The 115343-nt window shown below is 64.8% G+C and carries 101 protein-coding genes, 1 tRNA gene and 1 pseudogene (2 of these 103 cut by a window edge); 64 read left to right on the top strand and 39 right to left on the bottom strand.

Annotation, left to right across the window (positions count from 1 at the left end; translation table 11 throughout):
* On the top strand, window positions 1–668 hold the 3' portion of the coding sequence (locus tag SALB1_RS04160; protein ID WP_109992708.1) for an ABC transporter permease. Its footprint begins 58 nt before the window's first position; the window shows 668 of its 726 coding nt (coding positions 59–726); its start codon lies off the left edge, out of view; it ends in the stop codon at window positions 666–668.
* Between the two features lie 356 nt (window positions 669–1024).
* Entirely contained in the window at window positions 1025–1822 is a 798-nt protein-coding gene (locus tag SALB1_RS04155; protein ID WP_109992707.1) for a transporter substrate-binding domain-containing protein, read from the top strand.
* Between the two features lie 267 nt (window positions 1823–2089).
* Here the strand turns inward: SALB1_RS04155 and SALB1_RS04150 are convergent, their stop codons facing one another.
* Both SALB1_RS04150 and SALB1_RS19820 read right to left on the bottom strand, forming a co-directional pair.
* Window positions 2090–3484, bottom strand: coding sequence for a VOC family protein (locus SALB1_RS04150; protein ID WP_109995263.1), 1395 nt, complete (start codon window positions 3482–3484; stop codon window positions 2090–2092).
* Window positions 3485–3554: 70 nt separating this feature from the next.
* Window positions 3555–3860, bottom strand: a pseudogene (locus tag SALB1_RS19820) (hypothetical protein); the annotation flags it as partial.
* 186 nt (window positions 3861–4046) lie between these two features.
* On the opposite strand from SALB1_RS19820, the gene SALB1_RS04140 reads away from it, so the two are divergent.
* From SALB1_RS04140 to SALB1_RS04115, 6 genes are read left to right on the top strand one after another with little or no spacing between them, the layout of a single operon-like run.
* Window positions 4047–4892, top strand: coding sequence for a bifunctional allantoicase/(S)-ureidoglycine aminohydrolase (locus SALB1_RS04140; RefSeq protein ID WP_109992705.1), 846 nt, complete (start codon window positions 4047–4049; stop codon window positions 4890–4892).
* A complete protein-coding gene (locus SALB1_RS04135; protein ID WP_145961229.1) occupies window positions 4889–5626 on the top strand; it encodes a GntR family transcriptional regulator in 738 nt (245 codons plus the stop codon). Before SALB1_RS04140 ends, SALB1_RS04135 begins: the two co-directional genes overlap by 4 nt.
* A gap of 36 nt (window positions 5627–5662) precedes the next feature.
* Window positions 5663–6592 carry an allantoinase PuuE gene (gene puuE, locus SALB1_RS04130; RefSeq protein ID WP_109992703.1) on the top strand — a complete coding sequence of 310 codons (930 nt, stop codon included), beginning with the start codon at window positions 5663–5665 and terminating at the stop codon, window positions 6590–6592.
* Window positions 6593–6637: 45 nt separating this feature from the next.
* Window positions 6638–7183: an ureidoglycolate lyase gene (locus tag SALB1_RS04125; protein ID WP_109992702.1), complete on the top strand. Its 546-nt coding sequence runs from the start codon at window positions 6638–6640 to the stop codon at window positions 7181–7183.
* Window positions 7180–8679 carry an NCS1 family nucleobase:cation symporter-1 gene (locus tag SALB1_RS04120; RefSeq protein WP_109992701.1) on the top strand — a complete coding sequence of 500 codons (1500 nt, stop codon included), beginning with the start codon at window positions 7180–7182 and terminating at the stop codon, window positions 8677–8679. The genes SALB1_RS04125 and SALB1_RS04120 overlap by 4 nt, the downstream gene beginning before the upstream one ends.
* A gap of 25 nt (window positions 8680–8704) precedes the next feature.
* The gene (locus SALB1_RS04115; protein WP_109992700.1) at window positions 8705–9430 is read left to right on the top strand and encodes an aspartate/glutamate racemase family protein; all 726 of its coding nucleotides are present in this window, start codon (window positions 8705–8707) and stop codon (window positions 9428–9430) included.
* A gap of 273 nt (window positions 9431–9703) precedes the next feature.
* On the opposite strand, the gene SALB1_RS04110 is transcribed toward SALB1_RS04115, so the two are convergent.
* The 8 genes from SALB1_RS04110 to SALB1_RS04075 form a co-directional block, all read right to left on the bottom strand.
* Window positions 9704–10054 (bottom strand): hypothetical protein, encoded by a 351-nt coding sequence (locus tag SALB1_RS04110; protein WP_109992699.1) that lies wholly within the window; start codon window positions 10052–10054, stop codon window positions 9704–9706.
* 42 nt (window positions 10055–10096) lie between these two features.
* Entirely contained in the window at window positions 10097–11317 is a 1221-nt protein-coding gene (locus SALB1_RS04105) for an AGE family epimerase/isomerase (protein WP_109992698.1), read from the bottom strand.
* A 295-nt stretch (window positions 11318–11612) separates the two neighbouring features.
* Window positions 11613–13280, bottom strand: coding sequence for an ABC transporter ATP-binding protein (locus SALB1_RS04100; RefSeq protein ID WP_109992697.1), 1668 nt, complete (start codon window positions 13278–13280; stop codon window positions 11613–11615).
* Window positions 13273–14130: an ABC transporter permease gene (locus SALB1_RS04095; RefSeq protein WP_109992696.1), complete on the bottom strand. Its 858-nt coding sequence runs from the start codon at window positions 14128–14130 to the stop codon at window positions 13273–13275. The genes SALB1_RS04100 and SALB1_RS04095 overlap by 8 nt, the downstream gene beginning before the upstream one ends.
* Window positions 14127–15083 (bottom strand): ABC transporter permease, encoded by a 957-nt coding sequence (locus SALB1_RS04090; protein WP_109992695.1) that lies wholly within the window; start codon window positions 15081–15083, stop codon window positions 14127–14129. The genes SALB1_RS04095 and SALB1_RS04090 overlap by 4 nt, the downstream gene beginning before the upstream one ends.
* 36 nt (window positions 15084–15119) lie before the next feature.
* Window positions 15120–16733, bottom strand: coding sequence for an ABC transporter substrate-binding protein (locus tag SALB1_RS04085; RefSeq protein ID WP_109992694.1), 1614 nt, complete (start codon window positions 16731–16733; stop codon window positions 15120–15122).
* A 52-nt stretch (window positions 16734–16785) separates the two neighbouring features.
* Window positions 16786–18060 (bottom strand): FAD-binding oxidoreductase, encoded by a 1275-nt coding sequence (locus SALB1_RS04080; protein ID WP_109992693.1) that lies wholly within the window; start codon window positions 18058–18060, stop codon window positions 16786–16788.
* A 6-nt stretch (window positions 18061–18066) separates the two neighbouring features.
* Window positions 18067–18741 (bottom strand): haloacid dehalogenase type II, encoded by a 675-nt coding sequence (locus SALB1_RS04075; protein ID WP_109992692.1) that lies wholly within the window; start codon window positions 18739–18741, stop codon window positions 18067–18069.
* Window positions 18742–19012: 271 nt separating this feature from the next.
* Between SALB1_RS04075 and SALB1_RS04070 the strand changes: the two genes are divergently transcribed.
* Window positions 19013–19894, top strand: a complete 882-nt coding sequence (locus SALB1_RS04070) for a GNAT family N-acetyltransferase (protein ID WP_158590616.1) — start codon at window positions 19013–19015, stop codon at window positions 19892–19894.
* Between the two features lie 2 nt (window positions 19895–19896).
* Window positions 19897–21198 (top strand): amidohydrolase, encoded by a 1302-nt coding sequence (locus SALB1_RS04065; RefSeq protein WP_109992690.1) that lies wholly within the window; start codon window positions 19897–19899, stop codon window positions 21196–21198.
* 23 nt (window positions 21199–21221) lie between these two features.
* On the opposite strand, the gene SALB1_RS04060 is transcribed toward SALB1_RS04065, so the two are convergent.
* Window positions 21222–21713 carry an Lrp/AsnC family transcriptional regulator gene (locus SALB1_RS04060; protein ID WP_109992689.1) on the bottom strand — a complete coding sequence of 164 codons (492 nt, stop codon included), beginning with the start codon at window positions 21711–21713 and terminating at the stop codon, window positions 21222–21224.
* A gap of 310 nt (window positions 21714–22023) precedes the next feature.
* Here SALB1_RS04060 and SALB1_RS04055 point away from each other — a divergent pair, with 310 nt between their 5' ends.
* From SALB1_RS04055 to SALB1_RS04045, 3 genes are read left to right on the top strand one after another with little or no spacing between them, the layout of a single operon-like run.
* The gene (locus tag SALB1_RS04055; protein WP_109992688.1) at window positions 22024–23511 is read left to right on the top strand and encodes an aldehyde dehydrogenase; all 1488 of its coding nucleotides are present in this window, start codon (window positions 22024–22026) and stop codon (window positions 23509–23511) included.
* A gap of 44 nt (window positions 23512–23555) precedes the next feature.
* Window positions 23556–24176 carry a cupin domain-containing protein gene (locus tag SALB1_RS04050; protein WP_109995262.1) on the top strand — a complete coding sequence of 207 codons (621 nt, stop codon included), beginning with the start codon at window positions 23556–23558 and terminating at the stop codon, window positions 24174–24176.
* Between the two features lie 29 nt (window positions 24177–24205).
* Window positions 24206–25537, top strand: a complete 1332-nt coding sequence (locus tag SALB1_RS04045; RefSeq protein WP_109992687.1) for an FAD-binding oxidoreductase — start codon at window positions 24206–24208, stop codon at window positions 25535–25537.
* Window positions 25538–25553: 16 nt separating this feature from the next.
* Here SALB1_RS04045 and astB read toward each other — a convergent pair whose 3' ends face one another.
* The 6 genes from astB to SALB1_RS04015 all read right to left on the bottom strand — a co-directional run bounded on the left by astB (window position 25554) and on the right by SALB1_RS04015 (window position 33551).
* Window positions 25554–26930 carry an N-succinylarginine dihydrolase gene (astB, locus tag SALB1_RS04040; RefSeq protein WP_109992686.1) on the bottom strand — a complete coding sequence of 459 codons (1377 nt, stop codon included), beginning with the start codon at window positions 26928–26930 and terminating at the stop codon, window positions 25554–25556.
* A 13-nt stretch (window positions 26931–26943) separates the two neighbouring features.
* A complete protein-coding gene (locus SALB1_RS04035; RefSeq protein WP_109992685.1) occupies window positions 26944–27837 on the bottom strand; it encodes a dihydrodipicolinate synthase family protein in 894 nt (297 codons plus the stop codon).
* Between the two features lie 124 nt (window positions 27838–27961).
* Entirely contained in the window at window positions 27962–29461 is a 1500-nt protein-coding gene (gene astD, locus SALB1_RS04030; RefSeq protein ID WP_109992684.1) for a succinylglutamate-semialdehyde dehydrogenase, read from the bottom strand.
* 761 nt (window positions 29462–30222) lie between these two features.
* On the bottom strand, window positions 30223–31278 hold the full coding sequence (locus SALB1_RS04025) for an arginine N-succinyltransferase (RefSeq protein ID WP_109992683.1): 1056 nt from the start codon (window positions 31276–31278) through the stop codon (window positions 30223–30225).
* Window positions 31272–32330: an arginine N-succinyltransferase gene (locus SALB1_RS04020; RefSeq protein ID WP_109992682.1), complete on the bottom strand. Its 1059-nt coding sequence runs from the start codon at window positions 32328–32330 to the stop codon at window positions 31272–31274. The genes SALB1_RS04025 and SALB1_RS04020 overlap by 7 nt, the downstream gene beginning before the upstream one ends.
* 6 nt (window positions 32331–32336) lie before the next feature.
* Window positions 32337–33551, bottom strand: coding sequence for an aspartate aminotransferase family protein (locus SALB1_RS04015; RefSeq protein ID WP_109992681.1), 1215 nt, complete (start codon window positions 33549–33551; stop codon window positions 32337–32339).
* 213 nt (window positions 33552–33764) lie between these two features.
* Here SALB1_RS04015 and SALB1_RS04010 point away from each other — a divergent pair, with 213 nt between their 5' ends.
* The 9 genes from SALB1_RS04010 to SALB1_RS03970 all read left to right on the top strand — a co-directional run bounded on the left by SALB1_RS04010 (window position 33765) and on the right by SALB1_RS03970 (window position 43882).
* Window positions 33765–34514: a GntR family transcriptional regulator gene (locus SALB1_RS04010; protein WP_109992680.1), complete on the top strand. Its 750-nt coding sequence runs from the start codon at window positions 33765–33767 to the stop codon at window positions 34512–34514.
* A gap of 30 nt (window positions 34515–34544) precedes the next feature.
* The gene (locus SALB1_RS04005) at window positions 34545–36032 is read left to right on the top strand and encodes a sugar porter family MFS transporter (protein WP_370453243.1); all 1488 of its coding nucleotides are present in this window, start codon (window positions 34545–34547) and stop codon (window positions 36030–36032) included.
* Complete coding sequence (locus SALB1_RS04000) at window positions 36025–36918, top strand: BadF/BadG/BcrA/BcrD ATPase family protein (RefSeq protein WP_158590615.1); 894 nt, start codon at window positions 36025–36027, stop codon at window positions 36916–36918. The genes SALB1_RS04005 and SALB1_RS04000 overlap by 8 nt, the downstream gene beginning before the upstream one ends.
* Complete coding sequence (locus tag SALB1_RS03995) at window positions 36915–37964, top strand: SIS domain-containing protein (protein ID WP_109992677.1); 1050 nt, start codon at window positions 36915–36917, stop codon at window positions 37962–37964. The genes SALB1_RS04000 and SALB1_RS03995 overlap by 4 nt, the downstream gene beginning before the upstream one ends.
* Window positions 37964–39142 (top strand): N-acetylglucosamine-6-phosphate deacetylase, encoded by a 1179-nt coding sequence (gene nagA / locus SALB1_RS03990; protein ID WP_109992676.1) that lies wholly within the window; start codon window positions 37964–37966, stop codon window positions 39140–39142. Before SALB1_RS03995 ends, nagA begins: the two co-directional genes overlap by 1 nt.
* A 130-nt stretch (window positions 39143–39272) precedes the next feature.
* A complete protein-coding gene (locus tag SALB1_RS03985; protein ID WP_109992675.1) occupies window positions 39273–40667 on the top strand; it encodes a DUF945 family protein in 1395 nt (464 codons plus the stop codon).
* Window positions 40668–40754: 87 nt separating this feature from the next.
* Window positions 40755–41702 carry an IS481 family transposase gene (locus SALB1_RS03980; RefSeq protein WP_109992674.1) on the top strand — a complete coding sequence of 316 codons (948 nt, stop codon included), beginning with the start codon at window positions 40755–40757 and terminating at the stop codon, window positions 41700–41702.
* A 419-nt stretch (window positions 41703–42121) separates the two neighbouring features.
* Window positions 42122–43186 (top strand): aldo/keto reductase, encoded by a 1065-nt coding sequence (locus tag SALB1_RS03975; protein WP_109992673.1) that lies wholly within the window; start codon window positions 42122–42124, stop codon window positions 43184–43186.
* Window positions 43187–43264: 78 nt separating this feature from the next.
* Complete coding sequence (locus SALB1_RS03970; RefSeq protein ID WP_109992672.1) at window positions 43265–43882, top strand: LysE family translocator; 618 nt, start codon at window positions 43265–43267, stop codon at window positions 43880–43882.
* Between the two features lie 367 nt (window positions 43883–44249).
* On the opposite strand, the gene SALB1_RS03965 is transcribed toward SALB1_RS03970, so the two are convergent.
* Entirely contained in the window at window positions 44250–45488 is a 1239-nt protein-coding gene (locus SALB1_RS03965) for a CaiB/BaiF CoA-transferase family protein (protein ID WP_109992671.1), read from the bottom strand.
* Window positions 45489–45593: 105 nt separating this feature from the next.
* Here SALB1_RS03965 and SALB1_RS18670 point away from each other — a divergent pair, with 105 nt between their 5' ends.
* The 3 genes from SALB1_RS18670 to SALB1_RS03950 all read left to right on the top strand — a co-directional run bounded on the left by SALB1_RS18670 (window position 45594) and on the right by SALB1_RS03950 (window position 48814).
* Complete coding sequence (locus tag SALB1_RS18670) at window positions 45594–45950, top strand: hypothetical protein (RefSeq protein ID WP_145961228.1); 357 nt, start codon at window positions 45594–45596, stop codon at window positions 45948–45950.
* 386 nt (window positions 45951–46336) lie between these two features.
* A complete protein-coding gene (locus SALB1_RS03955; protein WP_109992669.1) occupies window positions 46337–48232 on the top strand; it encodes a methyl-accepting chemotaxis protein in 1896 nt (631 codons plus the stop codon).
* Between the two features lie 180 nt (window positions 48233–48412).
* On the top strand, window positions 48413–48814 hold the full coding sequence (locus SALB1_RS03950) for a cupin domain-containing protein (RefSeq protein WP_109992668.1): 402 nt from the start codon (window positions 48413–48415) through the stop codon (window positions 48812–48814).
* Window positions 48815–48916: 102 nt separating this feature from the next.
* Here SALB1_RS03950 and SALB1_RS03945 read toward each other — a convergent pair whose 3' ends face one another.
* On the bottom strand, window positions 48917–49294 hold the full coding sequence (locus SALB1_RS03945; RefSeq protein ID WP_179950703.1) for a DUF423 domain-containing protein: 378 nt from the start codon (window positions 49292–49294) through the stop codon (window positions 48917–48919).
* Window positions 49291–50127 (bottom strand): PhzF family phenazine biosynthesis protein, encoded by an 837-nt coding sequence (locus SALB1_RS03940; protein ID WP_109992667.1) that lies wholly within the window; start codon window positions 50125–50127, stop codon window positions 49291–49293. Before SALB1_RS03940 ends, SALB1_RS03945 begins: the two co-directional genes overlap by 4 nt.
* Window positions 50128–50212: 85 nt before the next feature.
* Between SALB1_RS03940 and ppk1 the strand changes: the two genes are divergently transcribed.
* The 4 genes from ppk1 to SALB1_RS03920 all read left to right on the top strand — a co-directional run bounded on the left by ppk1 (window position 50213) and on the right by SALB1_RS03920 (window position 55318).
* Window positions 50213–52312, top strand: coding sequence for a polyphosphate kinase 1 (ppk1, locus tag SALB1_RS03935; protein WP_109992666.1), 2100 nt, complete (start codon window positions 50213–50215; stop codon window positions 52310–52312).
* A 134-nt stretch (window positions 52313–52446) separates the two neighbouring features.
* A complete protein-coding gene (locus tag SALB1_RS03930) occupies window positions 52447–53475 on the top strand; it encodes a lipid-binding SYLF domain-containing protein (RefSeq protein WP_158590614.1) in 1029 nt (342 codons plus the stop codon).
* Complete coding sequence (mtgA, locus tag SALB1_RS03925) at window positions 53472–54182, top strand: monofunctional biosynthetic peptidoglycan transglycosylase (protein WP_109992664.1); 711 nt, start codon at window positions 53472–53474, stop codon at window positions 54180–54182. Before SALB1_RS03930 ends, mtgA begins: the two co-directional genes overlap by 4 nt.
* A 119-nt stretch (window positions 54183–54301) precedes the next feature.
* Window positions 54302–55318 carry a hydrolase gene (locus SALB1_RS03920; RefSeq protein WP_109992663.1) on the top strand — a complete coding sequence of 339 codons (1017 nt, stop codon included), beginning with the start codon at window positions 54302–54304 and terminating at the stop codon, window positions 55316–55318.
* 156 nt (window positions 55319–55474) lie between these two features.
* Here SALB1_RS03920 and SALB1_RS03915 read toward each other — a convergent pair whose 3' ends face one another.
* The 4 genes from SALB1_RS03915 to glnK all read right to left on the bottom strand — a co-directional run bounded on the left by SALB1_RS03915 (window position 55475) and on the right by glnK (window position 59367).
* Window positions 55475–55813 carry a P-II family nitrogen regulator gene (locus tag SALB1_RS03915; protein ID WP_109992662.1) on the bottom strand — a complete coding sequence of 113 codons (339 nt, stop codon included), beginning with the start codon at window positions 55811–55813 and terminating at the stop codon, window positions 55475–55477.
* 32 nt (window positions 55814–55845) lie between these two features.
* Complete coding sequence (locus tag SALB1_RS03910) at window positions 55846–57171, bottom strand: ammonium transporter (RefSeq protein WP_370453242.1); 1326 nt, start codon at window positions 57169–57171, stop codon at window positions 55846–55848.
* A 127-nt stretch (window positions 57172–57298) separates the two neighbouring features.
* The gene (locus SALB1_RS03905) at window positions 57299–58606 is read right to left on the bottom strand and encodes an ammonium transporter (protein WP_109992660.1); all 1308 of its coding nucleotides are present in this window, start codon (window positions 58604–58606) and stop codon (window positions 57299–57301) included.
* Between the two features lie 422 nt (window positions 58607–59028).
* The gene (gene glnK, locus SALB1_RS03895) at window positions 59029–59367 is read right to left on the bottom strand and encodes a P-II family nitrogen regulator (RefSeq protein WP_109992658.1); all 339 of its coding nucleotides are present in this window, start codon (window positions 59365–59367) and stop codon (window positions 59029–59031) included.
* A 230-nt stretch (window positions 59368–59597) separates the two neighbouring features.
* On the opposite strand from glnK, the gene SALB1_RS03890 reads away from it, so the two are divergent.
* The 6 genes from SALB1_RS03890 (at window position 59598) to SALB1_RS03860 (ending at window position 66029) form a co-directional block, all read left to right on the top strand.
* Entirely contained in the window at window positions 59598–59840 is a 243-nt protein-coding gene (locus SALB1_RS03890) for an accessory factor UbiK family protein (RefSeq protein WP_109995260.1), read from the top strand.
* 49 nt (window positions 59841–59889) lie between these two features.
* Window positions 59890–61395 carry a YifB family Mg chelatase-like AAA ATPase gene (locus tag SALB1_RS03885; protein ID WP_109992657.1) on the top strand — a complete coding sequence of 502 codons (1506 nt, stop codon included), beginning with the start codon at window positions 59890–59892 and terminating at the stop codon, window positions 61393–61395.
* 85 nt (window positions 61396–61480) lie between these two features.
* Window positions 61481–63493 carry a UvrD-helicase domain-containing protein gene (locus SALB1_RS03880; protein ID WP_109992656.1) on the top strand — a complete coding sequence of 671 codons (2013 nt, stop codon included), beginning with the start codon at window positions 61481–61483 and terminating at the stop codon, window positions 63491–63493.
* A gap of 117 nt (window positions 63494–63610) precedes the next feature.
* Window positions 63611–63687, top strand: a tRNA-Arg gene (locus SALB1_RS03875).
* A gap of 640 nt (window positions 63688–64327) precedes the next feature.
* Window positions 64328–64924, top strand: a complete 597-nt coding sequence (locus SALB1_RS03865; protein WP_370453228.1) for a cupin domain-containing protein — start codon at window positions 64328–64330, stop codon at window positions 64922–64924.
* A 316-nt stretch (window positions 64925–65240) separates the two neighbouring features.
* The gene (locus SALB1_RS03860) at window positions 65241–66029 is read left to right on the top strand and encodes a carbon-nitrogen hydrolase family protein (RefSeq protein WP_158590613.1); all 789 of its coding nucleotides are present in this window, start codon (window positions 65241–65243) and stop codon (window positions 66027–66029) included.
* Window positions 66030–66219: 190 nt separating this feature from the next.
* On the opposite strand, the gene SALB1_RS03855 is transcribed toward SALB1_RS03860, so the two are convergent.
* The 3 genes from SALB1_RS03855 to SALB1_RS03845 all read right to left on the bottom strand — a co-directional run bounded on the left by SALB1_RS03855 (window position 66220) and on the right by SALB1_RS03845 (window position 69546).
* The gene (locus SALB1_RS03855) at window positions 66220–66612 is read right to left on the bottom strand and encodes a DUF4186 domain-containing protein (RefSeq protein ID WP_109992653.1); all 393 of its coding nucleotides are present in this window, start codon (window positions 66610–66612) and stop codon (window positions 66220–66222) included.
* A gap of 186 nt (window positions 66613–66798) precedes the next feature.
* Window positions 66799–67701 (bottom strand): ketopantoate reductase family protein, encoded by a 903-nt coding sequence (locus SALB1_RS03850; RefSeq protein WP_199678687.1) that lies wholly within the window; start codon window positions 67699–67701, stop codon window positions 66799–66801.
* A 312-nt stretch (window positions 67702–68013) separates the two neighbouring features.
* Window positions 68014–69546, bottom strand: coding sequence for a BCCT family transporter (locus tag SALB1_RS03845; RefSeq protein WP_109995257.1), 1533 nt, complete (start codon window positions 69544–69546; stop codon window positions 68014–68016).
* 129 nt (window positions 69547–69675) lie between these two features.
* On the opposite strand from SALB1_RS03845, the gene SALB1_RS03840 reads away from it, so the two are divergent.
* Together SALB1_RS03840 and SALB1_RS03835 are read left to right on the top strand one after the other, a co-directional pair.
* The gene (locus SALB1_RS03840; RefSeq protein ID WP_109992652.1) at window positions 69676–70128 is read left to right on the top strand and encodes a GAF domain-containing protein; all 453 of its coding nucleotides are present in this window, start codon (window positions 69676–69678) and stop codon (window positions 70126–70128) included.
* Window positions 70129–70265: 137 nt separating this feature from the next.
* Window positions 70266–70796, top strand: a complete 531-nt coding sequence (locus SALB1_RS03835; protein WP_109992651.1) for a DUF4142 domain-containing protein — start codon at window positions 70266–70268, stop codon at window positions 70794–70796.
* Window positions 70797–70979: 183 nt separating this feature from the next.
* On the opposite strand, the gene SALB1_RS03830 is transcribed toward SALB1_RS03835, so the two are convergent.
* The 4 genes from SALB1_RS03830 to SALB1_RS03815 form a co-directional block, all read right to left on the bottom strand.
* Window positions 70980–71765 (bottom strand): formate/nitrite transporter family protein, encoded by a 786-nt coding sequence (locus SALB1_RS03830; protein WP_109992650.1) that lies wholly within the window; start codon window positions 71763–71765, stop codon window positions 70980–70982.
* A gap of 465 nt (window positions 71766–72230) precedes the next feature.
* Window positions 72231–73274 carry an agmatine/peptidylarginine deiminase gene (locus SALB1_RS03825; RefSeq protein ID WP_199678686.1) on the bottom strand — a complete coding sequence of 348 codons (1044 nt, stop codon included), beginning with the start codon at window positions 73272–73274 and terminating at the stop codon, window positions 72231–72233.
* Window positions 73271–74251, bottom strand: coding sequence for a nitrilase-related carbon-nitrogen hydrolase (locus SALB1_RS03820; RefSeq protein WP_109992649.1), 981 nt, complete (start codon window positions 74249–74251; stop codon window positions 73271–73273). Before SALB1_RS03820 ends, SALB1_RS03825 begins: the two co-directional genes overlap by 4 nt.
* Complete coding sequence (locus SALB1_RS03815; protein WP_109992648.1) at window positions 74242–74850, bottom strand: TetR/AcrR family transcriptional regulator; 609 nt, start codon at window positions 74848–74850, stop codon at window positions 74242–74244. Before SALB1_RS03815 ends, SALB1_RS03820 begins: the two co-directional genes overlap by 10 nt.
* 182 nt (window positions 74851–75032) lie before the next feature.
* On the opposite strand from SALB1_RS03815, the gene poxB reads away from it, so the two are divergent.
* The 4 genes from poxB to SALB1_RS18660 all read left to right on the top strand — a co-directional run bounded on the left by poxB (window position 75033) and on the right by SALB1_RS18660 (window position 78715).
* Window positions 75033–76760: a ubiquinone-dependent pyruvate dehydrogenase gene (poxB, locus tag SALB1_RS03810; RefSeq protein ID WP_109995255.1), complete on the top strand. Its 1728-nt coding sequence runs from the start codon at window positions 75033–75035 to the stop codon at window positions 76758–76760.
* Between the two features lie 80 nt (window positions 76761–76840).
* Complete coding sequence (locus SALB1_RS03805) at window positions 76841–77341, top strand: hypothetical protein (protein WP_255414491.1); 501 nt, start codon at window positions 76841–76843, stop codon at window positions 77339–77341.
* 538 nt (window positions 77342–77879) lie between these two features.
* Window positions 77880–78284, top strand: coding sequence for a hypothetical protein (locus tag SALB1_RS18665; RefSeq protein WP_145961227.1), 405 nt, complete (start codon window positions 77880–77882; stop codon window positions 78282–78284).
* 80 nt (window positions 78285–78364) lie between these two features.
* Entirely contained in the window at window positions 78365–78715 is a 351-nt protein-coding gene (locus SALB1_RS18660) for a hypothetical protein (protein WP_145961226.1), read from the top strand.
* Window positions 78716–78904: 189 nt separating this feature from the next.
* On the opposite strand, the gene SALB1_RS03795 is transcribed toward SALB1_RS18660, so the two are convergent.
* Window positions 78905–80923, bottom strand: coding sequence for an oleate hydratase (locus tag SALB1_RS03795; RefSeq protein WP_109992646.1), 2019 nt, complete (start codon window positions 80921–80923; stop codon window positions 78905–78907).
* A gap of 309 nt (window positions 80924–81232) precedes the next feature.
* On the opposite strand from SALB1_RS03795, the gene SALB1_RS03790 reads away from it, so the two are divergent.
* On the top strand, window positions 81233–82225 hold the full coding sequence (locus SALB1_RS03790) for an IS30 family transposase (RefSeq protein ID WP_109992645.1): 993 nt from the start codon (window positions 81233–81235) through the stop codon (window positions 82223–82225).
* Between the two features lie 225 nt (window positions 82226–82450).
* Here the strand turns inward: SALB1_RS03790 and SALB1_RS03785 are convergent, their stop codons facing one another.
* Window positions 82451–82864 carry a hypothetical protein gene (locus SALB1_RS03785; RefSeq protein ID WP_109992644.1) on the bottom strand — a complete coding sequence of 138 codons (414 nt, stop codon included), beginning with the start codon at window positions 82862–82864 and terminating at the stop codon, window positions 82451–82453.
* 447 nt (window positions 82865–83311) lie between these two features.
* On the opposite strand from SALB1_RS03785, the gene SALB1_RS03780 reads away from it, so the two are divergent.
* The 3 genes from SALB1_RS03780 (at window position 83312) to SALB1_RS03770 (ending at window position 87013) form a co-directional block, all read left to right on the top strand.
* The gene (locus SALB1_RS03780; protein ID WP_199678685.1) at window positions 83312–84955 is read left to right on the top strand and encodes a phospholipase C; all 1644 of its coding nucleotides are present in this window, start codon (window positions 83312–83314) and stop codon (window positions 84953–84955) included.
* 301 nt (window positions 84956–85256) lie between these two features.
* Window positions 85257–85691 carry a phosphate-starvation-inducible PsiE family protein gene (locus tag SALB1_RS03775; protein WP_158590612.1) on the top strand — a complete coding sequence of 145 codons (435 nt, stop codon included), beginning with the start codon at window positions 85257–85259 and terminating at the stop codon, window positions 85689–85691.
* A 338-nt stretch (window positions 85692–86029) separates the two neighbouring features.
* Entirely contained in the window at window positions 86030–87013 is a 984-nt protein-coding gene (locus SALB1_RS03770) for a diguanylate cyclase (RefSeq protein ID WP_109992641.1), read from the top strand.
* Between the two features lie 110 nt (window positions 87014–87123).
* Here SALB1_RS03770 and SALB1_RS03765 read toward each other — a convergent pair whose 3' ends face one another.
* Complete coding sequence (locus tag SALB1_RS03765) at window positions 87124–88164, bottom strand: zinc-dependent alcohol dehydrogenase family protein (protein ID WP_109992640.1); 1041 nt, start codon at window positions 88162–88164, stop codon at window positions 87124–87126.
* Between the two features lie 149 nt (window positions 88165–88313).
* Between SALB1_RS03765 and SALB1_RS03760 the strand changes: the two genes are divergently transcribed.
* The 3 genes from SALB1_RS03760 (at window position 88314) to SALB1_RS03750 (ending at window position 90881) form a co-directional block, all read left to right on the top strand.
* Window positions 88314–88757, top strand: a complete 444-nt coding sequence (locus SALB1_RS03760) for a PepSY domain-containing protein (RefSeq protein ID WP_199678684.1) — start codon at window positions 88314–88316, stop codon at window positions 88755–88757.
* Window positions 88758–88834: 77 nt separating this feature from the next.
* Window positions 88835–89518: a response regulator transcription factor gene (locus SALB1_RS03755; protein WP_109992638.1), complete on the top strand. Its 684-nt coding sequence runs from the start codon at window positions 88835–88837 to the stop codon at window positions 89516–89518.
* On the top strand, window positions 89505–90881 hold the full coding sequence (locus tag SALB1_RS03750) for a HAMP domain-containing sensor histidine kinase (RefSeq protein ID WP_109992637.1): 1377 nt from the start codon (window positions 89505–89507) through the stop codon (window positions 90879–90881). The genes SALB1_RS03755 and SALB1_RS03750 overlap by 14 nt, the downstream gene beginning before the upstream one ends.
* Window positions 90882–91029: 148 nt before the next feature.
* Here the strand turns inward: SALB1_RS03750 and SALB1_RS03745 are convergent, their stop codons facing one another.
* Window positions 91030–92046 carry a zinc-binding alcohol dehydrogenase family protein gene (locus SALB1_RS03745; protein ID WP_109992636.1) on the bottom strand — a complete coding sequence of 339 codons (1017 nt, stop codon included), beginning with the start codon at window positions 92044–92046 and terminating at the stop codon, window positions 91030–91032.
* Window positions 92047–92312: 266 nt separating this feature from the next.
* Between SALB1_RS03745 and SALB1_RS03740 the strand changes: the two genes are divergently transcribed.
* From SALB1_RS03740 to SALB1_RS03725, 4 genes are all read left to right on the top strand, one after another.
* Window positions 92313–93305: a sulfotransferase family 2 domain-containing protein gene (locus SALB1_RS03740; protein WP_109992635.1), complete on the top strand. Its 993-nt coding sequence runs from the start codon at window positions 92313–92315 to the stop codon at window positions 93303–93305.
* Window positions 93306–93738: 433 nt separating this feature from the next.
* Window positions 93739–94776 carry a sugar ABC transporter substrate-binding protein gene (locus SALB1_RS03735; RefSeq protein WP_109992634.1) on the top strand — a complete coding sequence of 346 codons (1038 nt, stop codon included), beginning with the start codon at window positions 93739–93741 and terminating at the stop codon, window positions 94774–94776.
* 154 nt (window positions 94777–94930) lie between these two features.
* Window positions 94931–95962, top strand: coding sequence for an ABC transporter permease (locus SALB1_RS03730; RefSeq protein WP_109992633.1), 1032 nt, complete (start codon window positions 94931–94933; stop codon window positions 95960–95962).
* The gene (locus SALB1_RS03725; protein ID WP_109995253.1) at window positions 95959–96747 is read left to right on the top strand and encodes an ATP-binding cassette domain-containing protein; all 789 of its coding nucleotides are present in this window, start codon (window positions 95959–95961) and stop codon (window positions 96745–96747) included. Before SALB1_RS03730 ends, SALB1_RS03725 begins: the two co-directional genes overlap by 4 nt.
* Window positions 96748–96861: 114 nt before the next feature.
* Here the strand turns inward: SALB1_RS03725 and SALB1_RS03720 are convergent, their stop codons facing one another.
* The 3 genes from SALB1_RS03720 to cra all read right to left on the bottom strand — a co-directional run bounded on the left by SALB1_RS03720 (window position 96862) and on the right by cra (window position 100429).
* Window positions 96862–97680, bottom strand: a complete 819-nt coding sequence (locus tag SALB1_RS03720; RefSeq protein ID WP_109992632.1) for an alpha/beta hydrolase — start codon at window positions 97678–97680, stop codon at window positions 96862–96864.
* 169 nt (window positions 97681–97849) lie between these two features.
* Window positions 97850–99205, bottom strand: coding sequence for a sugar porter family MFS transporter (locus tag SALB1_RS03715; protein WP_109995252.1), 1356 nt, complete (start codon window positions 99203–99205; stop codon window positions 97850–97852).
* Between the two features lie 189 nt (window positions 99206–99394).
* A complete protein-coding gene (gene cra / locus SALB1_RS03710) occupies window positions 99395–100429 on the bottom strand; it encodes a catabolite repressor/activator (RefSeq protein WP_109992631.1) in 1035 nt (344 codons plus the stop codon).
* 190 nt (window positions 100430–100619) lie between these two features.
* Between cra and ptsP the strand changes: the two genes are divergently transcribed.
* The 12 genes from ptsP to SALB1_RS03650 all read left to right on the top strand — a co-directional run bounded on the left by ptsP (window position 100620) and on the right by SALB1_RS03650 (window position 114712).
* Window positions 100620–103493 (top strand): phosphoenolpyruvate--protein phosphotransferase, encoded by a 2874-nt coding sequence (ptsP, locus tag SALB1_RS03705; protein ID WP_109992630.1) that lies wholly within the window; start codon window positions 100620–100622, stop codon window positions 103491–103493.
* Window positions 103493–104449 carry a 1-phosphofructokinase family hexose kinase gene (locus tag SALB1_RS03700; RefSeq protein ID WP_109992629.1) on the top strand — a complete coding sequence of 319 codons (957 nt, stop codon included), beginning with the start codon at window positions 103493–103495 and terminating at the stop codon, window positions 104447–104449. The genes ptsP and SALB1_RS03700 overlap by 1 nt, the downstream gene beginning before the upstream one ends.
* 61 nt (window positions 104450–104510) lie before the next feature.
* Window positions 104511–106274, top strand: a complete 1764-nt coding sequence (locus SALB1_RS19690; RefSeq protein ID WP_109992628.1) for a fructose-specific PTS transporter subunit EIIC — start codon at window positions 104511–104513, stop codon at window positions 106272–106274.
* Window positions 106275–106644: 370 nt separating this feature from the next.
* Window positions 106645–107322, top strand: a complete 678-nt coding sequence (locus SALB1_RS03690; protein ID WP_109992627.1) for a response regulator — start codon at window positions 106645–106647, stop codon at window positions 107320–107322.
* On the top strand, window positions 107319–108752 hold the full coding sequence (locus tag SALB1_RS03685; RefSeq protein ID WP_109992626.1) for a sensor histidine kinase: 1434 nt from the start codon (window positions 107319–107321) through the stop codon (window positions 108750–108752). Before SALB1_RS03690 ends, SALB1_RS03685 begins: the two co-directional genes overlap by 4 nt.
* A 17-nt stretch (window positions 108753–108769) precedes the next feature.
* The gene (locus SALB1_RS03680) at window positions 108770–110164 is read left to right on the top strand and encodes an efflux transporter outer membrane subunit (protein ID WP_158590611.1); all 1395 of its coding nucleotides are present in this window, start codon (window positions 108770–108772) and stop codon (window positions 110162–110164) included.
* A gap of 3 nt (window positions 110165–110167) precedes the next feature.
* Window positions 110168–111301 carry an ABC transporter permease gene (locus tag SALB1_RS03675; protein ID WP_109992624.1) on the top strand — a complete coding sequence of 378 codons (1134 nt, stop codon included), beginning with the start codon at window positions 110168–110170 and terminating at the stop codon, window positions 111299–111301.
* A gap of 4 nt (window positions 111302–111305) precedes the next feature.
* The gene (locus tag SALB1_RS03670) at window positions 111306–112028 is read left to right on the top strand and encodes an ABC transporter ATP-binding protein (protein WP_109992623.1); all 723 of its coding nucleotides are present in this window, start codon (window positions 111306–111308) and stop codon (window positions 112026–112028) included.
* 22 nt (window positions 112029–112050) lie between these two features.
* Complete coding sequence (locus tag SALB1_RS03665; protein WP_158590610.1) at window positions 112051–113028, top strand: efflux RND transporter periplasmic adaptor subunit; 978 nt, start codon at window positions 112051–112053, stop codon at window positions 113026–113028.
* 70 nt (window positions 113029–113098) lie between these two features.
* On the top strand, window positions 113099–113935 hold the full coding sequence (locus tag SALB1_RS03660) for a carboxylesterase (protein WP_109992621.1): 837 nt from the start codon (window positions 113099–113101) through the stop codon (window positions 113933–113935).
* 40 nt (window positions 113936–113975) lie between these two features.
* On the top strand, window positions 113976–114335 hold the full coding sequence (locus SALB1_RS03655) for an EamA family transporter (protein WP_109992620.1): 360 nt from the start codon (window positions 113976–113978) through the stop codon (window positions 114333–114335).
* The gene (locus SALB1_RS03650; protein WP_109992619.1) at window positions 114332–114712 is read left to right on the top strand and encodes a multidrug efflux SMR transporter; all 381 of its coding nucleotides are present in this window, start codon (window positions 114332–114334) and stop codon (window positions 114710–114712) included. The genes SALB1_RS03655 and SALB1_RS03650 overlap by 4 nt, the downstream gene beginning before the upstream one ends.
* A gap of 51 nt (window positions 114713–114763) precedes the next feature.
* Here the strand turns inward: SALB1_RS03650 and SALB1_RS03645 are convergent, their stop codons facing one another.
* Window positions 114764–115343: the 3' portion of an arginase family protein gene (locus tag SALB1_RS03645; RefSeq protein ID WP_109992618.1), read on the bottom strand. It continues 302 nt past the right edge of the window; 580 of the gene's 882 nt are visible here — the last part of the coding sequence; its start codon lies beyond the right edge, outside the window — the gene reads right to left on this strand; it ends in the stop codon at window positions 114764–114766.

Here is a 115343-nt window from a genome sequence, read left to right as displayed (position 1 = left end):
CGGCGACGTTCGCACAGTATTGGCACGGGCTGGTCAGCACGGTGCAACTGGTCTTTATTTCGCTGCTGGTCGGTATCGTGCTGGCGGTACCGCTGTCGATCGGCCGGGCCTCGAACCGGATCTGGATCTCCGGGCCGATATGGGTCTACACCTATGTGTTTCGCGGCACGCCGCTGCTGATCCAGCTCTACATCGCGTATTACGGCTTTGCCTTCATACCCGGTGTGCAGCAGAGCTGGTTCGCGTTCTTCATCAATAATCCGTTGTACCCGGCGTTGTTATCGTTTGCGCTCAATACCGGCGCGTACACCACGGAAATCTTCTATGGCGCAATCCGGGCCACGCCGCGGGGCGAGATCGAAGCCGCCCGCGCTTACGGCATGTCGACGTTCACCTGTTATCGGCGAATCGTGCTGCCGTCGGCGTTCCGGCGCGCGCTACCGGCCTATGGCAACGAGGTGATCTTCATGCTGCACGCCAGCTCGATCGCCTCGGCCGTGACGATCACCGATCTGACCGGTGCGGCCTACTATGTCTATGCCCGTTTCTACTCGCCGTTCCCGGCCTTCATCTTCGTGGCCTGTGTCTACATGGTTTTGAGCTTCGCCATCCAGGGCGGGTTCCGGCTGGCGGAGAAGCGCCTGCTGCGGCATCTCAAACCGGCCTGAGGGGTAAAAATTCGGCTCGTTGCGCATTGGCAGGGTTTGGCATGGCCGTTCACGCCAAGCGATACGTCCGCAAATAAACGCGGATAAGCGCAAATGAATCCGGCCTCAGCACGCAAGCCCGAGCGATCCTTGCGTTGAAAGACGCCCCGCCTTAAGCGGGCCGGGGCTTGATTCGCGTCCTTCGCGTTCATTGGCGGACTGGTATGAATATCCCGCCAACCAGCGAAGAACCGGCAATCCACCATGTTGCACGTTTTGTGCATGTTCACGGCGCGACATCCGTGGTTCAATCCATGTGTCGTGTCGGCGGCGCTCGTCGCTTCCGGCCGCACCCATTCACGAGGACCGAATCGATCATGAAAAAACTGCTCACCGTATCCGTGCTGGCCGCAAGCGTGGCACTGGGCGCTGGCGTCGCCACGACCGCGAGTGCCGCGGGTGACAACGTTCGCATCGCCACCAACGTGCCCTACAAGCCGATGGAATACACCAAGCCGGACGGCACGCTCACCGGCTTCGATATCGACCTGGGCAATGCCCTGTGCAAGCAGGCCGGTCTGCACTGCAGCTGGGTGCAGCAGGACTGGAACGGCATCATCCCGGGCCTGATGGCGCGCAAGTACGACGCCATCATGTCGTCGATGACCATCAACGACGCGCGCAAGAAGCACGTGCTGTTCTCGACCCCGTACATCGTGGTGCCGTCCGCGTTCTTCGTGCCGACCGGTAGCTCACTGCACAAGATCGATGCCGCGACGCTCAAGGGCAAGAAGATCGGCGTGCAGCGCGGTACCGTCCAGGACAACTACGTCACCGACAAGTACGGCAATATCGCCATCATCAAGCGTTATCAGAACGCCGACGACGTCGCCGTCGACATGTCCGCCGGCCGCCTCGACGCCGCGTTCTTCGACCAGATCACCGGGCAGAGCACGCTGATCGACCCGCATCCGGATAAGTATCGCCAGGCCGGTCCCGATATCACCGGCCCGAAGAAATACTTCGGCGACGGTTTCGGTATCGCGTTCCGCAAGAACGAGCAGGGCCTGGCCAAGAAGTTCGACAAGGCGCTCAAGGCCGTCAGGGACAACGGCACCTACGCCAGGATCTACAAGAAGTACTTCCACAAGGCGCCGCCCGCGAAGGACAAATAACGCGAACGCGCAGTGGGCTCAGAAAGCGCGCCGGGATCACCAGCGCGCTTCTTTTGTTGTCGGATCGGGAAGCCGAGTCCGCAAATGAACGCAAAAAACGCAAATTAAATAAGATTGCGTAACGTCGGGCGTGCGATCTCTGCGTAGCCGGCCGGCGGTCGCAAAGAGCCGGAACCTGGCCACTCGTGACACGCCGCTTCATTTGCGTTCTTCGCGTTCATTTGCGGACTGTTTTTCTTCCAGTTCGCGACTGGCGGCGAAGCCCGCTTAGGCCAGCGTATTTTCCGGTGTACGGCCCATCAGCGTATCCAGTGCCGCGCGCTTGGATTCGGCTTCGATTTCGGCATACAGCGAGAACGGGTCGATGACCGCACGTCCCAGCGCGGCTTCCAGTTCGTGCTGGCTGGCGGCGGCCGTGCCTTCGCCGGCGTCGTCGTCGTCGCCGAGGTTGGACTGGAAGATGCCCGCCGCGCTCACCGGCAGGAAATCCTCGTAGACGATCGGGTGGGCCACGACATGCCCCGAGGCCACCAGGGCTTCGATGGCGCCGTGATCGTCGGTGAATGCTTCGACATCGAGCGTCGATTCGCCGACCGCTTCATAACGAAAATAAGCCAGCTCGCGCCGGCGCAGCGTATCGAGGTCGTCCGGAAACTCCTCGAATATGCCGTGCAGCGCGGCCTGATAGTCGGCGTTGGCGTCGCGCTTGTAGGTTTGGGCCGCGGCCAGCAGCCGATCGTACAGCGCACGCCCGTCGGGTGTGAGCGCCACGCCGCGTTGCTCGATTTCGCCGAAGCGCGCCGTATGTCGGCCTTCGGTGTCGCCAGCGAAGCGGATCGACTCCTCCAGCGCCTTGAAACTGGTCTGGCGCAGGAGGATGGGCACGTCGCGCCGGGGCGGGCCTTCGATGACGGCCTTCGGCGTGATGCCGTATTCCGGCATGGCCGCCTGTGCCGCGTCGATATCCAGTGTGCGCGGTGTCAGATGATTGATATGCGGGCCGCGGAAACAGACCACGTCGGCGATGAGCTTGTGTTCTGACGCCAGCGCCTCGTAAGTCGCGTAATCGACCGTGGCGTCTTCGTGCCAACGGAAGGTCTCGATCGCCTCGGCGACGAATGTGTCGGCTTCGGCCTCGGTGAGCCCGCCTTCGGCTTCGAAGGTCTCGATCAGTTCGCGCACACGCGGCGTGAAGATATCGCGCGCGGCGAGAATATCGGCGGCACGCTGACGCAGACCGTCATCCTCGATCAGATCGAGCCGCAGCAACGACGTGAACAGCCGGAACGGATTGATCGCCAGGGCTTCGGTCTCCACCGGCCGGAATGCTGTCGAATGCACCGGCACCCCGGCGGCCGCCAGATCGTAGTAGCCGACCGGCGCCATGCCCATCACGGCGAACAGCCGCGCCAGCATGCCGAGTTCAGCGGCCGTGCCGACACGGATTGCGCCGTGACGCTCCACCGACAGCCGATCCAGATCGTTGGCCGCGGTCATCTGCCGGGCCAGGGCTGGGTTATCGGCGAGCGTTTGCTCGTTGATATCGGCCACGAGCTCCAGCAGCGTGCCGTATTGCGGCACTTCCTGCCGATACATCTCAGACATGGCGGCGGCGAAGCGAGAACGTATGGTGTCGGGCGCGACGAAATGAGCCGAAGGCATCATTTACTCCGGAAGATGATGTGGCGAGTAGCAGTTTGGCATTGTCGTACCACGCATGCGGATGAAGTCATTAAAAAAATCGGAATACATGGCCTCGACGTTGCTCATGCTTTCCATCCGTTCGAAGCACAGCATCGTGTCGCTGACTGGACAGCATGAGCAACGTCGGGTGCCGACACGTGAGTTCCTGGGCTGACTCATCGGATAAAGGGCCAGAAACCAGGTCGTCAAGGCGGAGCTTGGTCGAAGCGGAGATCGTAACGAACGTCACCGTCGTCTGATATCGACACCGCTGGCATGGCCAGTGCGTGCGGCCGGCGCGCTCGAGCGTCGCACGCCGCCGGCAATGACACACCGGGCAAGCAAGGCCACTCGGCCAACGGACGGCGGCTCCGGCTGAGCCGGTATTCGGACTTCATGTGCCTTGCGCGACAGCTCGCACCGGGCGCTTGTTTGGCTAATCAAGCCAATCGATATTAATGGGTACCCAACTAAAGTCGGATCGTATCCAATTATGCGTTTATATAGCGTCCATTATTAAGGCATTTAATAACGATTCCTGATGACCGACCGTTTTTACGCCGCGCCAACCGCCGGGCTGCCACCGCAGACGGCCCGTACCGTGGATCGCGCCGTATTCGAGACAGCGTACGCTGTGATCCCGCGTGGCGTGATGCGCGACATCGTCACCAGTCGTCTGCCGCACTGGCGAGATACACGCGCCTGGATTCTCGCCCGCCCACTGTCCGGTTTCGCCGAAACGTTCGCCCAGTACGTCATGGAGGTCGGGCCGGGCGGCGGCAGCGACACACCGGAGCCTGACCCCGGCGCCGAAGCCGTGTTGTTTGTGCTCGACGGCCGACCGACCGTGACACTTGACAATACGGCCTACGAGTTGCGTCCCGGCAGCTATGTGTTCGTCGGGCCGGGCACCCGCTGGACCCTGCATAATCGAGATTACGTGCCCGCGCGTTTCCAGTGGATCCGCAAACGCTATATTCCCGTCGAGGGCATCGACGCCCCGGCCAGCTTTGTCACGCACGACGACGATGTCGTCCCCGAGCCCATGCCGGACTGCGACGGCGTCTGGGCGACCAGCCGGTTCGTCGATGCCGACGACATCGCGCATGATATGCACGTCACAATCGTGACCTTTCAGCCCGGCGGCGTGATTCCTTTCTCCGAAACGCATGTCATGGAACACGGTCTGTACGTGCTCGAAGGCAAGGCGGTCTATCAGCTCAACAAGGACTGGGTCGAGGTCGAGGCCGGCGACTTCATGTGGCTGCGCGCCTTCTGCCCGCAGGCGTGCTATGCCGCCGGCCCTGGCCCGTTCCGTTACCTGCTCTATAAGGATGTCAACCGGCATCCCTCGCTCGCGCTACATCAGTCCGGAGATATCCGGTGACGAGTGCTCACGCAACCGCCGGCATGGACGCAGCCATGGCAGCGCAAGGCGGCCCCGACACCGTCGACCAGAAAATCCGGCGCGATATTGCCAATGCAATCTTCGACCAGCGTATGCCGCCGGGCACCAAGTTGTCCGAGGCCCGCCTCGGGGAACTCTACGAAGTCAGCCGGACCGTGGTCCGTAAGGCGCTGTTTCGATTGGCTAGCGACAAACTGGTCGATATGCGGCCCAACCGCGGCGCCGTCGTCTCGCAGCCGACAGTCGGCGAAGCACGCGAAGTGTTCGAGGCACGCCGGCTCATCGAGTCCGCCATGCTGGAACAAAGCGTTGCTGCCATGACGTCGGCCAACCATCAGCGCCTGCGTGAACTCGTTGCTACCGATGTCGCTGCACACGATAGCCGTGATCGGCAGCGCATGATCCGCGCCTCCGGCGATTTCCACCGTGGATTGGCCGCGATGTCGGGCAACACGGTGCTATGCGGCTTTCTCGACCAGCTCATCGGCCGTACTTCGCTGATTATCGCCATGTATCAGAGGCATACGTCAGCCGCTTGCTCGCATCATGCGCATAGCGAACTGATCAAGGTGATCGAGCGCGGCGATATTTCGGGGGCCCAGCACACCATGCGGCGGCACCTGCACGACTGCGAAAACGAGCTCGATTTGGCCGAGTCGCCGGCCGAAAACGAGTTGGCCCAGATGCTCGGCGCGCGTGGCGCCCGCAACTGATCGTTATCCATCCGTATTCATCCTGGGGATCCCGATATGAGCCAGACCGAAGATTTTGTCGCCGGCTATCCTCGCGACATGATCGGCTACGGCGCCCATCCACCGCACGCCCAATGGCCCGGCGGCGCCCGGATCGCGGTGCAGTTCGTCATCAACTACGAAGAGGGCTCCGAAAACAACATCCTTCATGGCGATGCAGCGTCGGAAAGCTTTCTATCCGAGATGGTCGGCACGGATGCCCGGGTCGGCGTTCGCCACATGAGCATGGAGTGGCTGTACGAGTACGGCAGCCGCGCCGGTTTCTGGCGTTTACTGCGCTTGTTCACCGAGCGCGACATGACCGCCACTGTATTTGCCGTCGGCATGGCCATCGAGCGCAACCCCGAAGCCGCGGCCGCGATGGTCGAGGCTGGCTTCGAGATCGCATCGCACGGCTGGCGCTGGATCGACTATCAATATGTCGACGAGGATACCGAGCGCGATCATATCGTCCGCGCGGTCGAAGCCATCGAGCGCATGACCGGCCAGCGGCCGCGCGGTTGGTACACCGGGCGTTGTGGCCCAAACACGCGGCGGCTGGTCGCCGAGCACGGCGGTTTTCTGTACGACGCCGATTCCTACGCCGACGATCTGCCGTACTGGGAACTGGTCGACGGCGAGCCGCAGCTGATCGTGCCCTACACGCTGGATACCAATGACATGCGATTTGTCGCGCCGCAGGGATTCAATTCCGGCGATCAGTTTTTTGCTTATCTGCGAGACGCCTTCGACGTGCTGTATGCCGAAGGCGCCACCAAGCCGAAGATGCTATCCGTCGGCCTGCATTGTCGTGTGGCCGGCCGGCCCGGACGCGCCGCCGCGCTCGCGCGTTTTCTCGACTATGTGAACCAGCACGCCGATGTCTGGGTCTGCCGGCGCGAGGATATCGCCCGCCACTGGCGGGTCACCCACCCCTACAGCGCCTGAAAGCAAAAAAAGAACAATCAGGCATGTATTTCGGAGGAGAACAAAATGCCGGCTCAAAGTCTGGATGAAACGGCGCCCTTGAGGCTGACCGCCATGCCCTTGTCGCCCGAGGCTTTCGCCCCCTACGGCGATGTCATCGCATCGCATGGCCCGGCTACTCCGATCAACCAGGGCAAGGGATGGCGCTATCCGGATCTTGCACGAGTCGATATCACAGCCGATGGCGGCCGTCCGGCGATCAGCCGTGTGGCCTGCGTGCCGGAAGCAATCCCGGTACGGCTCCGGCTCATGGAGCGACACCCACTGGGCAGCCAGGCGTTCATACCGGTCGATGGACAACGTTATGTCGTTGTCGTCGCGCCCGGCGGTGAGCCACCCGGGCCGGAGGCGTTGCAGGCGTTCGTGGCGAATGGCGATCAAGGCATCAATTACCACCGCGGCGTGTGGCATCACCCCATGATCGCGCTGGACAACGCTTGCGAGTTTCTCGAGGTGCACCGGGCGGGCCCGGAGCGGAATTGTGACGAGGTTGAAATTGGCACGCGTGTTGCGGTCCACCTTCCTGAAAACGACCCGGCAGATCCGCTATGACCTTTAAAACCCTAGACGAAACGGTCGCGACACCAGACCAAGCCGCCCGGACGCCCTTCCCGCACCCCCGGCTGTACAACGACGATATCGCGCCGGTCCAACGGGAAGGTCGGCATTGGAACGCGTACCACGTGTTCACCATGTGGGCGAACGATGTACACAGTCTCGGCAACTACACCTTCGCGATCGGCTTGTTCGCACTGGGCCTGGGCGCCTGGCAGATTTTGCTGACCTTCGCCATCGGCGCCGGCATACTGTTCGCGCTGCTCACGTTGTCCGGTTTCCTGGGCGAGCAGACCGGTCTGCCGTTTCCCGTGGTCAGCCGCATCGCCTTCGGAATCCGTGGCGGACGTGTTTCAGCGATCTGCCGTGGTGGGATCGCCATTGTCTGGTTTGGGATCCAGACCTATCTGGCCGCCAACGTCCTCAACGCGCTGCTGACCAGTTTCATACCCTCGCTGGGCGGTCTCGAGCAGGTTTCGTTTCTCGGTCTGTCCGCACTCGGCTGGCTTTCATTCGTCGCCCTTTGGGCGATCCAGATTGTCATCGTAAGCTATGGCATGGTCATGGTCCGCCACTACATTGCCTTCGCCGGGCCGATCATTCTGTTCACCATGCTCGCCATGGCGCTCTGGGTCTTCGCACGCGCCGGTTTTACGATTTCCGGATCGATCAATCAGCCGCTCACGGGCATGGCCATGTGGGAGATGATCTTCGCCGGTGCCTGCCTCTGGGTGGTGATCTACGGCACCTTTGCACTCAACGTCTGCGATTTCACCCGCTGCGTCGGCTCCAAACGCGCCGTCGTGATCGGCAATTTCACCGGCATACTGGTGAATATGATGCTGTTCGCCGTGATTGTGGTGGTGCTGGCCGGGGCCCAATTCCAGATCAACGGCGATATCATCGAAAGCCCGGCCGATATCGTGCGCACGATCACAGACCCCGCCTGGCGAATTGCCGCGTCCGTCGCCCTGATCGTGCTGACCATCGCGGTCAATCTGGTTGCCAATTTCGTGGCGCCGAACTACATGCTGTGTGATCTGTTCCCGCGCTGGCTCACCTTCCGCCGCGCTGGCCTCGTGACCGCGATCATCGGCCTCATCATCCTGCCCTGGAATCTTTATAACAGCCCCTTGGTCATCAACTACTTCCTCAGCGGGCTCGGCGCCATCCTTGGTCCATTCTTCGGCCTGATTATGGTGGATTATTGGGTTATCCGGCGTCAGCGACTGAATATCCCCGATCTCTACAGCGAGGCGCCCGACGGGGCCTACTACTACAGCAACGGTTTCAACATCCGCGCTTTTTACGCGCTGCTGCCGGCCGCTCTGGCCTCCCTCGCGATTGCCTTGATTCCGTTATTCCACTCGGTATCCGATTTCTCCTGGATTATCGGCGCGGGTATCGCCGCATTACTGCATCTGGCGCTGGCTCCGAAGAATCAGGCGTATGAACACGTGGACGGCGAATCCATTGCCCGTCCGTCCCAATAAATCCGCCATTTGATGAGTCTTTAGCATGCGTATCCTCGTTGCCAACGTGAACACCACAACCTCGATGACCACCGCCATCGCGCGTCAGGCACGGAGCGTTGCCAATCCAGGCACGGAAATTGTACCCATCACACCGGCCTTCGGCGCCGAATCCATCGAAGGCAACTACGAAAGCTATGTCGCCGCGGTGTCTGTCATGGAGACGATCCGCGCCTTCGACGGCGAATTCGATGCCATCGTGCAAGCTGGCTACGGTGAACACGGCCGCGAGGGACTGCAGGAGCTTTTCGAAGTACCGGTCGTCGATATCACTGAAGCGGCAGCGGCCACCGCCCTGTTCGTGGGCCACAAGTATTCGATCGTGACGACTCTCGATCGCGCAGTTCCGATGATCGAGGACCGGCTGCGGCTGGCGGGGCTGTTTGAACGCTGCGCGTCCGTGCATGCAAGCGGCCTGGCGGTGCTCGAACTGGAACGCGACCCGGAGGCTGCCATCGAGGCGATCGTCAACAAGGCAATCCACGCAGTCGAAGTCGATCGCGCCGAAGCGATCTGCCTCGGTTGCGGCGGCATGGCCGGGCTCACCAGCCGGGTGGTCGAACGCACCGGTGTGCCGGTCATCGACGGGGTGTCGGCCGCCATAAAACTGGCCGAAGGGCTGGTCATGCAGGGATTGAAAACCTCGAAGGTACGTACCTATGCCCCGCCGCGCCCCAAGAGCTTCAAGAACTGGCCTCCGGCCTCGAACTAGGGCCGATTTTCGGCCAGGCCCCGATCCGGCATGAAAATACCTTCATCCCGGATTAACAGCACGAGTATGCGCCGGCATGCTCGCCGCGGCCGTCGGCCGCGAAGTCGTCAAAAATAGACAGACATGCGCCGCCCTTTGTTGTTGAAGGCATGGAAAAAAGTTCGGGATATAGATTCGATCATCGTGAATTAACTACGGCAGTCGGCTGAATGACCGAGCGGTCCGGTTTTAGCCACAACCTGAAGCCACCGGCTTGAGCCGATGGTGGTTCCATCAGTCTCGCTTGGAGTTGCCGAGGAAATCGGTCAGACAACGCCCGAGCGACGTCGTGGCGGCCAGCCGGGCGACATAGGCGCCGAGCGCGCCACGCGCGTCGGCCTGGGTGGCGGCGGCGCGCGTGACGGCCGCCAGCGTCGCGATCGAGGCGACGAGCAGCACGGCCACCTGAATCCAGATCGAATCGGTCGGCAGCGTCATCCACAGCGCAACGAGCGTGGCCAGCCAGCAGGTCAGAAACAGCGGCCGGGGGACGACATCGGCGGCAATGAGCAGATAGCCGGCCCAGCGCGGCAGTCGCTGGCTGCCGCGGGGGGTTCGGGGGTCGTTCGGATTGCGGTCGGACATAAGCCGGTTTCAGCGTTATAAGGGTGAGGTCGTGTGTCCGGTTCAGAGCGTATCGACCGCCGCGGCCAGGGTCGGCGCGAGCGGCAAACGCGGTAGTAGCGTGGCCTGATACGCATGATACAGATCAGACTTGAGATGACCATCGTCGCGATCGAGGCCGAGTTCGCCGTCCAGTTCCTGCAGCCAACTGCCGCGATCGTCGTCGATATACACATCGCGGATGAAATCCCAGAGCCGCCGGTACCAGATCTCGAAACGGGCCTCACCGGTGCGCGCGCCCAGCGCGGCGGCAGCAGCGGCGGCCTCGGCGTGGGTCCAGTGACGCCGCCGGGGCGAGCAGGCGGCCCCGTCCCAGTCGACGGTGTAGACCATGCCGGGATTGCCGTCGGCCTCCCAGCCCTCGGCCATGGCCTTGTCGAACAGTTGCGCGGCATCGTGGGCCAGCCACTCGGGCGCCTCGGTGCCGAGGCCGGCTTCCAGATGCAGCAACAGGCGCGCCCATTCACAGCCGTGGCCCGGGGTGGCGCCGAACGGCTTGAAATCATCGTCCGGCTTGTCGGCGTTGAAATCCGCCACGATGCGCCAGTTCGCATCGAAATGCTCGATCACACGCCAGCCGTTGTCGGCGGCCACGTTGTGAATCAGGCGTGTGACGATCGCCAGCGCGCGCTTGCGCCAGCTGTTGTCATCCAGCACGTCGGCCAGTTCCAGGCACATCTCGGTCGCGTGCATGTTGGCATTGGCGCCGCGATAGTCCGCAAGCCCGGTCCAGTCGCGTGCATATGCTTCCACATAGGCTTGTTCACCGGCCGACCAGAAGCGGGATTCCAGCACGGCGAGCACATCGTCGAGCAGGGCGCGGGCGCCCTCGATGCCCGCGCGCGTGGCGCTGGCCGCGCCGAGGGCCACGAAGACATGGATATAGCACTGCTTGGAATCGTCGAAGCCGGGCGTCGGTTCGGCGGCGAACCAGCCGCCGTGTGCGTCGTCGCGCAGCAGGTCGGCAAGGGCGACCACGCCGTGATGCGCGAGCGTGGACGCACCGGGCACCCCCTGGAGCGTGGCGAGCGCATAGCAGTGCGTCATGCGTGCCGTGATCAATGTATCCGCCGTATCGGAGGCCAGCTCGCGATTGAGGTCGAGCGGCCCGAAGCCGCCGCCGGCCCGGCAGGACGCGCGATAGAACTCGAGCAGGTCCAGGCCTTCGGCCGCCAGCCAGTGGCGGTGGGTGGCGCGCTGACTCCAGCGTGTGATCTCGGCCATGAGCGTACTCCTGCGTTGGTATCGTTTGCTGCGCAGTATGGCCGGCCGGTCCGCCGTTGACGACCATGCCGACGATTCGCAGGAATCGTCTGGCGGCTGATGAACGACGGATCCGGGCTCGCCAGAAACACGAACATCGGGCCGAGCCGGCCTGGCTGGGCCGCGCGACCTATCAGCTTGTACGGGCTCGAGCCTTCCAGCCACTCGGGCTCATGGGGGCCGTGGGGAGCAAACCCATCGCGCCATTGCTCAGCCGGTAGATCGTCTTCGATCTGATGGCATCGTCACCCGGGCGTCAGCAATGCTCGGCGAGCTTGCCATGGGTATCCAGCCAGTCGGTGCGAAGCTGGGGAATCGAATTGATCAGCACCCGGGTATAGGGCTGCCGGGGATCGTCGATGACTTGCTGGCAGGGCCCTTGTTCGACCGGATGACCTTGATGGAGCACGAGAATATCGTCACAGACCCGGCGTACCGTCGAGATGTCGTGGCTGATGAACAGGTACGACAGGCCGAGTTTGCGGCGCAGTTCGACCAGCAGATCGAGAATCGCTTCACCGACGACGGTGTCCAGCGCTGAAGTGACTTCGTCGCAGATCACCAGCGACGGTTCGGCGGCTAGCGCCCGCGCCAGATTCACACGCTGTTTCTGACCCCCGGAAAGGGCGCCGGGACGGCTGTCGAGCACGCGTGCCGGTAGTTTGACCAGGTCCAGCAATTCGCGCACGCGGGTCTCGCGTTGTGCCCGCGAGTAATGGAAGTGGCGCTTGAGTGGTCGGGTGAGGATGCGGCGCACGCTGTGCGCGGCATTGAGCGCGTTGTCCGCACTCTGGAAAACGATCTGTACGCCTTGAAATTGCGATTCGCTGCGCTCGGCGAGGTTCGACGGCAGCTCGCGCGTATTGAAGGTCACGCCGCCCTGATAGGCCGGCACCAGGCCGGCGATCGACTGTGCGAGGGTGGATTTTCCCGAGCCTGATTCGCCGATTACACCCAGCGCCTGCCCCTGGTCGATACGAAAATTGATATCCAGGAGCACGGGGTGCTTCGGAGTGCCGCTGGCATCCGCGTGGCCGTAGCCGACGTGCAGATGATCAACCCGCAGCAGTTCCTGCTGCGATGCGCGGTGCAATGGATTAGTGGCATCCGGTGGCTGCGCTGCGCTCAGCAGGTGTCGGGTGTAGTCGTCGGCTGGGTGTTCGAGAATGGAATGGATGTCGTTGAGTTCTCGCTGCCGCCCATCGTTGAGCACCAGAACATGGTCGGCCACTTGAGCCACCACCGCCAGATCGTGCGAGACATAGACCGCGGTCGCGCCGCGCTCGCGTACCACCCGCTTGAAGGTCTGCAGTACTTCGATCTGAGTGGTCACATCCAGCGCGGTCGTGGGCTCATCGAGAATGATCAGCGCCGGGTCGCTGATCAAAGCCATCGCGGCCATGACCCGTTGCAGCTGGCCGCCGGACACCTCGTGCGGATAGCGCTCGCCGATATGCTCGGGATCGGGCAGCGCCAATTCCTGGAACAGCGCGCGTGCCTTGACACGCGCCTTCCGGCGAGACATCAGTCCGTGAATGACCACGCCTTCGATGACCTGCGACATCAACGTCTTGGAAGGGTTGAATGATGCCGCGGCGCTCTGGGCGATATAGGCGATACGGTCGCCGCGCAGACGCCGCAGCGTGCGTGGCGACTGTTCCAGGATCGATACGCCGCCGAGTTCGATGCGGCCGGCGACGATCCGGCAGCCGCATCGGGCATGACCCATCAGCGCCAGGGCGATCGTGCTCTTGCCCGAGCCGGTTTCGCCAATCAGAGCGAGTACTTCGCCGGGCGCTAGCGCAAAACCGATATCATCCACGATCGTGATCTCGTCGGCGGCCGGCTCGGGCCGGGCGACCACGCGCAGGCCGGAAACGGTCAGCGGCTGGCCCAGGGCGGGCGTCTGTGCGGCATCATCCATTGCGGCGACTCGAAATGCTGTCGATGAGCAGGTTGGCGCCAACCGTGAGCATCCCGATCGCCACCGCAGGGGCGATCACCGCTAGCGCCCCCTGATTGAGGCCGCTGATGTTCTCGCGCACCATCGAACCGAGATCGGCCATCGGCGGTTGTACGCCGAGTCCGAGGAAGCTCATCGCACTGAGCAGCAAGACGATGAATACGAATCGCATGCCCATGTCGGTCAGCACGGGCCCGAAGATATTGGGTAACAGCTCGACTATGGCGATATAGGCGCGGCGTTCACCTCGACAACGGGCAACGGCCACGTATTCCATCTGCGCGTGATTCAGGGCCAGACTGCGAGCGATGCGATAAGCGCCCGGCGCGTAGCTGGCCACGGCCGCCACGATGAGCAGTGGGATCGATGAGCCGAAGACTGCGACGACCAGCAGCGCCATCATCTTGCTGGGAATCGAAATCAGCGCGTCCATCAACTGACTGACGCCCAGATCGACAAACCGCGGGGACAGGGCCACGATCATTCCGAAGGCGGCGCCGATCGCACTGGACAGCACGGCTGCGGCCAGCGCCATGCCGACGGTGTAGCGTGTCGCGATCAGAATGCGGCTCAATACGTCGCGCCCGAGATGATCCGTCCCCAGGGGAAACTGGCTGCTGGGCCCGGCGAACACTTGGCCGGAGACCATGTCGCCCATGCCGTGCGGGGCCAGCCAGGTGCCGAAGATCGCGATGAATATCCAGCTGCCGAATAGCACCAGGCCGATCCACAGCGTGGCCGGGGCCTGGGCCAGGCGTGCCCGGCGGCTGGGCGGAGCCGGCGCGCTCGGCTGGATTTCCGATGCGCTCATTTCGACCTCAACTTGGGGTTGGACAGGATCGCGGCCAACTCGGCCAGCAGGATCAGCAACAGGTAAAAGGCGCAGAACAGCATCGCGCAGGCCTGAACCAACGGCAGATCCTGGTTCGATACCGCATCGACCATCAGACTGGCCACGCCGGGATAGTTGAAGATCGTCTCCACGATCACGATGCCGCCAATCAGATACGACAGGCTGAGCGCGACCGCGTTGGCGATGGGCCCCACGGCATTGGGCAGGGCATGCACCAGCACACAACGTACCGGCCCAACGCCCTTGAGCCGCGCCATTTCCATGTACGGGCTGTCCAGTTCGTTGATCAGTGCGATGCGCGTCATGCGTGCCATTTGGGCGACCAGCACTGCACACAGTGTGGCCACCGGCATCGCATAGACTTCGAAGAAATCGGCCACGCTGTGAATGGTCGAGGTATACGACAACGCCGGAAGCCAGCCGAGTTCGACCGCGAACAACAGAATCAACAGGATCGCGACCAGAAAATCGGGCACCGCCACCATGGCCAGTGTCACCACATTGAGTGCGGTGTCGGCGAATCGGCCGCGATACATCGCCGACAGAATGCCGCTGGCTAGTGCGATCGGCACCGATACGGCCGTGGTGACCGCTGCTAACAGTAACGATGCCGGCAAGCGCTGGGCGATGAGTGTGGCCACCGGCATATCGTTGGCCGCCGACGTACCCAGATGGCCGGTCAGAAGCCCGCCCAGCCAGTGTAGATAGCGCAGCGGCGCCGGCTGATCGAGACCGAGCTTGGTGCGCAGAGCGGCGACCTGATCCGGGGTTGCGAACTGGCCGAGGATCAGCTTCGCCGTATCGCCGGGTAACAGCGACGTGATCGCGAAGATGATCAACGAGACCAGCAGCAGGGTCACCAGGGCCGAAACCAGCTGGCGAACGATCAGTCGCAATACCGGACTATGCATGGCATACCCGATGCCAGTGCTCGGGCGCGATCGATCTCATCCTTTCCACCAGACGTATTCGGCAAAGCGATGGCCCAGCATCGCGCCGAGGGGGATCTTGTGATCCATGCCGCCGAGTTGGCTGCTATAGCCGGTCAGGTCGGTGATGAACAGCGGAATGCCGATGCCGCTGGACTGGTGGATCATGCGCTGCATGTCGGCATACATCTGCTGGCGCTTGGTCTTGTCCGTCTCCTGGCGGGCCGCGGTCACGAGCTGATCGAACTTCGGATCGTGCCAGTGCGATTCATTCCACGGCGCGCTCGAGGTAAAGAATTGGCTGAACAGGATATTGGCCGTCGGACGCGGATTGATGTTGCCGAACGTAATCGGCTGCTTGGCCCAATAGTTCGACCAATAGCCTTCGGCGGGCGCGCGTTTGATCTGCATTTTGAGCCCGGCTCGGTCCGCCGCCTGTTGCAGAAATGTCGCCATCTCTACCGAGCCGTTGGCTGCCTGCGAAGCGACGACCTGCAACTTGGCGCCCGTCACACCGGCCTTCTTGAACAACGATCGCGCGCGATCCGGATCGTATGTGCGCTGCGGTAGGCCGTCGAAATAGTACGGGTTGGTCGGGGGCAGGGGTTGATCGTTGGCGATATCGGCATAGCCGCTGTAAATGATCTGCTTCATACGGTCGCGATCGAGCAGGTACTTCATGCCCTCGACGAACGCCGGGCGCTTGCCGGGCTCCATGTCCAGACGCATGATCAGATCGCTGTAATTGCCCGAGTTGACGGCCGAAAGCCGGGTGTTCGACGCGTTCTTGATGCGCTCGGCGGCATGGGGATCGACATCGTTGATCATCTGGACGCCGTTCGACATCAGGGCATTGATGCGCGATGACTTGTCGCCGATGCCGACGGTCTCGATCGTATCCAGATAGGGTTTCCCGGGTTTCCAGTAGCCGGCATAGCGGTGCGCCACCGAACGTACGCCCGGCTTGAACTCGGCGCATGTAAAAGGGCCGGTGCCGATGCCCTGGGAAAAATCCGTGGTGCCGTGGGGCACGATCAGCATGTGGGAGATCGCGGTGATCGCCGGAAAATCCACGTTCGGGGTGGTCAGCGTGACCGTGACCTCGTGATCGCCGGAGGCGGTCACCTTGTCGATCTGGTCGGCCAGCGGCTTGATCTTCGAGCCCGTCGCGGGATCTTTGTGCCGCATGATCGAAAACACGACATCGTCCGGTGCCAGCGCCTTGCCGTTATGGAACGTCACGCCGCGCTGCAGCTTGAAGACCCAGGTCTTGCCCCGGTCCGGCGTTTGGAACGATTCGGCCAGCGCCGGCTGGGGCTGCAGATGCGAGTCGTATTCGGTCAGACCGCTGTAGAACATGAAGTCGCGACAATAGTCGATCGCGGTGGCGCCCTTGGCCGGGTCCAGCGTGTCCTTGGTGGAGCTGGATGAAAGCGCCACCCGGATATGCCCGCCGTATTTGGGCTGGTTGGACGCCGCGCGCGCCTTGGGCCCGAGTACCAGACTCGCGCCGCCGGCGGCGAAAAAGCCGGCCGCGGCCAGGGTCTTGAGCGCTTCACGGCGGCTGGTGCCGCGGGTCAGCCGGTCGTAGAGCTGTTGTTCCGAAACCGGATTCTGGTCGTCGTCATTCATACTCTTGCCCTCTTGGAAATCTGCGCCTGAGGTCTCGTTCGATCATGGCGCGTTATTGGAATCGATCCTTGAGCCGGTACCAGGCCCCCACCGCCGGCAAAAACCATGGTGTTCCGAAATGGCCGGGGATCGCCGGCCAGGCGAGCTCGCGAAACGGATTGCGATCCGCGCGCCCGGCAATACGGTCGGCGAGTACGCCGCCCATATAAACCGCCATCTGTACGCCATGGCCGCTATAGCCCATGGCGTAATGGATGCCGTCGTGCCGGCCGGCGCGCGGTAGACGGTCACGCGTCATGTCCACCAGTCCGCCCCAGCAGTAATCGATACCGACCGCCTCAAGCTCGGGGAACGTCGTCCGTATGCCATGCTTGAGAATAGCGCCGGCTTTCTCGTCGGCGCGACCGCCGGACATCGAAAAACGGGCCCGGCCGCCAAACAGCAGTCGATCGTCGGTCGTGGCCCGGAAGTAATGGCCGATCAGACGGCTGGTCACGTAGTTGCGACGTTTCTTGAGTAGCCGGTCGAGCGTTTCCCGCCCCAGCACCTCGGTGACCACGATGAAACTGCCGACCGGTACAATACGGCGCCGATACCAGCCGAGCGGGCCGTGGCGCGATGCCCCGGTGGCCATGATGACCTGATCCGCGCTGGCGTTGCCGCGCGGCGTGGCGAGCCGATGCCGGGTACCGTTTTTGTCGATTCCGGTCAGCGGCGTGTGTTCGTGGATCGTCGCGCCGCGGCGGGCCGCAGCCTCGGCCAGACCGATACCGAAGCGGCCAACATGGAGTTGGGCGGCGTCTGGCATGAGCAGTCCGCCATGAAAGGTGTCGCTGCCGATCTCGTCGCGGATCCCGCTGGCGTCGAACAGGGTAGTGTGCGCTCCGAACGCATCGTTCATGAGCGTATGCGCCGCGGCCAGGCTCCGGAAATGCGCTGGCTTGGCGGCAAGCTTGAGCTTGCCGCAGCGCCGGAAGTCGCAGTCGATGGCCTCATCCGAGACCAGATGTTCCACATCGGTTACGGCCGCGGTGTAGGCGTCATGCAGACGGCGTGCCGCGGTCGTACCGAAGCGCTCGACCAGGCCGGCGTAATCGGCGGCCAAACCCGTATTGCATTGCCCGCCGTTGCGCCCGGAGGCTTCGCCGGCCACGCGGCCGGCTTCCAGCACCAGGACACTGGCGCCGTCGCGCGCGGCCCGGATCGCTGCAGACAGCCCGGTCAGCCCGGCGCCGATCACGGCGACATCGTAATGTCCTTCGACGTCGCCGGCGGCGGCACTCCGGAACGCCGGGGCAGTGTCCAGCCAGTAGGGCGTGAAGTTCATCGCGGATTAGAGCCCGACCAGCCCGGGCAGGCCGCGAATATCGGCAATCTCGGTCGCGCCATAGCCGGGCGTGTAGGGCTCGTGGCCGCGGTTGACGAATGCCTTGTCGCGAATGCCGATCAGCGCGGCGCTGAACTGATCGTAGCGAAAGCTCGACGACACATGCAGCAGATCCTCCGGCGCGCAGCCAAGCGTGTCGATCATCGCTTCGAACGCCGCCAGGCGGGGCTTGTAGACGCCGAAACGCTCGGCGGTGAATACATGCGCGAACGGCACGCCGAGTTTCTCGACATTGGACATGATCTGGGATTCGGCCGCGTTGGAATAGATCACCAGCGGAATCTTGCCGGCGATACGCGATAACCCCTCGGTGACATCCGGATGCGGACCCCAGCTCGGCACGGCGTCGTAGAATTTCATGCCTTCGGCATCGTCGTAGGCCAGGCCCCAGCGGTGGCATGTGCGCTCGAGCGCGCGCCGGACCACCTGATCATAGGGCCGGTACGGGCCAAGCACCTCGTCGAAGCGATACGCACCGAAATCGGTACAGAAGCGCGCCATGCGCTCGGGCTCGGGGATGCGATCGGCGAACAGTTCTTTCGCCAGTCCGGTCATCTGGAAATTGGTCAGCGTCCCGTAGCAATCGAAGGTGATGTATTGGGGGCGCATGATGTCGCTCATAAATCCGATCCTTTAGCCGGTCTGATATCGATAACGGCAAGCCTGAGTCGCCGATGCGCTTTGTAGGCGTCGTCGTCAATCTTAGGCAGGGTGTGGCGATATGTGGCGCTCATATCGTGCGGTCGCGCAGCATTTTCTGCTGCAGGAACAGGCCGTGCAGCGCGATCTTTCGAATTGCATTTTTCCGGTTGTTTCGCGTGGCGATTGCCCCGGCGCAGTGCGACTATCGGGCCAGTTCGCACGCTCTTGGATCATGGTCAGGGAGAAAAGGATGAGCGCTTCAGACACGGCCTCGCATTCCCGTCACGTCGACAATCGTTATGTCTGGCGCGATCTTGGCGTCGCCGATCTGGATGATGCCTGCCGGCTGTCCGCCGCGCTCGGGTGGCCGCATCGACGCGAGGACTGGGCCCAGCTGCTCGACGTCGGCCAGGGTATCGCGCTGGTGCACGACGGTCGGCTGATTGGCACCGGCCTATGTATCGCACAGGGTGCGCTGGCGACTATCGCGCTGATTGTGATCGACGAGGCCTATCGCGGCCTTGGTCTGGGCAGGCAGATGATGAGCCGGGTGATGGCCCTGGCCGGCGATCTGCCCACCATGCTCGTGGCCACGAACGCGGGCGCGCCGATGTACGAAAAGTTCGGTTTCGTGAGCCGTAATCCGGTGGCCCAGTATCAAGGTGTAGCAGCTGCCGCCAGTACGTCGCGTGACCCCAGCGTTGCGGATATGACCATGGCTGATCGTGACGCGATCGAACGGCTTGCCGATGCTGGTAGCGGCCGCGGTCCGGTGCTCGCAACGACCCTGGTCTCGGCTGAGGCGGTCAAGGTTTATCGCGATGACCAGGGTGGGGTAGCCGGTTTTGCCGCGCGCCGCCCATTCGGCAAGGGCGAAGTGATCGGGCCGGTGGTCGCGCATACCCGGGCCCAGGCGGCTGCATTGGTCGATGCGTTGCTGGCGCAGGCGAACGGTCGATTCGTGCGTATGGATATTCTGGCTGACGGGTTGGCGCCCGAATGGCTGGCCGAACGCGGCCTCGACTGCGTGGCGCGGATTATTCAGATGAGCCGCGGTGAGTTGCCGATCCCGGACCCCGGAGCCCCCGATACGCCTCGCCAGTTCGCGCTGACCACCCAGGCGTTTGGTTAGTCGTGAGTCCAACCCTTGCGGCCCGCATCGAGGCGCTCACGCCGCAGCTGACGGCGTGGCGTCGGGATTTTCATCGGCATCCCGAGCCGGGCTGGTGCGAATTTCGCACCGCGGCGACCGTGGCGGCGATTCTTGATGGCCTGGGTTGGACGGTGGCCGCGGGCGCCGAGGTCGTGGATGCGCCAGCCCGGATGGGCCTGCCGGATGACGCCACGCTCTCGGCGGCGTTCGAGCGCGCGCGCCAATCCGGTGTCAGCCCGAAATGGCTGGATCGTTTGGCTGGCGGGCTGACCGGTGTGGTGGCAACGCTCGACAGCGGGCGGCCGGGGCCGACGCTGGCGATTCGGGTCGATCTCGACGCGTTGCCGATCGCAGAGTCGCAAGCCGCCTCTCATTGCCCGGCCGCCGAAGGTTTTGCCTCCTGCCATGCCGGCTGGATGCATGCCTGCGGCCACGATGGCCATACCGCGATCGGCCTGGGTGTGGCCACGCTGCTGGCCGAGCGGCGCGATCAGCTGGTCGGCCGGGTCAAGCTGATCTTCCAGCCGGCCGAAGAGGGGGTGCGCGGTGCCGCCGCGCTGGCCGAGGCCGGCGTCGTCGACGATGTGGATCGGTTCGTGGCCGTGCATCTGGGCCTGGGCTGCCCCGGCGGCACGGTGCTGTGTGGCTGCGACGGTTTCCTGGCGACGAGCAAACTCGACATCCGTTTTGACGGTCGTTCGGCACATGCCGGCGGCCAGCCGGAGATCGGGCGTAACGCGTTGCTCGCCGCCGCGTTCGCGGTCACCGGCCTGCACTCGATCGCGCCACACAGTGCGGGTGCATCGCGACTCAATGTGGGGCGTTTAAGGGCCGGTACGGCGCGTAATGCGATCGCCGACCGGGCCGAGCTGGAGATCGAGACCCGCGGTGCGACCACCGCCATCGACGACTACATGCGCGAACGCGCCGCGCAGATCATCCACGGTGCGGCGCTCGCCCAGGGGGTGACGGCCGATGTGGTGTGTGTGGGCCGAGCTGTCGAGTGCGCCTCTAGCCCGGATTGGGTGGCTCGGATTGCATCGACAATCGCCGGTTTGCCGGGTATCGAGCAGGTGCTGGCGCACGACCGGAGCCCGCGGGGCTCGGAGGACGCCACCACGCTCATGGCGCGCGTGCAGGCCCGCGGGGGATGGGCTACCTATATGATCGTCGGTTCCGATCTGCCGGCCGGCCATCATCAGCCGGCTTTCGACATCGACGAATCGTGCCTGCCGGTGGCCGTGCGGGCCCTGGCCGAAGTCGCGCTGGCGCCGGGTCCGTGAGCTCGTCTGGTGCCGACGCAGGGTCACGAGGCCAGCAGGGCCTTGATCGGTACCTGGTCTTTAATGATGGGCGACTTGATGACGATGTAGCTGTCGAAGCGGTCGATACCGACGGCGGCGCAGTCGAGCAGGGTTTCCATGGTCTGCTGGAAATGGCCGATGTTGCGGGCAACGAAGCGCAGCAGATAATCGTAGCCGCCGCTGACCATGTGGCATTCGAGCAGGCCGTCGATGGTCTCCAGATGCCGTTCGAAAGCGCGATGATGTTCGCATCGGTGTTCGGCCAGGGTGACCTCGGCGAACACGGTCACGCTGTCGGCGATCTTGGTCAGGTCGATCCGGGCCTGATACGAGGTGATGTATTTCGCCGCCTGCAAACGTTTGACGCGCTGCAGACAGGGGCTGGGCGACAAATGCACGGCCTGCGACAGATCCACGTTCGACATGCGCCCGTTGGCCTGCAACGTGGCCAGGATATCGATATCGATGCGGTCGAGTTTGACGGCGGCGTCCATTGCGGTCCTCCCGTGGGGTATCGGTGCGACACACCGACCAGCGTCGGGTCGTCAGGCGACGATCTGCGCTTCCTTGTCGTTCAATTTAATGAATCATGCCTTGAAACAGCGTGTCAATTCCCCGCGCGGGGCAACTGACACCTTGCTCCATGCAATCGCCGTACCATCTGATTTTTAAGCGTTGCCAGAGCTTCGATTGAATTGGATGCGGTGGTCATCGTCTATTCACAATTAGTAATATATTGAATAAACCCGTGAGCTCGTTTGACCGCTCTCTTTTGTTTTCGTCTCACCTCTGGGTGCTGAAGCCATGACCGATACCGTCCGCGATTTCGATCCCGATGCCGTTGTACTGCCCGCCGGGCACTATGTTGGCGGCGTCGCGCGATGCCTCGACCACCGCTCGATCGAGGTGACCCGGCCGAGCGACGGCCGGACGTATGGCGCGGTGCCGGAAGCCGGCGAGGCCGGCGTTGATGCGGCCGTGGCCGACGCCGTGCGTGCCGCGCGCGAATCCGGTTGGGCGCGCCGCGCGCCGCGCGAGCGGGCCAGGGTCATGCGCCGTTGGGCGGATTTGATCGATACCGACCGGCGGCTGACCGAGATCGAGTGTGTCGGCTCCACGCGCCCGGTCGGTCAGGCGCAGGTCCAGGACATTCCCTTCACGGCGGAAGCGATCCGGTTCTTTGCCGAATACGCGGACAAGGCCGGCGGCGAGTTGATGGCCACCCGGGCCGATAGCCTGGGCTTCGTGGCTGCCGAGCCGTTCGGCGTGATCGGCGCGATCACGCCCTGGAATTTCCCGCTGTCGATGGCCTCCTGGAAATGCGGGCCGGCGCTCGCCGCCGGCAACGCCATGGTCATGAAACCCTCCGAGCTGACGCCATTTTCTACCGTGCGTATGGCCGAGCTGGCGGTGGAAGCCGGCATTCCGGCGGGAATATTCAATGTCGTGCAGGGTTCGGGGGCGACCACCGGGGCGGCGCTGGTCCGGCATCCGGATATCGGCAAGGTCAGTTTCACTGGATCGAGCGCTACCGGGCGGCGCATCATGGCCGAGGCCGGCGCCGCCGGTGTGAAGCCGGTCACGCTGGAACTCGGCGGCAAGAGCCCGCAACTGGTGTTCGCCGAGGTGCCGGATTTCGAGCACGTCGCCCAGTGCGTGGTCCGGGGGTTCACCGCCAACGGCGGGCAGGCCTGTATCTCGGGCACCCGTTTGATCGTGCATGAGCACCTGGCGCAACCGCTGGTCGAGCGCATCGTCGAGCTCGTCTCGGCGCTGGAACCGGGGCCGACCTGGTCGGCGACGACCCGTTATTGTCCGATCATCGGCGCGACCCAGGCCGACAAGATCGAAACGCTTGTCGCCCAGGCCAGGGCCGACGGCGCCGAGGTGGTGACCGGTGGTGAATTCTTTGCCGGCGGCCCGGGCGGGCGTTTCTATCGGCCGACCGTGCTCACCCGGGTGAGCGACGATATGGCGGTGGTCGAGCAAGAAGTTTTCGGCCCGGTGCTCACGGTGCAGACGTTTCGCGACGAGGCCGAGGGGATCGCGCTGGCCGATCATCCGCACTATGGTCTTGCCGCCGGCGTACATACCCGCGACGTGGGGCAGGCCATGCGCGCCATGCGCGGCATTCAGGCCGGTACGGTCTGGATCAACCGCTACGGGCGCAGCCGCGATCTCGCGATTCCCACCGGCGGCTTCAAGGGCTCGGGCATCGGCAAGGATCTCGGCCGGCAGGCGTTCGAGGCCTGTCAGCGGTACAAGAGTGTGTTGATGGATTTCGAGGCATGACAGATGTCTGCGACCCAAGCGGGACCCCGAGGATGAAAACCACCATGAGCGATACCGACCAGCCCGGCCACGTCAGCGAGGAGGCACCAGCCGAGGTCAGCGTTGGCCGGCGGCTGCGGCGCATGCGCAAGAATCAGGGGCTGACCGTGGCCGCGCTCGGCGAGCAGGCCGCGGTTTCGGCCGGCATGATCAGCCAGATCGAGCGTGGCCTGTCGAACCCCTCGATCGGTACGCTGGAACGGCTGCGGGTGGTGCTGGGTATTCCGCTGACCGCCTTTTTCGAAGATCGCGACGACGGCGCGCCCGCCACGCCGGCGGCCGATCTCGTGCGCCGGGCCGATCAACGGCCGTTCTTCCAGGTCGGCGGCAACGGCATGAGCAAGGAATTGCTCTCGCCGAGCGGCGATCACGACCTGCAGTTCATGATCATCTGCGTGCCGCCGCACACCCGCTCGCACGACGTCATGATCGGCCCGGGCGAAAAAGCAGGCCTGGTACTCGAAGGCCGGCTGACGCTGACCGTCGATGAGCGCGCGACGGTGTTGGAAGCCGGTGACAGTTTTCAGTTCGACAGCCGCAAGGCACACAGCGTGGCCAACGAGTCCGACGAATCGGTGCGCCTGCTCTGGATCATGCATACCAAGCCGCAGCGGGCCCAGTTTTGAACGGCGTCCACGCCCAGGAGAGTTAAGTCATGCCCATCCAGGTAGACCCCGTGCCCGACAGTCCCGAGCTGCCCGAGGTGGTCGATTTTGCCGTCATCGGCGGCGGCATCATCGGTGTGTGCAGCGCCTATGAACTGGCACGCAAGGGGCATACGGTCGCCTTGTTCGAAAAAGGCGTGGTCGCCGGCGAGCAATCCGGGCGCAACTGGGGCTGGTGCCGACAGCAGAACCGCCATATGTTTGAACTGCCCATGGCGATGCACGCCCTGCGCCGCTGGGGGGAATTGGCCAAGGAAATCGGCGAGGATACCGGCTTTCGTCGTGAGGGCATCGTCTACACCACGACCAAGGAAGAAGACATCGAGAAATGGCGCGCCTGGGAAAAGGAAGCGCGCCAGCTCGGCTTTGTCAGCCATATTCTTGATGCCGACGAAGCCAAGGCGCGTTCGCCGGGGACCACGACCGACTGGGTCGGCGGCCTGTACTCGCCCGACGACGGTCGCGCCGAGCCGTCCATGGCGGCGCCGGCCATTGCACGCGGGTTGCTCAAGCTCGGTGGCAGTGTGCACCAGAACTGTGCGGTGCGTGGTCTGGACATCGAGGGCGGCCGCGTACGCGGGGTATACACTGAGCGTAGCCGGGTCCGGGCGAAGACTGTCATCGGCGCCGGCGGCGCCTGGAGCGCACGGCTGTGCCGGCGCCACGGCATCGGTCTGCCGGTGGCCAACGTGGTGGGCACGGCATTTCGGACTTCCGCCGCGGCCGAGGTCACACCGGGCTGCCTGACTACGCCGACCGTGGCGATGCGACGACGTCTGGATGGCGGCTATACGCTGGCCGTGCCCGGCCGGGGGCGGATCGATCTTGCCCCGCTGGGCCTGCGTTATGCGAGCAAGTTCTATGCGGCCTATCAGCGCAAACTGAAGAAAAAACTCACCTATCGCCTCGGGAAGCCGTTTTTCAGCGGCCCGGAAGCGCTCGGCTCATGGTCGCTTGAGGGGGTGTCGCCGTTCGAGAAAGAACGCATTCTGGACCCGAAACCCGATGCCGGCCTGGCCCGCGATACCCTGGCGGCCTGCCAGAAAGAATACCCCGAGCTGGCGGATATCAAGATGGCGGCGCTGTGGGCCGGGGCGATCGATACCACGCCGGATCTGATTCCGGTCATCTCGCCGGTCGACACCCTGCCGGGCTTCATCATCGCCTCGGGCTTTTCCGGGCACGGGTTCGGTATCGGGCCGGGCGCCGGGCGTCTGATCGCCGATATGGCCGCGGGCGACGAGCCGTTGCTGGAGGCCTCGCCCTACCGGCTCGATCGATTCTACGACGGCACGAAGCTCAAGCAGCCCGAGCTGATGTGACGTATCGGCGACCCGGTCAGGCGCGCTGGAAAGCGTAGATCGCGCCGAGCCCGAGCAGGCTGGTGAGTTCGTCCAGGGCGGTGCGGTTTTCGTCGAGCAGGGCGGGGTCGGCGAGGTCGTCCGGGGCCAGCCGGTCGCGATAGTGGCGCTGGACCCATTCGGTCAGCTGTGTGTGGCGCGCCGCATCGAGCATGACCCCGGGCGCCATCGCCGCCTGCTCGGCCGCCGACAACACCACCCGCAGGCGCAGACAGGCGGGGCCGCCGCCGTTGTCCATGCTCTGCTTGACGTCGTAGGCGCGGTATTCGGCGACCGGGTTGGCCTCATCCGCCACGATGCGATCCAGCTCGGCGGCCACCGCCCGGTTGCGTTCGCATTCGGCCGGCACGATCACGACCATCGAGCCGTCGGCGCGGGTCAGCAATTGGGAGTTGAACAAATAGGTCGCCACCGCATCGGCAAGCGGTACGGCCTTGCGGCCGACGCGCACCGGGCAGAGCGTCGCGCCGAGTCGGCCCATCTTCTCGCGCAGTTCTGCCAGTACCGTTTCTTCGTCGGCAAAAGCCGTCTCGTGATACAGCAGCACGGGCCCGTTGCCGACCGCGATCACGTCGTTATGAAACACGCCGGCATCAATCGCCTCGGCACTTTGCCGGGCGAATACGCACTGCCCGGCACCCAGCCCGTGCTGGCGCGCCACGGCCTCGCTGGCTTCCCGCGTCTGGCGCGCCGTGAAGCGCTTCGCGCCGGCCTGAGTGGTCTCGCCGCGATCCAGCCCGTCGCGGCCATGAACGAACAGATGCACGCCGGGCGCGTCGTAGGCGGTGCACAGGCGGCTGTGGTTGGCCGCACCTTCGTCGGAAAAGGCCGGCGTGGCGGGCAAGACCGGGTGATGGGCGAAGTGCGAGTCGTCGGCGAAGATGGCGGCCAGTGCTGCAGCCGTGGTTGGCGCCTCGATCGCCCGATGAAAACTCGATTGCAGGTTGGCCGCGGTGAAATGCACGCGGCCATCCGCTGCATCGAATGACGGGGTGATGGTGGCGGCATTGGCCGTCCACATCGCCGCCGCCGAGGAAATCGCGCGCACGATGGCCGGATCGGCCGCCTGAGCCGCGGCCAGCATTTGCGCCGCGCTGCCGGTGAAACCGAGCTGTGCCAGTATTTCGATCGCCGGGCGCGGCTGCGGCGGCAGCACGCCCTGGGCGAAACCCGCGTCGTGCAGCGCCTTCATCTTGGCCAGGCCCTGTAGTGCGGCCTCGCGCGGATTCGAGATCAGGCCGCGATGGCTGGCCGAGGCGATATTGCCGTGGGCCAGGCCGCTGTAGTTGTGGGTCGGGCCGACCAGGCCGTCGAAATTGACTTCGCGTGTGGCGTCCGGGGCGAATGTGTTCATTCTGGCGTGTCCATCAACATAGATTGAGTGCCTGCAGCGCCGTCTCGACGGCCTGTCGATCGGCGCCACTCAGGCTCTGGAGCGGAAGCGGCAGACTGTCTGGTGCAACGAGACCGAGCACTTCCGCAGCGGTGGCGATCACGCGCAGGCTGCCGCCATGGCGCGCGTATAGCGTCCACAGCGGGGCGAGTGCCTCAGAGAGACGGCTTGCGTCGGCCGCGTTGCCCTCCAGAGCTGCGCGTGTAATCGCTTGTGCGGTGGCCGGAAACAGGCCGCCGATGACCGAATACCAGGCATCGCAGCCGCCGTTCAGGCCGGCGGCAGCCGAGGCGTCGCCGCTGATTCCGAGGGTCACATCGAGCGGAAGAGCGGAGCGCAGATTCGCGATTCGGGCCCGCACCTGGTCGGCGCGGCCCGGCACGGCCGGAATCTTGATCGAGCCGACCCGCGGCAGCTCGGCGATCCGTGCGTAAAGCCGATCGCTGAACGCGAAACGCGTGGTGGTCGGGTTGTCGTAGACGCACAGCGGTATCGACACCGATGCCGCGACCGTTCGGTAGAGATCGAACACCTCCGACTCGCGCAGCGGCTGATACGACATCGGCGGCAACAGCAGACCGTGCGCGCCGGCGGCCTGTGCGTCCTCGGCGCAGGCGAGTACGTCGGCGGTTCGCAGGGCGCCGATGCCGATGATCACGGGAACATCGCCGCTGTGTTCGCAGGCCAGCCGTGCGATCCGCGCGCGCTGGCTGCGCGCCAGGTAGGCATAGTTGCCGGTCGACCCCAGCGCGCCGATGGAGTCGACGCCGGCCTGCGCCAGTCGCTCGACCAAGCCGACAAAGGCGCGTTCGTCCAGTTGCTCCGCGCGCATCGGCGTCAGCGGAAAAGCGCTCAGACCGGTGAACATGCAAGCCTCCTTCGGGAATGGAGGGGCGAATCTCCGCTCTGAGAGTGGCGCTCAACGCGGCGCCACGCGCCGCTCGAGCGCGGCCGATAGCCGAGTCCTCGTGGCGGCAAGGCGGCCATATCGGTTATCGCGCGGCGATACGCGACAGGTTCACGCCCTTCGGCAGATTCTCCGGCAGCGCGACGGTCTCGGACTCCATCGAAGCCATCGGCCAGGCACAGTAGTCGGCGGCGTAGTAGGCGCTCGGGCGGTGGTTGCCGGAGTCGCCGATGCCGCCGAAGGGCGCATCGGAGGCCGCGCCGGTGGTCTGGCGGTTCCAGTTGACGATGCCGGCACGGATGCGCAGACGGAAGTCTTCCCACAGCGCGGCGTCGCCGCCGATCAGGCCGGCGGCCAGACCGTAGGCCGTGTTGTTGGCCTCGGCCACGGCGTCGTCCCAATCTTTGGTGCGACGAATCGTCAACAGCGGGCCGAAGTGCTCGACGTCGGCGGTCTCGAGGCCGGTGACATCGATCAAGCCGGGCGATAGCAGGCTGGTGCCGGGATCGAGGATATTTGCGCGGGCCCGCACGACGGCGCCACGCGCTTCGAGAGCGTCCTGGGCGGCCACCAGTTTCTCGGCCGCGGCCGGGGTTGCGAGCCCGCCGTAGAAGGGCGGATTGCTCTCGTCCATCGGGTCGCCCACGTACAGATCGCCGAGTGCGGTCGTGAGGGCTTCGATCAGTGCATCGCCGGTCCGGCCCTCGGGCACGAGCAGGCGGCGCGCGCAGGTGCAGCGCTGGCCGCCGGAAATATAGGCCGACTGGATAATGGTCAGCACGGCCGCAGGAATGTCGTAGCTATCCTCGGCTACCACCAGTGGATTGTTGCCACCCAGCTCCAGCGCCAGGATCTTGTCCACCCGGCCGCCGAACTGCTTGTGCAGCGATTGGCCGGTGGCCGCCGAGCCGGTGAACAGCAGGCCGTCGATGCCGTCATGGCCCGCAAGTGCCTGGCCCACGGCTTTCTCGCCTTGCACCAGATTGATCACGCCTTGCGGCAGGCCGGCGGCTTCCCAGCACTGGAGCGTGAGATCGGCGCTGGCCGGGGTGAGCTCGCTCGGCTTGAATACGGCCGTATTGCCGGCCAGCAGCGCCGGCACGATGTGGCCGTTGGGCAGGTGGCCCGGGAAGTTGTAGGGCCCGAACACGGCCAGCACGCCATGCGGGCGATGACGCAGCACTGCCCGGCCGCCCGGGATCTCCTTGGCGCGTTCGCCGGTGCGTTCGTGATATGCGGTCTGGGAAATGCCGATCTTGCCGATCATCGCGCCAACTTCGGTGCGGGCCTCCCACAGCGGCTTGCCGGTCTCGCGGGCGATGGAGACCGCCAGGTCTTCCTTGTGGGCTTCGAGCTGCCGGCCGAAGGCTTCGACGACGGCCACGCGTTCCTCGAAGGGCCGGCGCGCCCAGGCCGGGAAGGCCGCGCGCGCGGCGGCGATGGCCGCGCCGACCTGATCGGCGTCGGCGGCGTTGGCCTGCCAGAGTGTGGTGTGCGCGATCGGGTCGGTCTTGTTCAGGGGCATGCCGTTGCCGGGCTGCCAGGCGCCATTGATGAAGAGTTGTTGTTTGGCTTGGAGTGGCATGGTGGCTCCGGTTTGATCAGTCGGTTATTCGGCTACAGGGCTAGCAAGGCTGGAGCACGTGCTTGTGGTCCGGGCTCGCGTTGATGCGAGAAATTGAGTCAGGGTTAGTCGTGCGATTCGAGCGGATGTTCCGGCGCGACAATTTTCCAGTGATGGAGCGCGAAAGGGCTTGGGCGTTGGACGAAACTTTGGGTTTCGCACTGATGTGCGAGCCACTTTTCGGCTTGCTCTCGTTAACAAGCCAAAACAAAAGGCACCCGCATCGGCGCCGGCTGCGCCGGTGCACTCCGATGCTCGCGACGACGGGATGCGGCCAGAACTCACGTCGCTTTGGCGACGCTCAAACAGGCTGGCCGCACCGGCGCAGTGCGCCGGACACCCGTCGCCACTGCGCGTCCGCGTCGCCGTGTAACGGGATGGAATACAGGCAAACCCACCCGCAACTGGGAGTAACGGGTTTGTATTCCACCCTTGGGCGCAGCGCCGAGCAGTGGAGGCCGAAAGCGAAAAAGACCGCCGGATGTCTGAGTCGCGCGCAGCGCGGCGAGTTTCCGGCGGTCCGCTTTCGGTCGGAGCCGCGCAGGGGACCGATGCGAAGCATCGGCGCAAGACAGGGTGTCCTTTCCTTTGGTTACTTTCGTTTGGACAAGCAAACGAAAGTGACTCGCGCATCAGCGCGAAACCCCGGCGCGATCGAAGATATGTCGGTTCAATGGGTGTCGCCATAGTCGTTGGCTGGCCGCGCATGCCCGACAATGCGATCAATCGCCCAGCACACGCAACCGCGCGCCATCATCAACGCAAAGCCGGGCCGCTTCCTCGGGATGCACGGCGATGCCGTCTTCTTCCGGCGCCCGGCCAATCCAGCCGGCCCGGAAATCCGCGCAGGCGCCGGTGGTGGCGGCCAGCGTGACGGGGGCGGCCGGCGTGTTGGCCCGGGCATCGATACGGACCTCGACTTCACGCGAGTGGCGCACGGCGCGTACGTCGTCGAGATAGGCTTCTACCGTCGGCCCGGCGTCGAAGATATCGATATAGCCCTCGAAGCGCAGCCCTTGCGCGTTGAGCATCGCCAGCGCCGGTTTGGTCTGTTCGTGGACCGCGCCGATGCACTCGCGGGCGGCCTCGGGCAGCATGGCGGTGCAGATCGGGTAGCGCGGCATCAGCTCGCCGATGAACGATTTCTGGCCGAGACCGGTCAGCCGGTCGGCGTCGCGGAAATCGATCGGGAAGAAATGCTGACCGAGCGCCTGCCAGAACGGGTTGACGTCGGCATCGTCGAATCGCCCGCGCATTTCGGCCAGCACGCGTTCCGGAAAACGCATGCGATAGGCGGCCATGAACAACCAGCGCACGCGGGACAATAGCGTGCCGTTGCGCTGGCCCTTGCTGCGCCAGGCCGGGCGCAGGTACAGCGAGCAGACCTCGGCGTCGCCGGTGTGATCGGACGACAGGAACAGCGTATCGATCACGCGGTTCAGATCGAGTTGCTTGGAGGCCTGGGCCAGCCGGCCGACACGATAGTTGTAGAACGGTGCGTCCAGTCCGACGCGGGCCTCGATCGCGCAGCAGCCGGCGATCCGGTCGGCGACCGGCGCATCGCCAAGGCTGTCGTCTTCGAGGACGAAAAAATACAGATCGGGGTCGGTGGCCAGGCTGGCATCGTCGGCCGGTTTGTCGAAGGCGGCGCGGGTTTCGGCGATGTGCCGGGCCAGAAAATCGCGGTTGTCGGGCAGGGAGGTGAAACCGGCGCCGGTTTCGATGGCGATGGCATGCAGGGCGTCGAGATCGCCGGTTTCGATCGGGCGAATCAACATGAGCCGGCCTCCGCGTCCAGCGTGGGCAGGGTGACGGCCAGAACGGCGCGCCCGGTATCGAGGTGCAGCCGGTCGGCGCCCTCGGGTGCGAGCCGCAGCTGGCCGGTCGCGGTCAAGGCGTGCGGTGCGGCGATACAGCGGAACGCGGATGTTTCCTGATTCGCCAGCAGCGCCACGCCGTGCTCGCCGTGCGCCACGCGATTGTCGACCCGAACCGGATGCCAGCGGTTGCCGCGGACCGAATGCAGGCGTTGGAAGGGGGCTTCGAACAACAACCCGCCGTCGAACAGATCGATGTGCCGCGACGGCGTGAAGCCTTCATCGCGCAGATCGACCGCCGCCGGACCATGGGCGGCGTGGATCGAGCCGATGGCGGCACGACCGGTTTCGCTCAGCAGCGGTTCGTAGAGCGGAAACGGCGGCATGACCTCGGCGATGAAGCTCTTGGAATGAACACCGGCGATTTCGTTGATTTCGCCGAAATCGCGCACGAAGAAATGCCGGCCGACCGATTCCCAGAATGGCGAGGCGCCGTTGGCGTCGAGGTGCCCGGGCATGGCCACGGCCAGGTTGGTCATGAAGCGCTCCGGGTGCTGGGCGACGAACAACAGCCGTGCGCGTCGCAACAGGCGCTCGCCCGGCCCGCCGCGATAGGCCGGGTCGATCGAAAAGGCGCAAAGCAGGCTGGATTCCGACAGTTCGTGCGAGAGCGACAGAATCGAGACCTCGCGGCGCACGTCGAGCTGCTGCGAGGCGTGAATCAGCGTCTCGCGACGCCAGGTGTAATAAGCTTCGCGCGCGCCGGCGCGGGCCCGAATGCTGGCCGTGCCGACCACGCGCGGCGACTCGCCGGCGTGGTCTTCCAGCACGAACGTGTAAACCTCGCTGCCCGGCGAGGCGATCGATTCCTCGAGGGCGTGGCGCGAGGCCGCGAGCCGTTCGCCCAGCCGTTCGCGATGGGCCGGGAAGTTGGTGAGCGCGGGCACGGCGTTGGCGGCCAGCGCCATCAACGCCTCGAGATCATCCGGGTGGCCGGGGCGAACGATGAGCATGCCAGGCTACGAGGTCGCCTCGAGCGTGCCGATGGCCCTGTCCAGCTTGGCCATACCCTCGCGGATATCGGCCTCGGGAATGATCAGCGAAGGGGCGAAGCGCAGCACGTTCGGCCCGGCGACCAGAAGCATCAGCCCTTCCTTGATCGCGGCGGCCAGTGTCGCCCGGCCCTGCTCGTGATAGCGCGCGTTGAATTCGGCGCCGATCAACAGCCCCTTGCCGCGAATGTCGGCGAAGCAGTCATATTTTGCGTTGATGCGGTCGAGTTCTTCGCGAAAGATAGCCGCGCGATCCTCGACGCCGGCCAGCACGTCCGGCCGGCCGATGGTTTCGACCGCCGCCAGCGCCACCGCGCAGGCCAGCGGATTGCCGCCGTAGGTGGAGCCATGCGTGCCGACCACGAACACCTCGGCCACCTTGTCGATGGTCAGCATCGCGCCGATCGGGAAACCGCCGCCCAGCGCCTTGGCGCTGGTGAGGATGTCGGGCGTCACGCCGTAACCCATGTAGGCGTACAACTGCCCGGTACGGCCGACGCCGCATTGGACTTCGTCGAAGATCAGCAGGGCGTCGTGAGCGTCGGCCAGCCGGCGCAGCCCGGCCAGGAAATCCGGATCGCCCGGCGTCACGCCACCTTCGCCCTGCACCGGTTCGACCATGATCGCGCAGGTGTGGTCGTCCACCAGCTCACGGGCCGATTCCAGATTGTTGTACTCGCCGTGGACGATGCCCCCCGGCACCGGGCCGAAGCCCTGGGTGTATTTCTCCTGGCCGCCGACCGAGACCGTGAACCAGGTTCGGCCGTGGAACGAACTGCGAAACGAAACGATCTTGTCTTTTTGTGCGCCGAACTTGTCGTGGGCATAGCGGCGCGCCAGCTTCAGCGCCGCCTCGTTGGCCTCGCCGCCGGAGTTGGCAAAGAACACCTTGTCGGCAAAAGTGGACTCGACCAACGTCTTCGCCAGCCGTAATGCCGGCTCATTGGTATAGACATTGGACAGATGCCAGAGCTGCTGGCCCTGCATGGTCAGCGCCTCGACCAGCGCGGGATGGCAATGGCCGAGCCCATTGACTGCGATGCCACCGGCGAAATCGATGTATTCATCGCCGTTCTGGTCCCACAGCCGGCTGCCTTCGCCGCGGACCGGGATGACGGCCTGCGGATTGTAATTGGGCAGCATGTAGCGGTCGAAGTCTTCGCGGGAGGGCGTCCAGTCCATGGCTTGATATCCGGGTGTTCGGGCCAGTGCGTAAGCGCCGTATTGTCGCGCTTTGTAACGCCCGGGTCACGCACGGCCGATGCCGGCAAAGCAATGACGCATGACAATCAGGTCGCCGCCGACGGGTTAAAGACCAGTATAAGACCAATTGGTATTTTACTGGTCCTTTAGAGGGCTTATATTGGTACGTAATCGTCGCCTGGAAAACGCGCCATGGATCCTCGCCTTTCCCGAATCATGCTCGATGCCGATATTGCGACGCCGCTGTATCACCAACTCTCGCGGCAACTCGGCGACGCGATCGAGGCGGGCCGCTGGCAGGCGGGCGAGGCGCTGCCATCCGAGCGGGCGCTGGCCGATGTGCTGCATATTTCGCGCATCACCGCGCGCAAGGCGCTCGAACAGCTGGCGCAGCGCGGCTTGATCCGGCGCACCCATGGCTCGGGCACATTCATCGCGCCGCGGTTCAATGAGCCGCTGACCCGGCTCGCCAGTTTCACGGAACTGCTGACCCAGCGCGGCTTCACGCCGAGCTCGCGCTGGTTGTCGCGGCGGATCGATTCGCCGACCAGCGAAGAAGCGTTTCGCCTGGGATTGCACAGCAACGCGCGTGTCGCGCGGCTGAAACGTCTCCGCCTGGCCGACGATGTGGTCATGGCGGTGGAAGAAAGTTGTCTGCCCGAGGCGGTCTTGCCCGAACCGGAAGCGGTCGAGACGTCGCTGTACAAGACGCTCGAGGATCTGGGCCGGCCGATCATGCGGGCGTTGCAGCACATCACGGCGGTCAACGCCGACGCCGAAACCGCGGCACTGGTGTCGGTGCCCCAAGGCGAGGCGCTGCTCGCGGTCACCCGGTCGAGCTATCTGGCCGATGGCTCGCCGGCGGAGCTGAGCGTGAGCTACTGCCGTACCCATTACTACGACTTCATGGTCGAGCTGCATCGGCGCCCGGCGTCTGGTTGAACCAACGGACGCACTCGCGGCGGGCGGCGGATTGTCATCGGCGTCGGGCGTTGCGGCCCGGCGGCTGCGAACACCGCGTCAAAACAGAGCGCGGATACAACTGAAACGACAACGCCTCGTACTCGGAGGAGAGACATGATCGAAACGACACAGGACTCATTTTCGCCCACCCGCCTGCCGGCCATGGCCTGGCTGGCGATCGCCATCGCCGCGCTCGGCGGCATTTTGTACGGCTACGACATCGGCATCATCGCCGGCGCGCTGGTGTTCATGAAGGGCGCGCTGTCGCTGTCTGCCTCGGAAATGTCGCTGATTGTGGCGGCGGTGCTGGGCGGCGGTTCGCTGGCCACCCTCATCGGCGGCCCGATCGCCGACGCGATCGGGCGCAAGGCGACGCTGCTGATCTCGGGCGCCGTATTCGCGATCGGCGTGATCGTGACCGCCATGGCGGCCGGCTATGCCGGCGCGCTCGGCGGCCGGTTGATTCAGGGCATTGGCGTCGGTCTGGTGACCATCGTGGTGCCACTGTATCTGGTCGAGGTCATGCCGCCGGCGGTGCGCGGGCGCAGCGTGACGCTGTTCCAGCTGTTTCTGACCTTCGGCATTCTGGCCGGTTATCTGGTCGGCTATTTCTTCAACGCCAGCGGCGACTGGCGGGCCATGTTCATCACCGCGCTTGCGCCGGCCGTGGCCTTCGTGCTGCTCGGTCTGGCGTTGCCGAAATCGCCGCGCTGGCTGATCAAGAAAGGCCGGCCGAGCGAAGCGCGCGCCGCGCTCGCCCGCACGCACAGTGCCGCAGAGACCGAATCCACATTCAACGAACTGGCCGCGCAGACCGATGAAGAAGGCGTGGCCGCGCGCTGGTCCCTGTTGTTGGCGCCGGGCTATCGTCGCGCTTTCTTTCTGGCTTTGGCGATCGGTCTGCTCAACCAGCTCACCGGCATTAACACGCTGCTGCAGTTCAATACCGTGATCCTCGACCAGTCGGGCCTGTCCGGCGGCGCGACCGCGGTGCTGGGCAGCGTGACGGTCGGGCTGACCAACTTCGTGGTCACCATCGTCGGCCTGATGCTGATCGATCGTGTCGGCCGGCGCCCGCTGCTCATTCTGGGCACGGCCGGGGCGACGGTCGCTCTGGCGTTCATGGCGCTCATCCATTTGCTGACTACGGCCTCCGCGTTCCAGGGCTATGCCACGCTGGCCGGGTTGATCGGCTTTGTCGTCTTCTTCGCCATCGGCCCGGGTATCGTGGTGTGGCTGGCGATCTCGGAAGTGCTGCCGCTGGCGATCCGCGCCAAGGGCATGGCGGTCGCACTGTTCGCCAATTCTCTGATGTCGGCGATTCTGGCCGCGGTGTTCATGGATATCGTCTCGGTGGCCGGCTATGCCGGGGCCTTCGGATTGCTCGCAATCGCGGTATTCGTCTACATGCTGGTGGCGATCATCCCCTTGCCGGAGACCAAGGGGCGCAAACTGGAAGAGATCGAAACCCATTTCCTGGGAGAAGCGCATGGCTGATTGTGAGCTGCGCGTATTCATCGGCGTCGACGGCGGCGCGAGCAAGACGCGGGTCGTCGCGCTGGACGCCGCGGGGCAGGTGCTGGGCACCGCCAACGGCGCGGCCGCCACCCTTAACGGGCGCGCCGATACGAGCTGGGCGACCATCGTCGAGACGGTCCGCGCCATTGATGCGCTGGCCGGGCTCGATCTGGTTGAGGCGAGCGTGGTCGTCGGTATCGCCGGTACCGAGATCGCACCGGCGTATCGCGCCTTCGTGGCGGCAGCACCCGCCTGCGGCGCGCTCGAGGTGGTCTCGGATGCGCATATCGCCTGTGCCGGCGCCCACGACGGCGGCAACGGCGCGATCGTGTCGGTCGGTACCGGTGTGGTCGGTTTCTGTCGCGACGGCGAGGCCACGGCGCGCGCCGGGGGCTGGGGGTTCCCGCACGACGATCGCGGGTCCGGCGCCTGGCTTGGCATGGAGGCGGTCGGCCATGCGCTGGCGGCGGCCGATGGGCGCCGGGTGCACGATGCGCTGGCCGATCGGCTGCTGGCGGATTTCAGCCACGACCCCGGCGCGCTCGCCGGCTGGGCGTGTAGCGCGCAGGCGGGCGATTTCGCCGGCTATGCACGCGCCGTGGTGGAGCTCGCCAGCCAGAGAGAGGCGAGCGCGGAGGCGTTGCTCGATGCGGCCGGGCGGCATGTGTCGGCGGTGGCGCGCGCGCTCATCGGTGAGCGTCGCGATCTCCTGCTGGCACTCACCGGCGGCCTGGCCGCTACCATCGCACCGCGGCTCGATGCCGATCTGCAGGCGCGATCCACGCGGCCCGTTCACGACGGTGCGCACGGCGCTGCGTTGATGGCCCGTCATGCTTTCATCCCTTCACCGGAGACCGGTTCATGAGTTCGACCACTCTCATGCGGCGCGAGATGCTCGAAACCCCCGAGCGTCTGGCCGCTCAATGGGCCGCCAATCGCGACGCGATCACGGCGATCGCCGCCGACCTGGCCGCGCGCCCGAATGCGCCCTGGTGGGTCACGGCCCGCGGCAGTTCTTCGCACGCCGGGGCGTTCTTTGCCGCGGCCGCCGGGCTGGGCGCTGGCCGCGTGGTCGGCGAGATCACGCCCAGCCTGTTCACCGTCTACGGCCGGAAACCCATGCTGGCCGGCGCGGTGGTGATGGCGATCTCGCAGTCCGGGGCGGGCTCGGACATCAACGCCGTGGTGGAAGCGGCCAACGCGACCGGCGCGCTCACGCTCGCGCTGACCAACGACCCGGAATCCCGGCTCGCCGCCACGGCGGCCCACACCCTCGATCTGGCCATGGGGCCCGAGAAGGCCGTGGCCGCGACCAAGACCTATCTCGGCACGCTGGCCGCCGCGGCCCGCCTGGTCGCGACCGTGGCCGACGACCACGAACTGGAAGCCGCGCTCGAGCGCCTGCCGGCCACACTCGCCCACCGGCGTGACAATCAGGCTCCGCTGGATGCATCGGCGCTCGCCGCCTTCGATTCGGCCGGCTTCGTGCTCGGGCGCGGGGTGAGCCTCGGCATCGCCCGCGAGGTCGCGCTCAAGTTCAAGGAAGTCTGTGTCACGCCGGCCGAGGCGTTTTCGGCGGCCGAATTCATTCACGGCCCGCTCACGCTGGTCGGGCGCGGTACGCCGGTGCTCATTATCTGCCTGGATGACGCCACGCGGCCGGGCCTGATCGACACGGCCCATCGGCTGGCCGAACTGGAAGCGAACGTCACGTTGCTCGGTCCGGGCCTGGAGGATGTGACCCCGGCCGAGTATCTGTCGGTCGTGAGCCGTCCAGCGACCGGTAATGTGTATACCGATGCCATCGCGATGGCGTTCGACTGCTACGGCGCGTTGGAGGCCCGGGCGGTGGCGCTCGGTTACGATCCCGATCAGCCGCCCAATGTCCGCAAGGTCACGAGTACGTATTGATGCGTTCATCCGATAACGAGGAGCAGCGCGTCTGGCAGTTGCGCCGGGCTCGGGTTCATGGCGGGGCAACGAAGCCGCAGGCGATCACCATCGCCGGCACGCGCATTGCGGCGCCTGACTCGGACGCGCCCGCTATCGATCTGCCCGCCGACTGGCATGTCGTGCCCGGCTTTATCGACGCCCATATCCACGGCGCGATGGGCGCCGACGTGATGGATGGCGATGCCGACGGGCTGGCCCGTATCGCCGGTTATTTGCCGGCCGAGGGCACGACCGCGTTTCTGGCCACCACCATGACCGGGCCGGCGGCTACAATCGAAGCCGCACTTGGCGTGACGGCGCATTTCGAATCCGGGCCCGGCGCCGCCGAGATGCTCGGCGTACATCTGGAAGGCCCGTTTGTGGATCGCAACAAGGCCGGCGCCCAGCCGGTCGATCACATTATCGCCCCGGATATCGCCCGGTTCGATCGTTGGCAGGCGGCGGCAGCTGGCCGTATCCGCGTGGTCACGCTGGCGCCGGAACAACCCGGCGGCGAGGCAATGGTCGCGCATCTGGCCGGTCAGGGCGTGCGCGCGTCTATCGGCCATTCGAGTTGCAGCGCGGCGCAGGCCGAGGCGGCGATCGCGGCGGGAGCGAACCGCGGCACGCATTTGTTCAATGCCATGAACGGGCTGCACCACCGCGAACCGGGCGCGGCGTGCGCACTGCTGACGCATCCGGCCGCGCGCAGCGAGATCATCGCCGACGGGCTGCATGTGACGCCGGCCATGGTCAAACTCGCCTATCGCGCCGCCGGCCGCGACCGGCTCATGGCGATCACCGATGCCATGCGCGCCAAGGGCCTCGGCGACGGCGACTATGATCTGGGCGGGCAGCCGGTGACGGTGGCCAACGGCCAGGCGCGGCTCGCGAATGGCACACTGGCCGGCAGCGTGCTTACCTTCGATGTCGCGTTCCGCAATCTGCTCGATTTCACCGGTTGCGAGCTGGCCGACGCCATCGCGATGAGCAGTACGAATGCCGCCCACGATCTGGATATTGCCGATCGCAAGGGATCGCTCGCCGAGGGCTTCGATGCCGATCTGGTGATATTGGATGCCGATCTGCGCGTCCGGTTGACTGTGTGCCGCGGACGGATCGCGTACGATCCGGGCGGGCTCGTGAATCTGTTGTGACCCGCTCGGCGGCGGGATTGCCGCCGCAACGTTGAACGATGGCGGCGAGCGCATCCGCCCGGCCGGTGGCGAAGGGCGCTGCTACAGTCCGGGTTTGTAACCGCGAGCACCAAGTGGGGGAGGCCGTTTCATGGCAAGGAAACTCGTTTTAGGGGCGGCTGCGGTCGTCGTGGTTGTCGGCGGGGCGGCCCTCGTGGCGCCGTATTTCATAGGTCAAACGGTGGAAAGCCGTTTTCGGGCACAGGTGGCGGCCATCAGCCAGCGCACGGATATTCCGATCCGCGTGACGGCCTATCGTCGCCACTGGTTTTCGGCCGATGCGACGACCACGGCCAGGCTTGGCACGCGCCGGGTCACGCTGCACTACGCCATCCACCACGGGCCGCTCCCGGGTTTCAACCTCGCCACCATCAAAACACATTGGTCGGCCGCCAATCTCGCCCTGACGAAGGGGCGCGACAAGCCGGTGGTGAGCGCGCATACCACGGTCGATTTCGATGGCGACAGTACGACTACCATCCACGCGGGGCAGCTCGAGGGTGACGTCACCGACCATGACGGCCGACAAGTGCATGTCGTGTGGCAGGGCCTGGACGGTCAACTGCGCGTCGACGATAAACAGCATCTGACGCTGAAATCGCCCGGCCTGCGGCTGCAGCGCGACGGGGTGACGAGCGGCTACAAGAATCTCACGCTGACCGCGCAGGGCGCGCGGCTGCGCAGCGGTGGGCTCGACGAGTTGCAGCCCCGCGATCTGGTCGGGCGCAGCGATGTCGAGTTCGGCCAGGTCTTTTTTCGTGGGCCGGGCAACAGGCACAACATGACCTTCAGTGGCGCGTTGGAAAGCCGCTCGAGCGTGCCGAAAGCCAATCGCTGGAACTTTCATACGGCGTTGAAGCTGCGCGACTTGGCTCTACCGTCGCGCGATGCCTCGACTGCGGCGCTCAAGATCCATGCGGCCACGCTGGAAGCCGGGTTCAAGGACTTGAACGCGCACCGGGTGCTGGCACTGTTGGACGCCATCCAGCCATACCAACGACAGCGCGTCGGGGCCGACGCGGATGAGGTCAAGCGGATCAACGCCCGGATCGGTGCCTTGATGCTCAAGCGCCTGCCCGGCTTGCTTACCGATGACAGCGTGCTGCAGATCGGCCTGCCGACGCTGGATACCGGTCGCGGCGCGGCCGGCATGCAGGTGACGGCCTCGCTGCAGCCGGCCACGGTTCTGTCGAATCCCGATCGCGCCGATCGCCTCTCGGGGTTGCTTCAGCGCGCCGCCGTCAAGGCTTCGGCGCATGTTGACAAGCCGGTGATGCAGTGGCTGCTGGCGCAGAGCGAAGAACCGGCCAAAGGGCGCAAGGCATTGGCGAATCTGGCGCAGGAAAGACTGATCGGGATGCAAAAGGGCGCCATCGAGAGTTCGTTCTACATGGATCACAAGACGATGCGCGTCAATGGGCACGCCCTGCCGGACCGCATGCGCCGGGCGCTGCTCATGGGGCTGTTTGCCAGCGGCGCTCACTAGTTGTGATCTTTCAGTAGGTTGTTCATCCGAGCCGACCGCCCTGAAACTGATGGGTGTCGAATCCTTCAAGCTTCAGGAGTGACCCGGATGAACACCCACAAGAATGCGCGTTTGACCGTTCATGGTCGAGACCTGTTGGTCCGTCGAATCCTTCAACAGGGTCAGCGCCCGGTCGAAGCGGCGCAGGCCATGGGCGTGAGCGCGCGGACCGCTTACAAGTGGCTGGCCCGATATCGCGAGCACGGTCAGTCCGGCTTGTATGAACGCAGTTCGCGACCGGCTCGTTGCCCCCATCGGCTATCCGAGGCAACCCGGCAGCGGATCGTGGCCTTGCGGCGTGAGCGGCGTATCTATCGCGCGATCAGTCGCGAACTGGGCGTGCCCGTGACCACGATCGCACGCGTGCTTCAGCGAGCCGGCCTGAACCGACTGTCCGCGCTGGATCCCGCGCCGCCGGTCAAGCGCTATACTCGCGAGGCACCCGGCGATCTGCTGCATCTCGATATCAAGAAGCTCGGCCGCTTCGAGCGCCCCGGTCACCGCGTGACCGGCAATCGACAAGCCGGACGTTCACGCGGCGCAGGCTGGGACCATGTCCACGTGGCCATCGACGATCACAGCCGCGTCAGTCACGCGACAATCTGGCCGGATGAAACGGGACCGAGTGCCGTTCGCGCCCTGATAGCCGCTTTGCGCTATTACCGGCACCTGGGCGTACGATTCGACCGCGTGCTGACCGATAACGGCGGCTGTTACAAGTCGGCTGTCTTCGCCAAGGCTTGTCGGCGACTCGGGCTCAAACACAAGAGGACACGGCCCTACCGGCCGCGCACCAACGGCAAAGCCGAGCGGCTGATCCAGACCGCGCTGCACGAATGGGCCTATGCTCGCGCCTATGACAATGCCGATCAGCGTGCCGCCCATCTGCCCCACTGGCTGCATGACTATAACTGGCATCGCCCCCATGCCAGTCTCGACTACCACACACCCATCAGCACCCTCGGCCTGAACAACCTGGTGGCTTTACACAACTAGGGCCTGTTGCCGTTTCGTACCCATGCCGCGCAGGATGACTCACCCACGGCGACGCTTTGCTTCTCGGCTGTAGCCGCTCGGGGTTGCGCATCGCCTGCCGGAGCGCGGTCGCGGTCACCGCCGTATCGTAAAAAGTGCTCTTAGATTATGTACAAGGTTCAGTCGGGGCATTGACGATGCCGGTGCCAGTGCGGACAAAATGCCCCGGCTTATCCAGCCCACAGCGTGTCGTACATAGTCAATAAAGCGCTTGCCACGGGCTTCCATGAAATGGATTGGCACGGGAATAGCCCGATTCTCGGGGTGCCGGATGTTTGGACGATCGGGCATAGATCGGACCGAATCGAACCGGCATGGTTCGCTTGATCGCTTCATAATGAAGGTGTCGACCCTTTAATTTCCAATTACCGAGGTTCGCAATGCGTTACAACAAACTGGGCAACACCGGCCTGTTCGTCTCCGAGCTGTGTCTCGGCACCATGACCTTCGGCGGCCAGGGCGAGCTGTGGAGCCAGATCGGCGATCTGCAGCAGTCGGATGCCGAAAAGCTGGTCGGCCAGGCGCTGGATGCCGGCATCAACTTCATCGACACCGCCGATGTCTATTCCGAGGGCCAGTCGGAGATCATTACCGGCCAGGCGCTGAAGAATCTCGGCGTGCAGCGTGACGAGGTCGTGGTCGCCACCAAGGTGTTCGGTCCAACCCAGAGCAGCGGGCGGGCCGCCAGCCGCGCCAATACGCAGGGGGCATCGCGCTATCACATCATGGAAGGCGTCAAGGCCAGCCTGAAGCGGCTGCAGCTCGATCATATCGATCTGTATCAGATCCATGGTTTCGATCCGGCCACGCCGATCGAAGAGACCGTGCGCGCGCTGCATACGCTGGTCGAGCACGGCCACGTGCGCTATGTCGGGGTATCCAACTGGGCCGCCTGGCAGATCGTCAAGGCACTCGGCATCGCCGAACGCCACGGCTGGAACCGCTTCGAATCGCTGCAGGCTTATTACACGCTGGCCGGGCGCGATCTGGAACGCGAGTTGGCGCCCATGCTGGAAAGCGAGAATCTGGGGCTGATGGTCTGGAGCCCGCTGGCCGGCGGTCTGCTCAGCGGCAAGTACGACCGCGAAACCGACGGTGAGGCCGGCAGCCGCCGCACGACCTTCGATTTTCCGCCGGTCGATCGCGAGCGCGGCTTCGATTGCATCGATGTCATGCGCGACATCGCCGACGCCAAGGGTGTCTCGGTGGCCCGCATCGCGCTGGCCTGGTTGCTGCACCAGCCGGTGGTGAGCAGCGTGATCATCGGCGCCAAGCGGCCCGACCAGCTCGATGACAATATCGGTGCCACCGAAGTCGAGTTGTCCGATGCCGAACTCGCGCGCCTGGACGAAGTCAGCGCGTTGCCGGCCGAATATCCGGGCTGGATGCTTGAGCGTCAGGGCACGATACGCCGCGAGCAACTGGCCGAGTCGAACGGGCGTTAATCGGTCTGTCGGCGACGCTTGCGCGTCGCCGACAGACTCGGCTAACTTTCCACTGACAATATCCCACCGCGGTCGGGCATGCATTTCGTCCCGGAACTGGCCACACTCGGCACCGTCCTGCTCCTGGGCTGCATCAGCCCGGGGCCGGATTTCGTGGCGGTCACGTCGCATTCTCTGGCCGATCGGCGTTCCGGGCTGCGCATCGCCTGCGGGATCGCGGCGGCGATTACGTTATGGGCCCTGTTGAGCGTGGCCGGGCTGGCCTTTGTGTTGTCACGCGTTGCCGTGCTGTACGAGGGCGTGCGGCTGGCTGGTGCGGCATTCCTGGTGTATCTGGGTATCCGCATCCTGGTTTCGACCTGGCACGGTGGGCCGGCAGCGACGGCACCGACGCGTGTCGCCACCAAGCACGGGTCGTTCAAGCGCGGTTTTCTGATCGGTATTACCAATCCGAAGTCGGCGGTTTTCTTCAGTAGTTTGTTCGCCACCATTCTCCCGGCTCACGCGCCGGCCTGGGTGTACGGCGCCACCATCGCGCTGGCGGCCGGCACGGCCTTCGGTTGGTTCATCGCGCTTGCATTGGCATTTTCTCTGGGGCGTATACAGCGGCTGTACGCCAAGGCCCGGCGCGGCATCGATACGGTCATGGGCGCGTTGCTCACGGCGCTGGGTCTGCGGTTGGCGCTGGTGCGTTAGCGAGGCCTCCTCGTGCGGACTCGCACGAAACGGCAACAGGCCCGAGAGCGCCCACGCCACGTTCGCCGTGCCCTCGGCCCGGCCCGGTCCGGCCTATCAGGCCATCACCTGTGCTACTTTGCAGTGGCTCCGGGACAGGTCCATGGAGCGATGCATCGGCATCTATGCGTCATGGTCTGCGCCGCCGGGGTTCGCGCCGGCCCGGCTACAAGGTGCGGCCTGTCGGCGAGCGTACGAGCGGGGCGATAAGCGATGTTGCTGGTGTTTTCGCCTGGCGGGCGCGTCGCGGTCGGCGCCCGGATTCAGCGCCGGCTTTTTGCGTCGCGCTCAACAGCCGGCAACGCGCTGATGCTGCGATCGGGTCCGGTCAGGCGCGCTGGGTCGTGTCGGCGCCGGCGATCACATCCCGCTCCAGCAGATCGGTCAGTGTCGCGTCGTCCAGTGCCAGGCGTTCGCGCAGAATCGTGAAGGTGTCCTGGCCGAGGATCGGCGGCGCACGGTCGGCGTTGAGTCGTTGATCGTCGAACCGGATCGGATTACCGACCAGCGACACGTCGCGCCCGCTGGCATGGCGCCGCTGGATCCGCATCTGCCGGGCTTGAGTCTGCGGGTCGTCAAAGACCTGCTCGAGCGTGTTGATCGGCCCTGACGGCACGCCCGCGGTTTCCAGTCGTTTCAGCCATTCGCCGCGCCGCGCGGTGCGCAAGTGCCCGGACAGGATCGGCACGAGCGTGTCGCGACAGGCCACGCGCTCGGCGTTGGTTGCAAAGCGCTGGTCTTCTGCCAGTTCCTCCGCGCCAAGCACGGCGCAAAGGCGCGCGAACTGATCATCGTTGCCTACCGCGATCACCAACGGTTCGTCGGCGGTGGGAAAGACCTGGTACGGCACGATGCTGGGGTGGGCATTGCCGAGCCGCGGCGGGTTCGCGCCCGTGGTGAGATAGGCCAGCGCCTGATTGGCCATGACGCCGATCTGGACATCAAACAGCGCCATGTCGATATGCGTGCCCGTGCCCGTGGTGTGTCGCTGGTGCAGGGCCGCGAGAATGGCGTTGGCGCTGTACAGGCCGGTGAAGACGTCGGCGAAGGCCACGCCGGCCTTCATCGGCTCGCCATCGGGTTCGCCGGTCACACTCATCAGCCCGCCCATCGCCTGGATCAGGAAATCGTAGCCGGCACGCGATGCGTACGGTCCAGTCTGACCGAAGCCGGAAACCGAGCAGTAGATCAACGACGGATTGATCTCGCGCAATGATTGATAATCGAGCCCATATCCGGCCAGCCTGCCCACCTTGAAATTCTCGACCAGTACGTCGCTATCGGCGGCCAGCCGGCGCACCAGATCCCGGCCTTCGGGCCGTGAGAAATCCACGCAGACGGAATGCTTGCCCCGGTTGGCCGACAGGAAATAAGACGATTCATCGGTGCCGTCCAGCCAGGGTGGCGCCCAGTGGCGGGTGTCGTCGCCGCGGCCCGGGCGTTCGATCTTGACCACGTCGGCGCCCATGTCGGCCAGTTGCTGCGTGCACCAGGGCCCGGCCAGCACGCGCGATAGATCGAGCACACGTATGCCTGCGAGAGGGCGGGGGGTGGATTGATCGGTCATGGTTTAGTGGAATGCCTGAATGCCGGTCTGGGCCCGGCCGAGAACCAGCGCATGCACGTCGTGGGTGCCGTCATAGGTGTTCACGCTTTCGGGGTTGTGCACAGGATGCACGATGCCGACTTGATCAGGATACCGTTGCCGCCGTGCATGTCGCGCGCTGCGGCCGATACCCAGCCCCTTTGCGCAATCGTCGCGCTTGATCCGCGAGATCATCTCCGGTGCGTCGATGCCCGCGTCGATCAGACGGCCGATTTGCAGGGCACCGGCCAGACCGAGCGCGCTCCCGCTCGGCACCTCGACAAGCTTCTACTGGATCAGCCGATTGGCCGCCAGTGGCCGACCGAACGGCGCTTGGTTGAGCGCATGATCGTGGCTTCCATGGCCAGCCGGCATTGCATCGCGACCACATCGAAAGTGGCTGCCGGCAGACCAACCGCAAAGCCCGTGATGGGGCCGCTGTAAGCATCGGGCTTCGCCCTAGGATCACACTGGCGAGCGGGCCATTGCCGATCCATTGCTTGGCCCCACTGAGCCGATAGCCGCTCTCGAGCTGCACCGCCCGGCTCGTATTGTGCCAAAGCGCTCAGCGCTTGCCGGCTGTCAAAAAGCCACCCTGGAAAGCGCTTCAGACCTATTGGCACTGCTATTCAACATGGGCCTGATTTGCGGGGCCCTCAGGGCTTGTCCCGAACGTTTCCAGCATCGTGAAACCCGTCCGCCGCGCTGTTCGCGCCTTGATCGTGGGGCCAGCCACGCTCACCGGCGCGTGTCTCGCCACGGCGCGCCCTAAAGACCGGCTGCAAGCGGCCGTTAACCCGATCGCTTTCCGACGTTTCCCCGAGGTTTTGATGCGACACTCTCTACGCGCCCGTATTCTCGCGATCTGTATCGCGATCATTGTGTTATCACTGGTCGTGATCGGCGCGGCCACCTGGCGCGTGATGAACGCCTATAATAACCAGAGTATTGCCGCTAATCTCAAGTCGATCGCCACGGGCCACGTCATGGCGATTGCGCAATGGAGTGCGACCAAGAAGCGACTGGTGTCATCGATCGGGCAGCGGGCACTCCAGCCGGACGCGGCCTCGTCGATGGCTCTGATCGAAAAGGCCAGCCAGTTTTCCATGGTGTATGCGGGATATCCGGACGGCCGGTTCGTCTCAAGCAGCAACTGGGCCCCGCCGCCGAGCTTCCATCCCACGCAGCGGAGCTGGTTCAAAAAGGCGGCCAAGGCTGGGCATACTGTGTCGACCCGGCCGTACATTGATGCGTCCAGCCATAAACTGATTCTGTCGTTCGCGACACCGGTTATGAACAATGGGCAGCTGGCGGCGGTGGTCGCGGGCGATCTGCCGCTCGACCAGGTGGTGGCCAACGTCAAGGCGATCAAGCCGACGCAGCACAGTTATGCCTTCCTCGTCGATGGCCACGGTACCGTGATCGCTCACCCGAATACCGCCCTCGCGTTGAAGCCCGCGACCCAAATCGATTCCAGACTGACCCCGCAGTGGCTCCGTCAGGCCGCTTCCAGCGGGCAAGTGCGCCGGGTCAGTCTCGACGGTGTGAAGGAACGGGTGCTCGCCGAGGCCATCCCGAATACCGATTGGACGTTGGTGGTCGCGATGAATCAGCGCGAGGCGCTGGCCGGCTTGCACAGCGCGGCCTGGACCATGTTGATTGCGCTGCTGATCACGGCTTTGATCGCCGCGGCCATTATCTGGCTCGCACTGACGCCGAGCTTCCGGCGGCTGGCGGGTGTCCGCGACGCACTCGACGACATCGCTTCCGGGGACGGGGATCTGTCGCGCCGCCTGCCGGTGCGCGGGCGTGATGAAATCGCCGGTATTGCCGGCGCATTCAACACCTTCGTCGAACGCATCAACGAAGTCCTGCTGCATGTTCGCGGCACCAGTGAATCGGTGCGTACGGCCTCGGATGAAATAAGCCAGGGCAACCAGGATCTGTCGCAGCGAACCGAAGAAACCGCCGCCCAGCTGGAAGAATCGGCGGCCGCGGTCGAGCAGCTCACGGGGACGGTGGAACATTCCGCGGCCTCATCGCGCCAGGCCAGCGAAGTCGCCAGCGAAGCCGCCGAGACGGCCCGCCAGGGCGGGCAGCGCATGCAGGCGGTCAACGGCGCGATGCAGCGCATGCAGGAGTCGAGCAAGAAGATCGAGGGCATTCTGGAAATGATCGACACGATCGCGTTCCAGACCAACCTGCTTGCCCTGAATGCCTCGGTCGAGGCCGCCCGTGCCGGCGAACATGGCCGTGGATTCGCCGTGGTCGCCGAAGAAGTGCGCGGCCTGGCGAATCGCAGCACGGAAGCCGCCAGCGAGATCAAGACGTTGATCGCCGACGCCAGTCAGCAGACCGACATGGGGGTCGTTGAGGTGAAGGCCGCCGATAGCGCCATGCAAGGCATCGTGCAACGAATCGAGCAGGTCAGCACCATGCTGGTCGAGCTCACGAGCGCCGCCGCCGAGCAGGCGACCGGCATCGGACAAGTGAGCCAGTCGGTTTCGCAGCTCGAGGGGATGACGCAGCAGAATGCCGCCCTGGTGGAACAGTCCGCGGCCGCGAGTGAAGCGCTGCATCAGCAGGCCAAGGAACTGGCGGACACGGTCGCGGCCTTTCGCCTGCGGGAAGCCGGCGCCGGGTCTACGAGACCGGACACCGATGCCCTGCCGGCGCGCGGCGAGGTCTCGGGGTGGGATGAATCCGAGGCCGCGCTTTCGTCATAGCCGGGCGGCCCTCCGGGGCTGTGACGATGCGATCGACGGGGTCACGAGGCCGCTTGGCGCCAGCATGCGCTGTCGGCGCACTCAGCGCGGCCTCGCAGGTTGAGGCCGCGCAACCGCTCGCCTCAGCGGCGCGCGTGCTGCAGGCTGGGGTTGTGCCCAGTTCCCCGGAGGAGACCGATCATGGATATTCAGCGCAATGGTTCAAAGCCGTCGGCGGCCGGTCCTGCCGATTATTTCACCGGCCGCGTGCGTATCGACGCGCCTTTTTCCGGCCGCGATCCGGCTCGCGTGAGCGGGGCGATCGTGACCTTCGAGCCCGGCGCGCGAACGGCCTGGCATACCCATCCGCTGGGCCAGACGCTGCTGGTCACTGCGGGCCAGGGCCGGGTTCAGCGCGACGGCGGGCCGATCGAGACGATCCATCCGGGGGATGTAATCTGGTTCGAGCCGGGTGAGAAACACTGGCATGGCGCGGCGCCGGATGTCGCCATGACCCATGTGGCGATCGCCGAGGCCGAGGACGGTCGGGTGGTTGACTGGATGGAAGAGGTCACGGACGCCCAGTACCACGGCGAGATGTGATCTTTTCAGTTCGCGCCCTGCACGCCGCGGTTTGGTGGTGCCCGCTTGTGGAGTGTGGGCCGCGGGGCGAAACCGCGGGCCGGCCGAACCGTCGCGTGGGGGTTATGGCGTCATGCGCCATGCGCCGGTCAGCAGGGCAATCCAGCCGGCGATAAGCAGCACGCCGCCGATCGGCGTGATCGCGCCCAGAATCTTCACGCCCGAGCCGGCCAGTAGATAGAGGCTGCCGGAGAAGATCAGCGTGCCGGCGATGAAGCACCAGGCCGCGGTGGTGAACGCGGCGCCGGTCAGCCCGGTGCGCATCAGCAGGGCGAGCGCCAGCAGGGCGAGCGCGTGATAAAACTGGTATTGCTCGGCGGTATGCCAGACGGCCTGCATGCGCTCGGACAGATGCGAAGACAGGGCGTGCGCGCCGAACGCGCCCAGGCAGACGGCGAGCCCGCCGTAAAGCGCGGCGAAAACAAGCGTGAGCCGAATCATGAGTCGCCGTCCTCGGGCAGGTATGTGGTGCCGGAACAGAATGTCACCGCCTGGCCGCCGACATGCACGCGATCGCCGTCGACGCGACAGAGCAGTTCGCCGCCGCGAGCCGAGATCTGGCGTGCCGCCAGTTCCGTCCGGCCCAGGCGTTCGGCCCAGTAGGGCGCCAGCGTGCAGTGCGCCGAGCCGGTGACCGGATCTTCGTCCACGCCGTGGCCCGGCGCGAAAAAGCGCGAAACGAAATCGTGCACGCCATCGTCGGCCGGTGCGGTGGCGATGAAGCCGAGATTGGTCCGGGCCGAATGCCGGGCCAGGGCACGCATGTCCGGGGCCAGCGCTGCGACTTCGGCGGCGGTTTCGAATACCGCCAGGTAGTTGGTGGCGGCCTGCCATTCGATCGGCCGGCCGCCGAGCGCAGTCGCAACCTCGGCGATGTCGTGCTCGACCGCGGTTGCGTGGCGAGCCGGCAGATCCAGCCACAGCCGGCCGTCGCGGGCGTCGACGCCGAGTTCGCCCGCGAAGCGGGTGACGAACGTCAGCGGCGCGTCGTGGCCGGTCCGTTCGCTGAGCAGCACGTGGGCGCTGGCGAGCGTGGCATGGCCGCAGAGCTCGACCTCGAGCGTCGGCGTGAACCAGCGCAGCTCGTGGCGCGCGTGCGCCCCGGGGACGACGAAAGCCGTCTCCGATAGATTGTGCTCGGCGGCGAGCGCGGCGAGTATGGCGTCGTCCGGCCAGGCGTCGAGCACGTAGACCGCCGCCGGGTTGCCGGCGAATACGCGATCGGTGAAGGCATCCACCTGATGAAACGCCAGGGGTTGTCGTCCGATTGTCATAGAGGTGTCATGTAATGTGGCGTGTGTGGTGGCTCGGGCCACTGTATCGATTCCAGCTGCCGTATCCGTTTCAGGAGAGTTTCGCATGACCGAACCCGCCGATGCGTCGACCGTACCCGCGCCGGACGCGTTCGCGGCCCCCGAGTTGTTCATCAACCGGGAGCTGTCATTGCTCGAATTCAACGACCGCGTGCTGGCGCAGGCGCAGGATGAGTCGGTGCCGCTGCTGGAGCGGCTGAAGTTTCTGTGTATCTCGTCCACCAATCTGGACGAGTTCTTCGAAGTCCGGGTGGCGGGTCTCAAGCAGAAGGCGGAACTTCTGGATACGCCCAGCGAAGCCGACAACCGCACGCCCAGCGAGGTGCTGCGGGCAATCAGCGAACGGGCCCACACGCTGGTGGACAAGCAGTACGCCACGCTCAACGACGAGATTATTCCGGCTCTGGAAGCCCAGGGCATCCGTTTCCTGCGGCGCGCGGAATGGAACCCGGAGCAGCGGGCCTGGCTGGCCGAGTACTTCGAGGAGGAGCTGCTGCCGGTGATCAGCCCGATCGGGCTCGATCCGGCCCATCCGTTCCCGCGGATTCTCAACAAATCGCTGAACTTCATTGTTGCGCTCGACGGCACCGATGCCTTCGGGCGCAAGATCCGTCATGCCGTGGTTCAGGCGCCGCGTGCGCTGCCGCGCATCATTCAGCTGCCCGCCGACGCCGCCGGCAGCGGAACCCACGATTTCGTATTCTTGTCGTCGATCATCCACGAGCATGTCGGCGATCTGTTCCCCAGCATGCGCGCCGATGGCTGCTACCAGTTCCGCGTGACCCGCAATTCCGATCTGTATGTGGATGAGGAAGAGGTCGACGATCTGCTGCGCGCGGTGGAAGGCGAGTTGCCGGGGCGCCGCTACGGTGACTGCGTGCGCCTGGAAGTGGCGCACAACTGCCCGCAGGAGCTGTCGGATTATCTGCTCGCACGGTTCCTGCTCACGCGCGAGGATTTGTATCAGGTCAATGGCCCGGTCAACGTCAATCGCCTGCTGTCGTTGCAGGGCACGGTCGATCGGCCGGATCTGAAATATCCCGCCTTCACGCCGCGGCTGCCCAACGCACTGTCGCCGTCGGGCGATCTATTTGCCGAGATCCGCGCGGGCGACGTGCTGCTGCACCACCCGTTCGATTCCTTCCTGCCGGTGATCGATTTCGTGCGCCGGGCCGGCTCCGACCCCAAAGTGCTGGCGATCAAGCAGACGCTGTATCGCACCGGGCCGGATTCGGCGGTGGTGGATGCGCTGGTCGAGGCCGCGCGCGCGGGCAAGGAAGTCACCGTGGTGGTCGAACTCCGGGCGCGCTTCGACGAGGCCGACAATATCGAGCTCGCCAACCGGCTGCAGGCGGCCGGCGCGCATGTCGTGTATGGCGTGGTCGGTTACAAGACCCACGCCAAGATGACGCTGATCGTGCGCCGGGAACCCGACGGCCTGCACAACTACGTGCATGTCGGCACCGGCAACTACCATCCCAAGACCGCGCGGCTGTACACCGACTACGGTCTGATGTCCTGCGATCACGCGCTCGGCAACGACGTACACGAGATCTTTCTGCAGCTCACCAGCCTGGGCAAGGTCAGCGGGCTGGAGCGGATCGTCGATGCGCCCTTCCGGATGCACGATGCCATCGTCGCCAAGATCGGCCGAGAAGCCGAGGCCGCGGCTGCCGGCCGGCCGGCCTGGATCGTGGCCAAGATGAACTCGCTGGTCGAGCCGGCGGTGATCCGGGCGCTGTATGCGGCATCGGTGGCCGGCGTGCAGATCGATCTGATCGTGCGCGGCATCTGCTGCCTGCGTCCGGGCGTCGAGGGGGTGTCGGAAAACATCCGCGTGCGCTCGATCGTGGGGCGGTTCCTGGAGCACACGCGTGTGTTCCATTTCGCCGGCGACGGCGATCCCGAGTTGTACATGTCCAGCGCCGACTGGATGGATCGCAATTTCTTTCGTCGGGTCGAGATCTGCTTTCCCGTGACCTCGCGCCCGTTATATGATCGTGTGGTGCGCGAGCTGGGGCTTTACCTCGCCGACAACAGCGGTGCTTGGCAGCTGGGCGAGAACGGACGCTATACACAGGTGCGGCCAGCGGCCGACGAGCCCGTGGTGTCCGTGCAGAAGCGTCTCATGGAGGGACCGGGGTAGCGGACCATCGCCCGGCAGGTCATGAACCCTTGTCGTTGGCCGTGGTCCCAGGCAATAGACTGTGGTACGGCGCAACCGGCCACCCGATCCAGCGAACCGCGCGGCGGTTCGCGCCTTACAAGGGAATGACCCACATGAAACGATGGATGACCGTACTGGCCGGCCTGATGCTCATGATCGTCGGTGGTCTGACGACCAGCAGCGCCGCGATCGCCAGCAGCAAGCCCGCCCAGAAGATGGACGATGCGACCAGCGTGCTCCAGCAGTTCGTCAACATTCCGGAGAACAAGATCCCGTCGGCGCTGCTGCGCCAGGCCTACGGTATCGCCGTGATCCCGAGCGTGCTCAAGATCGGTTTCATCGGCGCTGGTGAACACGGCGACGGCGTGCTTTCGGTGCGCACCGCGGACGGCAAGTGGTCGGATCCGACCTTCATCAGCCTGTCCGGCGGCTCGGTCGGTTTTCAGGCCGGCGTGTCCTCGACCGACATTATCCTGGTGTTCAAGACGCAGCGCAGCATCAGCCAGCTTGCCAACGGCCAGTTCAGCCTCGGTGCGGATGCTTCGGTGGCCGCCGGCCCGATCGGTCGCAAGGTGGGCGCAGCCACCAACGGCGATTTCAACGCCGAAGTGTATTCCTACTCGCGTTCGCGCGGCCTGTTCGGCGGCGTGTCGCTCAGCGGCGCACACATCGGCATCAAGAAAGACTGGAACTGGTTGTACTACAACCAGAGCGGCATCTCCGCCCGCACGCTGCTCACGCGCGATAGCGGCAATCTTCCGAAGTCGGGCCAGCGCTTCGTGTATACGCTCAACCAGTACATGCCGCCGTCAAGCGACCACTTTCACTACGACGCCCATGTCGGCGGCGCCAACAACAGTAACAGCCAGGGCGGCGACAGCGGCGATAACGGTGCGGCAAGCAACGATGCGGCCGGTGCCCAGTCGAATCAGGGCGCGCAGGGCTACGGCCAGACCAAGCCGTACAATGGCGGCTCGAACAGCGGCGTCACCGTGCAGCAGAATGGCGGTGGCAGCGGCGGTAACAACGCCGACGGCACATCGGATTACAGCAGCGGCACCTACGGCGGCTCCGGCAATAGCGGTAGCGCTGCCAACAACAACGGCCAGCAGACTGGCAGTGCGGGCAGCCAGGGCTATTGAGGTTTCTGCTTAAACGCCCGTTTCGCGACATCGCGATCATCGCCGTCGTGGTCGCGCTGGCGCCGGCGGCGGTGCTGCTGGTGTTCCGGGTGATCCATCCGCCCGCGAGCGCCTTCATGACGCGCAAGGCGGCGGAGCTTCACGACCGCCACCCCGGCCGGACGATCAGGCACCAGTGGGTCGGTCTCGATCGGATCGCGGCCTGCATGCCGCTGGCCGCGGTGGCCGGCGAGGACCAGACCTTTCCCACGAATCACGGGTTCGTCTGGTCGTCGATTGCGCGAGCTCTCAAGCACAACGCCGACGGCGGTGTGGTTCGCGGCGCCAGCACGATCACCCAGCAGACGGCCAAGAATCTGTTCCTGTGGCCGGCCAAGAGCTATATCCGCAAGGCCATCGAGGCCTACATCACCGTCTGGATGGATCTGCTCTGGTCCAAGCGCCGTGTGCTGGCGGTCTATCTCAACATCGCGCAGTTCAGCGATACGGCCTTCGGCGTGCAGGCGGCCGCGCAACAATTGTTTCACACCCCGGCAGCAAAGCTGTCGCGTGGTGAATGCGCAGCATTGGCGGCGGTGCTCCCGGCGCCGGACAAGTACGATGCGGCCCACCCCGGGCGCTACCTGACCCGGCGAAAGGCATGGATTCTGCGTCAGATGCGGCATTTGGGGCCGCATTATCTGGCCCCCGCCCTGCAGCAAAATTAAGTGTAAAATGCACCATATGGTTTGGTCGCGCCGCGCGATGACACCGTGGTGCGGGCCGCCGGAACCGGCGGGCCCGGTTTTCGTTTCAATACCGGCCGGTGCCGATCGGCCCAGTGCTCATGCTGACAACGAGTGAGTTCAAACCGGCGTTCTGGCTGCGCAATCCCCACGCGCAGACCCTGTTCGCGTCGCAGATTCGGGCCCGGCCGCCACTGACGGTTGTGCCCGAACGACTCGAGCTGGAGGACGGCGACTTCATCGATCTGTCCTGGCTGCCCGAGGCCGATCTGGCCGCGGATGCGCCGCTGGTCGTGGTGTTGCACGGGCTGAACGGATCGATCGAATCCAAATATGCCCGTGGCCTGCTGCGCCAGGTGGCCGCACACGGCGCGCGGGGTGTGCTCATGCATTTTCGCGGCGCGGCGCAGCCCAACCGGTTGTCGCGTTCCTATCATTCGGGCGAAACCGGGGATCTGACCACCGTACTGGCGCGGCTGCGCGAACGCTACCCGCGCGCGCCGTTGGGCGCGGTGGGGTATTCCCTCGGTGGCAACGTATTGCTGAAGTATCTGGGCGAGCAGGGGGGCGATGCGCCGTTATCGTGCGCGGTCGCGGTATCGGTGCCCTACGATCTCGAAATCTGTGCCCACGCGATACAACACGGATTTTCCCGACTGTATCAGACGCATCTGATCAACGGCATGCGCGAAATCGTGGAAGCCAAGGTACGGGCCGGCATCATCGATCGGCCGTTGCCGGATCTGCGCGAGCTGCGCGATTTCCCGAGTTTCGATAACGCCATCACCGCGCCGTTGAACGGCTTCGCCGACGCGCAGGACTACTACGCGCGTGCCAGTAGCCGGGGGTTTCTCAAACATATTCGCACGCCAACCCTGGTCCTGCATGCGCGCGACGACCCTTTCATGACGCCCGACGTCGTACCGCGGGCCGACGAGCTGTCCGACGCGATCCGTCTCGAGCTGTCGGCACACGGCGGGCATGTCGGCTTTGTCTCGGGTGGCCGCCTCGGCACGCCCGTCTACTGGCTCGAGGAACGGATTCCGAGCTATTTTCGTGGCCGCTTGCCCGGCTTCGAGCCGGTCGCCGAGGATAGCCCGGTCGGGGAAACCGGCTAACACGGGCGCGGCCGGGCGAGGAGCGTGTCTTCATCCGGCTCGAGAGCGCGCCCGCCACCGGTTATGCGCTGGGGCGCGCCATGCCGACCGCGAGTCCGGCACAGGCCGTCAACTCATCTCGCCCCAAGGCGACCGCGTGAAGCGGCGGTGTCGAGCCTAAATCGCGTCGCTGTCGGTTTCGCCGGTACGGATGCGCACCACCTGTTCCAGATCGTGCACGAAGATCTTGCCGTCGCCGATCTGGCCGGTCTTGGCCGCACCGATGATGGCATCGACCACCGCGTCGAGCCGGTCTTCGTCGACTGCGACCTCCAGCTTGACCTTGGGCAGGAAGTCGACCGCATATTCCGCGCCGCGATACAGCTCGGTATGGCCTTTCTGCCGGCCGAAGCCGCGCACTTCGCTCATCGTCGTACCGTGAACGCCGACTTCGGCGAGCGCCTCACGGACGTCGTCCATGCGAAACGGCTTGATGACCGCGGTGACCATTTTCATCTCGTGTTCTCCTCAATGTCTTGTGATCGAGTCTACATGCCGCTGCTCTGCAGATCATAGCCGCGTTCTTCATGTTCGATGATATCCAGACCGATATCCTCGTCGTCGGGCCCGATACGCAGGCCAACCATGCTGTCGACCAGCTTGAGCAGCCCCCAGGTGAGTGCGGCGGTGTAAATCAATACCGTCACCACGCCGAGCAACTGCACGCCGAACTGGGCGGCGATGCCCGGCATGCCGTCGGCCAGGCCGTAGCCGGACAACGGCCCGAGGCCGGTTGCTGCGAACACGCCGGCCGCGAGTGTGCCGAGCATGCCGCCGACGCCGTGGACCGGAAACACGTCCAGCGAATCATCGATATGCAGCACGCGTTCGACGAACATCGTGGCGGCGAAGCAGACGATCCCGCCGGCCAGGCCGATCAGGATCGCCGCGGCCGGGCCGACGTAACCGGCGGCCGGGGTGATCGTGCCGAGCCCGGCCACCATGCCGGTGACGATGCCGAGTACGCTCGGCTTGCCGAAACGAATCCATTCCGCGGAAATCCACGCGATGCAGCCGGCGGCGGCCGCCAGGTGAGTGACCAGCATGGCGCTGACCGCCTGGCCGTCCACGGCGAGCGCGCTGCCGCCGTTGAAGCCGAACCATCCGACCCACAGCATGCCGGCGCCGGAGACGGTCATGGTGAGGTTGTGCGGCGCCATGGGGCGCTTCTGGAACCCGTTGCGCGGGCCGAGTACGAGCGCGGCCATGAGCGCGGCCACGCCGGCCGTGATATGCACCACGGTACCGCCGGCGAAATCGAGCATGCCGAGCCGGCCGAGCCAGCCTCCGCCCCAGATCCAGTGCACCACCGGGACATAGACCAGCAGCAGCCACAGGCCGGAAAACCAGAGCAGGGCGGAAAACCGCAGCCGTTCGGCGAAACCGCCAATGATGAGCGCCGGGGTGATCACCGCGAACGTCATCTGATAGAGCACGAACAGCAGGCTCGGAATCGTGCCGGTCACGTCGTTCGGCGTGATGCCGGCCAGGCCGATCCGGCCCAGATTGCCGATGAACAGGCCATGGCCCGAAAACGCCAGGCTGTAGCCGACAAAGAACCAGAGCAGGGACGCCAGGGCACAGATCGCGAAGCACTGCATGAGCACGGACAGCACGTTGCGTACGCGCACCAGACCACCGTAAAACAGCGCCAGCCCGGGCAGCGTCATGAACAGCACCAGCGCCGTGGCCATCATCATCCAGGCCGTGTCGGCCTTGTCGAACGTGGCGGAAGCGGGGGCCGCCCAGACGGCAGGGCTGGCGATCAGCCCGGCGCACAACAAAAGGGCCGAGGCACGGCGACGTATCGAAATAGCGCTCATTTTCGGTGCGGTTGCAGGCGGAGCACCGGAGTATAGCCGTGCCCGGCTGCCGTCCTCCAATCGCCGGCACGAAAAAAGGGCGCCCGAAGGCGCCCCGTGTCGACGGCGGCGATGCGCGCTACAGGTCGTAGGCCCGTTCGTCGTGCAGCGACAGATCCAGACCCGCTTCTTCGGACTCGGCGTCCACGCGCAGGCCAATGACGGCCTTGACGACCGCCAGGATGATCGCGGTCATGATGGCGCAGTAGATGATGGTCACCGCCACGCCGGCTGCCTGAATGCCGAACTGGGTGATGATGCTGCCGCCGGCGTTGTCCGACAGGCCGGCGCCGCCCAGGCTCTTGGCCGAGAAGATGCCGGTGAGCAGGGCCCCGACGATGCCGGCCACCCCGTGTACGCCGAAGGCGTCCAGCGAATCGTCGTAGCCGAGTTTGCCCTTGAGCATAGTCACGGCGTAGAAGGCAAAGAAGCCGCCACCCACACCGACTGCGATCGAGCCCATCGGGCCGACGAAGCCCGAGGCCGGGGTGATCGCCACCAGGCCGGCGACCGCGCCCGAGCAAATGCCCAGAACGCTCGGTTTGCCGTGGCTGCCCCACTCCAGGAACATCCAGGTGAGCGCTGCGACCGCGGTCGCCAGCTGGGTCACGAACATCGCCATGCCGGCGGTGCCGTCGGCGGCCAGCTCACTGCCGGCGTTGAAGCCGAACCAGCCGACCCACAGCATGGAGGCGCCCATCAGCGTGTAGCCCAGGTTGTGCGGGCGCATCATGGTCTTGGGGTAGCCGCTGCGCTTGCCCAGCATCAGGGCCGCGACCAGGCCGGCCACGCCGGCGTTGATGTGCACCACGGTGCCGCCGGCGAAGTCCTGCACGCCGAGACCGCCCAGGAAGCCGCCGCCCCAGACCCAGTGTGCGATCGGGGTATAGACCAGGGTCACCCACAGGCCGATGAACCACAGCATCGCCGAGAATTTCATGCGCTCGACGAAAGCGCCGACGATCAGGGCCGGCGTGATGATGGCGAAGGTCAACTGAAAGGTCGAAAATACCGTTTCGGGAATCGTGCCGGAGAGACTGCTCACGCCGACGCCCGACATGAAGGCCTTGGACAGACCGCCCCAGATCGTGCCGCTGCCGCCGAAGGCGACGCTGTAACCCCACAATGCCCAGATCAGCGTGACCAGGCAGCAGATGGCGAAGCACTGCATGAGCACGGACAGCGAGTTCTTGGCGCGCACCATGCCGCCGTAGAACAGGGCCAGCCCCGGAATGGTCATGAACAGCACCAGCGCCGTGGCCGTGAGCATCCAGGCGGTGTCGCCGGCGTTGAGTGTGGGCGTGCTCGCCTGAGCCATGGCCGCGCCCGGCAGCGCCAGCGCGGCGAGACCGAAACCGGTGGATTTCAATAAGAGACGTGTTGACATGAGGCTACCTTTTTGACGTCTGCGCATGGGCGGTGAACGACGAGGCAAAACGGTTGGTCGTCCGATCGTGCCCCCTGTGGCCATCGGCCTGGCGATGGCCGTTGCACGGATTGGGTTCAAGCACGGTTTGTGCCAGATGCCGTGCCGGGCCGTACCCGTTCGCGCGGTGTGATGTATGAAAAGCCCCCGTAAACGGAAGCCCTCTCCCGATGAGTCGAATAATCCCGAATGAACAGTGATGCCGGCGGCCTGCCCATGACGCCCGGTCTTGGCCGGTCGCATGGCCGGTTTGCGATCGGTGTCGTGCAGGCCGCGCATGCCCCGACCCGCGTCGGTGGCAGCGCTTCGACGGCACGCGGGCCTGGAGATCGTAGCTTGCGCCTGGTATTCCCCGGCTGGCGTCAGCCGCTGCGTTCGCTTGTCTAGAGCGCATCCTGGCCGGTTTCGCCGGTACGGATACGGATCGCCTGTTCCAGCGCGGAGACGAAGATCTTGCCGTCGCCGATCTTGCCGGTGTGGGCCGCCTTGGAGATCGCCTCGACGGCGGAATCCAGATTCGGATCTCCGATCGCCACCTCGATCTTCACCTTGGGCAGGAAATCGACGACGTACTCGGCGCCGCGGTACAGCTCCGTATGTCCCTTCTGACGGCCGAAGCCCTTGACCTCGGTGACCGTGATGCCCTGTACGCCCACTTCGGACAGCGCTTCACGGACCTCGTCGAGCTTGAATGGTTTGATGATGGCGGTGATCAATTTCATAACTGGCTCCTGTCGCGCATGAACACACAATCCGGCAGGCTTTTATCGACGTATGACCCGGGCCCCGGACGATTGCCGGATATGTCTAGCACTCACCGTGCCAAGCTTCACCGCGCCGGCGCGCCGGATCGCCAGCGCGCGTGAATCCCGGCCTGAAATCCGGCGAGCGCTTTGCGCCCGTGCGCGCACCGATGCATCCTTGCGCCTATATCATCTCCACGGAATCGGATATGCGTTCGATCGAAGACATGGCCGCCCGTCTGGCCAATGCGCTGCCGCCCCAGGTCGCGCCGCTGCGCGAGGAATTGAAGGCCAATTTCCGCGCCGTGCTGCAGAGCCAGCTCGCCGAGCTGGATCTGGTCCCGCGCGAGGAGTTCGAGGCCACGCGCGAAATGCTCGTGCAGGCCCGTAAGCGCCTGGGGGAGCTGGAACAACGCGTGGCGCAACTGGAATCGCATGACGGCGACAGTTAGGGCGCGCCGCGCGCGCTGGAAACACGGGCGGCGCCGGGCGATCTGACCGGTGGCGTTGGCGACTGTCCACAGCCGGGCCCAGACTGGTCTGCACGCGCCGCCGGTAGCGGTTGAGGTGGATCTGGCTGGTGGCCTGCCGGCGCTGGCCATTGTCGGTCTGCCGGAGACCGAGGTGAAGGAGAGCAAGGATCGCGTGCGTGCCGCGATCAGCAACAGTGGCTACCAGTTTCCGACGCGGCGAATCACGGTCAATCTGGCGCCGGCCGATCTACCCAAAGAGGGCGGGCGTTTCGATCTGGCGATCGCGCTGGGTATTCTCGCGGCATCCGGCCAGATTCCGTCCGACTCGTTGAACGGGCATGAGTTTCTGGGTGAACTGTCGCTCTCGGGAGCCCTGCGCGGCGTACGTGGTGCCTTGCCGGCCACGCTGGCGGCGGCCCGGGTGCAGCGCCGGCTGGTCCTGCCGGCGGACAACGGCAGCGAGGCGGCACTGGCCGGCGATGACGCGGCCCGTACCGCCACGCATCTGGCCGATGTCGCCACCACTCTGGCCGGCGGCGAGACGCTTTGGGCGCGGCCGGTGGCCGAGCCGGGGGATGGCGAACACCAGGCCGTGCCCGATCTGGCCGATGTGCGTGGCCAGGCCCAGGCCAAGCGCGCACTGGAAATCGCCGCGGCCGGCGGCCATTCCCTGTTGATGATCGGCCCGCCGGGCGCGGGCAAGACCATGCTGGCCTCGCGCCTGGTGGGGTTGCTGCCGCCGCTGGAGCATGAGCAGGCGCTGGAGGTGGCTGCGATCGCCTCGATATCGGGCGGCGGGTTCGATCCCGCGCTATGGGGGCGGCGCCCGTTCCGCGCGCCGCATCACACCGCTTCGGGCGTGGCCCTGGTCGGCGGCGGCTCCACGCCACGCCCGGGCGAGATCACGCTCGCCCACCGCGGCGTGTTGTTTCTCGACGAGCTGCCCGAGTTCGATCGGCGGGTGCTGGAAGTCCTGCGCGAGCCGCTGGAATCCGGCCATATCGTGATCTCCCGCGCGGCGCGGCAATCGGAGTTTCCCGCCGCCTTCCAGCTGGTGGCCGCGATGAATCCCTGCCCCTGCGGCTATCAGGGCGACGCATCGGGCCGTTGTCACTGCACGCCCGAGCGGATCGAGCGCTATCGCGCCCGGATTTCCGGTCCGCTGCTCGATCGCATCGACATGCATCTTAATGTGGCGCCGGTCACCAAAAAGGTGCTCACGGCCGAAGCGCCGGAGGTCGAGTGCTCTGCCGTGGTGCAGACGCGCGTTCATGGTGCAAGACAGCGCGCGCAGGTACGCAGTGGTGCACCCAACGCCGCCCTGACCCCGCGTCAGGTCGATGCGCACTGCGCGCCGAGCGCCGAGGCCGCCCGCTTGATCGACCAGGCCATCGATCGGCTGGGTTTGTCGGCCCGGGGCTATCATCGGATTCTGCGCGTGGCGCGCACGATCGCCGATCTGGCGGGTCATGAGCAGATACAGGCCCCCGATATCGCCGAAGCGATCGGCTATCGCCAGCTGGATCGGGATTAACGCCGGCCCGCTGGGGCCGGCCGGCGCCGGATGAATGCCGCGCGGCACACGCTGGCGCGCGATCGGCTGATAGAATCGCGCGATCATGGCGCTACCCAAGCTCAACCCCCAACAGGATGCCGCGATGCGGTATCTCGACGGTCCGCTGCTCGTTCTGGCCGGTGCCGGCTCGGGCAAGACGGGTGTGATCACGCGCAAGATCGCGCATCTGATCGCGCGTGGCTACGACGCCCGTCGCGTGGTCGCGGTGACCTTCACCAACAAGGCCGCGCGCGAGATGAAACAGCGCGCCGCCAAGCTCATCTCGGCCGACGATGCCCGCGGGCTCACCGTGAGCACTTTCCACAGCCTCGGCCTGCAGATGATCCGCGAAGAGCATGCCGCGCTGGGCTATAAGCCGCGCTTTTCCATCTTCGATTCCGAGGATGCCGACAAGGTGCTGGCCGATCTGGTCGGCCGCGACGGCGACCAGCGCAAGGCGACCAAGGCCGCCATCAGCAATTGGAAATCCGCGCTGGTCGACCCCGAAACCGCTCAGGCCCAGGCCTCGGGCAGCGACGTGCCGCTGGCCCGCGCCTACAGCGAATACCAGCGTCGGCTGAAAGCCTATAACGCGGTCGATTTCGACGACCTGCTGGCGTTGCCCGTGCATCTGCTGGCGACCGATCACGAAGCGCGCGAGCGCTGGCAGAACCGGTTCCGCTATTTGCTGGTCGACGAGTACCAGGACACCAACGCCGCCCAGTACGAAATGATGCGGCTGCTGGCCGGGGCGCGCGCGGCCTTCACCGTGGTCGGCGACGACGACCAGTCGATCTATGCCTGGCGCGGTGCGCGCCCCGGCAATATCGCCGATCTGTCGCGCGATTTCCCGCATCTGAAGGTGATCAAGCTCGAACAGAATTACCGTTCGGTGGGCAACGTGCTGTCGGCGGCCAACCGCCTGATCGGCGCCTCGAACCAGCGCGCCTACGAAAAGACGTTATGGAGCGCGATGGGGCCGGGCGATCGCGTGCGCGTGCTGGCCGCCGCCGACGAAGCCGGCGAGGCCGAGCGCGTGGCCAGCGAGATTTCCTCGCACAAGCTGCGTCTGGGCACCGCCTACGGCGACTACGCCGTGCTGTACCGCGGCAACTTCCAGTCGCGCGCGTTCGAAAAAGCCCTGCGTGAGCGCGATATCCCGTATCGCGTCTCCGGTGGGCGCTCGTTCTTCGAGCGTAGCGAGATCCGTGACCTGGTCACCTATCTCAAACTGATGGTCAATCCGGACGACGACGCCGCCTTCCTGCGCATCGTCAACCTCCCGCGCCGCGAGATCGGCCCGGCCACGCTGGAAGCGCTGGGCCGCTATGCCGGCTCGCGCCATATCAGCCTGTTCGATGCCGCCCGTGGTATCGGCCTGGCCGGCGGCGTGGGCGAGCGCTCCGGCCGGCGGCTGGCCGATTTCGTCGATTGGCTGCGCAACCTGACCCAGGACAGCGAAGGCATGACGCCGAAAGAGCTGGTCAGCCAGCTCATCGTCGACATCGATTATCGCAACTGGCTGCGCGACACCTCCGCCAATACCAAGGCGGCGCGCAAGCGCATCGAGAATCTGGATGAATTCATCGCCTGGCTCGGCCGTATGAGCGATCCCGAGGACGGCAAGCCGGCGACGCTCGAGGACGTGGTCCGGCGCCTGTCGCTGATGGATTTCGCCAACCAGTCGGAAAAGGACGTCGAAAACCAGGTGCATCTGCTCACGTTGCACGCCGCCAAGGGCCTGGAATTCGATCATGTGTTCCTCGCGGGCCTGGAAGAAGGCATGCTGCCGCATCACGCCTGCCTCGAGGACGACAAGATCGAGGAAGAACGCCGCCTGCTCTATGTCGGCATCACCCGGGCGCGCAAGACCCTGGCGCTGACCTACGCCCGCAAGCGCCGGCGCGGCGGCGAGGAAACCGACAGCGTGCCCAGCCGTTTCTTCGACGAACTGCCGGCCGACGAACTCGAATGGCCGAGCTCGACCGGCACGCGCAGCAAGGCGACCAACGCAGAGCAGGGCCGTGACCAGGTCGCCGCTCTACGGGCGATGCTCGGCGCGTCGGCCGACAGTTGACGTATCGGGCTCGGCTACCGCAGCCGCGACGCCCCCGAATAAACCCGCGGGCCATGGATTCGTGTCGCGCGGCGATAGACGATGGCCGGCGTACCGCGTATCCTCTCGAATTCGCAAGCGCCCGTAGCTCAGCTGGATAGAGTGTCGGCCTCCGAAGCCGAAGGTCGCAGGTTCGAATCCTGCCGGGCGCACCAGATTAGTAAGAGCCCGCCAAAGTGCGGGTTTTTTCATCGCGGGAACGAAGCCCATTCGAACCTGCGACAGATAACAAGTCAGGTTCGACGGCCTCGCAGCGCGAGGCCGAACGGTGGCGCGCAGCGTCACCGGCCCGAAGGGCGAGACGCGCTAGCGTCGAGTAATCCTGCCGGGCGCACCAGACATAGAGAACCCGCCAGATGTGCGGGTTTTTTTTTATGCGTAACCGAAGCTCATTCGAACCTGCGACAGATAACAAGTCGGGTTCGGTGGCTTCGCAGCGCGAGGCCGAACAGGGGGAGCGCCTGGCGCCGACACCAGCGCTGGCATACTCGGCCGCCACCGGCGCGCGTCTGCTGCGCTCGTTCGGTCATCCGCTGCGCACACACGTTGGAACGTTTTTGCGGCCGTGGCATCGCGGTGGGCATGTGTTATCCGCTGCGAGTCACGCCGGGTGAGGGCCGGGGCCCATCGCCTCGATAGACGCAAGCGCACGGCGATCACGAAAGCGCCCATGTCCTCCGAAAATACGCGCGGTATTTCCAGGCAGCGTGCAATGCAGTTTTTTTTGCCATGCAACGTTGTATGGGGTTCATTTATGTAAGGTACAGCGATATCTTCTGCGTCTGGGGGAAATGATTGGAGCAGGTATTGGCGGATGTTCCGGCCCAGCTGGCTGACGGCGAACGACTGAAACAGCTCCGCCGGAGTCGCGGTTTGTCGATTCGAGAGGTGGCGCGTCGCTGCGGTATCAGCCATGTATCCATATCGCTCATCGAACGGGGGCGGCACAGCCCGTCGATCAGCTCGCTCAAGTCCGTGCTCAATGCGCTCGAAACGACGTTGAGTGCATTCTTTTCCGACCCGCTGCCGGCTTGTGCGCCGGTGATCTATCGTGCCGATGAGCTGGTCGAGCTGGCGGACGGTCAGCGGCTGTCCTATCGTCAGGTGGGGCGAAATCTTGCCGGCTTCGCCATGATGATACTGCACGAGCGCTATGCCCCCGGGGCGGATACTGGCGAATCGCTTTACGGTCACGGCTACGATGAAAGGCGCAGTTCTGAGGAGGGCGGTGTGGTGGTCGCGGGCCGGCTCGAACTGACGGTCGACGACCAGATCACCGTGCTCGAGCCGGGGGACGCCTATTACTTCGACAGCCGGCGCCCTCATCGGATGCGCAATCCGTTTTCCGAGCCGTGCGTGGTCGTCAGTGCGGCGACTCCGCCGACGTTCTAGGCGCGGTGTTGGCGCCCGCAATTGGCCAGGCAAGCCGAGCAATGCCGCATGGCGGCCCCGATCCGTGTCAGTCAAGCCCTGTAGCGCGGGATGGCGCGCCGGTCGTGTTCCCGCCGTCGGGTGTTGCCATTCGCTGATGACGCGGGCCGCGGCGCGGATCGTTGTCTGGCGTTCCGCGGCCGCGTTGCGGTTGGTTCGGGATGCATAGAGCGCAGCGATGCGCGTATTGTCGGACAGGTTATCCCGGCTGCGCGGCCCCGGGCGGTCCTGGTGAATCGCTGCGGGCATGCGCGCCCCGAACATGGATGTGTCGCTGATGCAAGGTACGCCCCGTCTTGATGTCGCCCTGGCCCAGTTGCGCCCGGTGGTCGGTGAGCCCGATACCAACCTGGCGACCGTCGAAGCCGCGCTGGCCGAGTACGAACAAGCGGATTTGATGGTGTGGCCGGAGTTGTTTCTCTGCGGCTATAGCACCACGCAAGCCGAGGCCTTGGCCGAAACGCTGGAGGGCGCGCGGGTCGCACGGTTGCGCGCTGCCGCGAAACGACACGCCACGGCGATCATCATGGGTCTGGCCGAGCGATGCGCGGATGGCGGCATTGCCAATAGTGCGCTGGCGATCGATCGCGACGGGCGGATCGCCGGTTGTTATCGCAAGATTCAGTTGTTCGGCGACGAGGCCAAAGCCTTCACGCCGGGCAATGCGCTGCAAATCGTCGACCTGGCCGGCGCGCGCGTCGGCCTGATGATTTGTTTCGATATCGAGTTCCCCGAGATCGGCCGGGCGCTTGCGGCCGGCGGTGCCGAGCTGTTGGTGAGCGTGTCCGCCAACATGCGGCCATTCGGCCCCGATCACCGGCTGTGCGTGCAGGCCCGGGCGCTGGAAAATCGGCGCCCGCATGTCTACGTCAATCAGGTTGGCCGGGGCGAGACGTTTCTGTTCACCGGCGAAAGCTGTCATGCGGATACCGCGGGCCGGGTGCGTGCGGCCTGCCCACCACATACAGGCCGAATCGTGCTGGCCGATGTGTCGCTGGCAGTGGAAACCGAGACGCGCCCGGATTACCTTGCCTTGCGCCGCCCGGTGCCGCCGGTGAGCTATTGACCCGGCACAAAAATAGATGATTTTTCGGGTTGATGGCGCGAGTATGCGACCGCATGCTCGCCGCGGCTATTGGCCGCGAAGCCTTGGAAAATAAAAGACGGACAGGCGCCGGCTTTTATTTTTGAGGCGGTGAAAACAGCTGATGAAGTCAGCTGTTTTGATGCCGGATTAATAGGGCCGATCCCAGGCCCTAGAATAGCTCGGCCTGGCGCGGCGCCCGGGCGTGTGCGGGATCGTACCGGCGGGCCAGCCAGGCCATGATCACGTCGCAGATGTAGCGCCGCTCCGCGTCGCTCAGTAGCCGATGCGGTGCAATCCCGTGCCATCTCGCCAGACAATGCCGGCAGCATGTGGCAGTCGCATGCTGGGCGACGAAGACCGGGTGGTTGCGCATGGGCGTCTGTTTGCCGTCGTTGACCGGCCCGGCCGGCGCCAGCCGTTCGTCGACGAAGCGGGCGGCATGAACGCGGATGGTATCGAGGCCGTGCCGATCGAGATCGGCTTGCTCGCGCGGCCCGAGTTCGAAACGCGACCGAAAGCGCGATCGGGCCAGGGCGTCGAAAAGCGAGTCCAGAGAGCGCATGGGGCGTTGTTCCGGGTGTTTTGCTGTGTTCAAAGCCTGGGCGCCAAGAAGCCTAGGCGCGCCACGACCGCCGTCTGCGGATTGCGTCATGCCGCCGGGCAAGGGTAGGCCCCAGCCGGCACGACGCACGTTGCTGGGTACGAAAACCCGCTCGAAACCCATGCCGTGAACCAGCGTTGCAGGGCGCTAGCCTGGTTCGAGTGCGTGCACGCAATCCACGATACGCCGATGTGTCGGCAGGTCCATATCCAGCGCCGCGGCCCGATGCAGCAGCCAGCCATTGATGGCATCGATTTCGGTGGTTGCGCCCGCCTGGACATCCGCTCGCATCGACGATGTGTTGGCGGCGGTGGCGCGGACCACGGCCGCGACTGCGGCATGGGAATCGCCCGGCCAGCGCGGGTCCAAACGGGCCAGCAGGGCGTCGGCCTCGTCGATCAGCGCCCGCATATCGGCCTGCAGATCGGCGCGTTCGAGCAAGGCGCCGTTGGGTACGTCATGAATCGCGGTGAGCGGATTGAGCGCGGCGTTAACCACCAGTTTTCGCCATTGCACGGGCCGGATGTCGTCGGCCCAATACAGCCGCGGCCAGTGTGCGGCGAGTGGGTCGAACCAGGGCGGCCGTGTGCCGCCGCCAAACGTCGTTGTATTTTCGGCAACCACGCGCAGCGTGGCTTCGTCGGCGGCCATTACCGCGCTGGCGGTGACGCCCTCGATCAAGCGTTGCCCGGACGCGAGCCGGCCGTCCAGGCTGCCGATTCCGTTCTGCAGGCGGATGACCTCGGCGTTCTCGACAAGGTTCACGCGTGCCAGCGCGGCAGCGGAATAGGGCGTCTTCGACGCGATCAGCAGACGCGAAACGGGGCCACAGTCGGCGGGCGGCAGTACGTCGAGTTCAATATCCCGGATCGTGGCGTCGGCGAAGGCCAGCCGCACCCGGCGCTGGTGCGCCTCGCCCGGCCGAACGACCGTGACCTTCGCCCCGGCGGATTGAAGATAAAACGCCGCCAGCGTGCCCATACGGCCCGCGCCCACCACGTGCCATCGGGCGTGTTCGTCGGGCAGCACTGTCGCGGTGGAATCGGTCACGGGGCAAATTGGATGTTGCTTGTGCTGCCAGGGATGATACCCGGCGCGACCGCGGGTGGCTTGCCGGCCCCGGCATGGGCCGTCGGCCGAATCAGCCGGGCTTTTTGTCCGCCGATGCGCGCGAATGAGCGTAAACAACCAGCCGGATCAAGGCCCGGCTGCTCCCGGTGTGCGAGCGATGACGTCGTGCCCGTCGAGCCCGCCCGTGCCACGCGGCCGGCCCGCGACGGGATGCCGGTTGCCCGCGCGGAACCGCCGGCGATCGCATGGCGCCGAATGCCGTATGATCGCCGGGGTCGGGTGCAGGCCGGGCTATGCCAGTACGCCCTGGTCACGGGCCATCGCCATCGCGGCCCGCGGGCCGGTCCACAGCGAAGGCAGCAATACCAGCGAGACCGGGATGGCGGTGATCACGATGAACTGCTGCAGCGCACTGATCTGGCCATGGCCCATGGCCAGCAGCACGGCCGCCATCGCCGCCATGAGAATGCCCCAGAATGCACGCAGACCGGCGGGCGGGTTTTCGTCCCCGGTGTGCACCACGGCGATCGCGTAGCTCATCGAATCACCGGTGGTGGCGACGAAGATCGAGGTGAGCAACAGAATCGCCAGCGCCATCACGAGCCCGCCGGGCAGCGACTGCGCCACGGTAAGCGTTGCCACATCGAACTTGAACGCCGACAGCGGCTGGGTGAGATCGAACGCGCCGGTCATTTGTCCGTGGATGCCGGAGCCACCGAGCAGGGTGAACCAGATCGTGGTGGCGATTGGCGCGAGCACGGCGACCGACACGATCATCTGGCGCAGCGTTCGCCCGCGCGAAATACGCGCCACGAAAATCGCCATCAGCGGGCCGTAGCCGATGAACCAGGCGAAGAAGAAGATGGTCCACCACTTCAGCCAGCCGGCGGGCGCGGTCAGCGGTGTCTGGGTCGCCATGGTGAAAAAGGCGCTGATGTAGGTGCCCATCGCCTCCGTCCAGGCGTCGATCAGAAAGCTGGTGGCGCCGAACACGATGATCACCGCGGCGATGACCAGCGCGAGAATGACGTTGAAGCGGCTCAACCACTGGATGCCGCGCGCCAGACCGGTGACGGCCGAAGTGACATACACCAGACCCAGCACGGCCACGATCGTCAGCTGCGTCGCGAGGCCGGATGGCGTGCCGATCAGCACATGCAGACCATAGCCGACCTGGGTGGCCAGAAAGCCGATCGGGCCGACCGTGCCGGCCACAACCGAGATCACGCAGACGGCGTCCACCACGCTGCCCAGCGGGCCGGCGATTACACGCGGGCCGAACACGCCCGAAAGCAGGGCCCGCGGGCGCAGCGGCTGGCCCTGGTCGTAGTGAGCCCGGGCCAGGACCACCGCGGTGAGTGCGCCGAGGATGGCCCAGGCCAGAAAGCCCCAGTGCATGAACGCCTGCGCCAACGCGGTCGGCACGGCCGCGGCGGTGCCGGCGTTGGTGTCGAACGCGGGTGGCGTGTTGAGAAAATGATAAACCGGCTCGCCGGCGGCGAAGAACACGCCACCGCCCGCCAGCAGTGTGCACATGATGATCGACAGCCACTGGAAGGTTGTGAACTCGGGTTCTTCCGCACGGCCGATGCGCGCCCGCCCGGCGGGGCTGGCGGCGATGCCCAGCGCGATGAAGAAAGTCGCCAGAAGCAGCCATTCGAAGTAGGCGCCGAGCGTCTTCGCGGTCCAGGTGAAGCCGGCACTGATCGCGGCCGATACGCCGGACAGATCGAATAGCGAAGCAACGAGAAATACAGCGACGAAGCCAACCGACAGACTCAGCGTGAGCCGGTCCATACGGCCGCCGGGGCGATCATGGGTCATGGAGAATACCGGGTAAAACCGCCCATGGTGCCCGTTCTTGCGATGCGGTGCATCTCGGGCGGTGCGAACGCTTGTGGCGAGCGCGCTTATCATCAATGCTCGTGCGCGAATTTTTTCGGAGTGCCTTCGATGAGCGGAGATCTGCTCGAACGTCAACTCGCCAGCCTGCTGGATACCCGCGACTGGCTGACCAACGCGGCCCAGACGGTGGCGTTCATTCGCCAGCAGTTCGCCGACTTGAACTGGGTTGGCTTCTATCTCCAGCGTAGCGAGCGCACACTCGTGCTCGGGCCGTTCCAGGGCCTGCCGGCGTGCAATCCGATTCCTTTCGACCGCGGCGTTTGTGGCCGCGCGGCCCGGACCCGCGTAACGCAGCGCGTGGATGACGTGCACGCCTTTCCCGGACACATCGCCTGCGACGTCGCTTCGCGTTCCGAGCTTGTGGTGCCGATCGTGGTCGGCGACTGGTTATGGGGCGTGCTGGATATCGACAGCCCGCGCCGGCAACGGTTCGATGCCGCCGACCAGGCCGCTATCGAGAACCTCTGCCGCCGTTTCGTGGCCGCAAGCGATCTTGCGTGATCATGCCCCAACTACCGGTTGGCGGTTCGTAGCCGCCGCGGGGCTGGTGCACCTTGCCGCCCGATTAACGTGGCGGTTTGGCGTGTCCTGGCGGGCCTTGCTAGGTTGAGGGTGTCACTGAACAGTCGAGATCCCCAATGGATATTCGTCGTTACCACAAGTTTGCGGTTGCATCTGCCACGCTCGCGTTGGCGGCTGTGCCGATGGTGGCCGGGGCCGCGCCATCGGGCCTGACCGCGCAGCACTTCGTCACCGAGGCGGCGGCCACCAACAAGCTCGAGATCAAGCTCGGCAAGCTCGCGCAGCGCAAGAGCGAGAATCCGGCTGTTCTGTCGTTTGCCAAAAAGATGTTGTCGGATCACACCAGGCTCCAGCACAAGCTTGTCCGCACGGCCAAGTCGGAGCATCTGAAGCTGCCGGACAGCCTGCCGCCGAAGTTGCAGCACAAATACCAGCAACTCAGCCAGCTTTCGGGCCGCCAGTTCAACAAGGCTTACGCCCGCTTCAACGTGAAAGGGCACGAGCAGGCCGTGGCGTTATTCAAAAACGAAAAGCGCAGCCACAATGACGCTGCGATCAGCAAACTGGCGGCCAGTGGCCTGCCGGTGATCCAGCATCATCTGTCCATGGCCAAGCACATGCAGCAGGCCGTAACGACCAAATCCTGATCGTCGGTTTCGGTTATCGGGCGGGCCTGCCGTCGTCGCGGTCCCATGCGGCGGATGCTCCGGCTCGGTATCGGGGCAGCGGAGGGATGCCTCCGCTGCCCATCCTGATCCACCCGACGTGATGTTCCGCACCGGTTCCCGGGTATTACAGCGCATTCAGCCGGGCGGCGCCTGTTCGCAGCTCTAGATCTCGCGCCGAACTTGTCCATAAGCAAGCAGCGAGAACAGCACGGTACCGCCCAGAACGTTGCCCAGCAGCGCCGGGGCGACAAAGCCCCACAGCCCGTCGATCACGCTCAGATGGCCGGCGAGAATAAGCAGCCAGACCTCCATCGAACCGACCACCACGTGGGCGAAGCCGCCGAGGGCGATGACATAGGTCGGCAGCATGATCACCCAGATCTCGAAGCCGCGGGCGTTGGGCAGCATCCACACCAGGGCCGCCACGAAGAAGCCGGCCGGAATCGCGCGTAGCATATTGCCAATCCAGTCGCTGCCCAGCACCCCCTGGGCGGCGATCTCGTTGAAGGCATGCAGCTGGTTCGGTGCATCGACGCCGGCCATATTCACGAAAACGGCCGCGATGAATGTCCCCGCCATGTTGGCAATGAAGACCACGCTCCATAGCCGCAGTGTGTCGTACAAGGCGCGCCAGGACGGCCTGGCCATCAATGGCAGCACCACGGTGATCGTGTTTTCCGTGAACAGCTGCATGCGACCGAGCACCACCAGCACGAAGCCCACGCAATAGCCGATATCGGCGATGGGTGCGCGCCACGGCGTGGCCGGCAGTTCCATGTGCAGCAGGCCCTTGGCCACGACCGAGCTCGCCAGTGTGATTCCGGCGGCCACGCCGGACCACCACAGCGAGCCCAGTGGCCGCGCCATTTCCTGCTCGCCGTCGTAGCGCACGGCCTGGTAGACCGCCCGGGCAGACAGCCGGGTCTCGACGTTTCTTTGGTCGGACATGAGAACGGTGAGGGGTAATCAATCGATGCCCTAGATTAGAGCCTGCGGTCGTTTCATACGAGACCGTGTCGCTATCCTGTACGGACCAAGGCCCCGCACGACGACGGCCAACCCGGAATCGCCCGTGCTCCAGTCGGTCGGATTAGCTGCAGGCGTCATCTGGCAGAACGCCGCCCGCGCGGATCGATCCGGCGATTGTGTTAACGGTGCCCCGGCGGTTGGTTGGCCCCGACCACGCACGAGCGGCGAAGAGCCGGATTGTCGGCTTACGGCCTGCGGCCTAACCCGACCTACGGCTTCGCGTCATCCGCGGGTCTGAATCGCCCGTGTTCCAGTAGGTGGATTAGCCGCAGGCGTAATCCGACAGAACGCGGCCCGGTGTTCAATGGGCGCGCCGATCGCCGGGTCGTCGGGCGCTATCGGTGAACGCATGGCGTGCCCGCACGAACTATCACGGGCCCCGGTCTACATCGGCTCGCGCCGCGGCTGTTGCTGCGTGATGCAATGCACGCCGCCGCCGCGGGCGAATATCGCGCGGGCGTCCACGCCCACGATGCGCCGGCCCGGGTAGAGCTCGGCCAGAATCGCGGCCGCTTCGGTATCCGCCGGGTCGTCGAAGGTGGGCACGATCACCGCGCCGTTAATTGGCAGATGATTGATGTAGCTGTAATCGACGAAACCATGCGCATCGCGCAGCGTTTCCGGCGCCGGCAGGCGGGCGATTCGCCAGGCCTTGCCGTCGGCCGTCGTGGCCCAGGCGAGTACGTCCATCGTCTGGCGGCAAATGGCATGGTCCGGATGCGAGGCGTCGCGCTGGTCGTGCACGACCACGCAGTCCGGCGAGACGAGTGCTGCGATGATATCCACATGGCCGAAGGTGCCGAACTGTTCGGCATCGCGATGCAGGCCGCGCGGCAGCCAGATCGGGTTGTCGGCCCCGAGCGTGCGCGCCATTTCAGCTTCCACCCGGGCCCGCGAGATGCCCGGGTTGCGGCGCGGATCGCGCTGGACGCTATCGGTGAGCAGCACCGTGCCGGCTCCATCCACGGCGATGCCGCCGCCTTCGTTGACCAGTCGCGAGTCGATGCGACGCGCGCCGGCGAGTTCGGCGATGGCCGCCGCCACCCGGTCGTCCTTGCCCCAGTGCGCCCATTCGCGTTCGCCCCAGCCATTGAAGCGCCAGTTCACCGCACCCAGCGCGCCGTCGTCGTCGAGCACGAAGCTCGGCCCGATGTCGCGCAGCCAGGCATCGTCCAGCGGTACGGTCACGCGCTCGATCGCGCTCGACACATAACGTGGCGCGACTGCTTCATCGGCCGGGTCCACCAGCAGGGTAACGGGCTGGAATTCGGCGATGGCGTGGGCCACTGCGCACCAGGCGCGACGGGCCTCGTCCAGCGCCTCGGCGCTTTCGCCAGCCGTGGGCCCGGCCGGCGGAAAACCCATCCAGACCCGTTCCTGGGCCACGGTTTCGGCCGGCATGCGCCAGCCGGTCAGTACATCGCTCATCGGGAATGGCTCTCGTCGGTGCCGCCCAGCGGCCGGTCAGGGTCGGCCGGCGCGGTGAGCGCGCCGTAGGTATCGGGCCGCCGCGTGGTCAGAAACGGGAATAACGTGAGCCAGTCGCGGCGTTGGTCCAGATCCAGATCGGCGACCAGAATCGCCTCGGCATCGCGCGGCGCCTCGACCAGCACGCGGCCGTACGGATCGGAGATGAACGAGCTACCGTAGAAGGTGATGCGGCCTTCATTTCCGATGCGGTTGGGCACGATCATGAACGTGCCGGAGGCAATGCCGTTGCCCACGATCACGTGGCGCCACAGCGGCTGGGTATCGAAATCCGGGAAATCCGGCTCCGAACCGATCGCCGAGGGGTAGGCCAGAATCTCGGCGCCGCCCAGCGAGTACGCCCGCGCGACTTCCGGGAACCACTCATCCCAGCAGGTCGGCAGGCCGATGGCCGCATCGCCGAGTGCCGCGTGGCGATACACCGGGTACGGATTGTCCGCCGGGCCTTCGCGGAAGTAGGTGTTCTCGAAATAGCCTTCCGTGACCGGAATATGCAGCTTGTGGGTCGCGCCGATCAGCTCGCCCTCGGGCGAGACCAGAATCGCCGTGTTCAGCCCCAGCCCGTCGGTACCGTCGTCGCGCTGGTAGAGCGAGGCATGCACGGCGATGCCGTAGCGACTGGCCGCCGCGCGGGCGAAAGCCATCGTCGGCCCGGTCTCCAGGTCTTCCGCGCCGCCGGCGGCGGTGCCGGTCGCGCGTTGATCGGCCGGGTAGCGCAGCAGCGTGATCTCCGGCAGGAACACCGCCTTCGCGCCGGCTTCGGCCGCGCGGCCGATGGCTTCGTCCAGATGCTGGATAAGCGCCTCGCGGTCGGGCTGCCAGGCGTGCTGAATGAGTGCCACGCGCAGCGGCGCGCGATGCGACGGTTCCGCCCGGGCCAGTGAGGCGGGCGGGTTGCTGTTTTCGATCAGTTGCATGGGTTGCTCCCGGCGGGCGGGCCGCCGAATTGCTGAATCAGGGCACGGCGCAGCAGGCCGCGCGCCTCCTCGGTGGCAAGACGGCCGGTCAGCCATCGCTGGGACAAGCCGTCCACCAGCGCGGTGGCGATCACGGCCTGCGCTTCGGCGGCTTCGCGATCGCATGGCGCGCCCTCGGGCGCCGTTTGTACCAGTTCGTCGGCGATGCGCTGTTGCCAGTCGGCCGTGGTGGCGCGCAGCGGGGCGGCCAGGGTGGCGTCGAACACGGCCGAGGCGTTGATCTCGTGCCAGGCGGCGGCGTGGTCGCGTACGTCCGGCTCGTCCGCGATTTCGTCGACGAGATTGTCGATGAGCGCATCGCGCCCACTCACGCTCGCCTGGTTACGCCCGGCCGCGGCGGTGTCGTTCACATGAGCCAGCGTGGCCGCCAGCAGGCCGTCGCGATCGGCAAAATGATAATAGAGCAAACCCGAGGACACGCCCGCCTCGCGGCCCACATCCGCCATGCGCAGCCCGCGCACACCGCGCCGCGCCACGCAGCGCACGGCGGCTGCCACGATGCGGGTGCGGGTTTCGTCGCTGTCGTTCTTGCGGGCCATGAATCGTCGAATCCGCGGTTGTTCGAGCCGGGAGCGGCTTACTTACAGACTCGATTATTATACTGACTGAATATTCAGTCAAATTATTTTCGAGGCTATCATTCGACCCGGGTGATCGGTGTAGGATGAAGCCAATCATTCAGGCTGCGGCTTTCGTGCGCGGCGCCCAACGGGATGTATCGATGGCCAGGAACACAATCGCCGATGTGCTTGCCGACCTGCTCATCCAGGCCGGCGTACAGAATGTCTGGGGCCTGCCGGGCGACTCGCTCAACGGCTTCACCGAAGCGCTGCGCCAGCGCGAGGCGATCCGCTGGATCGGTGTACGCCACGAGGAAGTCGCGGCCCTCGCCGCCGCCGGCGAGGGCGATGCCCACGGCGGGCTGGCGGTCTGTGCCGGCTCCTGCGGGCCGGGCAACCTGCATCTCATCAACGGCCTGTTCGAAGCCCAGCGCGCCCATGTGCCGATGCTCGCCATCGCCGCCCAGATCCCGTCCTCCGAGATCGGGCTCGGCTATTTCCAGGAGACCCACCCGCAGAATCTTTTCCGTGAATGCAGCGACTACTGCGAACTGGTCTCCAACCCGGCCCAGATACCGCAGGTGCTGGAAGCGGCGATGAACAGCGCGATCGTGAATCGCTCGGTGTCGGTCATCGTGCTGCCGGGCGACGTGGCCTTGTCCGAGGCGCCCCCGCATTCCCTGTGCTGGCAGCCGCCCGTGCGCCCGACCGTGGTGCCCCCGGTCGAGGCGCTGGACGTGCTGGCCGGGCACATCAACGACGCGACCAAGATCACCATCCTCGGCGGCTATGGCTGCGAGGGTTATCACGACGAGGTGCTGGCGCTGGCCGAACGCCTCAAGGCGCCGATTGTGCACGCGCTGCGCGGCAAGCAATCGCTGGAATACGATAATTCCTATGACGTCGGCATGACCGGGCTGATCGGTTTCTCCTCCGGCTATCACGCCATGCGCGAATGCGATCTGCTCATCATGCTGGGCACGAATTTCCCGTATCGCGAGTTTTTCCCCGAACACGGCAATATCGTGCAGATCGATATCCGCGGCGCGCACCTCGGCCGGCGCTCGCCGCTCACCATGGGCCTGGTCGGCGATATCGGCCCCACGCTTGCCGCGCTCATTCCCAAGCTCGAGGACAACGCCAGCACCAAGTTCCTGGACGCCTGCCAGTCGCACTACAAGAAAGCCCGCGCGAATCTCGACGACCTGGCCACCCCGCGCGAGGGCGATGCACCGCTGCACCCGCAATACCTCACCGCCCGTGTCTCCGCACTCGCGCACGACGATGCCGTATTTACCGCCGACGTCGGCACGCCCACCGTCTGGGCTGCCCGCTATATCCGCATGACCCGCGAACGCCGGCTCACCGGCAGCTTCATGCACGGCTCCATGGCCGTCGCCGTGCCCGCCGCACTTGGCTGGCAGGTCGCCTACCCGGAGCGCCAGGTCGTGGCCCTGGCCGGCGACGGCGGCGTCACCATGCTCATGGGCGATCTGATCACGCTCGCCGCCGAAAAGCTGCCGGTGAAAGTCATCGTCTACAACAACGAAACCCTCGGCTTCGTCGCCATGGAGATGAAAGCGGCTGGTTATGTCGATTCCACCACCAACATCCCGCGTGTGGATTTCGCCAAGCTCGCCGAATCGCTCGGCATCCGCGGCATCCAGGTCACCGCCTCCGCCGACCTCGACGAAGCGCTCAAGCAGGCCTTCGAGCACCACGGCCCGGTGGTGGTCGACGTACGTACCGCCAAGCAGGAACTGTCCATGCCGCCGAAGATCGAGGCCAAGCAGGCGCGCGGGTTCTCGCTGTACATGCTGCGGGCGGTGATGAGCGGGCGGGGGGATGAAGTCGTGGATCTGGGCAAGACGAACTGGTGGGGGCGGTAACCGCGGCGCTCAGCCCAAAGACGGCGGTTCCGGTATAGCAATGGCTTGACAACGCGCGAGTTCGTGCCTTGCATTGCCGAATGGCGCAGTTTCAATGTTTCGGAAAATTCAGCTTTCACAAGACGATAGAACGCCATACGCTCTGCCGGGTTGCGACTGGCTTCACGGCCCAACTAAATCGCGATAACGTCGATCCATGCCAAGGCGAAGGGGCGCCGATGGAAACTAGACTGCATCTCAAGCCCGGCCAGAACGGGACCAAGCAATGGGGCCAGAAGTACGGCGAGCGGCTGGTTTGTGTGCGATACCGCTACGACAGCGATACCGGGCAACGCCACAAAACCGTCGAACTGATCGAGAAAACGTTGCCATGGCGGCCGGCGAATAGCCGCGAACAGCATCTAATGCAACGGGCGGCCGACGAGCCCGTACTCCTGAGAATCGAATACGAGGAGTGCGAACTCCGCGAGCAAGTAAGGCGAGCCGGTGGTCGCTGGCAACCCGCCGAGCGCGCCTGGGTTGTGGCTTACGGCGTGGCCGCCGACCTCAATCTGGTGGACCGAATCGTTGGAGATATATAGATATGGATGGCGGTATATATAGTGTTAGATATATTTCGCCTACTTGGCGTTAGACCAAATCGTTTATCAGTGGGACACCGCGGGATTTTATTAGGGAGATTAAATGGCTGATAGAGAGGGTAGGACCGTTGCTGGACTGTCCATGTCGTTTTTGGGCTATCTAAATAAGAGGCCAGTCCTCACATTCCTAATTATATGTACAGTGGTACTCGACATAATTTGGCTCGAGTACGCAAATTTTTTCAGGTCGGGTCTGCTCACTTACTTTGAATACCGCCCTTTTGAAGCCGGAACTATTGTCGCTGTAGCATTGATTGTTATGGGAATCCTCGTTAAGAAAGTAAACCGGTAAATTACGGGTTAGGCGCGAAGCGGATGGGGTAGAAAGCTAAAATTATAGTTTTAAAGGTCTAACAGGTCGCTGCAGTTGACCGCCCGAAGCGCTGGCGCGCTTCGGGTTCCCTCCGCAGCCTTCGGCTGCTCCGGCGGCAACTGAGCTTCGGCGTTGGGCAGCAAACCTCACCACAGGAGAATCATCATGAAATTTGCATTCGCGTTACTGGTCGCTCTAATAGCATCTTCTGGCGCATACGCACAGACAAGGTGCTCGACAGGTTCATTCGGCAACACCACCTGCCGTAGCAGCGATGGCACAACTACTCGCGGCTCTACGGATTCATTTGGCAACAGCACATTCCGTGATAACCACGGCAACACCGTTCGTGGCCATACTGACTCTTTCGGCAACAGCACATACCGGGACAACAATGGCAACACTTTGAGGGGCAGCACCGATTCGTTCGGCAATAGCACCTATCGCGACAACAACGGCAACACAATTCGTGGCCACACCGATTCCTTCGGAAACACCACGTATCGTGATAACAATGGCAACACTACACGCTGCAGCACAGATAGTTTTGGCAATACCACCTGCCGGTAAACTGCCCAACAAGGCGCTGCAGCCGACCGGCAACCCGCTGGCGCAGGTTGCCGGCGGCTGAGCTTCGGCGTTAGGTATTTATGAAAGATACTGCATACATCATCGAAATCCCGTGCAAACCAGCTAGTAGCTCGTCTCAGCTTACTTCTTGCCACGCAACTGTTTGCGCTATTTCTGAAACCAAAGATGCCGCGGTACTTATGGCGGAAGAGCTTTTGATGTCTTACGGTTACATCGCCGAATCCGCTGCAAGCGCTTCCGAGAAAATCTCTCTGCCTCAAGACGAGAGCAGTGAGTTAGACGAATCGCTATATCAGAAAGCTCTGCAGCGTCAGCCGCGATGTGCTTTAGCTCTTTCGGTGTTTGACCCAAATGCTCAAAGTCATGGTGTTTCATCAATTGGCACCCCTGATAAAGGTAGTTCGCATTAAACCTAACGAATCGCTGCAGTTGACCGCCCAAAGCGCTGCCGCGCTTCGTGAAGCGCATGGGGTCAGGTCTTGCATTTTGCGCAAAACGCAAGACCTGACCCTATTGGTGTTCACAGATCACTGAGAAGCCGGCATTCCTGCTGACCTTGACCATCTGATACAGGCCAGCTATCACCAGAGGGGCGCTCTTCAGAGGCGCCCCTTCAGTTTCTCCACAAAACCCTGGAGCCGGTGTTTTGCGTTTTCTGCCGTCTGGTTGTTCCCGATAAGGCTGCGCACCTCCTGTAACTGCCGTTCTATAAGATCCGGTTCGGTTTCCTCGGTCCCGTCCGCGTCGGCCCCCAGCGGAAGGATGTGTTGGAAGTAGGTGCCACCAAGGATCCAGCGGAGCACGCCTTCGCCCGGAAATGGTTCATCGTTGTTGAGGGTGCGGGTCGCCTGCAGCAGACGACGGATATCGTATTGGCCAGGGTAGATATCCGGGACCTGTTTCGGAACGCCCAGCAACCCGTAGACGCCAATGCGGGCCGTGCGCACGGAGCTTTCCAGGGTGAATACCACGTCGTTGTGGGTCTCCACGAACTGGCCCATCAAGGCAAGATTGGTGCAGCCATCCGGCACGACTGCCGGCCGATCACCCTGCGCCCGGGGCATGAACTGTGCGGTGATGTAGGGCATCAGGGCAATCCGGGCCTTGGTGGCCGCCAGCACCTCGTCCACCTGGTCAATCAGGCCGAGGTGGAAGCATAGCTCCGTGACGACCTCCCTGCCGGTACATTTGGGCATGGCTTTTCTTACATAGTCACCGGGCTTGTCCATCAACAGGGCATATACCCAGAGCACAATCACATCGTCCGGCTGGTCCGGGAAATGCGGCTGACGATTACAGGTAAAACTCATCAGCCAGGCGGAATCGGTAACCGTGATGACGCCACCGGTCGCGGTCAATCCAGAGTACGGATCGTTGACGGAGAGTTCCCTGAGCTTGTCCATAAGCGGTGAAGGCTTGCAAGTCAGGGTTACCGATTCCCAGGTAGACTGGGGCACGTCACCGCAGAATTTCTCGGGCCGGCCGAAGACCTCCGATTGTGTCGCCAGGTTTTTCCAGAGCTGCCAGCCGGAACCGGATCCCGACTTTTTCTGGTCCGCCAGAGCCGGTGCGGTGTCATCATCGCCGTAGGCGGTGTCTTCGGTCATGGAGCCGGTCGTGGCAAACACCAGATCCTGCTTGCTGACCTGAATGGTCTTATCACCGCTACCGGTGTGGCACTGGATGCCCGTCACCGTCCGCTGGCCGTTATGGGTGTTCCATTCAAGGTTCGACACCACCGTGTCGTACTCGATGCGCACGCCCTGCTCCTTGAGCCAGTTCATAAGCGGCCGGACGAAGCTATCGAACTGGTTGTATTTGGGGAACACCAGTGACGTCATGTCGTTGAGGCCGTCCATCAGGTGCAGGAACCGGTGCATGTACAGCTTCATCTCCAGCACGGAATGCCAGTTCTGGAAGGCAAACATGGTGCGCCAGAAGGTATAGAAGTTGCTGTTCAGGAAACCCTCGCTGAACCAGTTTTCCACGGTAACGTCGTCCAGCTCATCCTTGCGGGCCAGCAGGAGTTTCACCACTTCCAGCTGTTGCAAGCGGGTCAGCCCCATGGTGGAAAAATTCTTGATTTTTCCCTGCTTTTCCAACAAGCGCGCCTTCGACCAGTTCTTGTCCGCATCGTTAACGAGCCGGTACTCGTCCAGTACGGTGAATGGCTCTGGCAATTCCAGGGCGGGAATTTCCGAAAACACGTCCCAGAAATTCTGATAGGTCATCTCCATTTCCCGACCGCCCCGCACGATATAGCCATCTTCCGGGTTTCCGGAGCCGTCCAGGGATCCCCCTTCAATGGCCTGTTCCTCGAGAAACACGATGTTGGCAGCCGGCATGTGGCCATCACGTATCAGAAAGAATGCAGCGGAGAGTCCCGCAATTCCGCTGCCAATAATGAACGCCCGACGATCTCTGACGCCTTCGGTTGGTAGCGGTCGGTTGTTGGTGTAGCTGCCGTGCAGGTCCGGCGGCGGAAGCGGTGTGTCAATACCGTTATGCAGGTGGTGTGAAGACGCATCCGGCGTTACGTTGGCGCCCTGGGCTTTCACTGCCCTTATGTGGGGTTCGAGGCCAGAGGTTTGCGGGTATCTCGGCTTCTGATCGGGCATTCCGTGCATTCCTGTAATTTCGTGGTAGCCCAAATGGTGCCACTCCAATCATCCGGTAGAGATGACATACATCAACTCGAGGTGAGATGAGAAAAATTAACCAGTTGCTCGATCTGACGTGCCACGTCCCGGATAAACGCCGCCGACTCCCGCGCCACGGCGGTGACGCTCGGGGTCAGGTCTCGCGTTGTGCGCCAATCGCCTTGGACTCAAGTTCTAAGTGCAACAGCCGGCGCCAAGAGTAGGACATCACAGAGCAAACGGATAACTTGGGGTTGTCGAGACCAACCAAGAAACCGGAGCCCCGTGATGTCCTATTCGCATCTTAGCTCGGAAGAGCGGCGCGTGATCTTTCACTGTTTTATGTATGGCGTGACGCGCGCCGAGATTGCGCGTCGCCTCGGGCGTCATCGCAGTACGATCAGCCGCGAGATCAAACGCGGGGCCCGACGCTACGGGCCCGGCTACGACGGCATATACGCCCACGAACAAGCGCTTGCGAAGCGCCGAACAGCACGCCATCGACGCCGCGTCGACAATGCCCCACTCGTGCGTTACGTCGAGCAAAAGCTGCGTGCGCACTGGCCCCCGGAAGCCATTGCCGGCCGATTGCCGATCGCCTTTCCCAATCGCGCAGATATGCGCATCAGCCACGAGCAGATTTATCGCTGGATCTATGCAGATTCACGAGATCGAGGCGTGCTGCGTCGATATCTCAGACGTGGTCATGTGCATCGACGGCGGCGACGCCGATTGTCGGCCCTTCGTGCACGCTTTCCGGATCGCGTCGATATTGACCAACGCCCGACCGCCGTAGATCGGCGGGCACGCTTCGGTGACTGGGAAGGCGATACCGTACTCGGCCGGGCGAATAGCGGCATCATCGCCACACACGCCGAGCGCAAGAGCGGCTATCTGGTCGCCATCAAGCTGCCCAGCCGTCACGCCAAGCCTCTGGCCGAGGCCACGATTCAGGCCTTTAAGCGCCTGCCCAAGCGTTGGCGTCGGACACTCACTTACGATAACGGCAGCGAATTCGCCGACTTTCACCGAATCGGGCGAGCCACGGGCCTATCGATCTATTTCGCGCGGCCGCACGCCCCATGGCAGCGTGGCTGCAATGAAAACCTGAACGGTCTTTTACGCCAGTTTTATCGGAAAAACGCCTCTTTGCGCGACGTCACTCAATCGGACCTCGACAAAGTCGTTCGTTTGCTCAACCATCGACCCCGCAAACGCCTCGGTTATCTCACGCCTCACGAAGTCCTGAGAAAAGGCCTCTGTGTTGCAGTTGAAAGTTGAATCCACCCGCTTTGACGTGCCCGTCCGGTATCGGCGAACGAACTTCGGCTGTCGCGGATCGGCTCTTGTGGGATGCACACGGGAAAAGACCCGGCCGCATCGCAGCGCCCGCTTCATCACCTTGCGTCGGTGTCGCGGCCGACGGCCTATCGCGAAGACGATATCCCGCGTGCTGTTGCCTACCGGGGCCGGGCCGCACCCTAGCAACGCGTTCTACAGGCGGCGTCAGTCGCCGAAGCGATTCTCTAATCGGCGTCGGTTGGGAGTGACACGCCCGGGGGCGAGTGGGCGCGCGGTGTTGGGCTGCATTCTGCCTGTGTTGCCGTCGAGCCGATAGCTTCCACGCGGGCGGTATTCGTTGCCATGGCGTCGGCCGTAGCCGGCGCCTCGGCGGCGCTCGGGACGGCGATAATCAGGATATCCGCCACGACCATGCTGCTGCGGCTCGATGGCCCGGGGATGGGTCGCCTGGCGTTCCGGCACGTAAATGCTGCCGTTCATCGAGCCGTTCGGGCCGGTGGCTTCACCGAGTGCGCCGGCCCCATCGATCGCCCACGCCGATGTCGTTACCAATAACCCCGCCAGCACGAGGGCGCCGGCGACGATACGGCCGTGTGTGGTGTATCGAATACGATGCATGGTGCCTCCTGTAATGGTGGCTGTATGGCCCATGTATATCCGACTTTACGCCGATAGGCTGAACGGCGGATTCATCACTCTGGCCCCGCACCTGGGGTGAGGTTCTTTGATGTGTGCCAATCGCTTTGCGCGCACGTAGCAAGGCCTGAATATCCCTCTTGGATATGCCGTGTGTGGCGGTGGGCGCTCATTGAACTGCGCTCGGTTGCCCGGCGATTCCCGCTGGGTTGTTCGTGCCCCGCCAAGGCATCGCGAAGTTGTCACGTGGATCGACTAGTGTCCTGGTTGTGGCTTATTGGTCGGCGATATCGCTCGAAACCAGGCGCACAAGCCTTGGGTGCCCGCCCTGTGAGGGGCGCCGCATTCAGGCGCCTGATCGGTGCTGGCAAGGAGTCGCAACAATCGCAATTACAACTGCCAATGGGGAATTCAATAATGAAGTATCCAGTGAACAAGAAACTGGCGGTGGGCGGCGCGGCGCTAGCGACGTGTTTAGTCGCCACGCCGGTGCTGGCTCAGCATTCTCGAGACCATTTTGAACATGAGCATTCGAAGCGGCCGGGGCAGACGAGCCAGACGATAACGCCGATCAAGCATATCGTCGTGATCTACCAGGAAAACGTATCCTTCGACCATTACTTCGGCACCTATCCGGATGCAACCAATCCGCCCGGCGTGCCGCAGTTCCACGCCGCCGCCGATACCCCATCGGTTAACGGTCTGAACGATTACCTGCTCAACCACAATCCGAACCAATACAATCCCGCGCGACTTTCTCGCAGTGAACCGCTCACTTGCGATCAGGATCACGGTTATACGGCGGAGCAGAAGGCATTCGACGGCGGCCTGATGGACCGTTTCGTTGAAAATACCAACCGCTCGAGCTGCGCCGCCCCGGAGGTGGGCAAGCCTGGGCTGGTGATGGATTACTACGACGGCAATACCGTCACGGCCATGTGGAATTACGCGCAGCACTTCGCGATGAGCGACAATTCCTTCGGCACGACATTCGGCCCGTCGACGCCGGGCGCTCTTCATCTGATTGCGGGCCAGACCTATGGTGGGCTGTCCACTCAGCCCGACACTGACACTTATGGTGTGGTCAACACCAACGGGCAGGGGGTCGGTACGGTCATCAACGATCCGAACCCCACTTTCGATGATTGTTCGTCGAGCAAGTATCCGACCGTCTCGATGCAGGGACAGAACGTCGGCAATCTGCTTAACGACAAGGGCATCACCTGGGGTTGGTTCGAAGGCGGTTTCCGGCCGACTTCGACCGACAGCGGCAAAGCTGTATGTGGTTCGCAGCACACCAATGTCGGCGGTGTGCAGGTGACGGATTACATCCCGCACCATGAGCCTTTCCAGTATTACCAGTCCACGTCGAACCCGCATCATCTGCCGCCCACATCGGTGCCCATGATCGGGCACGACGACCAAGCCAATCACCAGTACGCCCTGGCTGACTTCTGGAATGCGGTGAACGCGGGGAACATGCCGGCGGTGAGCTTCCTCAAGGCCGCCGGTTATCAGGATGGCCACGCGGCCTATTCGGACCCGCTGGACGAGCAGCATTTCCTGGTTCAAACCATCAATCGACTGGAGCAGTCGCCGGAATGGGGTAGTACAGCCGTGATCATCGCCTATGACGATTCGGACGGTTGGTACGATCACGTCATGGGCCCGATCGTGACCCAGTCCAACGATCAGCAATACGATGCACTGATCAACGACGGCACCTGCACCCAGCCTGACGGGTCCTCGGCAGGTAGTATTCAGCAACAGGATCGGTGTGGCTACGGCCCGCGCCTGCCCTTGTTGGTTGTTTCGCCGTGGTCCCGCGTCAACTATGTCGATCACAGTGTGACGGATCAGTCCTCGATTCTCCGCTTCATCGAAGATAACTGGAAACTGGGGCGTCTGGGCAACGGCTCCACGGACGCCAAAGCGGGTTCTTTGATGAGCATGTTCCGGTTCAGCGATGCTCATCACGGCTACGGTCACGGCTACGGTCACGGCGAGCGCGGTGAAAATCGCCTGATCCTGAATCCGCAGACCGGAGAGCCCGAGCGCAGAAATCACTTCTAGGCGGGTCACCTTATAGAAATCGGGCGGTGGGCTATGGCCTGCCGCCTTTTTTGTTCCTTGGCTGTGGTAACCGTGTTTAGTTCGGGCGTCTCGAAAACACGTCCGAGCTCAGGTTGCATGCATCGCGCGATGACGTGCGAGCCGCTTGTTTGGGCGTGGCATGGTTTGCGGGCGCCCATGCAGCGGGACCTGCCGGTTTTGCCGTCGGGGTGAGTTGGACGGGCGGTTGGCATCGTTGTGGTTCGCGTCGAGCGGCGGGTGTACGCTTGCCGCGCGAAATCGGCCAACGTTCGAGGATGCCGTGAAAGACGTGATCATGCGTGTCTACGATGTCGCCATCGATGTGGTGGTCATCGGCCTGGTATTGGTCATGCTGGTGACACTGGGGTTTGCCTTTTTCGATGTGATGGCCGGGCTGTTCCGGCTGTTGCCGACCATGAAGTCAGCCGAGCTCGATGCCGCCGATTTTCGCGATCTGGTGTCGAGCGTGCTCGATGTATTCGTGATTATCGAGCTGTTCAGTACATTCGTTCAGTATGTGAAGGTGCGGCGCATTCGGCTGTCGATGTTGATCGACGTCACGGCCGTGTTCGTTTTGCGCGATATGCTCGTGACGCTGTATGGCAAGACCTTCGATACTTCGCATCTCCTGGTGCTCGCCCTGCTGCTCATCGTGCTGGTGATTGCCCGAAGCATTACCGGGTTCTTCCCGCCCAGGCCGCGCGATCAGTCCTGAGCGGATTGCTGATGCTTCGGCGCTGATGCAGCGTTCCCGGAGGCTGCAGGTCTTTTGCCGTACATGCCGGCTGTTGGCGCATCCGGGCCGGACGATCGGAATGCCGTGATCACGGGCGCGCGTCGTTGGTGGGTGGCCGATCCGTGAGCGCGCCTTGTGCCGGGCTTTGCGGCGGTCGCGCATGATGGCGGCATGCGTGATTGGGGCCACGGCATTGGCGGTGAATGCGGCGCACCTCCGTTCAAGCCTGACCCGCATCGGCCGATATCTCCGGGCGCGGGTTGGCTCGTCCGAGATTCCTGGTGGGGCGCGACGCCGGCCGGAGAAAGGGGCGGGGAATGGAGCGACAACACACACAGGTTACGGGCCGCTCCCCGCGGCGGCTTTTTCTGGGTCTGTTCGCCCTGTTCGTGTTGGCCGAGTGCGGCGTCTGGCAGTTGCTGCGGCCGGCGCGCGGTTGGCCGTGGGCGCTGATCCGGGATATCGATGTTCAAAATCGATATGTCATTGCGATCGTGTTGTTGGGCATCACTTTCATCACCACGCTGGCGGTGCTTGTGCAATGTATCGCTCGGCCATTGCGTCAGCTGGCCGATCATGTGGCCGAGGTAAGCGCGCGTTCGCTTGCGGATGGGCGGCAAGTCCCATGCGAGCGCCGCAGCGATATCGAAGGGATTCGAGCCAACATTGATCGCCTCGTCGCGACGCTGGAACAGCATCACGAAGACCTGTTACAGCAGACGCTCAACGATCCGTTGACCGGGCTTGGCAACCGCCGCCTGCTCGAGCAGCGTCTTGAAACGCTGTTGCCGCTGGGTCACCGGCTTCACGCCTCGATTTCGGCAATGATGATCGATGTCGACCATTTCAAAGCGTATAACGACTATTACGGCCACCCGGCCGGCGATGAGTGCCTGATCGAAATCGCCAATGTTCTCCGCGATACCTTTCGCCGCGATACCGATGTGATTATCCGCTTGGGTGGCGAAGAGTTTCTGGTCGTGCTGGTGAACGTGAGCGGCGACGACGCGGTCGGTTTGGCCGAAGCCATGCGCTCGATGTTGCAACTCGTGGGCCTGCCGCACGAAAAATCCGAGACGGCCGCAACGGTGACCGTCAGTATCGGCGTGGCCACAGCGGCTTCCGGTCTGGCGATGGATCTGGATACGCTGATTGCCTGTGCCGATGAATGCCTATATCACTGCAAGGCCGAGGGGCGTAATCGAAGCATGCATCGATTCGTCGGCGATGCGCGCGCGATGGAGGAGTCGATCGACGAGGTGCGCGACCGGACGGACGAACTGTTTCGGGTGTCCGCTTGAGCGCGACATGCCGAGGGCGTGGCTGTTCATTGCCATGCGTCGAGGTTGATCGCGACAGTGTCGGTTTTTTTGATGTGGGCCCTGGGTTTCGGCCCATCCGGGCCGGACGATCAGAATGACGTAATGACCGTCGCGCCCAGGCCGGCGAAATCGTTCATGTTCATCAACGCGTGGCAGGCATCTTCCAGCGCAATCCGCTGACCGACGATCCGGCCCGGCGCGAGCCTGCCGCTGCTTACCATGTCCAGCATGGCGCTGTAACGATGCGCCTGCATGCCGTGGCTGCCAAGCAGCTCGATTTCCTGCGCCACGATTCTGTCCATGGGGACCGGCGGCCGACTGTGTTCGCCCAGCATCAGTCCAACCTGGACGTGCCGACCGCGGCGGCGGAGGCTCATGATGGAATTGAAGCAAGTGGCCGGATGCCCGAGGGCGTCGAGCGAGACATGGGCGCCGCCCTGCGTGATCCCGGTGATCGCGTCGACCACGTCGGCGCATTCGCTGGCGTTGACGGTCGCCGCGGCGCCGAGGGATCGGGCGAGCTCCAGCTTGTCGTCGGCGATATCCACGGCCACGACGTTCGCGCCGAGCGCGTTGGCGATCATGAGCGCGGACAGGCCGACGCCGCCGCAGCCATGCACGGCGACCCATTGCCCGCCGGATACGCGGCCCTGATCGACCACCGCGCGAAAGGCCGTGGCGAAGCGGCATCCGAGGCTGGCCGCCGTGGCGAAGTCCATGTCGTAGGGGAGGCCGACCAGGTTGAGATCGGCGTGGTGGAGGCCGGTGTATTCGGCGTAGGAGCCCCAGTGGGTGAAGCCCGGCTGGAATTGATGATGGCAGACTTGTTGCTGGCCCGCTCGGCACTCGTCGCAGGCTCCGCAGCCGCCCACGAAGGGGACGGTGATCCGGTCGCCGGCCTGCCAGCGTGACACGTCCTTGCCGGTGGCCACGATCGTGCCGGCCAGCTCGTGGCCCGGGACATGCGGCAGCGTGATGTCGGGATCGTGGCCCATCCAGGCGTGCCAGTCGCTGCGGCACAGCCCGGAGGCCTCGACCCGGACGACCACGCCATGCGGCTCGGGCTCCGGGGTCGGCACCTGCTGAATCTGCGGCGGCGTCTGGAACGATTCGAATACGACGGCTTTCATAACAGGGTGTCCAGCTTGGGGCGCTTGCCCGAGCGATGATACGCGGCGTGCAAGCGTGTTCTTACGGTTTCGTAAAGTTGCGGCAAACGCCCCGCAAGCCCGGGCCTGCGATTCTGTAGATCACCCGCCGGGCGGGTTTCGGGCCCACGATGAGTCCCGAGGATTGTTATGTTCTTCAGGAGAAAACGATGCGTTTTAAAGCTTCTACGATTGCAATGACCGCGCTGGCCGTCGTCGGCGGCATTTCGACTGCCGCCTACGCAGGCACTGACACAAGTGCGCAGGATGGCGCCCAGTTAACCATGCAGCAAGCCCGTGCCGAGGCGCTGAACCAGGCGCATGGAACGATCAAGAGCGCCGAGCTGGAAAAGGAAGGCGGCGGTTCGGGCTTGCGTTACTCGTTCGATATACAGACCAAGCACGGGATTCGCGAGGTCGGCATCGATGCCGTTTCCGGCAAGGTGCTCGAAAACAGTAGCGAAAGTGCGCATACCGAGGCACAGGAGACCCGGAGCGAGCACGAGCAATCGTCGAATTCGCACGCCGGCGAAACCGAAGACCACGATCAGGACCGAAACGGCGCAGACGATTAGGATAGGGCCAGCGGTCGGCAGGCGGGCTTGCCCCCGTCTGCCGACCTCAATCCGACGGAACACGAGTAGGCCACGGCGTGCGCAAGATTCTGCTGATTGAAGATGATCCGGAGACCGCCGATTATGTAGCGCGCGGTTTGCGCGAACTCGGGCACACCGTCGATATCGCACGCGATGGCGCCGAAGGCCTGTTTTTCGCGACTGAAGAAAGCGGCTATGAGTTGCTGATTGTGGATCGCATGCTGCCCCGGCTGGATGGCCTGTCCATCGTAAAAACCATGCGTGATGCGGGTTTGAAGACGCCGGTCTTGTTTCTGACCACGCTGGGCGGTATCGATGATCGAGTCGAGGGGCTGGAAGCCGGCGGCGACGATTACCTCACCAAGCCCTTTGCCTTTGCCGAATTGGCTGCGCGGGTACAGGCGCTGGCTCGGCGCCCACCTTTGCAGACCGAGGCAACGATACTGCAGGTTGCCGATCTGACCATGGATCTCGTTAAAAGACGCGTGTGGCGGGGCGACCAGGCCATCGAGCTCCAGCCGCGGGAGTTCCGCCTGCTCGAATATCTCATGCGCCACGCCGGCGAGGTGGTGACTCGAACCATGCTGCTCGAACACGTGTGGGACTTCCACTTCGAGCCCAGGACGAGCGTTGTCGAAACGCATATCAGCCGCCTGCGAACCAAGATCGATCGCGGTTTTGAAACACCCTTGCTGCACACGGTGCGGGGCGCCGGTTACTCGATCCATGCCGCTGCCTAACCTGTTTCGCAGCCGGGCCTTCCGTAACGGCCTGGCCTACGCCGGGTTGTTCACCTTCAGCGCCGTCATCCTGTTTGCTGTGGTGTATTGGCAGACGGCGGGCTACATGAAAAGCCGGATACACGCGACCATCGCCCACGAAACACATAGCCTGACCCGGGAATACGACGCCGGCGGGCTGGCCGAGCTGAAAAACGCGATCAACGATCGTCTCGAATCGGGAAACAGCGACAATCATTATCTTCTGGTTGCGCACGGCGCGCGTCTTGCGGGCGATCTGTCCGCCACAGCGGGGACTGTTGGCTGGTCTGAAGCGTATCGCCCGATCGATTCCGTTTCCGCCGCCCGCGACCGGCCGGACAGCGGGCGTGCGCCCATCATTCGCCACGGTACCCAGCTGCCCGATGGGGCCATACTGGTGGTGGCTCGGGACGCCCGGCAATTGGCCGCACTACGGGCGCGCCTGGTGTATGCCGTGCTCTGGGGGTTGCTTGTCGTGTTGCTGCTCGGCGCCGCCGGCGGGGCGCTGATGGGGCGGGCGGCGCTGCGCCGCGTCGAGAATATCAATCGGGTCGCAAGCCGGATCAGTGACGGCGATCTGTCGCAACGCGTGCCCGACAGCGGGCGCGGCGACGAATTCGACCACTTGGCGCGGCATCTCAACGGGATGCTCGATCAGATCGAACGCCTGATGCACAGCATGCGCCAGGTGAGCAGCGATATCGCGCATGACCTGCGCACGCCGCTCGGCCGGTTGCGTCAGGGGCTGGATACGGCCCGCGTGCAGGCGCGTTCGGTGGATGATTACCAGCGCGCGGTCGACCGGGCCATTGTGCAAACCGATCAGATTCTTGAGACGTTTTCCGCGTTGCTGCGTATTGCGCAGATCGAGTCCGGCAGCCGGCGCGCCCGCTTCACGCGTTTCGACCTGTCGGCGCTGGCGGATACGCTCGCAGAGACCTACACCGTGGTGGCCGAAGAGACGGGCCATGTCCTTGCCGCCGAAATCGAGCCGGCTGTGGCCGTCCGCGGCGACCGCGAACTGGTGACACAAGCGCTGGCGAATCTGATCGAAAACGCGATCACCCATACGCCGCCCGGCTCCCATATCGATATCCGGCTACGAACGAGTCAGGGCAGTGCTGTGGTCTGTATCGCCGACAACGGCCCCGGCATTCCTTCCGAGGCCATCGATAAGGTGACACAGCGGTTCTACCGGCTCGAAGCGAGCCGTACCACACCCGGCAGTGGTCTGGGTTTGAGTATGGCCGCGGCGGTGGTCGATCTCCATGATGCCGTTCTGAGCCTCGAGGATAATGCGCCGGGGTTGAGCGTCTCGTTCCGTCTGCCGTTGGCGGATTAACCGCTTGCCTGTGGCGAGGGGTGTGCCGGGCGGATTCGGTTGGCAACCCGCGCCGGGGCCGGGTCATGCGGTTGATCTGCAGCCTGGATGGCCTGCCGTCGTGGCGCGCAGTGCCGGCCCGCGCGGCGCGGGCCGGCGATGGCAACGCTTATGCCATGGCGGTCAGCACGAGCTTGCCCACGGTATGGCCTTGTTCGAGGCGCCGATGGGCTTCGGTGAGATTGTCCACATTCAATGGCCCGATCACGGCACCGAGCGTACTGCGGATGCGGCCCGCATCGAGCAGCCCGGCGAGCTCGGCCAGGATTTCGCCGTGGCGTTCCGGGTGATACCCGTGCAGCGCGCGGGCGAACATGAACTCCCAGCAGAAGCTGGCGGCCTTCGACTGCAGCGCATTGATATCGACCGGCTGCTCGGTTTCGGCGATGGCGACGATCCGGCCCAGCGGGCGGATGGCTTCGACCATGTTCTGCCAGTGCACGCCGATATCGTGGCAGTTGAAGATGTAGTCGACCGTGTCGTGGCCGGCGGCGCGCAGGGCCGGGACCAGTTCGTGGTGGTCGATGACCTCGTGGGCGCCGAGCGTGCGGCACCAATCGGCCGATGCCGCGCGCGACGCGGTTGCGATTACGCGGATGCCGGTGAGCTGCCGGGCGAGCTGGATCACGCTGGAGCCCACGCCGCCGGCACCGTTGATCACGAGCAGGGTTTGTTCGCTGTGCGCGCCGGGGTCCGCGCGCAGTCCGAGCTTATCGAACAACCCTTCCCAGGCAGTCAGCGCAGTCAGCGGCATGGCGGCGGCCTGTTCGTCGCTCAGACGCTGCGGCGCATGGGCGACCAGCCGGCTGTCGACGAGTTGCTGCTCGGCATCGCAACCCGGCCGGTCGACCTGTCCGGCGTAATAGACCCGGTCGCCCACCTCGAAACCCGACACCTCGTCGCCGGTGGCCTCGACCTTGCCGACGGCATCCCAGCCGAGAATGGTCGGCTCGCCGAGATCGCCCAGCGCGCCGGCACGGACCTTGGTGTCGACCGGGTTCACGGCCAGGGCATCGATCCGCACCCGCAGATCCAGGCCGGTCGGTTCCGCGATGGGCCGGTCGATCGTCTCGAAGGCGCCGGTGGCGTTGATATCGGTTGCGCCGCGGGTGGCGATAGCTTTCATGGCGTTGCTCCTGATTGAAAAGAGACGCCGCGGCTCCGGTTCGATCATCGCCGCGGCGTTAGCGTCGTGCGTATGGCCATGTATGGCGACGCCGGGCGTGAATTGAAAGCCCGGGCGCTTGCGGTGTGATGTGCCGATCCGGTCTACCGGGGCGACGCCCGGGCCCGGCGGGTCACTGAGGCGTCGCCGGTTCGCACATGGAGCGTCGGGCAAAACGATAATAGACGCCATATCGAGTCCGGCAGGAGCGAACGGAAAAATGACGAATGTTAGACCCGGCCCGTTACGGCCCGATTATTATTGAAACAAAACGAAAAAGTTATGGATTATCGTGCGTTTTTCGTTATGACGGTTATCTTCAGGTGGCGTTCCGGAGTTGGCGTCATGTCGTTTTATTTGCAGTATGCATCGGATTTCGATATGTGCGGTTCGTGAAAGCGCAATTTTTGGAAGTTCTGGACCGCAGACCTAGGCGCGACGTGCGTTTCTGGGTATCTCATGAACATCGCCTGATGTTCATGAGAATTCCAAAAAACGCGAGCAGCTACATGCGCGCGCTTTTCACCGCCAACCATCCGCTGGGGGCAGGGTTCGACGCGTCGGCCGAAACCCCGCGCGGATACAGGTTGCGCACAGGGATCAGAAACATTCCGGTTACCCGGAGAACGATTCATGGCGGCCGCCACTACAAAATATTCGTTGTCATTCGGGATCCCATGGCCCGGATCGTCAGCGGGTTTCTGGATCGCGTCGTCAAAAAAAGCACGGGCAACCTGCCCGACGCGCCGCACCCTCGCTTTTACCGCCGTATCAGCCGGTTTCACAACCGGGAGATCGATCGATCCACGATTACTTTTCAACAGTTTCTCGATTACGTGCTGGCTAAGCCGGATAAGCAGCGCAACAAGCATTACCGCAGCCAGAGCCATTTTCTGGGGCGTCATCTCTTCGATTTCTATGGCTGTGTGGACAACTTGTCTGACACGCTCGCTTTCCTCCAGGCGCAGGGCATGGTCACGGACGGTTTCAACGTCGCGTCTTCAAAGAAAACGGCATATGCCCCGCCCGGCGCACACGCGATTGATTGCCCGGCACGGGCAACTGCCCGCGATCTGAAGGGCTACGATCACTTTCCGGCCGTCGCCGATTTCTTCGATGGCTCTTCGCTCGAGCGTTTCGTCGAGGCTTATCGTGCCGACATCCAGTTGTACGTGCGGGCCCGTGGCATCGATATGCGCCAGTTGATCGATCGCTACTGAATGCCGCGAGTTCGGGGCCTTGCCGTACCAGATTCATGGATTCCTGTGAAGTGCCCTGAGTGTGGCGGCCGGGATCGGGAGATGAGCGAGCCCGTTGTCGGTAAAGGACGATTATCCGGCTCGAGGGGGTTTTCGGGCGGGATAAGTCGTCGTGGCTCGAATTGTCGTATATCCGTGCCCATTTGTTGCCACCTGAAAGATAGATATCGTGGATCCGCGAGTCACGAGTATTCCGGGCAATATGTTCTGAAAATTCTCCGTTTTGTAAGTTTTTGCGAGGGTCAGACTAATGGCGGATTGTTCGTGAATGAGCGCCAAATATAATTAAATTTGCTAGCTTATGCTGGTCGAAAGTGTAGGTTTTAAAAAAAATTTAAAATTAAATAGATGCTGGCCAAGGCGGAATAATGTTGCGGCGGGCTATTGCTGGAGGATGGGCATGAAAATATCGTGGTCTAAATGCATTTTGCTATCTCTCGCTGCCGGCGGTGCGTTGGTGAGCGCGCCGGCGTTCGCCAAGGACGTCAGCGCCTGTTTGATTACCAAGACCGATAGCAACCCCTACTTCGTCACCATGAGAAAAGGCGCGCTCAAGGAGGCGAAGAAACTCGGCGTCCACCTCAAGACCTACGCGGGCAAGTATGACGGCGACAACCAGTCTCAGGTGAGCGCGATCGAAGACTGCATGGCCGATGGGGTCGACGGCATTCTGATCACGGCCTCGGCGCCCAGTGCGATCGTCCCCACGGTACAAAAAGCGCGCAAGGCCGGGATCATGGTGATTGCGCTCGATACGACGCTGCAGCCGGCCAGTGCCGCCGACGCCACGTTCGCGACCGACAACTTCGAGGCCGGCAAGCTCGACGGCGAGTGGGCGAAAAAGCACCTCGGCCAGACCAAGGCCCATATCGCTTTTCTGGATCTTGCCACGAGCCAGCCGTCGGTCGGTGTCCAGCGTGATCAGGGTTTCATGAAGGGTTTCGGTATCGACATCAAGAATCCGAACAAATGGGGCGATGAAAACGATCCGCGCATCGTCGGGCATGCGGTCACCGGCGGCGCCCAGGATGGCGGGCGCAAGGCCATGGAGAATCTGCTGCAGAAGAGTCCCGACATCAACCTGGTCTATGCCATCAACGAGCCGGCGGCCGAGGGTGCCTACCAGGCGTTGAAGTCGGTCGGGATGCAGAATCGGGTCACGATCGTGGCCATCGATGGCAGTTGCAACGGTGTCCAGGATGTCCAGCAGGGCGTGATCGGCGCCGATGCCCAGCAGTTCCCGCTGCGGATGGCCAAGCGCGGCATCAAGGCGGTCAAGACCTATGTGGATAGCGGCAAGAAGCCCAGCACCAGTGCCGGGCTCAACTTCACCAATACCGGGGTTCATCTGATCACCGATGACCCGGTCAAGGGCGTGAAGTCGTACAGCACGAAATCCGGCATGAAGACATGCTGGGGCAAGCTCCAGTAGACCGGCCCGCCGGTCGATCGGTGGTGGCGGCGCGTGGTAAACCACACCGGTCCGCCCCGGTCGGACGGCCGATGCCTGTCGGCACTGATGTCATGCCGTCGCCGACCGGACGGCGGCATGACAGGCCTGTCTTGTTGGTTTCGTGGAGATTCGCATGAACAACGCCGCCACCGAAGCGCCTGCATCCGGGGAACAACACCACGGGCCGTTGCGCCGGGTGCAGCATTTTCTGCACGGCAATCCGGCGGCCGTGCCGATCATCGTCGTAATCCTGTCGGTGATCTTCTTCTCGATAGCCGTCGGCTCGAGGTTCTATTCGGCCTTCGCGCTCACGCTGATTCTTCAGCAGGTGGCGATCACCGGCATCGTGGGCGCCGGCGAGACGCTGATCATCCTGACAGCCGGCATCGACCTGTCGGTGGGCGCCATCATGGTGCTGAGCTCAGTGGTGATGGGCCAGTTCGCCATGCATTACGGCGTGCCCGGTTTCGTCGCCGTACTCGCCGGGCTGAGTGTGGGCGGGATCTGCGGCCTGTTGAGCGGCCTGCTGGTATCGGTCGTCAAGTTGCCGCCGTTCATCGTTACCCTCGGCGCCTGGTCGGTTTATGGCGCGACGACCTACATTTACTCGGGCAATGAAACGGTACGCAGCCAGGATATCGACCGGGTGGCGCCGATCCTGCATTTCCTGGGCAACTCCTTCCGGATTGGTAACGCGGTGTTCACCTACGGCGTGGTGCTGATGGTGGCGCTGGCACTGGCGCTGTGGTTTGCGTTGAATCACACGGCCTGGGGGCGCCATGTCTACGCGGTCGGCGATGACAAGGACGCCGCGCTTCTGGCCGGCATCCGCACCGGCCGTGTTCTGGTTTCGGTGTATGTGGTGGCCGGCGTGATCTGCGGCCTGGCCGGCTGGACGCTGATCGGGCGCATCGGGGCCATATCGCCGCAGGCCGGCCAGATGGAAAACATCAAGGCCATCACGGCGGTGGTGATCGGCGGCACGTCGCTGTTCGGCGGGCGCGGCTCGATTATCGGCACCTTGTTCGGGGCGTTGATCGTGGGCGTGTTTTCGCTCGGTCTTCGGCTGCTCGGTACGGACCCGCAATGGACCCAGCTGGCCGTCGGCGCGCTGATCATCATCGCGGTGACCACCGACCAGTGGATCAGGAAGATTTCGGCATGAATACAGACACCCAACCCATCCTCTCCGGCCGGGGACTGACCAAACGCTACGGCCGGGTCACGGCGCTGGATAATGCCGATTTCGATCTCTACCCGGGCGAGGTGCTGGGTGTCATCGGTGACAACGGCGCGGGCAAGTCGACGCTGATCAAGGCCATATCCGGGGCGGTGGTGCCCGATGCCGGCGAGATACGGCTCAACGGCACGCCGGTGCAGTTCGCTTCGCCCATGAACGCGCGCGATGCCGGCATCGAGACCGTGTACCAGACGCTCGCGTTGTCGCCGGCGCTGTCGATCACGGACAACATGTTTCTCGGCCGGGAAATACGCCGGAAAGGTGTTCTCGGGTCGTTGTTCCGGATGCTGGACCGGCCGGCGATGGAAGACTTCGCGCGGGAAAAACTGTCGGAGCTGGGGCTGCTGACGATCCAGAACATCAGTCAGGCGGTCGAAACCCTGTCGGGCGGCCAGCGCCAGGGCGTGGCCGTGGCGCGCGCGGCGGCCTTTGCCGCGAAGGTCATCATCATGGACGAGCCGACCGCGGCGCTCGGCGTGAAGGAGTCCGGCCTGGTGCTCGAGTTGATCCGCGACGTGAAGAAACGCGGCCTGCCGATTGTGCTGATCTCGCACAATATGCCGCATGTATTCGAGGTGGCCGACCGGGTCCATATCCACCGCCTGGGGCGGCGCGTCGCGGTGGTCGATCCGAAGACCATGTCGCCGTCCGATGCCGTCGCGATCATGACCGGTGCCAAGGAGCCGCCGGCGGAGGACGTGGCGGCCTGACGTCCCCGTCGCCCGTGCCGCGCCGGGTCCGACGAGCGCAGGAAGGTTCCGGATCGCCGCCGATGCAAGCCCTCGAGAATCGGCATAAAAAACGGGCGAGGCTCGACGCGGCTTTCAGCCCTCGGGCGTTGCCCACCGCGTCAACGCCGTCGCGGGCGAGCGCAGGGCTTCCAGCACGGAAAAATGATGCTCACCGGCCAGTTCTACGGCGCGTGTGGCCACGCCCAGGCCGGTCCAGATATTGGCGAGCAGGTGGGTCTGGCGCTTGAGTTCGGGCAGTTCGTCGCCGCCCACCACGCAGATCAGATCGCCGGGCAGATCGGGCGATTGCAGCGCTGGCGAGGCGAGCGTCGCGCGCTGTTCGGACAGGCCCAGCGTGCCGTTGATGTCGGTGGTGGCGGCGATGGGGCGCAGGTCGTGCAGCCCGGAGATGGAGATGACGCGGCGGATGCGTTTGCGGGCCGCGGCCAGCAGGCCGCTGTGGGTGGTCACGGCATGGGTGACGAGATGGCCACCGGCCGAATGCCCGGCCAGTACGAGCGGGCCCGTCACTTCGTCGGCGATCGCCTGGATGCCGGCAATCACGGCATCCGCCAGCGACTCCAGCGTGACATCCGGGCACAGCGGGTATTCGATCAACGCGACCCGCCAGCCGCGGGCGAGTGCGCCGGCGGCGAACTGGTGATTGTCGCGGCGCGACAGCGCTCGCCAGTAGCCGCCGTGGACGAAGATCAGCGTGCCCGCCGCTTCGCCCTCCGGCTCGAACAGGTCGAAGACTTCACGCTCGCCGACGCCGTAGGTGCGCTCCAGCGGCTGGTCGGCGCCGCGCAGCGCGCGAAAGGCCGCGGCGTCGGCCTGCCAGTGGCGCAGCCAGTCGCCGGCGTCGGCGACCGCGGCGCGGTTGTCGTAGGCGCGATCCCAGGCGTTGCTCATGGTCGAACCCCGTGCTGTGGCCGGTCACCCTGGCGGCCGGCCCTGTTCAGGTTGTGCAAACAAAACGACCGGCCAGCGGCCGGTCGGTAAGCGGTTTATACCGCGCTACTTTAGCAGGCGGGCAGCGACGCGACGACTACGCCGCGTCGCCGTGCGTTTGCCCGGCCGATCAGACGCCGATTTTGCTGAGCGCCTTGCCCGACAACAGGTTCGTTTCGATCTTCTCCAGCGAGATGCCCTTGGTCTCGGGCACGTACTTGAGCGTGAAGATGATGAACAGTGCGTTGACCGCGGCCAGCAGGCCGAAGGTCCAGGTGCCGCCAATGCCGTTAAACATGATCGGGAAGAAGAAGCCGATGCAGAAGTTGCCGATCCAGTTGGCGCCGGTGGAGGCGCCGATGCCGAAGTCGCGGCCCTGCAGGGGCTGGATTTCGGCGCACAGCGTCCAGATCAGCGGGCCGGCCGACATGGCGAAGCCGACCACGAACAGCAGCACCATGGCCATGGCCGTGTATTGCAAAAAGGCCGTGCTCGGGCCGATGTAGATGATCGTGCTCAGCAGCGCCATGGTGATGGCCATGATGGCGAAGCCGGCATACAGAATCGGCTTGCGCCCGGCACGGTCGATCAGCGCGATGGCGATGAAGGTGGCCAGGACGTTGGTCAGGCCGGTGACCACGGTCGCCCACAGGCTGGCCGAAGTGCCTTCGAAACCCGCGGTCTGAAAGATCTGCGGGGCGTAGTACATGATTACGTTCATGCCGGTGAACTGCTGCACCAGCTGCAGGGCCACGCCCAGGAACACCGAGCGACGGAAATTCGGGTTGCTGCGGAACATCTGGAAGCCCTGCGCGCCGCGTTCCTGCTCGATCGCGTCCTGGATCTCGCCCATTTCGTAGTCGACTTCCTCGGTCGTGCCGCGCAGCCTGGACAGCACGTCACGCGCTTCGTCGAAGCGATCCTTGGCCGCGAGCCAGCGCGGGCTGTTGGGTACGCTCAGTGCGCCAAAGAACAGCATCACGGCCGGGATTACCAGCACGCCGAACATCCAGCGCCAGCTCTCGATATACGAAAACGCCGCGTTGGAGACGAACGCCGCGAGGATGCCGACCGTGACCATCAACTGATAGAAGGAGATGGTCGTGCCGCGAATGCGCTCGGGCGTGACCTCCGACAGATACAGCGGGGCGGTGAACGAGGCCACGCCGACGGCCAGGCCGAGCAGGATACGGCCGATCCACAGCAGCGTTGGCCCGGGCGCGGACACGCACACGAGCGCGCCGATGATGAACAGTAGCGCGGAGGCCAGCAGCGCGCGCTTGCGGCCCATGGTCTTGGAGATCGTACCGGCCGACAGGGCGCCGATGGCGGCGCCGACCATCATCGACGACACGATCCAGCCCTCCATCGCCGAGGACAGGTTGAAATCCTTTTTGATGAAGGGTAGGGCGCCGGAAATGACGCCGATGTCCATGCCGAACAGCAGGCCGGCGAGCGCGGCCAGGCCGCAGGAAAGCCAGACCATCGGCACGATGTCGGCGTGGGCGACGACCTCGGGCGTTGATTGCGATGTCGACGAGACGGAGCCAGGTGCACCGGCCATATCGAATCTCCTTGAAATATAGGGAAGGGAAGGGGGAAAAGCGCGTATAAAATATCGGCGTTGGGCGATCATGCCCATCGCTGCACGCAGCAAGTAAGACTAAAGTCTCACTTATTTCGGAACGTTTGTTTCGCCTGATGGAACTTTGCGGCGTCGTTGCTTCAACAGGCGATGAATGCGGTCTCGTCCCGGCGTACATTCCCCGGCGAGTGCCGCCCACATGCGTTCGAGGGTCGTCTGCGCGATCTTGTCGTGTTGTTGCGGCAGCGAATTGACCGCCATGGGCAGGAAATCGAGCACGCGGTCATCGCCGAAGGTGCCGGCCCGCGGCAGGGCTGGCGTGTCGCCCGCGTCGGCCAGCAGCACGTCGAGCGCGCCGTCGAGTAGCGGATAAGCGGCTGTGATCAGCGCATCGGGCATGGGGTGTTCGCTGAGCCAGTCGGTGAGCAGCCGTGCACCGCTGGCGCGATCGAAGGCCGCGGCCGTGCGCACGGCGGCCTGGCAGTCGCCGTCGTGCGCGGCCACGGCCGCCATGAACCCGGCGCGTCGGCGCTCGGTGATCGACAGGCCGGGCACGGCATCCAGCCACAGGATGGTGTGTGTTTCGCGGGTCAGAACCGAGGCGGTGAGGCGGCGCGCGGCCTCCGTGTTGCTCGAGGCCACGCTGCGAAAGCGTGTTTCGTCGAGTGGGCGGTCCAGGCCGATCACCGGCAGGCCGCTGCCGGCCACGCCATCGTAGAACGGGTCGTCGCGGTCTAGACAGGAGGCCACGATCAACCCGTCGCAGCGGCGGGCGCGCAGCGACTCGACCAGACGGCGTTCGGTGGCCGCCTCGTCGTCGGAGTCGACGATGATCACCTGGTAGCCGGCAGCGCGCGCGCCTCGCTCGATGCGCTTGGCCAGGCGCGCGTAGCTGGCATTTTCCAGATCCGGCACCACCAGCCCGAGGGTGCGCGTCTCGCCCCGGCGCAGCGCGACGGCCCGGGCGTCGACCTGGAAATCGTGGGCGGCGACCACGGCCTGGACGCGTTCCACGGTGGCGCGGCTGATGCGCCGGGCCTCGGCCTGGCCGTTTATTACGTAGCTGGCCGTGGTCCGGGACACGCCGGCGAGTCGGGCGATGTCGGCAAGGGTGCGGGCGGTCATGGTTGTGACCCTCCTGGCGTGTCAGACTTTTGTCTGAAGCGCGGGTATTTCACTTGATTCCTCGTTCGAGCCATCTCAGCATACAACTGTAATGGCGCTGACACGATTCAGCCATGCCCCGATAGCCGCATACCACGGGCGGGCCGCCGCCCGCTGTATTACCGCGGTTCGATCCGTTCCCGGAGTTGTCATGCTCGAACTCACGCCCGATGCCGTCCTGCTCGACCAGTCCGCCGACGATTGGCGCGATGCGCTCACCCAGGCCGGCTCTGCGCTCACCCGCGCCGGCCTGGTCGATCCTGCGTACGGCCAGTCGTTGTTCCAGCGCGAACGCGAGGGCTCGACCTACCTCGGCAACGGCATCGCCATTCCGCACGGCACGCCGGCCGCGCGCGGCTATGTGAAGACTACCGGGCTGCGGTTGTTGCAGTATCCAGACGGCCTGGAATGGCACGACGGCAATCGCGTATCGCTGATCATTACCATCGCGGCCGCCAACGACGAACACCTGGATATCCTGCGCCGTCTCACGCATGTGCTGGATGCGCCGGGCGTGGCCGAAGGGCTGGCCGCGGCCAGCAACGCCGATGACGTCATCGCCCTGCTTTCGCGCGCCCCGGTCGAAGCCCGGCTGGACCGGGCCACGGTGGCCGCCCGCGTGCCGGTGGCCTCGCGCGAGGGCCTGGCCGCCGTGGCCGCCACGCGGCTTTATGAGGCCGGCGTCGCCGGGGCTGCATTCATCGGCCAGATCATGGGCCAGGCGCCGGTATCGCTGGGACACAAGCTGTGGCTGGTGGAAGGCAATGCCGAGGTTACCCAGCCGGCGCTGGGGGTGGCGACACCGGCGGAAGTGACCGACGCCGCGGCCGTGTTCGTGCTTGCGCGCATGGCCGGCGAGGATCAGGCCGCGGATGAAGCCACACGCGGGCTGCTCGATCGTGTGCTCGGCGTGCTGGAATCGGGCGAGGCGCCGCGCCTGGCCCAGCTCGATACCGCCCAGTTGATCGGCCGGCTGGCCGGCGAATCCGCCGGTGCCGAGGTGCTGCGCGTACGCGTGCGCAACGCCCACGGGCTGCACGCCCGCCCGGCCAAGAATCTGGTGCAGATCGCCCGCGAGCAGCGCCTGCCGATCCGTGTGCGGCTGGAGTCGGGCGGTGCCGATGCGGTATCGGCCGCCAGCCTGACCAAGGTGATCGGGCTGGGCGCCCGGCGTGGCCAGATGCTGGTATTTTCGGCCGAAGGCGAGGGCGCGGCGGCCGCGCTCGAGGCGATCGGCAACGCCGTGCGTTCCGGGCTCGGCGAGGATGTGCTGCCGCTGGAGGACACCAGCGAAGCCCGCCCGTCGCGCAACAAGACCGAGCCGCAGGTCTATGCGCCGGCACCGGCGGCGGATACGGCGCTGGATGCCGTCGCCGCCTCCCCCGGCATGGCGATCGCGCCGGTATTCGTGCTGCGGCTGCCCGAATTCGACTATGCCGATACGTCGGACGATTCCATCAGCGAGCGCAAGCGCCTGGATGCCGCCATCCGCGAGGCCTACGGCCAGCTCACCGAGTTGATCCAGGCCGCCGATGGCGGCGACATGGCGGAAATCCTGTCCATGCACGAGGAAATGCTGCGCGATCCGGAACTGCGCGAGGCCGCGGTCGAGGCGATCAACGAGGGCGCATCCGCCGAGGCTGGCTGGTGGCAGGCCATCGATGCCTCGGCGCGCGCCCAGGCCGCGCTTGCCGACCGTATCCTGGCGGAGCGCGCGGCCGATCTGCGCGATGTCGGCCGACGCGTTCTGGGCCGGCTGTGCGGCGTGGCCATGCCCGAGCCGCCCGAGCATCCGTATATTCTGGTGGCCGAGGATATCGGCCCGTCGGATGTGGCCCAGCTCGATACCGAGCGCGTGCGCGGTCTGGTCACGGCCAAGGGTGGGGCCACCTCGCACAGCGCTATTCTGGCGCGCAGTCTGGGGATCCCGGCGGTGGTGGGCGCCGGTGAGGGCGTGCTGTCGTTGGCCGACGGCATCGACCTGATCATCGATGGCGAACGTGGCCGCGTGGTGCCGCAGCCCTCGTCCGAGCGACGCCAGCGTACCGAGCGGGCGATCGCCGATCGTGCCGAGCTCGAAGCCGAGGCGTACAGGGCCCGCTTCGAGCCGGCGGTCACCACCGACGGCCTCCGCATCGACGTCGCGGCCAATCTCGGCAATACCTCGCACGCGGCCGACGCGGTCGAGCGTGGCGCGGAGGGCGTGGGCCTGCTGCGCACCGAGTTCATTTTCATGGCGCATCCGGCCGCGCCCGATCTGGAAACCCAGGTCACCGAATACAAGCGTGCCTTCGACGCGCTCGGGCCGAACCGGCCGCTGGTGGCGCGCACGCTGGATGTCGGCGGCGACAAACCCTTGGACTACTGGCCGGTGCCGCCAGAGGACAATCCGTTTCTGGGCCTGCGCGGCATTCGATTGGCGCTCAAGCGGCCGCAGATTCTCGAAACCCAGATGCGCGCGCTGATCGCCGCCTCGGAAGGCCGGCCGCTGCGCATCATGTTCCCGATGGTCAAGGACGTGGCTGAATTCCATGCCGCCAAGGCCATCTACGATCGCGTGCTCGCCGAGTTCGACCACGTCGACGTACAGCTCGGTGTGATGGTGGAGGTGCCGTCGTGTGCGCTGCTGGCCGAAACGCTGGCGCCGCACGTGGATTTCTTCTCCATCGGCACCAACGACCTCACCCAGTACACCCTGGCCATCGACCGCGGCCATCCGCAGTTGTCGGGCCAGGCTGATGGCCTGCATCCGGCGGTGCTGCGGCTGATCCTGATGACCGTTGCCGCCGCCGAGGCGCACGGTTGCTGGGTGGGCGTGTGCGGCGAGCTGGCCAGCGACGCCCAGGCGGTCGGTGTGCTGGTGGGCCTGGGCGTTAACGAGCTGTCGGTCAACGCGCGCCAGGTCCCGCTGGTCAAGGCGCGCATTCGCCGACTGTCGCAGAGCGAGGCGTCTACCCGCGCCGAAGCCCTGCTGGCACTGGCGACCGCCGCCGAGGTGCGCGAGGCAGTCGAGGCCCAATCGTAATGGCGCGCGTTCTGGCGATCACGCCGAACCCGGCGCTGGATTTGTCGATCGGCCTGGCGCGGCTCGTGCCGGGCGCGGTCAACCGCGCGCGGACTTGCCGCACGAGCCCGGCGGGCAAGGGCAACAACGTCGCGCGGGTGCTCGCCGCCCACGGGCATGACGTGACCGTGACCGGCTTTCTCGGCGCCGATAACGCGGGCGTTTTCGGGGCCGCATTCGCGGACTGGGGCGTCACCGATGACTTCGTGCGCGTGCCCGGCGAAACCCGTACCAACGCCAAGCTCGCCGAAGCCGATGGTCGCGTCACCGACGTCAATGCGCCCGGCGCGGCGGTCGAGGCGTCCGACGCCGCGCGCCTGGCCGAAGTGATCGCGGCCCAGGCATCCGGTCCACTCGACGCAGTGGTGATCGCCGGCAGTCTGCCGCCGGGTCTGACCCCGGCGATGCTGCATGCCGCGCTCGATCCGCTGCTCGAGGCCGGGATCCCGTTATGGCTGGATGCCAGTGGTGCCGCCCTGACGGCCGGACTCGCGCTCGCGCCGGCGCTGATCAAGCCCAACGCCGCTGAACTGGCGGCCTGCGTGGGCCGCGATCTGGCCGACGCCGCCGACTTGATCGCCGCGGGGCGTGAATTGCAGGGCCGGGGTGTGGCCGAGGTCGCGATCTCGCGCGGTGCCGACGGGGTTGTGTGGCTCACGAGCCGCGATGTGCTGGCGGCCACCGCGCCCGCGGTTGGGGTCGAGAGCACGGTCTGTGCCGGAGACACGCTGGTTGCCGGGCTCCTGCACGGGCGGCTTTCGGGCTGGGCGGATGCCGACACGCTCGCGTTTGCGGTGGCCTTGTCGGCCGATGCCGTGACCCGGATCGGGGTCGGCCGTTCGGATACGCCGGTTTTCGAGACATTGCGCGGCGCGGTGACGGTCGATGCCGTCACGATCGACGCGCCGGTGGAATAGAGCAGTTGCCAGACGACGTGTCCGAGCCGATGGGGCGAAGACCGTTGCTGAGGAGTGAAGCATGAAAATAACCATCGTCACAGCCTGCCCCGGCGGCCGCACCACATCCTGGCTGGCGGCCCAGCGACTGGCCCGCGCGGCGGAGCGCCAGGGCCACACGCCGGTCTTCGCCAACGAGGACGACGGCACCGGCGAGCTGATCATCGTGGCTGCGAGTGCGCCGGTTGATCTGGCGTGCTATGCCGGCCGGGCGTTGTATCGGGCCGAGATGGCCGATGCGCTGGCCGATCCGGATCGCGTGATCGAGCGCGCGCCCGAGGCGGCGCAGCCCTACGACCCGGCCGACGAGCCGGCCGCGGCGCCCGATGCCGAGGCGGCGCCTGCCGAGCGTGCGCGCATCGTCGGCGTAACCGCCTGCCCGACGGGCGTGGCGCATACCTTCATGGCGGCTGAAGCGCTGACCCAGGCCGGGCGCGCGATGGGCCACGAGGTGCGCATCGAAACCCAGGGTTCGGTCGGGGCCCAGGATGCGCTCACCGACGAGGAGATTGCGGCCGCCGACATCGTGCTGCTGGCTTGCGACATCGAGGTCGACGATTCGCGCTTCGCCGGCAAGCGGATCTATCGGGCGTCCACGGGGGCTGCGCTCAAGCGCGCCAAGGCGACGATCGAGGCCGCGCTCGCCGAAGCGGCGGTCGAGTCGGAGGGGGAGGCCGAATACGGCGCCTCGGCCAGCAGGCCCAAGGCCAGTTTCAAGGAACGCGGGGTCTACAAGCATCTGCTGACCGGCGTATCGTTCATGCTGCCGATGGTGGTGGCCGGTGGGCTGTGCATCGCCCTGTCGTTCGTGTTCGGCATTCATGCCGCGGACCAGAAAGGCAGCTTCGCGGCCGCGCTCATGCAGATCGGCGCTGGTTCGGCCTTCAAGCTGATGGTGCCGGTGCTGGCCGGCTATATCGCGTATTCGATCGCCGACCGGCCGGGGCTGACCCCGGGCCTAATCGGCGGCTGGCTGGCGACCGATCTCGGCGCCGGCTTCATCGGCGGCATCATCGCGGGTTTTCTTGGTGGCTATGCGGCGCTCGCGGTCAAGCGGTTCGTGCCGTTACCGGCGAGCATCCAGTCGCTCAAGCCGATTCTCATCATCCCGTTGTTGTCGAGCCTGGCAACCGGTCTGGTGATGATCTACGTCATCGGCACGCCCGTGGCGGCCATTCTCGGTGCGCTGACGCACTTCCTCAATTCGATGGACGCCACCAACGCCGTGCTGCTGGGCCTGTTGCTGGGCGGCATGATGTGTTTCGACATGGGCGGGCCGATCAACAAGGCGGCCTATACGTTTGGCGTGGGGCTGCTGTCCTCGCACACTTATCTGCCGATGGCCGCCATCATGGCCGGCGGGATGGTGCCGCCGTTGGGCCTCGGCCTGGCCAGTGTGGTGGCCCGGCCGAAGTTCGATACCGCCGAGCGCGAGGGCGGCAAGGCCGCGGTGGTGCTGGGCCTGTGCTTCATCACCGAGGGCGCGATTCCGTTCGCGGCCCGCGATCCGCTGCGCGTGATTCCCTGCTGCGTGACGGGCGGCGCGGTCGCGGGCGGCATGAGCATGTACTTCGGCTGCAAACTGATGGCCCCGCACGGCGGGTTGTTCGTGCTGCTGATCCCGAACGCCGTGACCCACGCGTTCCTCTATCTCGGCGCGATCGCCTCGGGTTCGGTGGTCACCGGACTGGTTTATGCGCTGATCAAGCCGCGCCTGGCTGCGGACGCGGTGTCTGCCGGCAATAACGCCGATCCGCTGGGCCTGGATTCCTCGCATGTGGCGTGACGGCGCGCGCCAGGTATAGCGGGTCTCGCCGCGCCGCAGGGGCGGCGGCGAACGCGCCCCGATGCTGGATTCCGCGCGCTGTTGCCGACAGCGCGGGCGCGGCGTTCGTTTATCGTAAAGCCCAGGCTGTCATGATGCGTGTGCGCTCGCATCAGGGCGAACCGGCAACGGCGACCCGAGTGGCGCGGGTCCCGGCCGGCGTGAGGCGGGGCTTTGCGGCGCCATCGCTTACCGGCCGGGAGGCGACCCCGCCGGTCGGCGCGTAAGCCGGATTGTTCCGTTGATGGTGCGCATGGATTGAACTTAGTCGGCGGCACGCAGTCCCACCCATGTTCCCGAACAAGCAAGAAAACAGGGCTGCCCTCCGCCGATGCGTATCCTCGTGGTAGAAGATGATCCCGCGATTGCCGAGGGCTTGTGTGCCGGCTTGCGCGACAGCGGTCATGCGGTGGATCACTTGTCGGACGGGCGCGAGGCTCGGCTGGCGCTGCAGGAAAAGACGCACGATTTGCTGGTTCTGGATCTGGGGCTTCCCTACCTGAGTGGCGACCGATTGCTGCATGAGTTGCGCCAGGATCGGAACCCGCTGGCGGTATTCATCGTTACCGCTCGGGACAGCATGGAGGAACGGATCCGCATCCTTGATCTCGGTGCCGACGACTATCTGGTCAAGCCGTTCGCTTACGTCGAGTTCGCGGCCCGGGTGCGTGCGTTGCTGCGCCGCCAGGTCACGCATGGCCGGCCGGAAGTGCAGTTGGGGCGATTGCGGCTGGATATTGCGGGCCGGCGGGGCTGGGTCGGAGCGCGTGAGCTCGAGCTTACGGCCCGGGAGTTTGGGTTGCTGTCAGCCCTGGCCGCCCGGCCGGAGCGCCTGATCAGCCGATCGCAGCTGATCGAAGCCATATGTGATTGGAACGAGGAACTGACCGATAATGGGTTGGATATCGCCGTACATCGCCTGCGGCGCAAGCTGGAAAAATCGGGGGCGTCGGTGCGTACGGTGCGCGGGCTCGGCTACATGCTGACAGTCGATGAAGCGTCCGAATGAGTTCGTCCGCATCCGCGGCCGCGCGGCGCCCGAGTCTGCGCCGTCGTCTGTTGCTGTTTCTGCTGGTTCCGATGCTGATCATTCTGACAGCTGATGCCGTGATCACCTACTTCGTGGCCTTGTCCTATGCCAACCGGGTGCACGACGAGGATCTGGCTGACGACGGCCGGACGCTGGCTACCATGCTTCAAACCCACGCGCTCAAAGGCACGATATCGCCCCAGGCGCGTTTTCTTTTGCAGTTCGATCCCGACGGCCACAACTATTTCGCCATTCGCAGCCCGCAACAGGGCCTGATCGCCGGCAGCCGGATATTGCCGCCGGTGGCGCCCGCGCCGGAGCCGGGCCAGCCGCCGCGACTGTACGATACCCATCTCAAGCACACCGCGTTACGGGCTGCCACACTGGCCATCGTCGATCCCGGGCACAAGAATCGGGTTCTCGATATCACCGTAGCGCAGACCTTCCGCGGGCGCCGTCAGGTCGCGCGTCAGATCCTGCTGCTCAATATCTCCCTGCAAGTGGCCCTGATCAGCGCGTTGCTGCTGCTGGTGTGGCTCGGGGTTCGATTCGGTCTGCGTGTCATCGATCCGCTGACACGACGGCTCAGTCGTCGCGAACACGATCTGTCGCCGATCGAGGACGATGATGTGCCGGTGGAGCTGTTGCCGCTCACGCACACGATCGATGCGTTGTTCGCCCGCTTGCGCGACATCATCGCACTGCATGAGCGGTTCATCGCGGATGCGGCGCATCAGCTGCGCACGCCCCTGGCCGGGCTGCGGCTTCAGGTGGAACGGGCGATGCGCTACGCCGACGACCCGCGCGCGCTGAAGGCGCTGGAACACATACAACAACTGACCGGACGTACCGCCCGGACTTCCGGTCAGCTGTTGGCGCTGACCCGGGCCGAGGCGCGCCCGATGCAGATGGCGCCGGTCGATCTGCGCAAGCTGCTGCCGGAACTGGCCGGGCAGCGTGTTCCGGAGGCGATCGAAAGCCAGATCGACCTCGGTTTCGAAACCACCGACGAGGCGGCCTGGGTCAATGGCGACGCCGTGGCGCTGCAGGAGGCGCTGGATAACCTGATCGACAACGCACTGCGCTACACGCCGCGGCAAGGCACGGTGACCCTGACCCTGACCCCGGAGGTCGACGCGCTGTGCGTGCAGATCGACGACAGCGGCCCCGGCGTCGATGCCGAGGTATTGCCGCGGCTCGGTGAGCGCTTTTTCCGCGCGCCGAACAATCAGCGCAGCGGGACCGGCCTGGGGCTGGCGATCGTTCGCCACATCGTCATAAAGCACCGCGGGACCGTTCGTTTTGAACGCTCGTCACTGGGCGGGCTCAGCGTGCAACTCTGCTTGCCGCGATTGGCGTCACCTGACGCCCCCGAGGCAACGAACGAACGCCACGGCCGGCACTCATGAAATCAAGGGATGTATGGATGGTGGCTTCGATAGCGCGCTCCGGCCGCTGGTGCGCTGGCCTGGCGGCGACGCTGTTGCTGGCCGGCTGCGTATCCACGCCGGTGCCCAAGCCGCATGTGTCGTTGCCGGCGCATTGGACCCATGCCGCCAAGCAGGCCGGGACGCCGGAACCCAATTACCATGAATGGTGGCAGGCGTTACACGACCCCGCGCTGAATCGGCTGGTCGACGAGTCACTGAAGGCCAACCTGAATCTCGCCTCGGCGCTGGAGCGGGTGCGGGCCGCTCGTGCCCTGTATCTGCGCAGCGATGCGCCGTACAAACCGGCATTGAGCATCAACACCGACGACCCGGTCGATCCGGATGCCCGCGCCTCCTATTTTCTGATGGGCTTCGATGCCCACTGGGAGCTGCCGTTTTTCGGTCGGGCCCAGGCCGCGCACAACGTCGCCCAGGGCCATCTCGACGAAGCGGCCGACAAGCTGCGCGAGGTGCGTGTGTCGATGGTGGCCGAGGTCGCGCGCGACTGGATCAACCTGAGTGCGGCGCAGCAGAACAGCGCGATCCTGAAACGGATGATCGGTTTACAGCAAAAACGCATCCGGCTGGCCCGGGTGCGCGTGCGTCTCGGTCTGGCATCGCCTGCGGTGCTGACCGCGCCGTTGCTGAAGAAATCCGATCTGCAAACACAACAACAGAGCGCGCGGCATGCCGCCGTGGCCGCGGCCCAGCAACTGGCCACCTTGACCGGGCGTGATGAGCCCAGGCCGGCCTGGGCTCATCACGCCAAGTTGCCGAAGCTGCGCGGCTACGAGCCCGTTTCGGTGCCGGCCGATCTGTTGAATACGCGGCCCGGTATCGCCCGGGCCCGGGCCCGGGTCATTCGCGCCGCCGGGCAACTGGGGATGGCCAAGGCCAATCGCTATCCGAGTATCGGGCTGGGTGCGTCACTGGTTGCGTCGACCGACCTGGCCAGCTATCACGCCAGCGGCATCAATGGAATCGGCTCGTTCGGCCCGACGGTCAGTATCCCGCTGTTCGACTGGGGCCTGCGCAAGGCCCGCGCCAACGCGAAGGGGCATCTGCTCAAGGCGGCCTCGCTGGCCTATCGCGAAGCGGTCCTGCAGGGCGTGGCCGATGTCGAGACGAAACTGGACGCGTTGCATAGCACGCAGGGCCGGCTTCAGACCCGAAAGCAGGTCGTCCAGCGCGAGAAAAGAGCGGTCGCCCGGGCCCGGACCCGCGCCCGATTGGGGCTCGACAGCCCGGATCGGCATCTTGTGGCCGAATTCAGTTACGACCAGGCAAGACTGCGCCTGATCCACGCGCGGGCGGCGCACGATACCGCCTACGTCGCGCTCTACAAGGCCCTCGGCGGGGCCAGCAATCGTTCGATCAAGAGCGCGGGCTGAGCGATGGTCTCACTGGCACGCAAGACCCTGCGCCACGAATGGCGACGCTTCCTGCCGGCGATGCTGGCCGTGGGTTTCGCCACGCTGCTGCAGTTGCTGCAGGCGGCGCTGGTGCTCGGTATTTTCGGCGGTGCGGCGGTTTATGTCTCCGATTCGGACGCCGATATCTGGGTCGGCTACCCGGGCACCCAGAGCGTCGACCAGGGGCGCCCGATTGCCTCGGATATCGCGTCATTGCTGGAGATGAATCCGCAGATCAAGTCCGTCGAACCGTTTTATCTGCTCGATGGCGACTGGCGCGGCGGACACGATACCGGTGGCGTCTCGGTCTTTGTGTCGGGCGTTTCCACCCAGCCCGGCGCGATGATGTTTTCGCGCGTCCTCACACCGGCGGTACGGGCCCGGTTGGCTTATCCGGAGTCGGTCGTCGTGGACCCCGCCGATTTACACAAATTGGGCGTGCAGGTGGGCGATACCGCCAGCGTGAACGGCCACCTGGTTCGCGTCGTCGGTACGGCCCGCGGCCTGCGGGCCCTGGGCGGTGCCAATATCGTGACCTCGGTGCAGACCGCGCGCCTGCTGGACCCGTCGCCCAGCGAAAGCGGCGGGCCCACGTACCTCGTCGCGCGGCTACGCCATACCGGGGATGCGCCTGCGGTCGTGGCCCAGTTGAACGGTCATACCGGATTCGGCCGCTATCAGGCCTGGACTGCGTCGGCATTCGCGCGGCTTTCGATCCTGTTCTGGTTGTTCAACACCGGCGCCGGCGCTGGCGTGCTGTTTCTTGCGGTCATCGTGTTTGCGGTGGGCGCCATCATCACCAGCCAGGCGCTGATGGCGGCGGTGGCGGCCTCGGTCAATGAATACGCCACGCTCAATGCCCTGGGGGTCGGCAAGCGTGCCCTGCGCTGGGTCGTTCTGGAGCAGGCCTTCTGGGTCGGGGCCTGTGGTGTCGTGCTGGCCAGCGTACTGGCGGCCCTGCTGATCTGGCTGGCGCATAGCGAAAACGTCCCGGTGGCCATGCAGCCATCCGTGGCCGCGGGGTGCCTCGGGCTGGTCATGGCGTTGGTGGCGGTGTCCGGGTTGATCGCGATGCGCAGCATCCGGCGCGCCGATCCCGCCACGCTACTGAGGTGAGTCGATGTCCCAGTTGAATCCAGAGATCGACGACGGAGTGACGCTCGTTGCAGAAAATCTGACCAAGTCCTTCACCTCGGGCCGGCTGACCACGCGTATTCTGGATGACTTGTCGGTGGCGATCCGGGCGGGCGCGCTGACGCTCATTTCCGGGCCGTCCGGCTGCGGCAAGAGCACGCTGCTGTCGATTCTCAGCGGGCTGCAGGCGCCGGATCAGGGGCGCGTGCTGGCGCTTTCCGAGCCATTGCAGGAGATGGACCCGAAGCATGTGGAGGCCTTCCGCCTGCACCACACCGGGTTCGTATTCCAGGGATTCAACCTGTTCCCGGCCCTGACGGCACGCGAACAGGTGCAGCTGCCGCTGCAGTATCTTGATCTGTCATCACGCGAGATTACGCGCCGCGTCGACGAGGCGCTCGACGAGATGGGCATGGCGCACCGCCAGAATCTGCGCCCGGCCGAGCTTTCCGGCGGTGAAAAACAGCGCGTCGCGATCGCGCGGGCCTTGGCGAAATCACCCGCGCTGCTGTTTGCCGACGAGCCGACCAGCGCGCTGGATGCCGCCAACGGCCAGGCCGTGATCGATCTGCTGCATCGCATCGCCCGGAAACACGGCACCACGGTGTTGTGCGTCAGCCACGATCCACGGCTGATCAGCCATGCCGATCGGGTGTTGACCATGGAGGACGGGCGCATTCTCAACGATTCATGGGGCGAGGCCGAATGAGGCCGCCACGAGGGGCATGTTCATGGTGAAGAATCGATATGCGTGGCGCGCGCGCTACGCCGCGCTGCTGTCGGCTGTATTGCTGCTCACCGCGGCCATTGCGGTGGCAACAGCCGCCGATCACGGCTCGGCAAAGCCGGCGGCCAAGTCCGACAACAGTCACTATGCCGCGGTGGCACGCGGTCGTATCGATGTCGAAGGCGGGCTGTTGGATCTGCATATGCCGGTGTCTGGCGGCGTAGAGGCGGTGACGGTGCACGCGGGCGACCGGGTCGACAAAGGCCAGCTGCTGGCCCGCCTGAATGCGCACGTCGCGCAGGCCCAGGTTCACATCGCCCAGGGCAAGTTGTCGCAAGCGCGGAGCCAGAGCCATATTCTCGCGGATCGGCTGAAAGCGGCCCGCCGCCGCGCGGGCACGCTGCGTTCGGCCGCCCGTGCCGGTGCCGGGTCGACGCACGATGCCGACGCCGCAGCCGAGAAAGTGCATGATCTCAAATGGCAGCTGGACAGCGCCCGCGCCGAGATCGATATCGCCCAGGGCAAACTGGCGATCGCCCGGCGGCGGCTGGCCCAGCACCGGATCAAAGCGCCGGTCGCGGGTCGCATCGTGCAGGTCCATATTCATGCGGGCGACCACGTGGCGGCCGACGCCGGCCCCGCATTCGAGTTGTTGCCCGATCGCGCGCGCATCGTACGCGCCGAGTTGAACCAGGAATACGTAGGCGCCGTGCACAAGGGGATGTCGGCCCAGGTGGTGCTCGACGATGCCGGCCAGACCCCGCTTGGCAGGGCGCACATCGTGCGCGTCGGCGACGTATTCCATAAGCCCAAGCTGGATAACGACCCGGGTCAGAACGCCGGGATACGCACCGTGCTGTGCGTACTCGCCTTCGACAAACCGTCGCACCGGCGTATTGGTCAGCGGGTGCTGGTACGCATCCTGCCCGGCGGGTCGCAGCCGGGGCATGATGCCGCCAAGGCCCCGGTGAAAGGCTCCTGAAACCCGTTGCTGGCATGCTGACAGTGACCGGCTGCGCGCATGGCGCCTGATTCGAGGATAGAGCCTGTAGATGACCCCCAATGTCGAGTTTTTCTTCCCCGGAGACAGTCGCGGGGTGCTTCTGATCCATGGCCTGACCGGCACTCCCCAGGAAATGCGGATCCTGGGCAAGGGGCTGAACAATCGAGGCTTTACCACCCAGGGCGTGCAGCTGGCCGGGCATTGCGGCAGTGTCGACGATCTGCTGGCCACGGGTTGGCCGGACTGGTACCGCAGCGTGGAGACCGCTGCGCGCGAGATGCGCGATTCGGTCGAGCATCTGTTTGTCGCCGGCCTGTCGATGGGTGCCTTGCTGGCGCTGCGGTTGGCCGAGGAACAGCCGGGCTGGGTCGATGGCGTGGGCGTGCTGGGCGCGACGTTTCGCTATGACGGCTGGAGCCTGCCGGCGCTGAACCGGCTGGCGTTTCTGCTGCCCATGCTCAAGCGTCTGGGCATAGGCCGTGATCGCATGTTCATGGAGCAGCCGCCGTATGGTTTGCGCGACGAGAATCTGCGGCGCCAGATCAGCCAGGCCATGGCCAGCGGCGACAGTACAGCGGCCGGCTTGCCGGGCAACCCCTGGCATTCGCTGGCCGAGCTTTATCTGCTGTCGCGTCGGGTACGGCGTGATCTCGCTCGGGTGGCCGCGCCCTGCCTGATCGCGCACGCGACCGAGGACGATATCGCCTCGCGCTGGAACGCCGAACTGGTGGCACAGCGCGTCAGCGGGCCATCGGAGTTTCTCTGGCTTGAAGACAGTTATCACATGATCACCATCGATCGCGAGCGCCGTCGCTTGATCACCGGCGCGGCCGATTTCTTCAACCGTACGATCGACAACGCGACCGCGCTGGAAAACGCGGCGTGATCGGTTGCATGGCATCGCAGTCCGTGCCCCGGTCGAGCCCATGACGCCGACCGTTCTGCTGCTCTGGCTGATCGTGGAATTGTTCGATACCGCCGGCCAGCTGACCTTCAAGACCGCGGCCAGTCATGGGCTCGAGGGCGATGGCCTGGCGCACTGGCGGCATATGCTGGTGCGGCCGTGGATCTGGCTCGGCGGGGCCTGCTATGTCTTCGAGTTTCTGGCCTGGATCGCGTTTCTGTCGCTGATACCGCTGGGCCGGGGCATTCTGCTCGGCTCGATCAACATCGTGGCGATCATGCTGGCCGGCCGTCTTCTGTTCGGTGAGCGTCTGACCCGGCTGCGCGTGCTGGGTATTGCATTGGTCGCGCTCGGCGTGGCGATTGTCGGGGCCGGCACATGAAGCGTTTTTATCTCATCGGATTCGCGGTTCTGCTGAGTTTCGACACCCTGGCGCAGCTCAGCTTCAAATACGCTGGCGACCGTGCATTGCCGGTACAGGCCAATCTGGCGTGGCTGGAACGCGTATTCACGCAACCCTGGGTCTATGGCGCGGTCATCGGTTACATAGGCGCCTTTTTCACCTGGATGACGCTGCTGCGACGGGCCCCGATCGGCCCCGCGTTCGCCGCATCGCATCTCGAGGTGGTCAGCGTGCTGCTGCTTTCGGTCCCGATCTTCGGCGAATCCATCGGCTGGAGTCAGGCGCTCGGCGCTGCGGCGATCGTCGCCGGCATCGTTTGTCTGGCACTGAGCGAACCCGATAGCGCCGGGCATTAAGAGCCTATTGGAATAGGCTCTGACTGCGCGCGGTCGCGTCATCGGTGCCCGCTATGCCGGATCGGGGCGCCAGGCGGCCTGTATCTGTTGCAGCAGACGCCGGTTCAGGGCGTGTTGTGTCTCTTGCCAGTCGGCGAGCTGGTCGGCCGGCACCTCGCATTGCTGATCGAGCGACGACAGCAGGCGTTTCCACCATTGACGATAGTGCGCGACCGAGACTTCCCCGGTGACATCGCAGCCGACGATACGTCCGCGCAGCGCTTGCAGCGCCGCGGTTAACTGCGACTCGCGCATCAGGCCCTGGTCCCAGTTGGTACGGGCATCCTCGACACTCAGCACATCCTTGTCGATGGACAGGTAGATCGGCGAGCGGTCGCGGGCCATGTGCTCGACAAACGCCCGGTGCAGCGTCTCGATGTCGTCGAAACTCGAAAACGCATGGCCCAGTCCCAGCCGCCGCGCCCAGGCGACGTCGACGCCCGTGGACCAATAGCGCAAACGCTTCGAATACAGCGGTCGCAGATAGTTTTCCCAGGCATGACCGAGGCCGATGTCCGAGGATGTGATGCCGACCACATGTACCTGGCGCACGCCCGGCAGCGCCAAAGCCCGGCGGACCCAGGATCCGCAA

Source organism: Salinisphaera sp. LB1 (genome assembly GCF_003177035.1).
Classification (GTDB): Bacteria; Pseudomonadota; Gammaproteobacteria; order Nevskiales; family Salinisphaeraceae; genus Salinisphaera.
This window is presented reverse-complemented; position numbering and strand designations above follow the sequence as displayed.

Bases quoted from the DNA above. Each gene is read 5' to 3' on its own strand.
- SALB1_RS04155 (WP_109992707.1), top strand. From the start codon at position 1,025: ATGAAAAAACTGCTCACCGTATCCGTGCTGGCCGCAAGCGTGGCACTG.
- SALB1_RS04150 (WP_109995263.1), bottom strand. From the start codon at position 3,484: ATGCCTTCGGCTCATTTCGTCGCGCCCGACACCATACGTTCTCGCTTC.
- SALB1_RS04140 (WP_109992705.1), top strand. From the start codon at position 4,047: ATGACCGACCGTTTTTACGCCGCGCCAACCGCCGGGCTGCCACCGCAG.
- puuE (WP_109992703.1), top strand. From the start codon at position 5,663: ATGAGCCAGACCGAAGATTTTGTCGCCGGCTATCCTCGCGACATGATC.
- SALB1_RS04125 (WP_109992702.1), top strand. From the start codon at position 6,638: ATGCCGGCTCAAAGTCTGGATGAAACGGCGCCCTTGAGGCTGACCGCC.
- SALB1_RS04120 (WP_109992701.1), top strand. From the start codon at position 7,180: ATGACCTTTAAAACCCTAGACGAAACGGTCGCGACACCAGACCAAGCC.
- SALB1_RS04115 (WP_109992700.1), top strand. From the start codon at position 8,705: ATGCGTATCCTCGTTGCCAACGTGAACACCACAACCTCGATGACCACC.
- SALB1_RS04110 (WP_109992699.1), bottom strand. From the start codon at position 10,054: ATGTCCGACCGCAATCCGAACGACCCCCGAACCCCCCGCGGCAGCCAG.
- SALB1_RS04105 (WP_109992698.1), bottom strand. From the start codon at position 11,317: ATGGCCGAGATCACACGCTGGAGTCAGCGCGCCACCCACCGCCACTGG.
- SALB1_RS04100 (WP_109992697.1), bottom strand. From the start codon at position 13,280: ATGGATGATGCCGCACAGACGCCCGCCCTGGGCCAGCCGCTGACCGTT.
- SALB1_RS04095 (WP_109992696.1), bottom strand. From the start codon at position 14,130: ATGAGCGCATCGGAAATCCAGCCGAGCGCGCCGGCTCCGCCCAGCCGC.
- SALB1_RS04090 (WP_109992695.1), bottom strand. From the start codon at position 15,083: ATGCATAGTCCGGTATTGCGACTGATCGTTCGCCAGCTGGTTTCGGCC.
- SALB1_RS04085 (WP_109992694.1), bottom strand. From the start codon at position 16,733: ATGAATGACGACGACCAGAATCCGGTTTCGGAACAACAGCTCTACGAC.
- SALB1_RS04080 (WP_109992693.1), bottom strand. From the start codon at position 18,060: ATGAACTTCACGCCCTACTGGCTGGACACTGCCCCGGCGTTCCGGAGT.
- SALB1_RS04075 (WP_109992692.1), bottom strand. From the start codon at position 18,741: ATGAGCGACATCATGCGCCCCCAATACATCACCTTCGATTGCTACGGG.
- SALB1_RS04070 (WP_158590616.1), top strand. From the start codon at position 19,013: ATGAGCGCTTCAGACACGGCCTCGCATTCCCGTCACGTCGACAATCGT.
- SALB1_RS04060 (WP_109992689.1), bottom strand. From the start codon at position 21,713: ATGGACGCCGCCGTCAAACTCGACCGCATCGATATCGATATCCTGGCC.
- SALB1_RS04055 (WP_109992688.1), top strand. From the start codon at position 22,024: ATGACCGATACCGTCCGCGATTTCGATCCCGATGCCGTTGTACTGCCC.
- SALB1_RS04050 (WP_109995262.1), top strand. From the start codon at position 23,556: ATGAGCGATACCGACCAGCCCGGCCACGTCAGCGAGGAGGCACCAGCC.
- SALB1_RS04045 (WP_109992687.1), top strand. From the start codon at position 24,206: ATGCCCATCCAGGTAGACCCCGTGCCCGACAGTCCCGAGCTGCCCGAG.
- astB (WP_109992686.1), bottom strand. From the start codon at position 26,930: ATGAACACATTCGCCCCGGACGCCACACGCGAAGTCAATTTCGACGGC.
- SALB1_RS04035 (WP_109992685.1), bottom strand. From the start codon at position 27,837: ATGTTCACCGGTCTGAGCGCTTTTCCGCTGACGCCGATGCGCGCGGAG.
- astD (WP_109992684.1), bottom strand. From the start codon at position 29,461: ATGCCACTCCAAGCCAAACAACAACTCTTCATCAATGGCGCCTGGCAG.
- SALB1_RS04025 (WP_109992683.1), bottom strand. From the start codon at position 31,278: ATGTTGATTCGCCCGATCGAAACCGGCGATCTCGACGCCCTGCATGCC.
- SALB1_RS04020 (WP_109992682.1), bottom strand. From the start codon at position 32,330: ATGCTCATCGTTCGCCCCGGCCACCCGGATGATCTCGAGGCGTTGATG.
- SALB1_RS04015 (WP_109992681.1), bottom strand. From the start codon at position 33,551: ATGGACTGGACGCCCTCCCGCGAAGACTTCGACCGCTACATGCTGCCC.
- SALB1_RS04010 (WP_109992680.1), top strand. From the start codon at position 33,765: ATGGATCCTCGCCTTTCCCGAATCATGCTCGATGCCGATATTGCGACG.
- SALB1_RS04000 (WP_158590615.1), top strand. From the start codon at position 36,025: ATGGCTGATTGTGAGCTGCGCGTATTCATCGGCGTCGACGGCGGCGCG.
- SALB1_RS03995 (WP_109992677.1), top strand. From the start codon at position 36,915: ATGAGTTCGACCACTCTCATGCGGCGCGAGATGCTCGAAACCCCCGAG.
- nagA (WP_109992676.1), top strand. From the start codon at position 37,964: ATGCGTTCATCCGATAACGAGGAGCAGCGCGTCTGGCAGTTGCGCCGG.
- SALB1_RS03985 (WP_109992675.1), top strand. From the start codon at position 39,273: ATGGCAAGGAAACTCGTTTTAGGGGCGGCTGCGGTCGTCGTGGTTGTC.
- SALB1_RS03980 (WP_109992674.1), top strand. From the start codon at position 40,755: ATGAACACCCACAAGAATGCGCGTTTGACCGTTCATGGTCGAGACCTG.
- SALB1_RS03975 (WP_109992673.1), top strand. From the start codon at position 42,122: ATGCGTTACAACAAACTGGGCAACACCGGCCTGTTCGTCTCCGAGCTG.
- SALB1_RS03970 (WP_109992672.1), top strand. From the start codon at position 43,265: ATGCATTTCGTCCCGGAACTGGCCACACTCGGCACCGTCCTGCTCCTG.
- SALB1_RS03965 (WP_109992671.1), bottom strand. From the start codon at position 45,488: ATGACCGATCAATCCACCCCCCGCCCTCTCGCAGGCATACGTGTGCTC.
- SALB1_RS18670 (WP_145961228.1), top strand. From the start codon at position 45,594: ATGCACGATGCCGACTTGATCAGGATACCGTTGCCGCCGTGCATGTCG.
- SALB1_RS03955 (WP_109992669.1), top strand. From the start codon at position 46,337: ATGCGACACTCTCTACGCGCCCGTATTCTCGCGATCTGTATCGCGATC.
- SALB1_RS03950 (WP_109992668.1), top strand. From the start codon at position 48,413: ATGGATATTCAGCGCAATGGTTCAAAGCCGTCGGCGGCCGGTCCTGCC.
- SALB1_RS03945 (WP_179950703.1), bottom strand. From the start codon at position 49,294: ATGATTCGGCTCACGCTTGTTTTCGCCGCGCTTTACGGCGGGCTCGCC.
- SALB1_RS03940 (WP_109992667.1), bottom strand. From the start codon at position 50,127: ATGACAATCGGACGACAACCCCTGGCGTTTCATCAGGTGGATGCCTTC.
- ppk1 (WP_109992666.1), top strand. From the start codon at position 50,213: ATGACCGAACCCGCCGATGCGTCGACCGTACCCGCGCCGGACGCGTTC.
- SALB1_RS03930 (WP_158590614.1), top strand. From the start codon at position 52,447: ATGAAACGATGGATGACCGTACTGGCCGGCCTGATGCTCATGATCGTC.
- SALB1_RS03920 (WP_109992663.1), top strand. From the start codon at position 54,302: ATGCTGACAACGAGTGAGTTCAAACCGGCGTTCTGGCTGCGCAATCCC.
- SALB1_RS03915 (WP_109992662.1), bottom strand. From the start codon at position 55,813: ATGAAAATGGTCACCGCGGTCATCAAGCCGTTTCGCATGGACGACGTC.
- SALB1_RS03905 (WP_109992660.1), bottom strand. From the start codon at position 58,606: ATGTCAACACGTCTCTTATTGAAATCCACCGGTTTCGGTCTCGCCGCG.
- glnK (WP_109992658.1), bottom strand. From the start codon at position 59,367: ATGAAATTGATCACCGCCATCATCAAACCATTCAAGCTCGACGAGGTC.
- SALB1_RS03890 (WP_109995260.1), top strand. From the start codon at position 59,598: ATGCGTTCGATCGAAGACATGGCCGCCCGTCTGGCCAATGCGCTGCCG.
- SALB1_RS03880 (WP_109992656.1), top strand. From the start codon at position 61,481: ATGGCGCTACCCAAGCTCAACCCCCAACAGGATGCCGCGATGCGGTAT.
- SALB1_RS03860 (WP_158590613.1), top strand. From the start codon at position 65,241: ATGCAAGGTACGCCCCGTCTTGATGTCGCCCTGGCCCAGTTGCGCCCG.
- SALB1_RS03855 (WP_109992653.1), bottom strand. From the start codon at position 66,612: ATGCGCTCTCTGGACTCGCTTTTCGACGCCCTGGCCCGATCGCGCTTT.
- SALB1_RS03845 (WP_109995257.1), bottom strand. From the start codon at position 69,546: ATGACCCATGATCGCCCCGGCGGCCGTATGGACCGGCTCACGCTGAGT.
- SALB1_RS03840 (WP_109992652.1), top strand. From the start codon at position 69,676: ATGAGCGGAGATCTGCTCGAACGTCAACTCGCCAGCCTGCTGGATACC.
- SALB1_RS03835 (WP_109992651.1), top strand. From the start codon at position 70,266: ATGGATATTCGTCGTTACCACAAGTTTGCGGTTGCATCTGCCACGCTC.
- SALB1_RS03830 (WP_109992650.1), bottom strand. From the start codon at position 71,765: ATGTCCGACCAAAGAAACGTCGAGACCCGGCTGTCTGCCCGGGCGGTC.
- SALB1_RS03825 (WP_199678686.1), bottom strand. From the start codon at position 73,274: ATGAGCGATGTACTGACCGGCTGGCGCATGCCGGCCGAAACCGTGGCC.
- SALB1_RS03820 (WP_109992649.1), bottom strand. From the start codon at position 74,251: ATGCAACTGATCGAAAACAGCAACCCGCCCGCCTCACTGGCCCGGGCG.
- SALB1_RS03815 (WP_109992648.1), bottom strand. From the start codon at position 74,850: ATGGCCCGCAAGAACGACAGCGACGAAACCCGCACCCGCATCGTGGCA.
- poxB (WP_109995255.1), top strand. From the start codon at position 75,033: ATGGCCAGGAACACAATCGCCGATGTGCTTGCCGACCTGCTCATCCAG.
- SALB1_RS03805 (WP_255414491.1), top strand. From the start codon at position 76,841: ATGGCGCAGTTTCAATGTTTCGGAAAATTCAGCTTTCACAAGACGATA.
- SALB1_RS18665 (WP_145961227.1), top strand. From the start codon at position 77,880: ATGAAATTTGCATTCGCGTTACTGGTCGCTCTAATAGCATCTTCTGGC.
- SALB1_RS18660 (WP_145961226.1), top strand. From the start codon at position 78,365: ATGAAAGATACTGCATACATCATCGAAATCCCGTGCAAACCAGCTAGT.
- SALB1_RS03795 (WP_109992646.1), bottom strand. From the start codon at position 80,923: ATGCCCGATCAGAAGCCGAGATACCCGCAAACCTCTGGCCTCGAACCC.
- SALB1_RS03790 (WP_109992645.1), top strand. From the start codon at position 81,233: ATGTCCTATTCGCATCTTAGCTCGGAAGAGCGGCGCGTGATCTTTCAC.
- SALB1_RS03785 (WP_109992644.1), bottom strand. From the start codon at position 82,864: ATGCATCGTATTCGATACACCACACACGGCCGTATCGTCGCCGGCGCC.
- SALB1_RS03770 (WP_109992641.1), top strand. From the start codon at position 86,030: ATGGAGCGACAACACACACAGGTTACGGGCCGCTCCCCGCGGCGGCTT.
- SALB1_RS03765 (WP_109992640.1), bottom strand. From the start codon at position 88,164: ATGAAAGCCGTCGTATTCGAATCGTTCCAGACGCCGCCGCAGATTCAG.
- SALB1_RS03760 (WP_199678684.1), top strand. From the start codon at position 88,314: ATGAGTCCCGAGGATTGTTATGTTCTTCAGGAGAAAACGATGCGTTTT.
- SALB1_RS03750 (WP_109992637.1), top strand. From the start codon at position 89,505: ATGCCGCTGCCTAACCTGTTTCGCAGCCGGGCCTTCCGTAACGGCCTG.
- SALB1_RS03745 (WP_109992636.1), bottom strand. From the start codon at position 92,046: ATGAAAGCTATCGCCACCCGCGGCGCAACCGATATCAACGCCACCGGC.
- SALB1_RS03740 (WP_109992635.1), top strand. From the start codon at position 92,313: ATGTTAGACCCGGCCCGTTACGGCCCGATTATTATTGAAACAAAACGA.
- SALB1_RS03735 (WP_109992634.1), top strand. From the start codon at position 93,739: ATGGGCATGAAAATATCGTGGTCTAAATGCATTTTGCTATCTCTCGCT.
- SALB1_RS03730 (WP_109992633.1), top strand. From the start codon at position 94,931: ATGAACAACGCCGCCACCGAAGCGCCTGCATCCGGGGAACAACACCAC.
- SALB1_RS03725 (WP_109995253.1), top strand. From the start codon at position 95,959: ATGAATACAGACACCCAACCCATCCTCTCCGGCCGGGGACTGACCAAA.
- SALB1_RS03720 (WP_109992632.1), bottom strand. From the start codon at position 97,680: ATGAGCAACGCCTGGGATCGCGCCTACGACAACCGCGCCGCGGTCGCC.
- SALB1_RS03715 (WP_109995252.1), bottom strand. From the start codon at position 99,205: ATGGTCTGGCTTTCCTGCGGCCTGGCCGCGCTCGCCGGCCTGCTGTTC.
- cra (WP_109992631.1), bottom strand. From the start codon at position 100,429: ATGACCGCCCGCACCCTTGCCGACATCGCCCGACTCGCCGGCGTGTCC.
- ptsP (WP_109992630.1), top strand. From the start codon at position 100,620: ATGCTCGAACTCACGCCCGATGCCGTCCTGCTCGACCAGTCCGCCGAC.
- SALB1_RS03700 (WP_109992629.1), top strand. From the start codon at position 103,493: ATGGCGCGCGTTCTGGCGATCACGCCGAACCCGGCGCTGGATTTGTCG.
- SALB1_RS19690 (WP_109992628.1), top strand. From the start codon at position 104,511: ATGAAAATAACCATCGTCACAGCCTGCCCCGGCGGCCGCACCACATCC.
- SALB1_RS03690 (WP_109992627.1), top strand. From the start codon at position 106,645: ATGCGTATCCTCGTGGTAGAAGATGATCCCGCGATTGCCGAGGGCTTG.
- SALB1_RS03685 (WP_109992626.1), top strand. From the start codon at position 107,319: ATGAGTTCGTCCGCATCCGCGGCCGCGCGGCGCCCGAGTCTGCGCCGT.
- SALB1_RS03680 (WP_158590611.1), top strand. From the start codon at position 108,770: ATGGTGGCTTCGATAGCGCGCTCCGGCCGCTGGTGCGCTGGCCTGGCG.
- SALB1_RS03675 (WP_109992624.1), top strand. From the start codon at position 110,168: ATGGTCTCACTGGCACGCAAGACCCTGCGCCACGAATGGCGACGCTTC.
- SALB1_RS03670 (WP_109992623.1), top strand. From the start codon at position 111,306: ATGTCCCAGTTGAATCCAGAGATCGACGACGGAGTGACGCTCGTTGCA.
- SALB1_RS03665 (WP_158590610.1), top strand. From the start codon at position 112,051: ATGGTGAAGAATCGATATGCGTGGCGCGCGCGCTACGCCGCGCTGCTG.
- SALB1_RS03660 (WP_109992621.1), top strand. From the start codon at position 113,099: ATGACCCCCAATGTCGAGTTTTTCTTCCCCGGAGACAGTCGCGGGGTG.
- SALB1_RS03655 (WP_109992620.1), top strand. From the start codon at position 113,976: ATGACGCCGACCGTTCTGCTGCTCTGGCTGATCGTGGAATTGTTCGAT.
- SALB1_RS03650 (WP_109992619.1), top strand. From the start codon at position 114,332: ATGAAGCGTTTTTATCTCATCGGATTCGCGGTTCTGCTGAGTTTCGAC.